We start from the raw sequence: 113,310 nt of genomic DNA, 5'->3' as shown, positions 1-113,310 counted from the left end.
CCGGTGATGCGCCGGGGCCGGGTGTCGTGGTGGGTGTCCACGGACTCGAGGACTGACATCTCTCCCCCTTCTCGTCGCCGCCGATCCGGTGAATTCGGGCAGGCCGAAGGCGTGTTGGGCATGCGACCACTCGGTGTCGACAGGATCGTCAACACCTTTGGTTAGGTTAGCCTAAGCTAAGCACATGTTGATCGGAACGAGTTCCCTACCGGCCGGTAACCGGCTCCCCGGCAAGGCACCGGACAAGGCCCCCGACCTCCCGCGAACCCACGCCAGGAGATCCCCGCGCACGGCCGGACTCCTGCTCGGCGTCGCCCTCCTGGCGGCGGCCACCGCCCTCTCCCTGGCGGTCGGCACCCAGCACATCCCGCTGGGTCAGGTGTGGTCCGCGCTGCTGTCCCCGTCCGGCACCGAACACGACGCGATCGTGCGGGAGTTGCGGCTGCCGCGCACCCTGATCGGCATCGCCGTCGGCGCCGCGATCGGCCTCGGCGGCGCCGTCATGCAGGTCCTGACCCGCAATCCGCTCGCCGACCCCGGACTGCTCGGCGTGAACGCGGGAGCGTCCGCCGCCGTCGTCACCGCGATCAGCGTCCTCGGCATCACCTCGTTCACCGGCTACCTCTGGTTCGCCCTCGTCGGCGCCGCCCTCGCCGCCACCGCCGTGCACGCCCTCGGCGGCGCCCGGCACGCCACCCCCGTCCGGCTCGCGCTGGCCGGAACCGCCGTCAACGCCGCCCTGTTCGGCTACGTCAACGGCCTCCAGCTGGGGAACCTCGACACGCTCGACGAGATGCGCCACTGGTCGGTCGGCACCCTCGCCAAACGCGACGCCGACCTGCTGCTCACCGTGGCGCCCCTGCTGACCGCCGGGGCCCTGCTCGCCCTCGCGCTGGCCCGGCCGCTCGGCGCGCTGGCCCTCGGCGAGGACCATGCCCGCGCCCTCGGCACCCACGTACGGCGCACCCGGATCCTCGCCGTCCTCGCCATCACCCTGCTGTGCGGCGGCGCGACCGCGCTGTGCGGCCCGATCGGCTTCCTCGGCCTGATGATCCCGCACGCCGCCCGCGCCTTCTGCGGCCCCGACCCACGCTGGCTGCTGCCCTGCTGCGCCCTGTACGCGCCCGTACTCCTGCTCGTCTCCGACGTCGTCGGCCGCGTCCTCGTACCGCCCTCGGAGATCGAGGTCGGCACGGTCACCGCCTTCGTCGGCGGGCTCCTCTTCATCCACCTGGTACGGCGGCGGAAGGCGGCCCAGCTGTGATCACTCCCGTGCTGACCGAACGGACCCCCGTGCTCCGCACCGGCCGCTACTCACTGCGCTACGACCCGCGCACCCTGCTGGTCTGCGCCCTGATCGCCGCGCTCACCGCCGCCACGGCCGTCCTCGCCCTCGGCACCGGCAGCTACCAGCTCTCCCCGGCCGAGGTCGTGCGCACCCTCGCCGGGAGCGGCCCGCCCGGCGCCGACTTCATCGTGCTCGACCTGCGGCTGCCGCGCGCCCTGGTGGCGGTCCTGGTCGGCTTCGGGATGGGCATGGCGGGCGCGGTCTTCCAGTCGCTGACCCGCAATCCGCTGGGCAGCCCGGACATCACCGGGTTCGGCAACGGGGCGTCGGCGGGCGCACTGGTGGCGATCATCCTCTTCGACGCCGGGGCACCGCAGACGGCGCTCGGCGCGGTGTGCGGCGGCTTCGCGACCGCCGCCGCCGTGTACCTGCTGGCCTGGCAGCGCGGGGTGCACGGCTACCGGCTGGTCCTCGTCGGCATCGGCGCCTCCGCCGTCCTGGGCTCCGCGACCAGCTTCCTGTACGTGCGCGCCGACATCGGCAAGGCGGCGCAGGCCGCGGCCTGGATGATCGGCTCGCTCAACGCCCGCGACTGGACCGACGTGCGCGTGGCCGCGCTCGGACTGGTGCTCCTCGCCCCGGTCGTGCTGGCGTGCACAAGGCGGTTGGCCCTGCTCGAGATGGGCGACGACACCGCCGCCGCGCTCGGTGTGCCGCCCGAGCGCAGCCGACTGGTGCTGCTCGGCGCGGGCACCGGGCTGACCGCGCTCGCCGTCGCCGCGGCCGGTCCCCTCCCGTTCGTCGCCATGGCCGCCCCGCAACTCGCCCGCCGCCTCACCCGCGCCCCCGGGCCGAACGTCCTGCCCGCCGCCTGGACGGGCGCCCTCCTGGTGTCCGCCGCCGACCTGGCCACCCAGCGCGTCACCGGCTCGGCGATCCTGCCGGTCGGGGTGGTCACGGGCGTGGCGGGAGGGGCGTATCTCGCGTGGCTGCTGCGGGGGGAGCGCAGGGCGGGACGGGTCTGAGCGCGCGGGGTGGCGGGGGCCCGACCGGCGACGCCACATAGTTGCGTTAGGCAATGACATGGTGAAAGCGCCCACATGCCCACTCCGCCGCCCCCGGCCGACCCCGCTTCCCCGGAAGTGGCCGAGATCGAGCGAGCCCTCAGCCGCATCGCCTACCTGGGCACCCGCGCCCGGCAGCACGACCGGCTGATGGCACTGGCGGGCGTCCCCCTGGACCGCGCCGCGGTGGCACTGCTGCGCCAGATCGCCGACACCGAGCCCCTGCGGCCCGGGGAACTGGCCCACCGGCTGGGCGTGGAGGCCTCCCACGCCACTCGTACGGTGCAGCAGTTGCACCAGGCCGGGTACGTCAGGCGCGTACCCGACCCGGACGACCGCCGCGCCCAGCGCATCGAACTGACCACCGAGGGGCGGCAGGCCATCAGCCGCATCCGGGAGGTCGCCGCCCAGGGCATGCGGCTGGCGCTGGCGGACTGGAAGCCCGGGGAACTGCGCCAACTGGCCGCCCCCTTCCACCGGATGGTCGACGACTTCGTGGCGTACGCCGCCGACGAGGAGGCCGAACAGCAGGTCCCGGCGTAGGGCTCAGCCCTTGAGCAGCCGCTCGCTCAACTCCCAGAGCCGCTGGGCCGATCGCGGGTCGAGGGCGTGCGACGCCACCTCGGCCGGGACGCTGTCCGCGGTCAGGGGCCTGGGCTCGTCGTCGACCGGCGAGATGTCGTTGTCCTTGAGGTAGACACCGCCGATGTCGGCCAGCAGCGGGCTGGTCGCCGCGAACACGATGGTGCTCGCGCCCTGCCGCGGGGTCTTCTTCCCGCGCTCGGGGTCGATGACCGGCCGTCCGGCCTCGTCGATCAGCCCCATCGCCCGCAGGCCCTCCGCGCCCGCGGCGCTGTTCAGCGCCGTACCGACCACCACTCCGGGGTGCACGGCGTAGCCACGGATCCCGTCCCCGGCCCAGCGCCGGTCCAGTTCGACGGTGAACAGCACATTGGCGAGCTTGGACTGCGCGTAGGCCGTCCCGGGGTCGTACCCGCTGTCGAAGTGCGGGTCGTCCCACCGGATGGCGCCGAACCGGTGGGCTCCGGAGGTCACGTTGACCACGCGGGAGCCGTGGGCGGCGCGCAGCGCGGGCAGTAGGCCGAGGGTGAGCTGGAAGTGGCCGAGGTGGTTGGTCGCGAACTGCACCTCGTAGCCCCGGGCGTCCCGTTCGCGCGTGCCGGGGGCCGGTACGCCGACGCAGTTGACCAGGATGTGCAGCGGCCGGTCGGAGGCGAGCCAGCGGTCGGTGAAGGCGTCGATCGACGCCGGGTCGCTCAGGTCCAGCCGACTCACCCCGACGCCCCCGATCCCGGCCAGCCCCGCCCCGGCCCGGTCCGGGTCCCGCGACCCCACGGTCACCGACGCACCGGCCTTGACCAGCGCACGGGTGACCTCGCGACCGATTCCGGCATGACCGCCCGTCACGATGACGTTCCGGCCGGTCAGATCGAGCCCGGCGACGACCTCTTCGGCCGTGGACGCGGGGGTGAAACCGGATCCGACGGGGTGCTGTGCGTGCGTCATACGAGCTGTCCTCTCGGGTCGAGAGCGGAGCCGCCCAGGGAAACGGAACGGCGCTCCGCTTACGCTTCCAAGATATGGAACAGTGTTCCGCTTGGCAAGTGGGGTGTCCGCCCGTGCGCCCTGGATCGGTGACCGTCACAGGCCCGGAAACGGGCCCGTACGCGGCTTCGACGGGCCCTCGACCGTCCTCCGGGGGCACTTCGCGCCACCGGGTCAGCCGCCTCCCGGCAGTGGCCCAGCGGCCAGCTCACGCCTCCGTCGCATGCCAATTGACCTGGTGTTCTACGGGAATCCGCATGACCTGACCGAGGCTCTGACGGGAACTTCGGAGGGGATCCATGAGCGGTGGCCCTACGGTGGCACGACCGCCCAGGTGACAGGCTCGTCAGCTTCGCCGACAGCGCGCCCACACCCGAGGGCGGCACCCACGTGGCGGGTTTCCACGACGGTCTGACCGCCGCGGTCAACGCGTACGCGCGCGGGCGGCGGTCGCTCACCCCGGCGGACCCCGGTCTCGACGCCGACCGGATCACCGAGGGCCTCACCGCGGTCGTGTCCGTGCGGCTGGACCACCCCGAGTTCCTCGGCGCCACCCGCGGCAGACTGGGCGGCGCCGAGGTGCGGGCCTGCGTCGAGGGAGCCGTCCGCGAACACCTCGGCGCCTGGCTGGAGGAGCACCCGGAACAGGCCGCGGCCGTCGTCGCCCACCTCGTCCGGGGCTGCCGCTGACGGGCCCTCACACGGCGTCGCGCAGCAGGTCCCTCAGCCGCAGCGCGGCGGGCAGGGGCGTGGCGGGAAGCGCCACATGAAGGGTGCGGCGCAGGGCCGGGTCGGTGAGGTGCCGCAGGACGAGTTCGGCGGGGACCGCGCGGGCGGCCAGTGAGGGGACCAGCGCCACCCCCAGACCCGCGGCGACATAGCCGAACTTGCCGGTCCACTCCGCGATCCGGATGACCTTCCGGGGGGTGAAGCCCGCCCGCGCGCAGGCGTCGGCGAGGAGGGTGGCCCGGTCGCCGTAGGCGCTCTGGAGCCAGGCCTCGTCGCGCAGTTCGGCCAGGTCGACGGGGTCGGTTCCGGCGAGGCGGTGCCCGCGCGGGAGGGCTACGAGGAGTTCGTCCTCGCACAGGACGGTCGTCGTGATCCCGTCCGCGGAGGGCAGGCCGGACGGGTAGTCGCTGATCACGGCGAGGTCGAGCGCCCCGTCCGCGACGCGCCGCACGAGCGTGCCGGTCGGCCCCTCGACCGCGACCACCTCCACCCGCGGCTCGGCGTGCTGGAGCGCCCGCAGGGCGGACGGCAGCAGCGAGATGTTGGCGGTGGCGAAGGCCCCCACGTGCAGCAGCCCGCCCCGCCCGGCGTGCAGCACCGCCAGTTCCCGCTGTGCCCGCGCCAGCCGGTCGAGGACCTCCAGCGCGTGCCGGTGCAGGGTCCGCCCGGCGGGACTGAGCCGTACGCCGCGCGGGAGCCGGACGAACAGCGGTCCGCCCGCCCGCTGTTCGAGGGTGGCGATGCGCCGGGACACCGCGGACTGCGTGTAGTTGAGCCGGTCCGCCGCTCTTGTGAACGAGCCGGTCTCGGCCACGGCCACGAGCAGCCGGAGCGCGTCCAAGTCGAACACCGCCACTCCCTGGGATCCCCTTGGCGGTACCCATTCCCGAGCGTCATGGATGCCATGCGAAGCAGTCGCTGGTGGCATGCCTCGCCCGCTTCTACGGTCGCACCAGTGGCTCTCACGGGGTGCGAGGGGGAAGCGTGTCGTTGCGCGAGATGCTGTCCGATCTGGAGGAACTCGTCCGCTGCGAGTCCTTCTCGGCCGACCACGCGGCGGTGGCCCGCAGCGCCGAGGTCGTGGCCGCGCTCGGGGCGCGACTGCTGGGCGCCCGGCCCGAGGTGATCGTGGTCGACGGGGTGACCCATCTGCGGTGGAGCGCGGGAACCCCGCGCGTGCTGCTCGTGGGACACCACGACACCGTGTGGCCGTCGGGCTCGCTGCGCACCCACCCCTGGTCGGTGGCCGACGGGATCGCCCGGGGGCCGGGGGTCCTGGACATGAAGGCGGGGCTGGTCCAGATGTTCCACGCGCTGGCCTCGCTGCCGTCCCTGGACGGCGTGTGCGTCCTGGTCACCGGGGACGAGGAGGTGGGCTCCCCGACCTCCCGGCAACTGATCGAGGACGCGGCCCGGGCGTGCGGGGCCGCCTTCGTGCTGGAAGCGGCGGCGGACGGGCACGGCGCGCTCAAGACCGCCCGCAAGGGCACCTCACGGTACGAGATCGTCGTACACGGCCGGGCCGCGCACGCGGGACTGGAGCCGCACCAGGGGGTCAACGCCGCCGTGGAGGCCGCCCACCAGGTGATGTCCCTCGTCGGCATCGGGGCGTTGACGGCCGCCGACGGCGCCACCGTCACGCCCACGCTCCTGTCCGCGGGCACCGCACGCAACACGGTCCCCGCGCTCGCCCGGCTCTCCGTGGACGTGCGCGCCCCGACCGGGGCGGCACAGGACCGCGTCGACGAGCTGGTCCGGGGCCTCACCGCGCGGACACCCGGCGCCCGCCTGGAGGTGCTCGGCGGCCGACAACGCCCGCCCATGGAACCGGAGGCCTCCGCCGACCTGTTCGCCCTCGCCTGCCGGACCGCCACCGACCTGGGACAGCGGCCCCCGCGCGGGATCGCCGTCGGCGGAGCCTCGGACGGCAACTACACCGCGACGGCTGGCTGCCCGACCCTCGACGGCCTGGGCGCGGTCGGCGGCGGCGCCCACGCGGACACCGAGCACGTCGACACCGCGTGGATGGTGCCGAGAGCCCGCCTGCTCGCCCGGCTCGTCACGGCGGTCGCCGACGGCCGACCCTGTGGTGGGCCCCGGTGAACTCGTCGATACTGACGCCATGCGGCCGCGCGGCAGAACCTGGGCCACCGTCGGACTGGTGCTGGCGGCGGCCGTCGGCTGCACCGACGGCGACGACGGCGAGGACCCGGCCACCCCTTCACCGACCCGCACCGAGCGGCCCGCCACCCCCAGCCCGCCCCCCAGCGCCCCGCCCACCGCCGCCGACCCGGTCTCCCTCCCCGGCCTCATCGCCCGCGAGCACCGCGGCTCCGGCCTGCGCCTCGGCGCCGTACGCGCCCGCACCGACGCCTACACCCAGTACGCCGTCACCTACCGCGCGAACGGACTGACCATCTCCGGCATCATGAACGTCCCCGAGGGCAGGGGACCGTTCCCCGCGCTGGTGCTCGCGCACGGCTACATCGACCCGGCCGTCTACACCACCGGCCGCGGTCTGGCCCGCGAGCAGGACCTGCTCGCCCGGCGCGGCTACGTCGTCCTGCACACCGACTACCGCAACCACGCGGGCTCCGACGACGACCCCGACAACGACGTCGATCTGCGCCTCGGCTACACCGAGGACGTCATCGCCGCCGTCCACGCCCTGCGCTCCGCCACCCGCCCGGCGATCGACGACGAACGGATCGGCCTGCTGGGCCGGTCGATGGGCGGCGGGGTCGTCTACAACACGCTGGTCGTGGCCCCCCGGGCTGGTCGACGCGGCGGTGGTGTTCGCGCCGGTCAGCTCGCTCCCCGCGGACAACTTCGAGCACTTCCAGCGCCGCGAGGGCGACCCCGTGGCCGCGGAGATCGAGGCCGAGCACGGCAGTCCCGGCCAGAACCCGCGGTTCTGGCGGGAGGCCGCGCCGAGAACCTACGTCGACCGCGTCACCGAGCCCCTGCTGATCCTGCACGGCACCGCCGACGACACCTGCCCGCCGCGCTGGTCGGAGGAGACGGCGGCGGCGTTCAAGGACGCGGGCAAGGACGTACGGCTGGTGAGGTACCCCGGCGAGGGCCACACCTTCTCCGCGCGCTGGCCCGACTCGATGGAGACCAGCCTCGACTTCTTCGACCGGCACCTGCGCTGAGGCGGGGCTGGACTCAGGCCGACTCCTCCTCCGCGACCTGCGCGAGCGTACGCCCACTGCGCACCGACCGGGCCCGGCGCGGATCCGGGGTGCCGCCCCCCTCCCGTGCCCGTCCCGCCTTCACCAGCAGCCAGGCGTCGTCGTCCTGGCCGCGGAAGCGGGTGAGCGCGTACTCGCCGCGCAGCTTGGACCCGGACAGCCGGAACGTGGCGTGCCCGCGCTCCAGCGACTCGGCGAAGTCGACCGGACGGCCCCGCCGGTCGTGGCTGAGCGGCTCGTACGTGCCCCGGTCCCAGACGATCACCGTGCCGCCGCCGTACTCACCGCGCGGGATGACACCCTCGAACTCCTCGTAGGCCAGCGGATGGTCCTCCGTCGGCAGGGCCAGCCGCTTGTCGTGCGGATCCGCCGACGGGCCCTTCGGCACCGACCAGGACTTCAGTACGTCGTCCACCTGGAGCCGGAAGTCGAAGTGCAGGGTGCTCGCGTCATGGATCTGCACCACGAACCGGGGCCGCTCCCCGGCGTCTCCTGGCTGTCCCTCGGGCTCACGGGTCCGCCCGAAGTCCCGTTTGCCGCGGTACTCCCGCAGCCGGTCGCCGTCACCCACCTCCGGCTCCTTCCGTACGGCATACGTCCCACCCCCGGGTACCCCGACCACCGCCGCACCCACGGCACCCGGTCACGGATAGGCTGGCCGTGATCAACCGGACGGGCGGGGTGAGGGCGGCGGGCGGCATGGACAGCGCCGAGGACAGGCGGACCACGGGCGGCGGGCGTCCCACGTCACGGGACGTCGCGCGGCTGGCCGGGGTGTCGCACACCGCCGTGTCCTTCGTGTTCAACGGCCGGGCCGAGGGCAACCTCTCACCCGCCACCCAGGAACGCATCCGGCAGGCCGCAGCCCAGCTCGGCTACCGGCCCGACCCTCTCGCCCGCGGCCTGCGCAGCCGTCGTACGGCGGTGATCGGCCTGGTCACCGACGAGATCGCGTCCTCGCCGTTCGCGGGACGGCTGCTGCGCGGCGCCATGGAGACCGCCTGGAGCAGCGACCACCTGGTGCTGACCGTGGACTCCGGCGGCGACCCGGCCAAGGAGGACGCCGCCGTCGCCGAACTCCTCGACCGGCGCGTGGACGGCATCATCTACGCGGCCATGTCCCTGCGCCGCGTCCGGGTCCCCGAGGGACTGCACCGCACCCACTCCGTACTCGCCAACTGTCTGCCCGAGGACGCCTCCCTGCCCGCCGTCGTCCCCGCCGAACGCGCCGGGGGCCGCACCGCCGCCCGCCTCTTGCTCGACCAGGGGCACCGCAGGGTCGCCCTCGTCGGCGGCCTGGACGACATCGCCTCGGTGGAACGCCTGCGCGGCTTCCGGGACGCGCTGCGGGCGGAGGGCGTCACCGTCCCCAAGGAGTGGGTCGTGCGCACCGGGGGCGAGATCTCCGGCGGGTACGAGGGCGCGCTGCGGCTGTTCGACGGCGTGCCCGCCGAACGGCGCCCCACCGGTGTCTTCGCCTACAACGACCGGGTCGCGGCGGGCGTCCTGCACGCCGCGACCCGGCTCGGCCTCGCCGTACCCGGCGACCTCTCACTGGTCGGCTACGACGACCAGGAGCACATGGCCGCCTTCCTCACCCCGCCGCTCACCACCGTCGCGCTGCCGCACCGGGCGATGGGGGAGGCCGCCGCCCGGCTGCTGCTCGACGCCATCGACACCGGGCGCACGCCGCCCGCCACCGTGCGCCGAGTGGCCTGCCAGGTCGTCAGCCGGGCGTCGGTGGGACCAGCTCCCACCCCGTGACGGCCGCTCCACCGCCCGTCACCACCAGCTCCGGCACGTCGTCCGGGCGCCGGTAGACCCGCTCCGTGACCGTCGCGCGGTCCCCGGCGAACAGTTCGTAGAGCGAACCGTCGACCAGGACGCGCAGGTCCAGCTCCGTGCCGGGCGGCACGCTTGCCACCACCGGGCCGGACTCCTCGGCCGTCCGCCTCGGCCAGTCGCCGCGGTCCAGGGTGAGCGTGCCGTCGGCCGGGTCCAGGCGGACGGTCAGCTCGGCGCCCGTGGCGGAGCGCAGCAGGCGTACGGTGGTCCGCTCGCGGGCGGTGACGGTCAGGTCGTAGGCCTGGGGGAGGGGTACGGGAGTGCCGGGCGCGGTGATGAACGGCGCCGGGGCGCGCAGCAGTTCCAGCTCCGGGGCCGGGGTGACGCGCAGGGAGCCGTCCGGGTGGACGTCGACGGCGCGGGGCGCGGTGAGGACCCCGGCCCAGCCCGCCCGCTCGGCCTCGGTCTGCCCGCGCGCCTCCCACGACCAGGCCCACATCAGGGTCCGGCCCGGTTCCCGCAGGACGGCGGGCGCGTAGAAGTCGCGGCCGTGGTCGAGCGTGCCGCCGGTGCTCGCGGAGAACCGCAGCCCCGCCGTACCGGAGGGCTCCAGACGGCCCGTCAGATACCCGGTGGCACACGGGTCGCCGTCCCACAGCGACACCACCAGCACCCACGTCCCGTCGTCCGTCGCCCACATCTGCGGGCACTCCCAGCCGACCGCGCCGTCCCCGAACGCGGCCAACGCCACCGGATCGTGGCCGTCGGCGAGCACCCCGGCGAACCGCCAGTCGGTGAGGTCGTCGCAGTCGTAGAGCAGCACCGACGGGGTGCCGTCGGCATGCCCCGCGCCGACCAGCGCCCAGCGCCGCCCCGCGTGCCGGAAGACGAACGGGTCGCGGAACATCACCACGTCCAGTCCCGGCGGCGGGCCGCTCACCACCGGCACGGGCAGCGTCCGCCACTCGGTGAGCGCGGCGTCGTCCGGGTCGGCCGCCCTGGCCAGGCAGATGGTGCCGATCCCGGTGTGGTGACGGTCGATGCCGGTGTAGACGGCGGTCGGCACCCCGGCGTCGTCGACCGTGCAGCCCGACCAGCAGCCCGCCTCGTCGGGGCCGCCCGGGGTCGGGGTGAGCGCGACGGGATGGTGCTCCCAGCGGGCCAGGTCCGGGCTGGAGACATGGCCCCAGTGCATGTCGGTGTGCACCGGTGCCGCGGGATTGTGCTGGTAGAAGAGGTGGTAGCGGCCACGCCAGCGGAACGGGCCGTTGGGGTCGTTGATCCAGTGGGCGGGCGGACGGACCCGGAAGCGCGGGGCGTGCGGGTCACGGGGCGGGGCGGCGAGGCTCAACGGTTGACTCCGGCGGAGGTGATGCCCTCACGGAGAGGACGCTGGCCGACGACGAACACGGCGACGGCGGGAAGCATCGACAGCACGACACCCGCGAGCACCACCGAGATGGAGCCGGTGCCGAGGTTGCCCTGAAGGGAGACCAGCCCCAGCGGCAGGGTGTAGTTCTGCGCTGAGGTCTCCAGGATCAGCGGGCGGAAGAACTCGTTCCAGTGGTAGTTGAAGGCGAGCACACCGACGATCGCGAGTCCGGGCGCGGCCAGCGGCGCGTACACGGACCGGAAGATCCGCCACGGCCCGGCGCCGTCCAGCATCGCCGCCTCGCCCAGGTCCTTGGGCATGCCCAGGAAGTACTGGCGCATCAGGAAGGTGCCGAACGCGGTCGGGAAGGCCGGGATGATCAGCCCGAGCAGGGTGTCGGTCAGCCCCATCGACTTCAGCACCAGGAACACCGGCACGATGGTGACCTGCAACGGCACCATCATCGTCGCCAGGACGAGGGCGAACAGCGGCTTTTTGAACCGGAACTCCAGGCGGGCGAAGGCGTACCCGGCCAGCCCCGCGGTGACCATCTGGCCGACCGCGATCAGCGCGGTCACCAGCGTGGAGTTCAGGGCCAGCAGCCAGACGTCGAGCTGGTCGAAGACCCCCCGGTAGGCCTCGGCGGTGGGGCTGGTGGGGATGATCCGCGGCGGCAGGTCGAAGGACTCGGCCGGGGTGCGCAGGGAGGTGGAGACCGTCCACGCCACCGGTCCCAGGGTCAGCAGGGCGCAGCCGGTCAGACCGGCGACGCGCGCCCAGGGCGCGAGGCGGTGCCGGGCCCGGCCGGTGGTCAGGGTCGCTTGGCTCATGGGGAACTCACCCGGCTCACTGGTAGTGGACGAAACGCCGGCTGAGCCGGAACTGGAGGGCGGTGACCGCCGTGATCAGTACGAACAGCAGCACGCCCACCGCGGACGCCGTACCGAAGCGGAGCTGCTCGAACGCGGTCTCGTAGATGACCATCACGACCGTGCGGGTGGCGTCGCCGGGACCGCCGTCGGTGAGGACGTACGGCTGCTCGAAGACCTGGAGCGCGTTGATCACCCCGACCACGGAGGCGACCAGCAGCGTCGGCGACAGCAGTGGGAGCGTGACGTGCAGGTGCTTGCGCACCCCGGTGGCGCCGTCGAGGGCGGCGGCCTCGTGGACCTCCCTGGGAATGTTGTTCAGGCCGCCCACGAACAGCAGGAACGAGAAGCCGAACTGCTGCCAGACATAGACCAGGATCACCGTGGCCATCGCCCCGTTCTCCGAGGTCAGCCAGGGCACCGGACCGAACCCCAGCAGCCCGATCAGCCAGTTCACCACCCCGAAGTCCTGGTTGAACAGGTACTTCATCACCACCGAGACGGACGCGGCGGACAGCACCAGCGGGAAGAAGAACGCCGAACGGAAGACCGAGCGCAGCCAGAGGGGCATCCGCCCGTTCACCGCGAGCGCCAGCACCAGCGCGATCAGCAGTTGCAGCGCGACCGCGAGCACCATGAACACCAGGGTGTTGCGGAACGACACCAGGACGGTCGAATCGGACGCCATCTCACGGTAGTTGGCGGCACCGGCGAACCGCGGTGAGTCGATCACGTTCCAGTGGAAGAGGCTCAGTGCCAGTGAACCGACGATCGGTACGACCGTGAAGACGACGATGCCGACGACGGTCGGCGCCAGGAACAGCGCGGCCAGCAGCCGCGTGCCACGGCCACCGGCGCGGGCGGGCCGGGCCATGGCCGGGGGTGCGGCGACCGACTCCGGCCGCGCGGCGGGAAGCTGCGTGTCCGTCATATCTCACGCTCCATGGCCCGCTCCAGGTCGTCCTGCATCCGGCGCAGCGCGGGCCGCACCGAGCGCGGCGAGGCCAGGGCGGTGCCGGTGTGCTTCAGCAGCACCTGCTCGACCTCGGCCACCTGCGGCGGCGCCGGGATCGGCCCGGTGTCGGGGAACTCGTCGAGGGTGTCGTAGAAGACCCGCCAGTGGGCCGGGCCGCTTCCCCGGTAGCGGTCGGCGGTGAGCATCGAGCGGCGCGCCGGGGTGGTCTGGTTGGTGGTGAACAGCCGGGTCAGGGTGTCCCGGCGGGCGGCGTACTTGATGAACTCCCAGGCCTCGTCCTGCCGCCTGGAGGTGCGCAGCAGCGCGTACCCGGCGGCGCCGAACTGGTGGCGCTGGGTGCGCCAGCGCGGGAAGTACTGCACGTCGTAGCCGGTGGGCGGCATGCCCGCCAGTTGGAGGCCGCCCGCCCAGAAGCCGCCCGCGGGGGTCACCCCGACCCGGCCGGTGGAGAACACACCGACGAGGTTCTGGCCGTTGCCGCCCTCGGGGCGGGTGCACAGGCCCTCCTGGATGAGGGAGGCCAGATAGTCGTAGGTCTCCTCGGCGCGGGCGTGCGTGGCCTGCGGGGTGGTCCAGCGGAAACCGCCGCCGCGCCCCCGCCGCTGGGACGCCGGGTAGAAGGCGTCCCACAGCCAGGCGCCGCCGGGGGCCTTGGACTCGGCGAGCAGGTTGGTGCCGTTCGCGAACAGCCAGGGCACCACGCCGCCCCACAGCCGGTTGGTCCAGAAGTAGGGCGTGAAGCGGGAGCCGGAGGACCGCTTCATCCGGCGCAGCAGCGCGGTGAAGTCGTCCCGGTTCCAGTCGGCGGCGGGGAAGTCGGCGCCCGCCCGCGCGAGCACCTCCCGGTTGAGGTAGATGTCGGCCGCGTTGAACTCCACCGGGAGCTGGTAGAGGCTGCCCTCGTACATCATCGACTCCACCAGCGAGGGGTGGACGTCGGCGAAGTACTCGCGCAGCTCGGCCGCGTCCCGCCGGACCCAGCGGTCCAGCGGCACGCCGAGCCGCCGGGTGAACAGCTGCACGCCCTCGGTGGCGACATAGACGAGGTCCGGCGCGGTGCCCGCGGCGATCTGGGTGAGGATCTTCGCGAAGAAGTCCGACCAGTCGACGGCCTGGACGGCGTTGATCCGCAGCTTGATGTCGGGGTGCTCCCTGGCGAAGCCCTCGGTGAGGGTGCGGACGGCTTTTGGGCCGTAGGCGGGGCCGAGGGTGGCGACGACGAGGGAGCCGTCGTCGCGGCCGGGGACGTCGGCTCCGGTGAGCCGGTCCCAGCTCGCGGCGGTGCCCGCCAGGGCGGCGGCTCCCGCCCCGTAGGCGCCGTACCGCAGCAGCGCGCGGCGGGTGTGGTGCGAGTCGGTCATCTGACGGGCCTAACTCGTGTTAGACGAGGACTGATGCCCCAGATGATGGGAAGCGCGCCAGTCGACTGTCAAGGCGCGCGAACCCTTGACCTTTAACGAGTTAGGTCCCAGAGTCCTGCACCACACGAGCCGCCGTTCTCCGACGCGACGAGAGGAACGATGTGTGATGCCCGAGGTCTCCAGAAGGGCGCTTCTCGCGGGCGCCGCGGCCGGTTCCGCCACCGGACTGCTGCCCGCGACGCCCGCGGCCGGGAGGGAGCGCACGGCCGCCGCCTGCGCGCGGTACCGCGCCACGTACCACTTCACCGTCCCCGACCAGTGGAAGAACGACCCACAGCGCCCGGTCTGGATCGACGGCGAATACCGCTACTACTACCTCTACAACCCGGACTACTTCAGCGGCGGCACCACCGCGGGCACCGCCTGGCGGCTGGCGGCCAGCACCGATCTGGTCGCCTTCACGGACCGCGGCGTCGCCGTGCCCAAGGACACCACCCCCAACGGTGACGTCTGGTCGGGTTCGGCGGTGGTGGACACCGAGGACACGGCCGGGTTCGGCGCGGGCGCGGTCGTCGTGCTGGCCACCATGGAGCCCGTCGAGGGCGCCCACAGCCAGGCCCAGTACCTGTACTACTCCACCGACGGCGGTCGCACCTTCACCCACCACGGCACCGACCCGGTGCTGCCCAACCCCGGCGTCCGCGACTTCCGCGACCCCAAGGTGATCCGCGACGAGGAGCGCGGCCGGTGGGTGATGGCGCTCGCCGAGAACGACAAGGTCGGCTTCTACCACTCCCCGGACCTCAAGTCATGGACCTACGCCGGGGGTTTCGTCCACTCCGGCCTCGGCGTCCTGGAGTGCCCCGACCTGTTCGCCCTCACCGCCGGGGACGGCACCCGCAGGTGGGTGCTGGGGGTGAGCGCCAACGGCAAGGGGTCCGGACTGCCCCACACCTACGCGTACTGGACCGGCGGCTTCGACGGCACGACGTTCACGCCGGACACGGCCGACCCGCAGTGGCTCGACCACGGCTGGGACTGGTACGGCGCGGTGACCTTCGACAAGCGCCGCGCCGACGGTACGACCGACCCGCGCGCCCGGTACGGCATCGGCTGGCTCAACAACTGGGACTACGCGAGCACCACCCCCACCATCGACACCGACGGCTTCAACGGCACCGACTCGATCGTCCGCGAGATCACCCTGCGCCGGACCTCCTCCGGCGCCTACTACCTGGCCTCCGTGCCGGTCGCGGCCCTCGACCGGTACGTCTCCCGCACCGTGCGCCTCGGGGACCTGACGGTCGACGGCCACCGCCTGCTGCCCTACACGGGTACCGCCTACGAGATCAGCACCGAGATCACCTGGGACCAGCTCACCGGCGCGGGCGTCCAGTTGCGCCGCTCCGGCGACGGCACCCGGCACATCGACGCCGGTGTCCACCGCGACTACGCCTTCGTCAACCGCGGCGGCGCCGTCAACCCCGACCGCTCCGGCCGCTGGCAGGAGAGCCGCAGCCCCTTCGACCCCGCCGCCCGCCGGGTCCGGCTGCGGATCCTCGTCGACCGCACCTCCGTGGAGATGTTCGTCGACGACGGCCGCTACACGCACTCCGCGCTGGTGTTCCCCTACCTCATCGACACCGGCCTGGCCCTGTTCACCATCGACGGCACGGCGGTCTTCCGGAACACGGTGATCCGCGAGTTCACCGTGTGAGGCCAGGGGTGACAGCGCCGCGTCGCGGGCCGGTCGGCTACCGGCGTGGTCGCTGCGCGGCCCGGGCCCGCGGCTGTCGCGAGGCCGGAGCCGTACGGTCCCAGTCGCCGCCCATGACCAGCAGCGGATCGAACATCACCACCACTCCGGCGAGCAGCAGGAACACCAGCGGCCCCAGCAGCATCGGCAGCAGCAGCGAGGTCGGTGAGTCACCGGACCAGGACCCACCGGTGACCTCGTGCAGGTGGACACTGACGGCGGCCATCCCGGTGTAGTGCATCCCGGACACCGCGAGCCCCATCACCAGGCTGGCGCCCAGACTGGCCACGAAGCCGCGGATGGTGACCGCCGCCCACAGCGCGGCGGTCGCGGCGAGGACCGCGACGGCGACGGAGAGCGCGACGACGGCCGGATCGAACCGGATGTCGCCGTCCAGACGCATCGCCGCCATGCCCAGATAGTGCATGGCGGCGACGCCGAGCCCGGTGACCGTGCCCGCGAGGGCGAGCATCCGGCGGCCCGCCCCCAGGTACCCCACCGCGAACACCCCGACGCCGACCACGAGGACCGCCACGACCAGGCTGGCGATCGTGAGGTGGACGTCGTAGCGGACCGAGGTCTCACGGACCTCGAACCCGGTCATGGCGATGAAGTGCATGGTCCAGATGCCGCACCCGATCGACGCCGCGCCGAGCGCCAGCCAGCCGCCCTTCCACGACGGCTGGTGCAGCAGCGACCGTACGATGCAGCGCAGTCCCAGGGCCCCTCCCAGACACGCCATCAGATAGGCCGCCACCGGGGTCACCGCGCCGTAGCGGAAACCGTCGACCGTGCCGTCCATATGGGAACTCCCCCCAGAGCCCGGTTTCGTCCAGCAAGGTCTACGGGCCCGGAACGCGTAAGGCAAGGGTTTTCCCCGCGCGTTCCGGGCCCGTGGCCAGGCCCCTGGGAGTTCGGGCTCAGTCGAACGGGTCCAGGGTGAGATACGCCTGGCGGGGGTTGCCGTCGTGGACGAGGGACTCGTGGTTGCCGACGTCGTCGAAGGCGAAGGCGTACGCCTTGCCGTCGGCCATCCGCTCATGGATGACGCGGGCGTAGTGGTTGGTCACGGGGTCCTGGTAGAAGCCCGCGGCCGAGGAGTCCGGCTGGTTGGGGTTGGTGAGCAGGGTCGTGCGGTTGAAGCCCGCGCACAGGGTGCGGGAAAGGGGCCCGCGCACCTGGTCGTTGGGGGCGTCCAGGAGCCGGTGGCAGCCGAAGACGCTGGCGGCGTCCGGCTTCTGGAAGCTGGTGACGACCGCGCCGGAGGAGTTGGTGAAGTTCATGACGCCGCCCGAGACCCGGCCGAAGTACTTGACGTCGGGCCGGTCCCCGAAGGGGGTGACGGTCAGGGTGGTCGTGGCGTACTTCTGCCAGACCCGGTTGATGTAGTCGTCCATGACGTTGGCCGGAAGCGCCCCGGTCTCCAGTCCGAAGGCGGGGGAGAGGGCGCGCAGCACCGTGCCGTCGGGGCGGGTCTGGACGAGCCCGGACCAGCCGCCCGGCTGGGCCCGCAGCGCGTTGAGGACGCCCCGGTAGCCGCCCGCCCTGAGCCGTCCGGTGCTCGCCGTGCTGCCGTCGGCGCGCTGCACGCCGACCGAGTACGGCGCGGAGAACATGTCGACCTGGGTGCTGTTGAGCCACAGCCCGGAGTCGTTGAGGGTGTACTCCGACCAGTGGAAGAGGATGTTGCGGTTGGGGTCGCTCGGGTTCTGCACGGCGGGCTGGACCAAACCGCCGGTGGCCAGTCGGAAGTCGAGCTTCTGGCCGTAGGAGAAGTAGATGCGGCCGGACAGTTTGGGGATGCGGATGGTCTTCGACTGTCCGGCGGTGGGGCCGGGGATGGCCGCGTCGGGCGCGGGCACGGGTGGGTTGCCACCGGCGGGCCATGCGTGGAAGGTGCCGTTGGCGTCGGCCCAGCCCTGCTGACCGGTCGTCAGGGAGGTGCCGAGGACGTAGACGTGCACCGCGTCGCCGCGGCCGGAGTTGTTCGTGAGCTGGAGCGGGATGCTGTCCGGGACCGCGGCCTGCGCGGTGGGTCCGGTGCTGAGGGTGAGGGCCGCGCCGAGCAGGGTGGCTGCCGCGGCCATGGACAACAAGCGGTGTTTGAGGCGTGCGAGCACTCTCTGCACCTCCGTGCGGGTGTACGTGGGGGGAAGCCGGACCGGGACCGATGGGGGGAGCTGGTCCGTACCTGCTCTGAGAGCGCTCTCAGAATCCCGCTAGGGCGCGTGCATGTCAATGAACCGTACGTCTTCACCCCGCGCCGTTCACCCGCATCATCGCGAGGTGACCAGTTCAGCGTCCGTGAGCCGCGGGGTGATCCCCCAGTCGGCCGCCACGGCGCCCGGTCCGGACGTTCCTCCAGTAGGTCGTCGGTGGTCGCATAGAGTGCCGTCGCGAGGGTGTCCAGGGTGTTCGTCACACAACGATCCTGGACACCCTCGTTCTCGTCTCCGCAGGCACCCCCTGAAAGGACCGTGGCATGTCCAGCGACCGTCTCATGCACATCCACAGCGCCGAGTTCCAAGCCATGGCCGAGAGGGTCCTGCGGGTCACCGAGCTAACCTCCCGTCTGAACGCCCTGCCCTTCGAGGACGCAGCGGGCAAGGCGGAACTGTTCGGACAGATCCTCGGCAAGCCACTGCCACCGAGAGTCACGATCTATCCGCCCTTCTACACGGACCACGGCCTGAACCTCGACCTCGCCGAGCGCGTCTTCATCAACCAGAACTGCACGTTCCTGGACTACGCGGGCATCCGGCTCGGCGAGCGCGTCATGATCGGCCCCAAGGTCACATTCATCACCAGCGGCCACCCGGTTGATCCCGAGGAGCGGCGGCTCTACCTCACCGGCGCTCCCATCGACGTCGCGGAGAACGTGTGGATCGGCGCCGGTGCCACGATCCTGCCCGGCGTCAGCATCGGTCGTGATGCCGTGGTCGCCGCCGGTGCGGTCGTAGCCGATGACGTTCCACCGGCGAGCCTGGTGACCGGCAGTAAGGCAGCCGTGCACCGGCGTTGGTGACGACCCCATCGGAGCCACGCCGTGCCCCCGACTACGTGCAGTCGTGCACCACATCGGAAGCCGCACGCCCGGCCCGAAGCAACCGGCCCCGGCCCAAGGGCGAGAGATCCTCCGCTCGCTCACCGCGCTCGGTAACCGACCCCTTGGGATTGATCATCTAGTGGGCTTCGTCGGTCGTGCCTTCGCGGCTGGCTCACCGCCCGCCTCGGTGTCGGGATCGTCTGCCGCGACCGGGCCACCGCCCACACCCGCGCGATCAGAGCGCGTCCCTGTCGTGCGTGATGCTCTTGAGGTGGTCCACCGACTCGATTCTCGCGATCAGGTCCGTATCAGCCACGGAGCGTCTGGTAAGCGGCGGGATGTACAGCGTGAGCCCCTGATGCAGTTGGTCGTGATGCTGTTCCATGTCGCCCAGAGTGAACCTCACCACTGATGCCTCGAAGAGTGGATGCGGGCTGCTGTAGACCGCGGCGACCTCGTGCTCCGGCGGGTAGTAGCGCAGCAGGTAGTCCTTGATCCGGAAGAACCGCTCCGGGCTGTTGGGCGCGCTGGAGTAGAGGACCGACTCAACCGCTCCAACCTGCCAGAGCATGCAGGGGACATCGGTTTGCAGCGGGCGCTGTCGGACCAGGAGGTCCGTGGCCTCGTACATCTGCAAACCGTCGATGGCCGGATCGAAGTCCAGGTCGATGATCATGGTGTCCAGCGCGGAGACGGCGGGAAGAACCTTGACGTTCAGTCCCAGGTACGGCGCGGCGTCGAGGATCTGGCGTGTCGGGTACACGTAGACCAGCGGGTGGCCATAGGTCGCGAACGTCACCGGCGGGTGATCGAGGGCGGCCTCGAGCACCATCGCGCTCATGGTGTCGTACGCGTTGAGCCGGTTCTCGTCCTCCTTGTAGCTGACCGGATGGAGGTCGGTGACGCGGTCGCAGAGGTTGCGCAGGTAGGTCATGCCCGCAGGCAGGGTCGGGACGGCCAGGATCTCCTGTGATCGCCGACAGGCGGATTCCGTTTCCCTGGTGATGTGTTCGATGCCTTTGATGCCCAGCCCGACGATGTAGACATCAGGCGCTCGGCGGTCGGTGCTCGAAGTCATGTTCGTTCCCCTGCGTGCCGTCATCGGAAAAGAAGCAGCATGTCCTTGAGCCGTTCGAAGCGGTTCTCCGGTGACTCGGTGATCTGGCGGCCCAGGCGCTCGATCTCCGCCCTACGCGCGTGATCGGAGGGAGCCAGCGCCACGATGTCGTGGTTGATCAGAGCAAACCTGATGGTGACGTGCAGGAAGCCGGGGAAGAGTGCTTCCACCCTGGACAGGTCCCGTGAGAGCAGAACCTCGCGCTCCTCGCCGGTCAGGTCGTAGTCCCTCAGGGCACGGTCAGGGTCCGACTCGATGTCGGTTCGGAACTGCTCCTCCAGGAGCGCCCGGTCAAGAACCTCTCTCATGACCGTACGGGACATACGTCTCTCCTCGCTTCGACAAGCGGCGGGCCCTCGGGCAAGGCCGAATCCTCTTCCCTCATCCTTGGCACACCCCGGGGGAACGCGCGCGAGCACGACGCCGCCTCCAGGACGCTCGGCTCCCTGGTCGGCGGTACCGGCAGAGCGCGCGCAGGTCGAGCGAGGCGGGAGGCAACAGGGCGTGTGCACCGGCGGGTTGCGACGTCACACACCTCACCCGACGGCACCGGAGCCCTGTGCGGTACGGGCACCGGGGCCGTCACCCGATCGGTGGCCACTCCGACCCGAGCGGGGTGTCTCCACCGCGGACACGGAGGTGCGTTTCCGCCGAGTCGGGGTGGACGGTGCAGGTGACGTACCGATCGGCGTCGCAGCGGAAGCGGACCTGTGAGCCGTACGGGTTCGTTGGGTCGCCCATCCTGCCTGTCGTATGTGCCGTGACCGGCGGCGCGGCTACCTTGCCGTCCGTGGTCCCCTCCTCCTGTATCGGAAACGCATGCGAGATCTGTCGGCGCCGCAGGGCGCCCGGGTACGCGGGATGACGTCAGTCCGCCCGCCCGACGTCGTCCACGGGTCGGCGCACAGCGACATCGAGCTGCTGGCGGACCCCGCGGTGAGCGCGGTCATCGTCGCGCCGCGCGAGCGTTCGCCGTGGTTGGCGGAGCTGGACGAAGCCGTGGTCGAGCAGCGGCTGGTCATTCCGCGTACGACGCTGGACTCGGTCGACCTGGACGGTTTCGCGCACTGGACGCGCACGGCCCTCCCTGACGCGTCGCCCGCCCTCGTCGAACCGCTCAGGGACGACATGGCCCAGATCGTGAAGCGGGTCATGGGTGCGGCACGCGGCGAGCGTGTGATGGTGCGCGTCTTCACCGAGGCTCCGACGTGCCGGTGCGGTTTCCATGTGGACACGGTGCCGCCCCAGGCGCCCACCGTAGGTGCTGTCAGGGTCTACAACGGTCCGACGACCGAGTACGTGCACGGTGACGACGTGCGGGGGATGGCCGAGTTCTACTCGTACCTGGCCCGCAGGGAGCGCCTGACCCGGATGGTCGCCGATGCCACACGAGTGGAGCAGGGCCGGGAGGCGGCGCTCCGAGACCGCGAGGCGGCGCTCCAACACCGCGAGGCGGCGCTCCAAGAACGCGAGGATATGGACGCGGACCCGCCGTTCCTGCGGCCGGGGGCCGTGATCCACCAGGTGCCGTCGGACGCCACCGTCTACTTCCGGCACATCGACGTCCGACGCCACTGGTCGCCGCATCCGGTCAGCGAGGCGTGGATCCACCGCTCCCCGATGCGGGGCAGGCACCGACTGGTCCTCAACGTGTCCCCGGTCGGCCCGCGTTCGGCTCGCCCGGGTCGGTGGTGAGCAGTACGTGTGTGACGTCGGGCAGAGAAGCGTCGAGCGTCCGCAGCAGGGCGTGCACCCGGGCGCCGGCCCGTACCGGCCCGTGGTGAGCGGTGAACCACGCACGAGGCCGATGGCTCCTTCCCAGCACGTCCTCGACCACGCTCACCACGTCGTCCTCGCCGTCGAAGAAGGCGCCGGTGAACGGGTTCACGTAGTGCCATCCACCGAGGGCCGCCCTGTTGACGACGACCGGGAGACCGAGGCAGAGCGCCTCCGCGAGCACCCGAGGCGACGGATCCAGGACGGCCGGTACGAAAAGGCAGCGCGCGGCGGCGAGCACCGCGAGGAGCGACGGCCAGGGAAGAGGACCGGTCAGTCGTACGCCCGGGATCGTCTCAGCCGTGGACGGCGCGTCGACGACCAGGATCCTCAGCCCCGTCTCCCGAGCCAGGCGACGAAGGCAGCGAGAGGCGAGCGGCCAGTTCTTGGCTTCCTGCTTCCAGGGATCCCGGCCGGAGATGTGCACCACGTCGGTCAGCAGGTTCCGCGGCAGGGCGTTCGCCACCCGGCACGGGTCCACCCGCACCGGGTCTGTGAAGTCGGATTCGCTGACCAGGACACGGGGCCCGTCTCCTGGCAGGAACCGATCAGGATCCCGGAAACAGTGCAGCCACGCCTCGCAGAGGAGACCGTAGTCGCGTTCGTCGCGGTATCCCTCCCCCGGAAAGCCCAGATAGCTGGTCGCGCCCACGAACCGACAGCCCTCACCCATCAGTTGGCGCAGCCGCACGTGGTGCGCCCGGGTGATCACGGGCGCCCGCACCAGCACCCAGGGCAGCACGCCTCCGCGCGGCGTGGTCACCCGTAGAAACGGAGAGCCCGCGGCCGGATCCATCCGTCCTCCGCCAGCCAAAACGACACCTTCACCCAGCACAACGGCCATAGCAGGGAAGCCATGACCCAGCCCATCAGACGCGACTTCTTCTCAGATCTCAACGGCGGCACGCGGATCGAGATCTTCGACGAACTGAGTGACACCGCCAAAGCCGCACTGCACGTGTTCTTCCGGCGCATGGGGGCGCCCCACCTCATGGACGAGGTGGTGGCTCCCCTCTTCTACGACGGTGACTCGCAGATCTTCGCCGCTGTCCGCGACAGGCCGTGGCCTCCCTGGGGACTGGGAGCACGCAACATCGTCGCCGTCCTGCAGACCCACCTCGTGGCGGACGGCTGCTGGGGACTGAGCCCGGTACAGGTGGCCGACGAGGACCTGACGAACGTGGGACTGATCGCGGCCCTGTACAAGGAGGCACTCGAGGCCCTGTCGGTCGATCCCACGGCAGAGGTGCACTACCTGCTCGGCGAGGACTCGCGGCTGGCCGACCTCGTACTGCGCCGCATCGGCTTCGAACGCACGGAGGACGTCTTTCTCACCGAGGCCGCGCGCTACCTCACCTATCGCGCCCCGGCTGGTGACCTGCTGACCAGCCTCGGGCTCGCGGAGCTGGACACCATCGACGTCCTCGCGGGCGCCCTCGACGACGCGGCGTTCGAACGGAACGCCGCATTCCACAGCACGGTCTATCTGGCATCCCGGGCCGAGTGGGTCGTGGACCGCGTCTCGGTTCCCTCCGAGATCGCCCGTCTCGTACGCGGCGGCCACTACAGCAAGCCAGCCAGCGTGCCCACCGGCACCGGACGGTTCGAGAGAGAAGCGATCGCCGAGGTGGCCCAAGGTGTCAGGGAGTTCCTCACCGAAGCCGAGCACAGCGACCTGCTGGCGTACGCGCTCCGTAAGCAGGACGACTTCACGCCCGCCGCGGTCCGTCCGCCGGGCACGAACACCGCGGTGGTCGACGAGCGCGTCCGCAGCACACTGACCCTCGATGAACTCGAGCATTTCGAGCAGATCTTCGTCGAACGCATCAAGGAGCACCTGGAACCCGTACGCGCCCGTCTGAACCACCCCGCCTTCCCCGTAGGCCGCATCGAGGTGCAGGTGGCGGCCAACGGGGACCGTGACTTCTTCGGCATGCACCGCGACAGCGACGACGGGGACACACGAGAACTCACCTTCGTCTACTTCTTCTCGCCCGAGCCGCGCCGGTTCTCGGGCGGGGAACTGCGCATCTTCGAAACGGTCACCGAGAACGGGAAGATCGTGCCCACTGAGCGCAGCCAGACGATCGTGCCCCGCGCGAACCTGGCGATCTTCTTCCCCAGTCGGCACGACCACGAAGTGCTGCCGGTCCGGGTGCCGAGCAAGGCCTTCGCCGACAGCCGCTTCAGCGTCGCCGGATGGATCCACCGGAAGTGAGCGACAGGCCCCCCTCGATGTCCGGGCAGGGCGAGCGCGACAGCGTGGCCTGGACCGTCAGCGTCCACATCACACTGCCGCCCGCCCACGCCCGGCTGGCGGCGCGCCGGGTGCATCACGCCCCCTTTCCCAGGGCGCCTCACCTGCTCGCTCGCGCGGTGACACCCGATGCCCGCGGTCTACGCGTCCGGTACCTGTTCGCGACGGCGTCGGCCGCGGCGGCCTTCGAAGCGGGCACCGACACCGTGCTCAGCCCGTACGGCACCCCGCGCACGGGACCCGCCCGCGCGGTCCCGGCGGCCACCCTCACCGCGCCTGTCGTCATCATCGCGCCACCACGCTCGGGCAGCACTGCCCTGTTCGACGCCCTGGCCCGCCATCCCGGCCTGTGGACGACAGGCGGTGAAAGCGAAGGCGTGATCGAGGGTGTGCCGGGACTCCATCCCGCCGCCTGCGGGTACGCCTCCCACGCGCTGGACGCCGACCACGCCGTAGAGCACGGGCAGGCCGTACGAGCGGGGTTCATGGCCGGGCTGCGGGACTCCGCCACACGGCACCGGCCCGCTCCGGCAGCCGCCCGCATACCGGGTGCGGGCCCGAGGCTGCTGGAGAAGACACCGGAGAACACCCTCCGCCTTCCGTTCCTTCTGCGGCTGTTCCCGGACGCCACGGTCATCCACCTCCGCCGCGACGCCCGCGACACCGTGGCAAGCATGGTGCGAGCCTGGTCCCATCCCGCGTTCGTCAACATCCCGGACCTGCCCGGCTGGCCTCGCCGCGCATGGCACCTGCTCCTGCCACCGGGCTGGCAGGCGTCACGGCACGACGACCTGTCACGCGTCGCGGCTCGGCAGTGGAGTGCTGCTGTGGAGGCGGTGCATGACGCCCGGGCGCTGCTGCCGGCGGACCGCTGGCTGGACGTCGACTACGCCGAACTGCGCGCCGCGCCCGCCAGGACGATCCGTCGACTGGAGGCGGCGCTCGGGCTGCCCCCGGCCCGACACGGTTGGGACATGCCCCTGTCCGCCACCACCATCAGCCCGCCGCACCCCGGCAAATGGCGGCGCACGCCCGGCTTTGCACCGAAGGTGCTCGACGAGGTGCCGAACGTGCTCGATGAGGTGCCGAAGGTACGTGACGAGGTGCCGAAGGTACGTGACGAGGTGCCGAAGGTGCATGACGAGGTGAAGCAGACCCGGCACACACTCGAGAACGGACGCGCCACCATGGCCCATCCCGAGCCCATGACACACCGACGGCCCGCATACGCCTGCTGGTTGGAGGAATCCCTGCCCAGTGACGCGGAGCGTGCGGCCTCTTCGCCGGACGAGGCGGGCACCGTCCGCGTCGATGCGGCAGCCGTGCTCCAGACGGGGGTCACCATCCCGCTGGGCCTCGCCCGGCACGCCCGGTTCAGGGACCGGTTCCTGCCGGGCTACCCGATCCTCTGGACACGGGACGCTCGCACGGGCGCACTCGTACCGTTCTGGGTCCGCCGCGAAGACCTCTGGGTGCTCCGTGACCTCGAACCCGGGCAGCCCCTCCCCCCGGCCTTCCCCGACCGGCTCAAGGCCGCCATGGCAGCGGCTGGCGCGCTCGGCCCGACCGGCCACCGCACCCGAACGGAAGCGGCAGCCGCATCCACCCTGTCCCGTGCGGCCGACGACTTCGCCCGCACGGACATGTGCCGAATCGGTCCCGCCCTCCACCCCGCGCACCGCGCCACGCTGCTCGACTACTACGAGCGGCTCATCTCAACCGGTTCGTGGCCGCTGGGGGATGCCCAGGTACAGGGGCGCTACGGATGGCACAACGAATCCCTGTCCCGCTTCTTCCACCACCAGTTCCGCGACCTCGTGAGCCGACTCGCGGGGCGGCCGGTACGGCCGTCCTACTCCTACGTCTCCGCCTACCGGGGCGGGGCCGTCCTCGATCGGCACACCGACCGCGAACAGTGCGAGTACACCGTGTCACTGCTGCTCGGGGAGTCGGGCCCCGGCATCGACGGGGGCTGGCCCCTGTCCCTGCAAACCCCGCAGGGCCGCGTGTCAGTCGTCCAGAGGCCCGGCGAGGCGGTGCTGTTCAGGGGAACACGGGTACCGCACTGGCGTCCGCCGCTGCCGGACGGCAGCACCCACACCTCGCTGCTCTTCCACTATGTCCCCGCCGACTTCCGCCGAACCCTGTACTGACGGGCTACTGAACGTCCAGGAACCCGACGTGGCGGGCCTCAGCTTCCCGGACCGGGGGAGCAATGCGCTCCCACCGTCTGTCCACGCGTCGGCCGACCGGTTCAGCGACAGCCAGTGCGCGGGCGAAGCCCGCGGGAGCCGGACCCTGCCCGAACATCGCCTCGCAGGCGTCCACCGTCATGAGCATGTCCCACACCAGATGGATCCGCTCACTCCCCCCGCCGTTCTCCGCCGCGTGCACACAGCCGTGGTTGACCAGGTAGACCGAGCCCGCCGTCAGGTGGTGCACCTCCCCGTCGAGCACCAGAGTCGCCGTCGGATGCGTGACGAGCGGCAGGTGAAAACGGGCACGTACGCCCACGCCGCCGTCCTGCGAGCGCACCACGCTGTGCTCCTCGTGCGGGGCCAGCGAAGCCCCTGCGCCCAGGACATTGACCCGAAAGTTCACCAGGTGCGGAAGCGAGCCGATCAGGGAGGCCAGCTTGGGCAGCCGCTCACCGTGATGGAAGCGTTTGCCGAAGCAGGACAGATCATGGTCGCGGGAGAAGTCGTCACTGCGCCCCGACGCGTTGAGAAGACTGAACTGCTCGACACGCCCCGTGGGCCGTGCCCACCGTGTCACATGCCCGATCGTCCCCGCGCGCGAGGGTCGTTGTCCGGCTCGAAGACGAGCCACGTCCGTCAAGAGACCCTCGACCGTGGCCGGGTCCGCGGTCATCAGCCGCATGCACCGGATGCCGGGGCGGTGGTAGTTGGCGTCCCGGATGCCTTCCAGGACACGGCGGAACTCATGCTCATTCACCGGAACGGACATCTCTCCAGGAGCAGGTCAAGGTCTGGCAGCTGCACGGGAAGGGTCGCGAAATCCGCGAGTCGGCCCGTGTCCAGGCCCGCGCCGAAACGGCCCACGGGGCAGGGTGGCGGGACGGGCACACCGACGGAGAGGAAGTAGTCGTGGAACTTGCTGTCGTCGCCTGCGGGAAGCCGACCGTAGGTGATCCACACGGCGGGAATGCCGTACGCGTGGCTCAGGATGATGCCGTGCAGACTGGACGAAGCGACCAGACAGGCTCCCAGCAACTGGTCGACGACGCTCTCCACCGGCTGCTGCACATCGACGAACCGCCAGCCGCCCGGAAGTCCCGGGCGAGCCCGCGCCTTGTCCGCGAAGTGCGGCACGAGCGCGGGAGGCCGACTCCTCAGTCCCCCCGAACGGGGAAGGAAACGTGGCACGAGCAAGGCGGGATCCCCGTACACCGGTGGGCAGACGGCACCCGAGCGCAGCGCGGCCTCACGTGTGAGCGGCCCTCTGACGCCGACGAGTTCCGCCCGCGGATCGACATCCTCGCCCGCGTCCATCACACCGGCTCCCCACACGACGGCACCCGGTCCGGCCAGGCCGATGACGCTCCCCGTGACGAAATGCTTCCGCCCCGGCCAACTCGGCGCGACCCAGCGCGCGGGGGCGCCACGGATCCGCCGGATCAGCCAGGGGGTGAGCCGGTCACCGACATTGCCCTGGCTGGGCGCCCGGCACCAGAAGGCGGGTACGGCCTCGACCACACGAGCGACCTTAACTGCCGTACGGCCTTGCTGATCCGCACCTACCACCGTGATGTCGCCTGGTTGCACTACGCACTCGCCGCCATCCGGAAGTGGTGCCGAGGCTTCACCGAAGTGGTCGTCATCACCCCGCGCACCGGATCATCCGCCGTACGCCGCATCGTGGGCGGTGACGTCCGCCTGGAGGTCTGCCCGGACTACCGCGACGACTACCTGGGGCAGCAGGTCACCAAACTGCACGCGGACGACTTCACCGCATCCGACCTCATCTGCCACGTCGACTCGGATGTCATCTTCACCCGCCCCGTCACCCCGGCAGCCCTGCTCGCCGACGGCCACCCCTGGATCGCACGCCGCTCCGTCAGCGACCTGGGCCGTCACCGGCCCTGGCTCGCTTCCACCGAGGCCTTCCTCGGACAGCCCGTCACGTACGACTTCATGCAGCAGCCGCCGTTCACGTACCCGCGCTGGATCTACCCCGAACTCCGGGCGCTTTCCCTGCGACGCCACGGCCTGCCCATCGACCGGTACGTCATCAGGCAGCGCCCCCGGGACTTCTCCGAGTTCAACGTCCTCGGCGCCCACGCCCACGCCACCCACCCCACCGCGTTCACCTGGTACGAGGCGGCCAGCGGGCGGACGCCCCAACTGTGCCGGTGGTACTGGAGCAGAGCGGGGATCGACGCCGGCCTGCGCAGGGAACTGGACGGGATCGTCCACGGGGACTGAAATCCCGTCGGCCTGCGGCGTCGATCTCCGCTCGCAGCGCTCCGCGTCATGGTGACATCGGCCGCCGACGGCCATCACCCTGGCCCGTCAGACCGGTCAGGCGGGAATCACGGCGAGACAGACGTCATCGTCATGCTTGGCGAAGTAGCCGAACTGGGACATGTCGGGTCGTGGCCCCGGAATCAGGTAGACCTCCCGGAAGTTGCGGGAGGCGAACAGGCGCAGTTGATTCTCGACCGCGGAGGTGAGGCTGCCCTTCGCGCCGTGCAGCCGAGGCGCGATCCGGTCGTGCACCTTCTGGGAAAAGATCCCGGACTCGACCCAGACATGCGACCACTTGGCCCGCCCGTGGAGCTTCGTGCCAGTGAGGAAGAACTCCACGTCGTACTTCACGTTCGCATCGTAGTCCGGCCATCCGGAGATCGCCACGGTCAGGTTCTGGCTGATCGTCATGAACAACCTGGACGCGTCGTACCCGGGAAAGAAATTCCCGTAGACCTGGGGGTTCCCTACGCGCGCGAGCGGTGTACCCGCCGCCTGGGCGTCAAACATGGACGCGAATGTGGAGGACACCTGCTGTCCGAGTGGAACGACGATGTCGTTGGGTGCTCGCACGACGATCAGTGAACTCGAAACGACATCGTTGAAGGCGGTGCCGAAGTACGACCACCAGGAACTCTGCCCATTCCCCACGTTCAGTGCCGCGAATCTGCCATCGAAATTGATGTGCTCGAACGCGAACGCATGCCCGCGGTCTCCTCTTCCCCATGCACGCATGGAGGAGAACACGTCATTCGTGGCCGCCCACCTGTTCCAGAGGATCCGGAAATTCGGGCCCGAGTCCGAGGTCTTCGACAGCCCGCCGAAATCCCGGTCCACCCACAGAGTAGATACGACGGACATGTCAGTAACCTCCGCCCTGCGCGCTGTCACTGTTGTGGCTGCGGCTCAGCTTCTCCTCGAAATCACCGAAGACGCGGCCGAACACGAGCGGGCGCAGTTCGTCGAGCTGTGCGCCCGAGAGCGTGGGTTCCGCGGTGATCCAGAGTTCGAGGAGTTCGGTTATCGACTCGTCGTTCTCCGCGGTGGCGACCTGGTCCTTCAGCTGTTTGGCGAGATCGTCTTCCCCATCGCCGGGAATGAGTACGCCTTTCGCGCCGACCCAGTATCCGTGGGTCGCGGACGTGCTGTCGTCCAGCTGATTCCCCTGGATTTCCCGTGCCGCAGACGTACTTTCGACCGGATCCATGGAACTGACCAGGAGGGTGGCCGACCAAGGAACGTCGAGTTCCTTGAGCCTGGCGATCTCTTCGCTCAGCTTCGGGGGATAATTCGCATCGCCCATGACTGACTCCACCTCTGGTGGGGGGGGATGAATGCCTCTAATGAAGCCTGGCTTGACCGGCTGATGCGGTTCTGGTACTGATTCTCCTCCGGTGTGTGATGCCCTGCAAATGCGCGTTGTTTGGCCTCTTCATATCCTCCAATATTGTGCCTTGAACAGTTTTCGTCATTGCTTCCCAGGAGTCCGTAACACGATCTTGTAGATGTCCAGGAAAACGAGCACTCCGCACCCTGGCCCTCGGAGAACCAGCAGACCCTGTTGCGTCATTCGCGTGCGGTCACTGTGGGCCTACGCACGAGGGAGAAACCGGCGCGGCCAATTGTCTGGCCGCCGCCGCTCAACGCTGGCGGCACGATCCAAGGGGCGGTCGGCGCCGACTGGCGAGATTCTGTCGAGGGGACGTCACCGGATCACGCGACTCAAGGCCGACCGGTCCGTCGATCGGCCGTCCCGCCCGCAGCCCCAGAAGCGGCAGGCTGGCAGCGAAGGCGGCACATCAGATGCGGGCCCTCCTCGCGTACGGCGCGCGGATGCCCTCACAGCATCGCTGCGCGAGCCGCAGGTCGTCGCCGCATACCCACCGCGCCGCGTCCGCGCTCAGCAACTAGTCTCGCCTGGGGCCTCGACAGGGAGGCCCGTGCGGAATTGCTCGGCCTCGGTGAACTCGAAGTCGGCCGCCACTTGGTCCGTGAAACCCGCGGCGACCATTCTCGGGAGGTTCGTGCGCCAGAAACCGCCCTCGGAGCGGATCGCCGTCCCGTCTCCGTCCAGGTGCCGCTTGGGGCAGCCACCCCAGCAGACGGGAAGGAAGGAGCAGCGGGAGCAAGTCGGCAGCGTGGTCGGGTCGAAGTCCGCCCACCAGGACTGGTCGGGGAAGCTCTCAGGACTGTCGCCGGGACGCACCCCGGGCATCCCCAGGAAGCGGCCTGTGGCGCGGCCGGGCTCGCCCACCTGCAAGCCGCAGCGGTACTCCAGGCCGTCCGCCCCGACCACAGCCGAGTCATGCGCCAGAGCGCCGCAGACAGACGTCTTCGGATGGGGGAACCCGGACACGATGTCCTGGTCGTCCTGTGCTTTGGACGGTAGCTCCCTCCTGGCCAGGTCCTGCAGTTCCTCGAACCGCTCCGGATCGAGTTCGTGCGGGCGCAGGAACGACGAACGCTCCGAGTAGGCAGACAGTTTCGCGACCATCAGGACACACCGGAACGGGCCGTCGAACCAGCCGCGAGCCTTGGCGAAGTCGATGAACGCCCCCAGATCCCCTGCGTTGCCCTGGTCCGCGTTGTATCTGAGGTCCACGCGAGTGTGCCGCACCAGTTCGTCCACCAGGGCCGCAGCCTGCTCAAACGACGACTGGTCGGTGAGGGACCGATGCTCGGGCCGGTAACGCCGCCGACGATCGTGGTTGTCCTTCATGCCGTCGAAGGAGATTTGGACTTCCCTGATCTTGTGGCGGGCGACAAAGGACTGCGGGTCATCGGGCCACCGCGTTCCGTTGGAGATGATGGATGCGTGGTACCTGATCCCTGCGGACCGGCAGTACTCCTGCAGCGCGAGCGATCCGCGTTCCAGGAAGTCGATGCCCAGCATCGGTTCACCGCCATACCAGTCCACATGCAGCGAACGCTTGCGCCCGCCCAGCCGCTGCGCCGCGATGTCGACGAGCGTCTCGGCATCCGTGAGGCGGAGCGCGTCGGGGGTGCGGGACTCGTAGCAGTAGTAGCAACCCAGGTTGCAGTCCATGGTGGTGGTTACCAGCAGCACGACGGGAGCGCTGCCGCGGGCCGCCCAGTACCGCTCGCGCACCACCGCGACTTCATCGAAACCCGGCTCCACGAGGAAGCCGTTGCGGCGCAGACGGGCAGTGAGCCGTTCGTCGAAGGTTCCCGGAGGAACCAGTCGACGGTCTCCGCTGAGCAGGGTCGAGATCTCTTCGGCATCCGGTCCATCGACCTTGAAGACACTTCCAGAACTCGCGTGGAAGAGGGCGTATCCCTCGGACATCGGTACTCGGAAGGTGTAGCGAGAAGTGGCGAGAGCCTGTTCCATGTCGGCTACTCGATCTCGACGATGGCGACGCAGGTCGAACGGCTTCCGCAGAGCCGGGGCGGCCGGGCGGCGCTGCCCAGGGACTCTTCGCTGATGTCCTCCAATTGAGAGTCGACGATCGTGGTAACCGCGACTTCGTAGCGAGTGCCCGGTGTGAGCCGTACGTGCTGCTGCTCCTCATCGGAGGCGACGAGGCGGATCTTCGGTGTGGACGCGGGGTTCTCCTGCACAGCGGCGCTCCTTACAGGAACCAGATGCGATGCCTTGTGCTCACTCTGGAGGTCAGGACTCAGCGACGCCATTCGACATGGCCACTCGGCCCACTGCCAGGAACGGCGCAATGGTCCGGCCGGTCATGTGACTACTACGCGTGCGTGCCGTGGGCAGTGGATGGCGTGGGGCAGCCTCAATGAGCCGAACGTGTGAACCCGTGCCGGGACCTGTTAGCGCGGGGTGCCGCATGGCATCCCGTAGCGGCTTCCCTCTCGAGTCGGAGAGGCGTTCCTGCCCGCCGCAGGTCGCGTGGACCGGCGCCGTTGGCGCGGGCCAAGGACTCCGGTTCCGGGGGCCTACCGCACCTCGGCGACGACGGTGCGTGCTGCTACCTCGTCGCACGCACGGGGGAACCGGGAGCGCGGCCCGACCGGGCCACAAGGGACGGTGCCGAGGCCCGCCGTCAGCTGTCCGCGTCGGCTGCGGTGAGGGCGGCGAGGGCCGCGTCGAGGCGTCGGTTGGCCTCCTCGGCGACCGGGCGCAGGGCCTCCAGGTTGGTGAGGGCGACCATCGTGTTCGGGTCGAGGGCCTGTACGGCGGTGCGGTCTCCGTCGCGGCGGACGACGACGTTGCAGGGCAGCAGCAGGCCTACGGAGCGGTCGGTCTCCAGGGCGCGGTGGGCGAGGGGCGGGTTGCAGGCGCCGAGGATGACGTAGTCCTCCATGTCGTGGTCGAGCTTGGCCTTGAGGGTGGCGGTGACGTCGATCTCGGTGAGGATGCCGAAGCCCTGCTCGGCGAGGGCCTCGCGGACGCGGCTGACCGTGGTGGCGAAGTCGGTGTCGAGGTGCACGGTGCGGTCGTAGCGCATGGCGGTGGTCCTTCCGGTCGGCTCGCACGGCGCGGACCGGGTGTCCGGCCGTGGGCGAGGTACTCCTGAGCTGTTTCCCGGGGCTTCTCCTTCCCTCGAAAATACCCCCGGGAGTACTAGTGATGGCCCGGGTCGCGGGCGCGGCCTATCTCGTCCCTGCCGGGGCCAGCGTCTCCGTCGAGCGCATACCAGTGCACGACGGCGACCGCGCGGAGATCGACTCGAACGCGGGCCCGACCCTGCGCGCCGTGGCGACACTTTCGTCGCCGACCTCGACGACATCGCCGCTTACTACACGCACATGGGCCCTGCCGACGCGGCTTGACCCGAGCCCGTCGATCTGACGCCGCCCGCCGTCGCCGACGCTGAGGAGATTTGCCGCCCGGCTGGCCGCGGGGGAGCGGGTGGTGGACCTGCGCAACCGCGTCGCGTTCGCCGCCGGGCTGTCTCCGGGTCGTTCGACTTCGAGGCCGAAGGGCAGCTCGCGACCTATCTGGCCTGGCTGATTCCGTGGGGCAGGCCGGTCACGCTGCTCGCCGAGTCGACCGCCCAACTCGCCGCCGCGCAGCGCGAACTGGCTCGCGTGGGCATCGACCGCTCCGCTGCCGCGGCCCTTCGGCGCCGCCCTCCCCAACGGCCCGCGCTACGGCGCCGCGACCAAGGCCCACGCCACCGGGGGACACGGGTCCGCGTCAACGGCTCCCGGATCGACTTCACCGGCTGCACCAGCCTCACCGGTGATCAGCGGCGGCACCAACTACGCCCCCGACGCCACCACCGCCTACCGCGACCCGCTCCTCGCCCCACGGCAGCTCGCCCGCACCAGGTCGGCGCCGCCGGGCAGCAGGTCCGGGGCCGGGACGGGGCGGCTACTCGAACCGCGACGTGTCTCCGGCCCCCCGCCGCACGATCTCCGCCTCGCCCCCCGAGAAGTCGATGACCGTCGTCGGCTCCGTGCCGCAGTCGCCCGAGTCGACGACGCCGTCCAGTACGTGGTCGAGGCGGTCCTTGATCTCCCAGCCCTGCGTCATCGGTTCGTCCTCGTCGGGCAGCAGGAGTGTGCTGGACAGCAGGGGTTCGCCGAGGGCGTGCAGGAGGGACTGGGTGACGACGTGGTCCGGGATGCGCACGCCGACGGTCTTCTTCTTCGGGTGCTGGAGCATCCGCGGCACCTCCTTCGTCGCCGGGAGGATGAAGGTGTAGCTGCCCGGCGTGGACGCCTTGATCGCGCGGAACACGTCGTTGTCCACCCGGACGAACTGGCCCAGCTGGGCGAAGTCCTGGCACACCAGCGTGAAGTGGTGCCGGTCGTCCAGCTGACGGATCGTGCGGATCCGCTCCACGCCGTCACGGCTGCCGATCCGGCAGCCCAGCGCGTAGCAGGAGTCCGTCGGGTAGGCGATCAGCGCGTCCGCGCGGATGCTGTCGGCGACCTGGGTGATGGTGCGCGGCTGGGGGTTGTCTGGGTGCACGTCGTAGTACTTCGCCATCCGCCGAGCTTATGCCCGGCGCCCGCCCCGGAGTACGCCGACCTGCCCGCCGGGGTCCGGGCCGATACCCGCGACCGATGCCCATGGCCGAGAGCCACGCCGATACCCGGCCCGATGCCGACGGCCGATAACCGTGGCCGATGCCCACGCCGACACCCGGCCCGATGCCGACAGCCGATACCTATGAACGTATACCTGTTTGACATAGGTATGAGGCAATACTTATTCTGCTACCCATGCCCGAATCCAGCGCGCCCCGACGGGACGTCGACCGCACAGCCTCCGAGCTGGCGGCCGTCCTGCCCGCGCTGCACCGGGCCCTGGACCGGCGTGTCGCCCGGGACTACCCGCACCCCAAGCCGCCCGAGGGGCAGCTCGCGCTGCTGAGGTTCGTCCAGGAGCGGGAGGGCGCCACCGTGCGCCAGGCCGCCGAGGCCCTGCTGATGAAGCCGAACAACGTCAGCGCGCTGGTCTCCCAGCTCACCGAGCGCCACCTGCTGGAGCGCCGTCAGGACAGCGCGGACAAGCGCGTCGCGCACCTGTATCTGACACCGACCTCCCGGCGTCGGCTGGCCGAGGTCCGGGAGCTGGAGACCGCCCACCTCACCGAGGCGCTGCTGTCCCTCACCGAGGGTGAGATGGACGCCCTCGGGTCCGTGCTCGGGGCGCTCACGTCGCTCGTGCGCGGGCTGCGTTCCGCCGCCCACTGAGCCCTTTCCTCTCGCTCCAAGCTCTCCAAGCTCTCCAAGCTCTCCATCCTCTCCATCCAGAACTTTTCAGAGAAGAAGGCACCTTCATGTCGTCCACGTCCGTGGATCACTCCAGCGCGCCCGCACGCCCCGACGTGAGGCCGCCCGCCTCCGGCCGTCTCAAGTCCAACCCCTGGCTGACCCTGTGCGCGGTCGCGTTCGGACTGTTCATGGTCCAGCTCGACGGGTCCGTGGTGGCGATCGCCAACCCCGCCATCGGTGTCGCCCTGAACGCCTCGACGGCGGAACTCCAGTGGGTCACCAACTCCTACCTGCTGGCCCTCGCCGCCACCCTCATCCTCGGCGGCAAGCTCGGTGACCGCTTCGGCCGCCGCACCTACTACCTGGTCGGCGTCGCCGGGTTCACCGTCGCCTCGGTCGCCATCGGACTGGCCGGATCCATCGAGGGCGTCATCGTCTTCCGCGCCCTCCAGGGCGTCTTCGGCGGCCTGTTGATGCCCAACACCCTCGGACTGCTGCGGGCGGTGTTCCCGCCGCGGAAGTTCGCCATGGCGGTCGGCATCTGGGCGATGGTCTCCGCCGTGTCCACCGCCCTCGGCCCCATCGTCGGCGGCCTGCTGGTCGAACACGTCGACTGGGAGTCCGTCTTCTACATCAACCTGCCCATCGGTGTCGTCGCCTGCGCCTTCAGCGCCCTGGTGCTGCCGCAGTCCAGGAACTCCACCGGGCACCACCGCTTCGACATCCCCGGCGTCGTCCTGCTCGCGGTCGGCCTGCTCGCCACGGTCTTCGGCGTCGTCAAGGGCGAGACCTGGGGCTGGACGTCCGGCGGCACCTGGGGCGCCATCCTGCTCGGCGTGCTGGTCCTGGTCGTCTTCGGCTGGTACGAGACCCGGGTCGAGCACCCGCTGCTGCCGATGCGGCTGTTCCGCAGCTCCGCCCTCACCGTCGGCGCCCTCGTCACCGCGCTGAACTTCTTCGTGATGCTCGGCGGGATCTTCTTCATCATGCTGTACCTCCAGAACGTCCGCGGTTTCACCCCCGTCGAGGCGGGGGTGCGCACCCTGCCGCTCAGCCTGGCCTCGCTGGTCGCCTCGCCGCTCGGCGCGGCCCTCACCCAGCGCTACGGCGCCCGGACGTGCATGCCGCTGGGCATGGTCCTCCAGGCCGCCGCCTGCTTCGGCATGCTGACCTGGTCCACCGACTCCTCCTACGCCACCATGTGGCCGCCGTTCGTCGCGCTCGGCCTCGGCGTCGGCATGGTGCTGTCCGCCTCCTCGGACGCCATCGTGGGCAGCGCCCCGGTCAAGGACGGCGGCGTCGCGGGCGGCCTCCAGGCCACCACCCTGCAGATCGGCGGCGCCCTCGGCACCTCCGTGCTGGTCTCCGTGATCAGCGCCAAGGTGGGCGCCACCCTGAGCGGGGAACTGACCACCGCGGGCGTCCCCGCAGCCCTGGCGGACAAGCTGGCCGAGGCGAAGGACGCGGTGGCGATGGGTATCGCCCCCGTCGACGGCTCCCTGCCCGCCCAGGTACGGGCGGCCGTCGTCGACGGCAGCGGGCAGGCCTTCATGAACGGCATGCACGCCGCCCTCGTGGTCACCGGCGTCCTCTGCCTCGTCGGCGCCGCGCTCGCCGCCGTCGGCATCCGCAGGAGCCAGCGGCCAGGGGACGCGTGACCGGGGGCGTTGTCGGTGCCGTGAGGTAACGTCCCGCGTGGATGTACCGAGGTCAGCACCGGGAGCGAGGAGAAGGCGACATGGCCGGCCAAGAGCACGGGGCCGCCCTGGAGAGCGCCCGCCGGGGGGCCCGGCCGACCTGGGCGGAGGAACTCCTCGACCATCTGCGGCCCACCTGCCGTGACGTGCGCCGGGTCGTCAACTGGCTCGCGGACGCGGCCCGGGCCGAGGTCTCCCTCACCAACGACACCGGCACCCTCCTCGCCGGTACGGCGCTGCCGCTGGACGAGGATCTGGTCGCCGACCTCGTCAGCGGCCGGATCGCCGCCGCCGCGTGGGCGGAGGAGGGGCGGCATCTCCGCCTGGTCAGGGTGGAGTTGCCGCCCCCGGCCGCCTCGGGGGTCCTGGCCGTCGCCCGCTCCACCCCCTTCGACCGCGCCACCGCCGAGATGGTCACCCGCACCGCGGGCGTCATCGACATACTGCTGCGGGCGCACGAGACCACCGCCGCCGGACTCCGCCTCGAACGCGCGGCGGCCGACCTGCGGCTGGCCATCCTGCAACTGCTGATGGTCGAGGACACCGTCTCCGCCCGCCGCGTCGCCGCCGGACTCTGGCCGGGCCTCCTGGACACCGAGACCGCCTGTGTCTACGTCGCCGAGACCAGCCCCGGTGACCGGGACCGGCTCGCCGAGGAGTGTCTCGACGCCACCGGTGAACGCGCCCTGGTGGTGCGCTGCCCCGCCATGGACCAGCACGTGATCATCCTGGCCCCCGGCGGCACGGAGTCCGGCGAACTGCGCACCCTGATCCACCGCCGCCCGCACACCTTCCTCGGCGGCAGCGCCCGGCACCGCCTCGCCCAGACGGCCACCGCCTACGGACAGGCCGTCAGCGCCCTCGCCGTCGCCCGCTTCCGCCCCGACAAGGCCGCGGTGTACGCCGAACGCAGCCACCCCGAGCGCCTGATGGACCCGGCCGCGCTGCGCGCCTGGTCGGCGTGTGTGCTGCGCCCGCTGGACAGCCTGCCGCACCACACCCGCGCCGAACTGCTCGCCACCACCCGCCTCGGCCTGGAGTTCACGGCCGTGAGCACGGCCAAGGTGCTGGGCGTCAGCCGCAACACCGTCCGGGCCCGCATGGAGCGCGTCGAGGCCCTGCTGGGCACCGACTTCTCCGACCTCGCCGTCCGCGCCGCCGTGCACCTCGTGCTGAACACCGAGGCCGGACTGGACGCCGTACCGGACGACTGCCGCCCCGACAGCGGCGCCGGGCTCGGGGACCTGCTGGCCGGGCCCGCCGTGCGCACCTGGGCGGCGGAGCTGCTGGGCCGCCTCGACCAGGACACCCGCGATCTGCGCCGCACCCTGCGCAGCTGGATCGCCGCCGGGGGCAACGCCGAGCGCGCCGCGCAACTGCTCGGTGTGCACGCCCAGACCGTCCGCGAACACGTGCGCAGCGCCGAGCCGGTCCTCGAACGCCAATTGCTGACCCCCGGCTCGGACCTCTACGAGACCGTGCTGGCCCATCTGGCGCTCGGCGATCTCCCCGGCCCCGCCCTTCCCGGGCCCGACGGGCGGGAACCGGGCACCGAACCTGGCAATACGGACTCATCTGTGCACGGCTGAGCCTTCCATGGGCTCAAGCGGGCACCGGAACGATTCACAACCGGTGCGCTCGGCACGTAGGTTCGATGAGCCCGCGGGGGCACGACCGGAACGGGGGACCGGTCGCGCCCCCGGTCCGGGGCGTCGCGGAACCGCCGCCGGGAGCCGGGGGGAACGACCGTCCGAGGGGGGCTGGTCCGATCGGGGGGTGTGCTCACCCGACCCGGTGAGCGCCGGAGCGGGCGCGTACCACCGGCGCGCACGGGCCCGTTGCCCCCGGCATGGACCGGACCTCCCGCACCCCGCGCCCCCGCCCCGACGGCGTCGAAAAGCCGTACGGCTACGCGGAGTTGACCCACGGATCCTGTACGCGCCCCCGCCCCGACGGCGACGAAAGGCCGGACGGCTACGCGGAGTTGACCCACAAATCCTGTACGCGCCCCCGCCCCGACGGCGACGAAAAGCCGTACGGCTACGCCGAGTTGACCCACGGAACCTGTACGCGCACCCCGATCTACGCCCGGCTCGTCGCCGAGTGGCGGGCCGGGGGACGGACCGTGCCCGCCCGCCCGGACGTGCGGTGGGCCTCCTTCGCCGACCTCACGGCAGACCGGGACCCGTGACCCGCTCCGCCCCGCGCACCGGCTCGAGCACGGCGAGCGTGCCGTTGGCCTGGCGCAGGGCGAGTTCCAGGGTGACGGGGGCGTGCAGCGCGCCCGAGCCGTCCGGTGGGATCACCCACTCCAGGAAGCGGGCGGACCGGTACGGCGGCGGCACCGCGACCCACGCACCGCTGCCCGCGTGGCGCAGCCCCTCGCCGATCCAGCGGCTGTCCGGCTCCGGCGGCAGGAAGAACCCCACCCGGTGGGCGGCCGTGTCCACCAGCGTCGGCCCGGGCACCGGCAGCGAGGGCCGCCACAGCAGATCCAGGGTGAGCAGGCCCAGCCGGTCGGGCACGCTCACCAGATCCCAGTAGCGGCCCGCCTCCAGCAGGGCGACACCCTCGCCCTGGTCCCAACCCCGCTTGCACGCCCGTGGGTCCGGCGCTGCCGCGGCGAGCCACTCCACGCCGCGCGTCCACATTGCGTTGCTCATGATCGACTCCGGCCTGCTGTCCGTTACGGTCCCTCGGCTCCCCGCTCGGGCATATGCATGCTTGTAGATATTTCTACGCTCGGGAAGGGGTGGCGGAGCCTGGCGTTTTGCTGAAGCGTTCCGTCAGCGTGGGCGTGTTCGATGCCGCTGTGTGCGTGCGAGGAGGGCGGGTACCCGGGCGGCGCCGAGGCCCGCCGTCCGTCCGGGCGGCGCGAACCGGACCCGGCGGGGACCTCGCTCCCGAACGCGAAACCGAACGCCAAGGAGGCCTGCATGACCAGCCAGACGGAGACCGGCGGTGTCACCGGTACCCGCGACAAGGACTACAACCTGATCTGGTACGTGGAGTCCTGCCTGGACAACGCGTTGCGGCTGGAGACGTACATCCAGGACGCCGAACGCGACAAGGACTCCGAGGTCGCGGAGCTGTTCCGCAAGGCCCAGGCCGACAGCCGCAAGGGCGCGGAGCTGGGCAAGGGACTCCTCCGGGCACGTCTCGACGGCGGCTGAACCCGCCCCCCTCGCACGTCGGCATCGGCCCTGGCCCGGGCAGGTCACCCGGCCAGGGCCGCGCGCGCGGTGGCGAGGGTCTGCAGGGCGTAGCCGCGGCCGAACAGCACCGCGTGCACCAGCAGCGGGAACAACTGGTGCAGGGCGGTACGGCGGCGCCAGCCGTCCGCGAGCGGCCGGGCCTCCTGGTAGCCCGCCAGGACCAGATCCAGGTGCGGACAGCCGAACAGGCTCAGCATCGCGAGGTCGGTCTCCCGGTGCCCGCCGTGCGCGGCCGGGTCGATCAGCCGGACCCGCCCGTCGGCGGCCCACAGCACGTTGCCGTTCCACAGGTCGCCGTGCAGCCGCGCGGGCGGCTCGGGCGGCCCGGCCAGTTCCGGCAGCCGCGCGCACACCTCCTCCACGACGCCCGCCTCACCGGGACGCATCGTGCCCGAGTCCACCGCCCGGCGCAGATACGGCAGCACCCGGTGCTCGGCGTACCAGGGCGGCCAGTCCGCCTCGGGCACATTGCGCATCGGCGCGGCCCCGATGTACGCGTCCTCGTGCCCGCCGGGCGGCCCGGCACCGAAGGCGGGCGCCCCCGCCGCGTGCAGCGCGGCCAGATCCCGCCCGAACGCGACCGCCGCGTCCCGGTCCGGCGTCCCCGTCACCACCCGCTCGGTCACCAGCCAGTCCTCGTCCCGCCCCCGCACCGCCGGAACCCGCACCGCCCCCGCCGCGGCCAGCCACGCCAGCCCCGTGGCCTCGGCGCGCACGGCCCCGGGCGACTCCCCCCGCTTGACCACCACGACCCGCCCGTCCTCGAGCCCGGCCTCCGTCACCGCCCCCGAGAACGCCCGCTCCCACACCACCCGCCACCCGGTGAGCCGCGCGACCGCGGCCCTCGGTCCCTGCCCGTCGGCGGCGACCCGACGCCCCGTCATGTGTCCGACGCTTCCGCGTCCCAGATGCGCACGTTCCCAGCGTAGGGCGACCCCGGGTTCGCCTCACGTCCCCTCACGGCAGTGACTGCTCCGCCCAGATCACCTTCCCACCCGGCAGATACCGCGTCCCCCACCGCTCGGCGAGCTGGGCCACCAGGAACAGCCCCCGGCCGCCCTCGTCCGTCATCGCGGCATAGCGCAGGTGGGGGGCGGTGCTGCTGCCGTCGAAGACCTCGCAGATGAGGGTGCGGTCGCGCAGGACGCGGACGCGGATGGGGGGACCGCCGTAGCGGATCGCGTTGGTGACCAGCTCGCTGAGGATCAGCTCCGTGGTGAACGTGGCCTCGTCCAGGCCCCACGCGGTGAGCTGCCGGGTGACCGAGGCGCGTACCTCGGCGACGGCGGCCGGGTCGGACGGGACCTCCCAGTGCGCCACCTGGCCGGGGCCCAGCGCGCGGGTGCGGGCCACGATCAGCGCGATGTCGTCGCTGGGCCGGGCGGGCAGCCGGGCGTCCACCACCGCCCGGCAGGTGTCCTCCGGCGACGGCCCGGCCTGCTCCAACGCGGTGCGTAGCAGTTCGAGGCCCTCGTCGATGTCGCGGGTACGGTCCTCCACCAGCCCGTCCGTGTACATCACCAGCCTGCTGCCCTCGGCCAGTTCCACCTCCGCCGTCTCGAACGGCAGCCCGCCGAGACCGAGCGGCGGACCCGCGGGCACCTGGAGGAACTCCACCGAACCGTCCGGCCGCACCAGGGCGGGCGGCGGATGACCGGCCCGCGCCAGCGTGCACTGCCGCGACGCCGGGTCGTACACCGCGTACAGACACGTCGCCCCCGTCACCGGCGCGCTCCCGCCCTCCGCCGCCTCGTGCTGGTCGATCCGGGCGACCATGTCGTCCAGCAGCGAGAGCAGTTCGTCGGGCGCCAGATCCAGCGCGGAGAAGTTGTGCACCGCGGTCCGCAGCCGCCCCATCGTGGCCGCCGCGTGCAGCCCGTGCCCGACGACGTCGCCCACCACCAGCGCGACCCGCGTCCCGGACAGCGGCAGTACGTCGAACCAGTCGCCGCCGACGCCCGACTGCGCGGGCAGATAGCGGTAGGCGATCTCCACGGCGTTCTGCTCGGGCAGGCTGCGCGGCAGCAGACTGCGCTGCAGCGTCACCGCCATGGTGTGCTCGCGCGTGTACCGGCGCGCGTTGTCGATGGAGACCGCCGCCCGCGCGACCAGCTCCTCCGCCAGCTCCAGGTCCTCGGCGTCGAAGGGCTCCGGCTTCTCCGCGCGCCAGAAGTTCACCAGGCCGAGGATCAGCGAGCCCGCCCGCAGCGGCGCGGTGATCAGCGAGTGCACGCCGTGCTCCATCACCTGGGCGGTCCGCTCCGGGTTCTGCGCCTGCCAGCCCGTCGCCGTCCGCAGGTCGGGCTCGACGACGGCCTGCCCCGACAGCAGACTGCGGGCCTGCGGGGAGGCCGGGATGAAGGCGATCCGCTCACCCACCGGATACAGCGGCAGGTCCCTGCGCACCCCGCTGTAGGCCGCGCGGCGCAGCTCCGTCCCCGGGTCCGGGACGTCCCCGCCCAGCACCGCGTCGAAGAGGTCGACGGTCACGTAGTCCGCGAACCGCGGCACCACCAGCTGCGCCAGCTCCTCCGCGGTACGGGTGACGTCCAGGCTGGTCCCGATGCCCACCCCGGCGGCGTACAGCATGTCGAGGCGTTCCCGGGCCACCTCGGCCCTGCCGGACAGCGCCCGCAGCTCCGTGGAGTCGCGGAGCGTGGCGACGCTGCCCGGCGGGCCGCCGCGCAGATCCGTGGGCCGCTGGTTGATGGCGAGCAGCCGGTCGCCGACCAGATGCACCTCGTCGGTGGCGACCCGTCCCGAGTCCAGGAGCGCGGCCGTGTCGGGATCCAGCCCGAGATCGCGCACATGCCGCCCCTCGGCGTCGTCGGGCAGATCGAGCAGCCGCTGCGCCTCGTCGTTGGCGAGCAGCAGGGAACCCCCGCCGCCCACGATGATCACGCCCTCCCGGACCGCGTGCAGCACCGCGTCGTGGTGCTCGTACATCCGGGTCATCTCGTGTGGGCCGAGCCCGTGCGTCTGCCGCAGCAGCCGCTTGCTGACCAGCGCCGTCCCGCCGAGCGCCAACGCCAGCGCGGCGCCCGCCGCGCCCAGCACCAGCGGCAGCTGCCGGTTGGCGGCACCCCCGACGTGCGCGGTGGTGATCCCGGACGACACCAGCCCGACCACCGTGCCGTCCGGCGTCTCGACCGGCACCACCGCCTGCACCAGGGGCCCGATCGTCCCCTCGATCTCCTCGGTGAAGGAACGTCCCTCCAGAGCGGGCTCGATGGTGCCCACGAACCGCTTCCCGATCCGGTCCGGCTTGGGATGGGTGTAGCGGATCCCGTCGGTGTTCAGTACGACGATGAAGTCCACCTTCGCCGCCTCGCGCGCCGCCTCCGCCCGGGGCTGGAGCACCGCCGTGGGATCCGGGCTGTCGAGGGCCGCCAGCATGCCCGGCGAGTTGGCGAACGTCTCCGCGACGGCCAGCGAACGGTTGCGGGCCTCCTGTGTGCTGTCGATACGCCCCTGGAGGACCAGCGCCACCACCGCGGCGGCCACCAGCAACAGCACGATCACCACATGCAGCACGAACACCTGACCGGCGACACTGCGCCCGCTCAGCACCGGCCGCAGTCCCGCGTCGGGCCCCCGTGCCGCGCCACCCCGGCGGGCGCGGCGAGCACGCTCCTCTCCGGGGCGGGGCGACCGAGTTCCGGAGCGACCCAAAAGCCGGACCATGTGCCATTCCTACCCTTCCGAGCCGTGTGAGGCGAGAGCGTGACCCGCGACGACGGGCCGCGCGCGTCCCGCGCCCGGTCACCGGGTCTGACCGGTGCGCCGGGCCGCGAGCAGCAGCGCGATGTCGTCGGGCCGGTCGGGGGCGTGCCGGGCGACCGTGGTGAGCCGGTCGGCGACCTCGGCCAGGGACCGGCCGCCCGGCCGCACGACCGGCGTCCCCGCCCTGGCCAGCGCGGCCCGCAGCGCGGTGATGCCCTCGTCGATGTCGGCGCCGGGCCGCTCCACCAGCCCGTCCGTGTACAGCGCCAGCAGGGAGCCGGGCGCCATCCGCAGCTCCGCCACCGGGTACTGGGCGTGCGGATCCACCCCGAGCACCACCCCGCCGGGAATGTCCACCACCCGCGTGCGCCCGTCCGGGCGACGCAGCAGCGGCGGCGGGTGCCCCGCCCGAGCGAGCAGCGCCAGCCCCGACACGGGATCCAGCCGCACATAGCAGCAGCTCGCGAACTGACCCGGATCGAGGTCGACGAGCAGCCGGTTGGTGCCGTCCAGGACCTCGTCGGGGGAGCGGTCGTCGAGCGCGAACGCCCGTACGGCGCTGCGCAGCTGCCCCATGGTCGCCGCCGCCTGCACCCCGTGCCCCTGGACGTCACCGATCACCAGCGCCAGCCCGTCGCCCGCCTCGACGACGTCGTACCAGTCGCCGCCGACGTCCATGCCCTGGGTGCCCGGCAGATACCGGCCCGCGGTCTCCACCAGCGGATGCGTGGGCAGCCGCCGGGGGAGCAGCGCGCGCTGCAGCCCACGGGCCAGCGCCGCCTCCGTCTCGTAGCGCTGTGCCTTCTCCATGGCGTGCGCGATCAGCCCCGCCAGCGCGGTCAGCACGGTGCGCTCCTCGGTGCTGAAGCTGCGCGGCCGGTCGAAGCCGAGGATGCAGGAGCCGACCGGACGGCCCGAGGCGATCAGCGGCAGGAAGGCGCGAGCGCCCTCCCGGGCGTCCAGCGGGATGCCGGGGTAGGCGGTGGCCAGTTGCCGCATCGAGTCGAAGAACAGCGGCTGGCCGCTGGTGAGGGTCTCCACGCCCGGCAGCCGGGCGTCGAGGCCCACGCCCTCGAAGGGGCTGAGGAACCCCTGCGGGAAGCCGGTCTCCCAGGCCAGGTACAGATGCCGGTCGTGCAGCAGATAGATCGCGAGCCGGTTGCCGCCGAACGCGGGCAGCAGCTCCTGCATCACCACCGCGGACACCTGACGTGCGGTGACCGCCTCCGTCAGCGCGATGGCCAGCACGATCGGCCGGTACGCCGGGTTCATCGAGGTGATGCCGGGCGGCGGACCGTCCGTCCCGGCCTCCGTCGCCCGGGCGGACTCCGGCACGGGCGGCGCCTCCTCGGCCTCGCTCGACGGGACGATGTCGCAGATCAGCAGGTCGGGACCGGGACGCACGGACACGGCGAGCCGGTCTCCCTGAGGGCGTCTGACGCGGAACCGCACGGGGTCCGGCGACAGCAGCGCGGCCCGCAGATGGTCCTCGCAGGCGGGCTGCGCGAGCCACGGCACGCCCTCCCACAGCGGTCTGCCGACCAGCTCGGCGCGGGACTGCCCGAGGAGCTGTGCGGCGCGCGGATTGGCGTACACGACCTGGCCCAGCCGGTCCAGGCAGAGCACCCCGTTCGGCAGCCGGTCGGCCGCCGCCTCCGCCACGGACCCGGCCTCCAGCACGACACCGGTGACGGGGCGCGGGAGCCCTTCGCCCTCCTCCGCCCACAGCGCCACCAGCAGCGGCGCCCCGTCCGGCGCCCGTACCTGGAGCGGTGGGTCCGGCGGGCCGCCGTGGGACGCCTCCCGGAGCGCCGCCACCACGCGGCGGGCGTCACGCGGGGCCACCGCCTCGGCCAGGGCCCCGGCCGTCTCCGGGGGTCCGGCGCCGGTCGTGCCGAGCAGGGCGCGCAGGCCGTCGTCGGCGGTGACGGTGTCCGTGGCCGGGTGCCAGCGGAAGCGTCCGGCGTGGCGGGCGGAGGCGGGCGGCCGTACGCACAGCGGCTCGTCGTCCCAGGTGAGCGGCGTGCCATCGGGGTACAGACGGTGCAGGTCCGCCGCGAGGGCCTCGGCGGTCCGGGTGAGCCGCTCACGCTCCGGCAGCAGCTCGGTGGCATCGGCGGCCGACGGACGCAGCACGGTGAGCACCCCGAAGGTCCGCTCCGCGTCGGCGACCGGCACGAACATCGCCCCGATCGGCAGCGGCAGCCCCGCCGCGAACTGCGGATAGCGCCGCATCGCCTGCGTGGTGTTCGGCAGCACCACCCGCACCCCGAGCCGGTAGACGTCCGCCACCGGGAACCGGCGGTCCATGTGCAGCCGCCACCACGGCCGAAAGAGCGGCCCCGGCAGCCCTGCCAGAACGGCGAGCCGCAGCTCACCGGCTGTCGACGACGGCAGATACACCCCGGACACCCGCGCCCCGGTCGCACCGAGCGCCGCCACCGCGGCCCGGGTCAGCAGCTCCGCCAACCGCCTCGGCGTCCCGTTGCCGTCCTCGGCGCTCCCAGTCATCGGCCTACCTCATACGTGCGCCGTCGCACCGGCGACACAGCAAGAATGCGCCTTCACGCCCCCTGCCCGCACCCGCTGAGGAACACCTGCCCCGCCCGGACCCTCACCCGGCGGCGGCCCGCAGCGACCGTCGGGCCAGCTCGTAGGCCGGGAGCATGTCCGCGTGCTCGGCGTCGTCGAGGCCGCCGAGGTGGAGGACGACGGGGCCGTCCGGGGTGGTGACGGCGAGGGCGCGTTCGGTCTTGGGCTCGTCGAGGAACTCGCTGGTGTAGCGGTACTCCACCTCGGTGCCGGACATACCGTCCGCCGTGAAGGCGGAGTACTCCTCCTCGCTCGTGCCGCCCTCGGCCTTCAGGAACGCCTCCAGCACCGAGCGCGCCTCGTCCGCGCCCGGGGCGCCGGTCCACACCCGCAGGAAGCCGATGCTCCCGGCCGGTTTGGCGTCCACCTCGCAGACGAGGGCGACGGGGCCCTGCTCCAGCGGCGCCCGCACGGCCTCCGCGGTCCACTTCGCGGCCAGCTCGAAGGTGACGGGCAGCTCGCAGGCCGACCCGGGACCGCCGAGGGTCCCGCCAGAGGCGACGGTGCTTGCGGACGACTCCGGCTCCGACGGGCTCGCGGAGGCCCTCCCCTCCCGGGAGCCGTCCCCGTCCTCCCCGGCGCACCCCGTCAACACACCCGCCAGCAAAGCCGCGTGGGCCGTCGCACGCCACGCCTTCCCCGCCCCGAACCGCACCGCGGTCTCCCTTCCAAGATCCGGACGCGCCACTGTAGCCGAGGGCGACCGTGTGACCTGCACAACCGCGACCGTGTGACCTGCACAACCGCGGGAACCCGGCGGCCATGGACCAGCAGGCAGCAACCCTCCACTCGTACTGGCTCGACACCCTGCCGCCCGGCGACCCGTCGCCGCCCCCGGACGGCGATCTCACCGTGGACGTCGCCGTGGTCGGCGCCGGGATCGCCGGGCTGAGCACCGCCTGGGAGCTGCTGCGGCGCGGGCGGGGCGTGGCCGTGCTGGAGGCGGACCGGATCGCGGCCGGGGTCACCGGCCACACCACCGCCAAGCTCAGCGCCCAGCACACCCTGATCTACGACCACCTGCGCCGCACCCGGGGCGCGGACGGCGCACGGCTGTACGCCCGCTCCCAGACGGAGGCGATCCGGCACGCCGCCGAGACCGCCGAGGAACTGGGCGTCGACTGCGACTGGGAGGACGCCGCCGCGTACACCTACGCCCGGCGCCCCGCCCGCATCCCCGCACTGCGCGCCGAGGCCGAGGCGGCCCGGGAGGCGGGACTGCCCGCCGAGTACGTCACGGAGACCGAACTGCCGTTCCCGGTCGCGGGCGCGGTCCGGGTCGCCGGGCAGGCGCAGTTCCACCCGCGCAAGTACCTGCTGGGCCTCGTGGACGGCATCCGGCGGCTGGGCGGGCAGGTGTACGAGGGGACACGGGTCGTCGGCCTGAAGGAGGGCGAGCCCTGCCAGCTGACCACCGAGGCGGGCGTCCGGATCACCGCGGACGCCGTGGTCGTCGCCACCCACTACCCCGTCTTCGACAGAGCGCTCCTGTTCACCCGGCTCTCCCCGCGCCGCGAACTGGTGGTGGCCGCGCCCCTCGACGCCTCCCGGGCGCCCGAGGGCATGTACATCACGCCCGAGGAGAACACCCGCTCCGTGCGCACCGCGCCGTACCGGGACGGCCAGCGGCTGCTCATCGTGACCGGCGAGCACTTCACACCGGGCGCGGGCGGCGACACCGAGGAACGGTTCGACCGCCTCGCCACATGGGCGCGGCAGCACTTCGGCGAGCTGGCGTTCAGCCACCGCTGGGCCACCCAGGACAACGACTCCACCGACTCCGTACCGCTCGTCGGCCCGCTGCACCCCGGCAGCCGCCATGTCCAGGTGGCCACCGGCTTCGGCGGCTGGGGCCTGAGCGGCGGCATCATGGCGGGCCGTTTGATCTGCGACCACCTCACCGGCCGGGAGGCCGCCTGGAGCGGGCTGTACGACCCGCGCCGGGTCGGCTCCGTCGTCCGCGAGGCACCGGCCTTCCTCAAGCACCAGGCCAAGGTGGCCCGGCACTTCGTCGGTGACCGGCTGCCCGCCACCACCCGGCCCTCGCCCGATGACATCGCGCCGGGCGAAGGGGCCGTGCTGCACGTCGGCGGACACCGCGTCGCGGTGCACCGGGACACGGACGGCACTCTGCGCGCCGTCTCTGCCCGCTGCACGCACCTGGGTTGCGTGGTGGCGTTCAACCGGGCCGAGCAGGCGTGGGAATGCCCCTGCCACGGCTCCCGGTTCGCCCCCGACGGCGGTGTCCTGCAGGGGCCCGCCGTAAGGCCCCTGGAGCAACGGGACATCTGACGCCGCGCGAGACGGGGTTTGCGCTGGCCGTTTCCGGTGACCCGGTCGACTCAGGAGAGCACGAGGCGCCAGCCCTCAGGACGCGAACGCGAGGGCCGCGGGCGCGCAGAAGGAAGATGAGAGACCGTGACCACGCACGCCAGCGACAACCACATCGTCCGTCCGCCCGAGACGGGCTGGACGGCGGCCCGCCGACTGCGCAGCAAGGGCGGCGGCCCGCGGACCTGGCTGCCCGCCGTCGAGGAGCGGGACACCGCCGCCCGGCCGCCCGAGGGACCGGACGGGAACATCGTCAGGGGCGAGGACTGACCCGCCCGGCGCGGTGTGCGTGACGGAGCCTCAGTCGAGTACGGCCTCCCAGGTGTCGACGGCGTAGTGGACCGTCATCCCGTTGCGCCCGTACAACTGCGGCGCCCCGGTGGAGTTGGCGGTGTCCACCCCGAGCCCGACGGTGTCCCGGCCGCGGGCGGCGAACGCCGCGAAGGCGTGCCGCAGCAGCAGTCCGCCCAGTCCCCGGCCACGGGCGTCGGTCAGGACGCCGAGGCTGCGGATCCAGCCCATGGCCTCGCGGTCACCGCGCGCGAGCAGGAAGCCGACGTCCCCCAGGTCCTCGGTGGCCGCGATCCACGCCAGTGACCAGTCGACGTGCTCGGCGCCGATGTCGTGCAGCCACTGGTCGTACGTACGCGGCTGGAAGTCGAAGTGCTCGGCGAAGGTGGCCTGGTACAGCCCGTGCAGGCGCACCCGGTCGGCCTCGTCGGCGCAGGCCCGTATCCGCACCCCGGCGGGCGGTGTCGGCGCGAGGTCGGCCGCCGGGGCCACGGGCCGTCGCAGCACGTGGTAGCGGCGTACGGTGGCCCAGCCGCGCTTCTCGAGCAGGGCCGTGTCGAGGGTGGGCCGCACGTTGAGGTGGAGGTGGACCACCGCCCGCCCGGCGCCGTTCTCCCGGGCCTTCTCGACGGCCCGGGCCTCCATCAGGTCCAGGATCAGCTCGCCCGCGCGCTGGTGGTCGGGGAGCACGTAGTGGTCGACGTCGACGCGTTCGTGGCCGGAGTCGTCCCACAGCAGCCCGTAGGCCACCAACAGGTCTCCCTCGAAGGCGAGCCAGGAGTCGCGCTCCAGGTCGGCCTCGGGATGCTTGAGGTCCGTCTCGACGGTGTGCAGGTCCGTCTCGGGGCGGCCGATCTCGATGCGGTCGACCTCGTTGAGCAGTGCGGTGATGGCGGGCGCGTCGTCCAGGGAGGCGGGCCGCAGGCGGTAGGACATGGAGGTCAGGGTCCGGGGCGCCCGGCGTGTCCCGCAACGGGTTTTCCGCCGGGCGCCCGCTTCACTGACCTGGCGGGCCGTCAGACGCCGCAGGTCGGCGCGGACCAGTACTGGCTGGAGCGGTGGTCGAGGTGGGTGTGGTCGTTGTGGTCGGGGTAGCCCGGGCCGAGGATGCCCCGGAAGCCGTGGGAGCGGGCCTGCTTGGCCAGCGTGCACAGGGAGTGCGGACCGGCGCCGAGGTCGGCCGCGTCGCCGTACAGATGGCGGCTGCTGCTGGAGCCGCCGACCGCCGAGTTGCAGGAGTAGGAGCGGAAGCCGCTGGTCACGGTGATGGGCTGGTCACCGAGGGCGTGCCGCAGGGCCTCCAGCTTCCACATGGTGCGCAGCGCGTTGGACTTGGCGGTCGCCGCGCTCACCGCACCGCCGTCCCAGGTGCTGTTGCAGCGGTTCAGCTCGCTGTAGGAGAAGTGGATCGGCGTGCAGTCGTCGTCCTGGAGGGCGTACAGCTTGTTGTAGGTGTTGGGGCCCGCGACGCCGTCGGCGGCCAGGCCGTACGCGGACTGGAAGCGCTTGAGCGCGGCGGCGGTCGCCGGTCCGAAGGAGCCGTCCACGGCCAGGACGGAGCCGTAGCCCGGGTAGCCGCCGAGGCGGATCTGCAACTGGGTGACGTCGGCGCCGGAGGCGCCCTGGGAGAGGGTGCGGGTCCAGGTGTAGCAGCCGTCGGCGTGTGCGGTGCCCGCGGTCGCGACGGTTCCCACCACTACACCGGACGTGATCATGACAAATGCGGCGATCAGTCGGGCGATGCGTCTGAGCATGTGGTCTCCAGGCTCAAGGGGATGGAATGTGGGGGGTGTTGTCGAACACAAGTGCCATGTGACGCGCGTCAACCGTGATGTGACGCGCGTCAACCATGGAGGAATCAGTGGCTCCACGCAAGACCGCCGATGTGGGCGAGGCCACGCCGCGGGGGCGGTCCCGGTCATATCAACGGCCGTGCGCCGCGGGTTACCTTCGATGTCCGGTTCCGTTTCCCCCGCCGGACCTCCCCTTCCGTTCCCTCGCCCGCAATCGGACGGCCCGCCCCGTGCTCGCAGACCTCTCCCCGCTCATCGCCGCGACCACCTACTGGCTCACCCGCGCCTACCCGGCCTCCGGCGGCGCCCTGGCCGCCGCCCTGTGCGAGGCACAGGCCCGGCAGGCGGTGACGGTCGCCGCCTGGCTGCGCTACCCGACGCCCACCGACGCGGCACTGGTCGCCCTCACGGGCCCCGGCGGCTCGGCCCGGCTCGACTGGGTCACCGGCGCGGACGGGGCCGGGTACGACACCGCCGACGACCACGCCTGGCGCACCTGGGTCGACGAGGCCGTGGCCAGCTGGGCGGCCTGCCTGCTCACCGACGCCGAGCTGGCCGCGCGGGCGGTGGCGGCGCTCGCCGAGGGCGCGCCGGTGGACTTCCGGCGTCTGACGGCACCCGACGACCAGGACCGCGGGGCGGCGGCGCTGCTGCGCCACCCCGATCTCCTCGCCCCGGTCGCCGACCTGCACCAGGCCCAGCTCCTGGACCGCCTCAGACCGGGACAGGCGCTCATCGCCTGAGCCACCCGGGGCACACCGGCCGCGGCAGGCGCCCGAGCATGAACGCGGCTGCGCTGGTTACCCGTGAGCGTCGTCCGGGCGTCGGCGGGAAGGCAGGTCGGGTTCATGATGCCGATGACGACGTTCACCATCCGTCCCGGTCCACGGCCTTACTGGCAGCGGGCCCTGGTCACCGGCGGCGCGGGCTTCCTGGGCTCGCACCTGTGCGCCCGGCTCCTGGATTCAGGAGTTGAAGTCGACTGTCTCGACGACCTCACCACCGGGCGCCCCGGCAAGGTGGAGCACCTCGCCGGACGCCCCGGCTTCCGCTTCCTCCACCTCGACATCGCCGACCCCGGCTGCGTGGACGCGGCCCGCGGCCCGTACGACCTCGTCCTGCACCTCGCCGGGCCCGGCGCCCCCGCGGACTGCCGACGCCGCCCGCTGAAGGCCCTCGACACGGCGGGCCTCGGCACCCGCACCGCGCTCACCGTGGCCGACCGCGACGGGGCGCGCTTCCTGCTCGCCTCCTCGGCGGAGGCCTGCGCGGGGGACGGCAGGCCGCTGCCCCCCTGGTGTGACGGCCACGACGACGCGCAGGACCCGGTCGGCCCGCTGCACGCCTACGCCGAGGCCGCGCGGTTCGCGGAAGCGCTCGTCACCGCGCACGCGGGCGCCCACGCCAGCAACGCCGGGATCGTGCGGCTGTACCCCGCCTACGGCCCCCGGATGCGGACCGACGACGGCCGTACGGTGTCCGCCTTCCTCCAGCACGCCCTGTCCGGCGCGCCGCTCACCGTCCCCGGGGACGGCAGCCGCCCGCTGTCCCTGTGCTACGCCGACGACACCGCCGAGGGCGTCCTGCTGGTCGCCGGGGGCCGCTCGGTGCGCCCGGTCGACATCGGCGGCGACCCGGGGCCCACCGTCGCCGAGGTCGCCCGCGCGGTGCTCGAGCTGACCGGCTCGCACGCGCCGCTGGAGTTCACCGACGCGGGGCGCGCCGAGGGGCGCCTGGACGGCCGGTCCGACGGGCGGGGGCCCGACACCGGCTTCGCCCGTGAGCTGTTCGGCTGGGTGCCGAGGGTGTCCTGGCAGGAGGGCCTGGCCCGCACCGTCGCCGCCGTCTCCGGGCACCCCGAGCCCGCGCCGGTGACGACCGCCGGGCGCGGCGCGGGGACGTGGCTGCCGTGAAGGCCCTCGTCGTCCGCCCCGACGGCTTCGACGGCGTCCTGCTGTCCGGCCCCGCCGTCCGCGCGGTGGCGACCCGGGCCGACCGCGTGACACTGGTGTGCGCGCCCCCGGGCGCACCCGCCGCGGGTCTGCTGCCGCACGTCGACGAGGTGCTGGTGTGGGACGGCCCCGAGGACCCGGACACCGGCCGACTGGTCCGGCGCCTGCGGGCGGAGTCGTACGACGTCGGGCTGGCCCTGGGCGGGCGCGGCCCGGTGCCCGCCGACCGGCTGCTGCGCACGGCGCAGGTGCGCCGCGTCGGCGCCGAGCCGCCGCACCGGCACGGGGCGGTGGCGGCGCTGGACACGGCCGCCGCCCTGGGCTTCAGGCTCCGTACCGGCGACGACGGCCGTCTGCGGGTGGTCCCGGCCCCCGACACCGCGTCCCTCACGGGCAACGGCCCGTATGTCGTCGTCCACCCGGCGGGGGAGGCCGACCGCTGTGCGCGGACGGTGGAGCTGCTCGCCGACGCCGGTCACCGGGTCGTCGTCACCGGGGGCCCCGACGGGGCCGAGCTGGCCCGTCGCGTCAGCGGCGACACGGCCGTGAACCTGGGCGGCCGGACGACTCCCCGCCAGCTGACCGGTGTCCTGCGCGCCGCCGACGCGCTGGTCACCGCCGACCCGGGCGCGGCCCACCTCGCCGCGGCGGTGTCGACCCCGGTCGTGGCACTGACCGGCACCTGGACGCCGTACAAGGTGTCCGCCGTCCTCCTTGGCGACGGGGACGCCGCCACCCGGTTCACGCCGGAGGACGTGGTCCGCGCCGTGCGGAAGCTGCTGGCGGCCTGAGCGCACCGCCGTGGGCTCAGGCCGCCGTGCTCAGGGCCGCGGGCGCCGGGGCGTGCCCCTCGGGGCGCAGGACGACCGCCGGGAGGGTGCGGCGGCTGTGCACCAGGCGGCCGGTGGCGATGGTGCAGGCGATGACCAGGCCACCGGCGATCAGCGCGCCGCGCGCTCCGGCCAGCTCCATCAGCAGGCCGAGGGCGGGCGGGCCGCCCAGGCTCCAGACGGTGCCGACGCTGCCCCAGACGCCGAGCACCCGGCCCCGCAGGTGGGACGGCGGGTCGGTCTGGAGGACGGCCGTACCGGCGGTGTCGGAGACGGACTCCACCACGGCCATCGGCAGGACGAGGACCAGCAGCACCGCCAGCGACGGGGACAGCCCGGCGGCCACCTGGAGCAGGCCGCCCGTCGCGGCCAGCGTGCCCACGAGCCGTACGGAGGGCCTGCGCAGCCGCGCGCCGAGGACCGCGCCGATGATGCCGCCCACCGCGAGGACGGTGGAGACCGTGCCGAACGCCCCGGCGCCGCCCGCGAGCGGACCGGTGACCAGGACGGCCAGGGTGAGCGCGTAGTTCCGGCCGAAGACCGCGCTGACGCCGGTGACGGCGGCCAGCGCGAGCAGCCGCGGGCGCCGCACGAAGAACGACAGCCCCTGCCGCACGGTCAGCTCGCGACGCGCGCGTTCCGTCTCCACCGGCACCACCCGCACCGCCCCGGGGGCGGGCCGCAGGAACGGGATCACCGCGGTGACGAAGAGGAAGGACAGACCGTTGGCGGCGTACGCGGCGGCCGTCCCGAGGAGGCCGACCGTCACGCCCGCCAGCGCGGCGCCGACGAGCCGCCCCGCGTTGTGCACCAGCGCGCCCACGCCGATCGCGGACGGGACGTCCTCCGGCGGCACCAGGTCGTTGCCGAGCAGGGCGCAGGCCGGTCCGTCGACGGTGGCGACGACGCCGGTCACGGCGGCCAGCACCATCAGCGAGGTCATGGTCAGCTGGTCCAGCGCCACCAGGGTCGCCGTCACGAACGCGATCGCGCCGAGGGCGGCCTGGCTGACTGCCGCGGTCAGCTTGCGGGGGAAGCGGTCGACCGCGGCGCCGCCCAGCAGACTGATCAGCAGGGCGGGCGCGGCCTGCACGGACATGGACAGGCCGGTCGCGGCGGCGGACCCGGTGATCTGGAGGACCAGCAGGTTCTGCACCGTGAGCTGCATCCACGTACCGGCGTTCGACACGAAGTTCGCGACGGACCACCAGCGCATGCCGCGGTACCGCAGGGACCGCCAGGGGGAGCGGGACTCTTGGGTGGGGGAGGGCAGGGCAGGGGCAGGTGAGGAAGTCACAGGGCGTACTCGGAGAGGGTTCCGGGGGCTCGGACGGCGAAGTCCGTCGGGCACGAGAACTGCCGGCTGCGCTGCGCGGCTGATCCACGGGGGTGCCGGGTCACGGCGCCGACCATCGTGGCAGAAGTGGCGGCCGAGTCGGCCTGGACGCCCCGCCCGTCATCGCCGTGGCCGTCGCCAACGGGGCGTGGGGGCCGGGCACTTGGGGCGATGAGTGTGCTTCCTCACAGGGATCGGCGGCCGGGAGCCGGGCGCCGTGGTGCCGGTGACGGTGGCCACACCGTGACGCGGTCCGGTAGGCATGCTTCAGGGCCCGTCGCGCCGGGCGACGGGCCCTGGGATCCTCCGGTGGTCGTCAGCCCTTGCGGCCTCGGCCGGTCAGGGCGTCGCGCATCCGGTCCACCAGGCCGGTGCCCGGGGCGAGCAGCTTGTTCGCCGGGGGCTTGTCCGGCGCGGCCGGGTGCGGCCGGGTCGGGGCCGTCTTCTTCGCCTGCCGGACCTTGTCGCCCAGCTCGTCGAGCGTCTGTGCCGAGCAGGAGGCCCGCAGGGCGGGGAAGAGGGTCGTCTCCTCGTCGGCGATGTGCGAGCGGATCTCGGTCATCAGCATGCCCATGAGGCGGTCGAACTCGGGGTCGTCCGCCGCGCGGCCCTCCAGGTCCTTCATGATCCGCTCGGCCTTGGAGTGGTCGTCGATCTCCTTGTCGGCGATGGCGTCACCGTTCGGCACGTGCTCGCGCACCGCCGGGTAGAGGTAGGCCTCCTCGGCGACCGAGTGCCGGACCAGTTCGATGGTCGCCTGTTCGGCGAGTTCCCTGCGGTTCCCGTCGCCGGGCGGCAGCGCCTCGATCCGGCCGAAGAACTCCTCGACCTCGCGGTGATCGGTCACCAGTTCGTCGATCACGTTCCCACCATGGCCCATGTCCTTCACCTCCACGCAGACTGCGACGGCCCCGGGCCGGGCCCGTCACGGCCCACGGGTGCCCTTGCCCCCGCGCGCATAACGCCCGCAAGCTCCGTCCATGTGATGTTCATGCCACGGCTGCCCGGGCGCGGGTCCGCCCGACGTGGCCGCGCGCGAGGCTGCCCCCGCATCCGATCATGGACCGAAGGAGCCCTACGTGCCCGAGTCCCGTATCCGCCGATCGAACGTCCTGCTGGTGACCGCCACCCTGGCGGCGCTCACCGCGACCCTGCCCGCGCAGGCGTCCGCGGCGCACGGTCTGCCCGCAATCGAGCCGAAGGCCGAGACCGCGGCGCTGTACGACGACGAGGCGGGCGGCAACGCGGACGCCGACGACCCGGCGATCTGGCGCAACGCCGCCGACCCGGGCCGCAGCCTGGTCGTCGCCACCGCGAAGGAGGGCGGTCTGCGCGTCTACGACCTGGACGCCAAGGAGGTCCAGGCCATCCCCGCCCCGGCCGGTCCGACCGCCGACGACGCCCCCGGCCGGTTCAACAACGTCGACCTGGTGCACGGGCTGAAGCTGTCCACCGGCCGTGCCGACCTCGCCGTGACCAGCGACCGCGGCAACGACCGGCTCCGCTTCTACCGCATCGACCGCGACCGGCCCGGCGGCCCGCTCAGCGACGTCACCGACCCGGCCGCGCCGCCCGTCTTCTCCGCCGACCAGGAGGAGATCAACGACCAGCGCACCGCCTACGGCCTCGCCACCTGGACCGACCGCGCGACCGGCCGCTCCTACGCGCTGGTCAGCCGCCGCGAGACCACCCGCGTCGCGCTGCTCGAACTGCTCCCCGGCCGCTCGGGCACCGTCACCTACCGCACCGTCCGCACCCTCGACCTGCCGCACACCTTCCGGCTGCCGGACGGCACCTCGTGGACCCCGTGCCTGGAGCCGGGTGAGCTGCCCCAGGTGGAGGGCATGGTGGTCGACCCCGCGAACGGCGTCCTGTACGCGGGGCAGGAGGACGTCGGCATCTGGCGGATGCCCGCCGACCTCACCGGCACCCCCGCCCTCCTCGACAAGGTGCGCGAGTACGGCGTCCCCGGCACCTACGACGAGGAGACCGAGGAGTGCGCGCCCGGCGCCGACCCCGGCTTCGGCGGCACCCGGATCGCCGCGGACGTCGAGGGCCTCACCCTGCTTCCCGAGTCCGGCGACGACGGCTACCTCATCGCCTCCAGCCAGGGCGACAACACCTTCGCCGCGTACGACAGGGAGACCGACGACGACAACGAGTACGAGGGCGGCTTCCGGGTGACGGCCGCCTCGGCGCGCCTGGACGGCTCCGAGGAGTGCGACGGCGCCGCCGCCCTCAACGCCCCGCTCGGCCGCCGCTACCCGAACGGCCTGCTGGTCGTCCAGGACGGCGACGAGACGCCCCAGCCCGGCGAGCGGGCCGCCACCGGCTTCAAGTTCGTGGACCTCGCCGACGTCCTGGAGGCGCTGGACGACTGAGCCCCGGTCGTCAGTCGAGGTGATGGACCAGCTGGCTCGTCAGCTCGTAACGGGCGCCCACGACGGCCAGCTGTCCCGTCGCCACCCTGGCGGCGAGGTCGGGCTCGGCGGCGAGCTGGGAGCGGACGAGCCGTACGTTGGCGTCTATCGTCGCGTCCACGCGGGCGGTGCCCTCGACGCCGTGGTCGATGGCCGGGGCTATCCGGTCGGCCAGGTACTGGATGTGGGCGGGCAGCGACTCGCCGGTCTCGTCCGCCTCGACGGCGGCGCCCACGGCGCCGCACGACTGGTGGCCGAGCACCATCACCAGCGGTATGGACAGCTCCAGCACGCCGTACGCGATGCTGCCGAGCACGGCCTCGTCGAGTACCTCGCCCGCCGAGCGGACGGTGAGCAGGTCGCCCAGGCCCTGGTCGAAGACCAGCTCCGGGGGGACCCGGGAGTCGACGCAGCCCAGCACCACCGCGAAGGGATGCTGTCCGAAGGCCAGCGCCGTGCGGATGGCGGGCGTCTCGTGCGGGTGCCGTTCGTGGTAGGTGCGCCAGCGCAGATTGCCCCTGGTCAGTTCGCGCAGCGCCTCCTCGGGCGTGGTCGGCCGGGGCCGGGACGCCGGTGCGGCGGACGCGGACGCGCGGGAGGCGACGGCGCCGAGGCCGACGGCCGCGGCCCCGGTCAGCCCGGCCCGCATCAGGGTGCGCCGCGCGGGGGCTGACATGGAGTGAGTGACGGGTTTCTGGTTCACGGAGTGGAACCTACGCCCGAGTTTCGAACCGATCGTTCACGGTACGGATTCATGGCCAAGTGTGGGATGATTCATGATCACTTATTGAACCGTGCTTGGTCATCCCGAGGTCATGTCTTTTCCCGTCGGGTCCCGTCGAGACCGGCTTGTTATGGTCATCCCGCGCGAATCGGGCCAGACGTCCGCTCAGGAGGCCACACCGCCATGGACTACTACGACCTCGGCACCCACACCCGCCCGGTGACCACCGCCTCCGCCGAGGCCCAGCTGTGGTTCGACCGCGGACTGGTGTGGACGTACGCCTTCCACCACGAGGAGGCCGTCTCCTGCTTCGAGGCCGCCGCCGCGGCGGACCCCGACTGCGCGATGGCCCACTGGGGCATCGCCTACGCCCTGGGCCCCAACTACAACAAGCCCTGGGAGGCCTTCGACGACCAGGAGCTGACCCGCACCGTCGACCGCACCCACGCCGCCGTCGAAATCGCCCACCGCAAGGCCGAAGCGCACGCCACCCCCGTCGAACGCGCCCTGATCGCCGCGCTGCGCGCCCGCTACCCCCAGCCGGAGGCCGTCGCCGACTGCTCGGTCTGGAACCAGCCCTACGCCGACGCCATGCGCGCCGCCTACGACCTCGCCCCCGACGACCTCGACGTGGCCACCCTGTACGCCGACGCGCTGATGAACCTCACCCCCTGGCAGCTGTGGGACATCGCCACCGGCGAGCCCGCGCCCGGCTCCCGTGCCGTCGAGGCCAGGGCGGTCCTGGACCGCGCCCTCGCCACCGAGGACGGGACACGCCACCCCGGCGTCCTCCACATGTACATCCACCTGACGGAAATGTCGTCCGCCCCCGAACAGGCGCTCACCGTCGCCGACCGGCTGCGCGACCTCGTCCCCGACGCGGGCCACCTCCAGCACATGCCCTCGCACCTCGACGTGCTCTGCGGCGACTACCGGCGCGTGGTGGCGGGCAACAGCGACGCGATCGCCGCCGACGAGAAGTACCGCGAGCGCGCCGGGGCGATGAACTTCTACACCCTCTACCGGGTGCACAACCACCACTTCAAGATCTACGGCGCGATGTTCCTCGGCCAGTCCCGCACCGCCCTGGAGGCCGCCGACGCCCTCGAGGCGGCCATCCCCGAGGAACTGTTGCGGGTGCAGAGCCCGCCCATGGCGGACTGGCTGGAGAGCTTCGTCGCCATGCGGGTCCACGTGCTGATCCGCTTCGGCCGCTGGGCGGAACTCCTCGACCTGCCGCTGCCCGCCGACCCGGACCTGTACCGCGTCACCACCGCGATGCTGCGCTACGCCCGCGGCGTCGCCCTCTCCGCGACCGGCAGGACCGACGAAGCCGAGACCGAACGCGAGCTGTTCCGCGCGGCGGTCGCCCGGGTCCCGGCCAGCCGCACCCTGTTCAACAACCTGAGCGTCGACATCCTCGCCATCGCCGCCGCCATGCTCGACGGCGAACTGGCCTACCGCAAGGGCGAGTACGACACCGCCTTCGCCGCGCTGCGCCGCTCGGTCGAACTGGACGACAGCCTCCCCTACGACGAACCCTGGGGCTGGATGCAGCCCACCCGGCACGCCCTGGGCGCCCTGCTCCTGGAACAGGGGCACGTGCCGGAGGCGGAGGCGGTCTACCGCGCCGACCTGGGCCTGGACGACACCCTGCCGCGCGCCCTCCAGCACCCCGGCAACGTCTGGTCCCTGCACGGCTTCCACGAGTGCCTGCGCCGCCAGGGCAAGAGCGCGGAGGCACGCATCATCGCCCAGCAGTTGAAGATCGCCGCCGCGCTGGCGGACGTTCCCATCGAGGCGTCCTGCTTCTGCCGCGGGGCTTCCTAACATGGTGGCGTACGACTTCCGCGACCTGTGACCTGTGAGGTACTCGCGAACCATGCCGACCGAAACCTTCGAGTTCCAAGTCGAGGCCCGTCAGCTCCTCCAGCTGATGATCCACTCGATCTACTCGAACCGCGACGTGTTCCTGCGCGAACTCGTCTCCAACGCCTCCGACGCGCTCGACAAGCTCCGTATCGCCGCCCTGCGGGACGACACCCTCGGCGCCGACGTCTCCGACCTGCACATCGAGATCGGGGCCGACCCCGAGGCCCGTACCGTGACCGTGCGGGACAACGGCATCGGGATGTCGTACGACGAGGTGGCCGAACTCATCGGCACCATCGCCAACTCGGGCACCGCGAAGCTGCTGAAGGAGCTGCGCGAGGCCCAGGACGCCGCCGGGGCGGAAGGCCTGATCGGGCAGTTCGGCGTCGGCTTCTACGCCAGCTTCATGGTGGCCGACGAGGTCACCCTGGTCACCCGGCGGGCGGGCGAGAGCGGCGGCACCCGCTGGACGTCCCGTGGCGAGGGCACGTACACCCTGGAGCGGCTCGACGCCGACGCCCCGCAGGGCACCTCGGTGACCCTCCACCTCAAGCCCGCCGACCCCGACGACCAACTGCCGGACTACACCGACGACTTCAAGCTCCGCGAGATCGTCAAGCGGTACTCGGACTTCATCACCTGGCCCATCCGGCTCGCGACCGCCGCCGAAGGCGACGCGGAGCCGCTGAACTCGATGAAGGCGCTGTGGGCGCGCTCGCGCGACGAGGTGTCCGACGACGAGTACCACGAGCTGTACAAGCACATCAGCCACGACTGGCGCGACCCGCTGGAGATCATCCGCCTCCAGGCCGAGGGCACCTTCGAGTACCAGGCGCTGCTGTTCCTGCCCTCGCACGCACCCCACGACCTGTTCACCCGGGACCACAAGCGGGGCGTGCAGCTGTATGTGAAGCGTGTGTTCATCATGGACGACTGCGAGGCGCTGCTGCCGTCGTACCTGCGCTTCGTCAAGGGCGTCGTGGACGCGGCGGACCTGTCGCTGAACGTGTCGCGGGAGATCCTCCAGCAGGACCGGCAGATCCAGCGGATGAACCGGCGGCTGGCGAAGAAGGTCCTCGCCTCGGTGAAGGACATGATGACCGCCGCCCCGGACCGGTACGCCACGTTCTGGCGGGAGTTCGGCGCCGCCCTGAAGGAGGGACTGGTCACCGACCCCGAGAACCGCGACGCCATCCTGGCCGCGTCGACGTTCCCGAGCACCCACCACGACAGCGAGCCGACCACGCTGAAGGACTACGTGGAGCGGATGAAGGACGGGCAGTCCGACATCTACTACATGTGCGGCGAGTCCCGGCAGAGCATCGAGAACTCCCCGCACATGGAGGCCTTCCGCGCCAAGGGCGTCGAGGTGCTGCTGCTCACCGACCCCGTCGACGAGGTGTGGGTGGAGGCGGTGGGCGAGTTCGACGGCAAGCCGCTGCGCTCCGTCGCCAAGGGCGACATCGACCTCGGCGGCGAGGAGGACGGCGCCGCCGACGGCGAGCGGGAGAAGCGGAACGAGGAGTACGCCCCCCTGCTCGGCTGGCTGACGGAGCAACTGGGCGACGAGGTCAAGGAGGTGCGGCTGTCGTCGCGGCTGACGGTCTCCCCGGCCTGTGTCGTCTCCGACGCGGACGACATCACCCCGGCGCTGGAGAACATGTACCGCGCCATGGGCCAGGAGGTCCCGCCGACCAAGCGCATCCTCGAACTCAACCCCGGGCACCTGCTGGTCAAGGGCCTGAAGGAGGCCTTCGACGAGCGGGAGGACCGCACGGGGCTCGCCGAGTCCGCGGAACTCCTGCACGGGCTCGCGGTGCTGGCCGAGGGCGGGCAGCCGAAGGACCCCGCCCGGTTCGTCCGGCTGATGGCGGACCGTCTGGAGCGCGCGCTGTAGCGGGGCGACCACGGGCGGCACCCGGCACCCGGCGGTGCCGGGTGCCGCCCGCCCCGGGTCAGTCCGTGGCGCCCGCCAGCGCGGGGCGCTGGCCCGGCGCGGCCGACCGTTCCCCGCGCCGGGCCAGCGGCACCAGCGAGATGGCGACCGCGCCCAGCACGGCGGCCACGGCGAAGGTGGTGAAGCCGAGCCCGGCGTCACCACCCGCGATCACCATGCCGCCCAGCCACGGTCCGACCACCGCGCCGGTCCGGCCCACGCCGGTCACCCAGCCGAGACCGGTGGCGCGCTGACCGGGCGCGTACACCCGTGAGGTGGCCGCGTAGACCATCACCTGCGCGCTGAACAGCCACACCCCGGTGAGGAAGACGACGGTGTACGCCACCCCGAGCGGCAACTGGGCGCGGAGCAGGAAGGCACCGGCCGCGGTGAGCACGAACCAGATCGCCGACACCCTGACCGGCCCGAAGCGGTCGGCCGTGCGCCCCGCGATCAGCATGCCGACGATGCCGCCCGCGTTGATCACCATCAGGAAGGTGACGGAGGAGGAGAGCGAGTAGCCGGAGGCCCGCATGAGTTCGGGCAGCCAGGTGGAGACGCCGTAGACCAGCAGCAGCCCGGCGAAGGACGCGATCCACAGCAGGGGGGTGGCGAGCCGGGTGCCCGGCTCGAACAGCGCGCCGATCGCCGTCATCCGGCCCTTGGCGCCCGCCTCCGGAGCCTCGGCGGCGCCGGGACGGTCCAGGCCGAAACGGTCGGCAACGGCGTTCGCCTCCTCGGTGCGGCCCTTGGCGAGGAGCACACCCGGCGACTCGGGCAGCCACCTGGTCACCAGCGGCACGGCGATCACCGCGGGCAGCACACCCGCCCAGAACACCCAGCGCCAGCCGTGGTCGGGCGCGACAGCCAGGCCGATGCCGGTCGCGGCCATGCCGCCCGCGTGGTACGAGGTCATCATCAGGCCGGTGGCCAGCGCCGCCCGGCGCGGCGGCGCGAACTCGGCGACGATCGCGAGTCCGATCGGCATCAGCCCGCCCAGGCCGAGCCCGGACAGGAACCGTCCGGCGCCGAACACGGTGGCGTCGGGCGCCACCGCGCAGAGCGCCGACCCCAGCGAGAACAGCACGACGCTGCCGGTCACCAGCGGCTTGCGGCCCAGCCAGTCGGTGAGGGTGCCAGCCGTCAGCGCGCCGATCAGCATGCCGAAGGTGGTCCAGCTGCCGACGGTGCCCGCGGTGCCGGGGGAGAAGCCGAGTCCGGGGTCGTCGAGCAGATGCGGCATCACGGCGCCGTAGATGTTGACGTCCATGCCGTCGAAGAAGACGGCCAGCCAGCACAGGGCGATGACGGGGGCCACCGCCCTGAACGAGCGGTTCGGCGGGGACGTGGAGGCTGTCACGGGGAGTCTCACTTTCTCTCACTGCGTCGTGAAGTGCGAGGCGCGGCGGCTCGGTGGTTCTGGATGTCCGGCAGCGGGTGCCATCCGCAATGTCCGCCAGGTTGTTCGTCAGGTGAAAAAAATGTCACGCACGGGATGGAACGAGAGTCTCCGTGGGGCGCACCCCGCTGTCAACGGGTTGGGGAGGGAGTGATTCCGGGTGGGGTCAGAGCGTGGCCGCGTGATCGGGGACGTAGGTCTGCAGATTGCGCGGGCTGCGCTGGTACCCCTTCGACGGCGGCCGTTCCGGCAGTTCGAGCACCGGCGGCTCGACGTCCTGGTACGGCACCGAGTCCAGCAGATGGGCGATCATGTTCAGCCGCGCCCGGCGCTTGTCGTCGCTCTCGACGACGTACCAGGGCGCCTCGGTGATGTCGGTGTGCACCAGCATCTCGTCCTTGGCGCGGGAGTAGTCCTCCCAGCGGGTGAGTGACTCCAGGTCCATCGGCGACAGCTTCCAGCGCCGCAGCGGGTCCTCCAGGCGGCGCCGGAAGCGCTCCTGCTGGGCGGCGTCGCTCACCGAGAACCAGTACTTGCGCAGCAGGATCCCGTCCTCCACGAGCATCCGCTCGAAGATCGGGCACTGCCGCAGGAACAGCTTGTACTCGTCCGGGGTGCAGAAGCCCATCACGTGCTCGACCCCGGCGCGGTTGTACCAACTGCGGTCGAACAGCACGATCTCCCCGGCGGCCGGGAGACGCTCGACGTACCGCTGGAAGTACCATTGCGTGCGCTCGCGCTCGGTCGGCTTGGGCAGCGCCGCGATCCGGGCCACGCGCGGGTTGAGGTGCTCCGTGACCCGCTTGATCGTGCCGCCCTTGCCCGCCGCGTCCCGCCCCTCGAAGATCACGACCAGCCGCGCGCCCTCCGTACGCACCCACTCCTGGAGCTTCACCAGCTCCGTCTGGAGCCGCAGCAGCTCCTGCTCGTACGTCCTGCGCGGCACCTTCGCCACCTTGTCCTCGGCCATGCCGCTCGCCCTCACCCCTCGCCGATGTCGAACAACTGAACGTCACGCTACTTTCCGGCGCCACCTCGCGCACGCGGTACGCCCGTGTTTGCCGTCCCCCGGTCGGGCTAGTCGCCAAAGACGAACGGAAGGAGGCCCGCGATGGCCACCGTCAGGGACATGCTCGCGACCTACCCGGCCGACCTCGGGGACGTCGACCGCGAGAAGCTCACCCGCTGTATCGAGGAGTGCCTCGCCTGCGCCCAGGCCTGTACGGCGTGCGCGGACGCCTGTCTGTCCGAGGGCATGGTCGGAGAGCTGACCAAGTGCATCCGCACCGACATGGACTGCGCCGACATCTGCGAAGCGACCGCGTCGGTGCTCTCCCGCCACACCGGCTACGACGCCAACATCACCCGCGCGATCCTCAGGGCGTGCGCCACCGCCTGCAAGGCCTGCGGCGACGAGTGCGCCGCGCACGCCGACACCCACGAGCACTGCCGCCTGTGCGCCGAGGCCTGCCGCCGCTGCGAGCGGGCGTGCGACGACCTGCTGGGTGCGCTCGGCTGAGGAAGGATCGGCCGAGAGGAGACGAGACAAGCTCGGCTGAGGAGGAGAGAGGAACGCGCCGCCGTGGCGACTGAGCCGGACCCCGTCGAACCCGCCGCCCCCACCGCCGATCCGGGGGCGGTCAAACGTCACCGCACCCTGGTCAGAGCCGCGCGGCGGCGCAGGAACCCGCCGCTGCGCCGCACCGACATCACGGTCACCGACGAGGCGGCCGTCAGACGGGCGGTGAAGGCGGCCTCGCTCGGCAACGCCATGGAGTGGTTCGACTTCGGCATCTACAGCTATCTCGCCGTCACCATCGGGCATGTCTTCTTCCCGTCCGGCAACGAGACCGCCCAGCTGATCTCGTCGTTCGCGACCTTCGCCGTGTCCTTCCTGGTGCGTCCGCTGGGCGGCATGGTCTTCGGGCCGCTGGGCGACAGGATCGGCCGTAAGTCGGTGCTGGCCACCACCATGATCATGATGGCGCTGGCCACCTTCGCGATCGGACTGATCCCGTCCTACGCCGCGATCGGCTTCTGGGCCCCGGTGCTGCTCATCCTCTTCCGGCTGGTCCAGGGCTTCTCCACCGGCGGCGAGTACGGCGGCGCCTCCACCTTCATCGCCGAGTACGCCCCCGACCGGCGCCGCGGCTTCTTCGGCAGCTTCCTGGAACTCGGCACGCTCGCCGGCTACGTCGGCGCGGCCGGGCTGGTGACGCTGCTGACCGTGCTGCTGGGCAGCGACGGCATGGAGTCCTGGGGCTGGCGGGTGCCCTTCCTGGTCGCCGGGCCGATCGGCGCCGTGGGCCTGTACCTGCGGCTGAAGCTGGACGAGACACCGGCGTTCAAGAAGCTGGAGGACGACTCCACGCACAAGGCCTCCGAGGCCGCCTCCACGGTGGAGACCACGGCCCGGGGCGACCTGGCGAAGATCTTCCGCGGCCACTGGCCGACCCTGGTCCTGTGCCTGTGTCTGGTCGGCGCCTACAACGTCACCGACTACATGTTCCTGTCGTACATGCCCACCTACCTGTCGGACGAGATGGGCTACTCCGCGACACACGGCCTGCTGTTCCTGATCGGCACCATGGTGGTGCTGATGCTGGTCGTCAACCAGGTCGGCCGGATCTCCGACCGCTTCGGCCGCAAACCGGTCCTGATGACCGGCATGCTCGGCTTCCTCGTCCTCTCCGTCCCGGCGTTCCTGCTGGTCATGCAGGGCAGCCTGGTCGCGATCGGGGCGGGCATGCTGATGCTCGGGCTGTCCCTGGTGTGCATGCTCGGCACCATGTCGGCGGCGCTCCCGGCGCTCTTTCCCACCCAGGTCCGCTACGGCGGCCTGTCCATCGGCTACAACCTCGCCACGTCCCTCTTCGGCGGTACCACCCCGCTGGTGATCACCGCGCTGATCTCCGTCACCGGGTCCGACCTGATGCCCGCGTACTACGCCATGGCCGCGGCCCTCGTCGGCGTGATCGCGGTGGCCCGCATGGAGGAGACCGCCCAGCAGCCCCTGGCCGGGTCCCCGCCCTCCGTCGCCACCCCGGAGGAGGCGGCCCGGCTGGTGGAGAGCCGGGCGCCGGTGCCGCGGTTCTGAGGCGCGCGACGAGACCGTGTCGCCTTCATCTATTGAACGCATGAACTAAGAGAATTATGTGACTGATTGCATGTAGTGTCCGTTATGGGGCACTTGCGAGGTGAGGAACAGGACTCCACAAGGGAGATACGGCTTATGCCTTACACCGAGAACACCACCGAAGAGGTCACCGGCATCGACACCGCCGCGCTCGACGCGGCGCTCGACCCGGCCGAGGCCGAAGGGGTCTTCCGGGACAGCCGCGAGTGCGCCGCGCTCGCCCTGCAGTCCGGAGGTACCACCCTGCTGCTCTCGCCGCCGACCCCGCGCCCGAAGAAGGGCTGACGGACCGACGGGAGCGATGAAATGGCAGAGTCGAGTACTTCGGCCCTCCTCGAGGGCACGGTGCTGGACCTCGCAACCGACGTGGTCTCCGCTCTCCGGAGCGGGGACCACGTACGAGCGGGGACCGTGCCGACGCGGCCGGAGCCCCTGGCCCGTGCCGCGGTACGCGTCCTGGGAGCCGACACCCTGCTGCCCAGCGTCCTGCTTCCGCTGCCGCCCGACCCCGCGCTGCTCGCCCTGTTCGAGCAGGCCGTGGCCGCCCACCCGCCGGGTGCCGACGCCGCCCCCACCGTCGTATGGAGCCACTGGGCGATGAACCGGACCCTGCGCGGGATCGCGGAGGGCGCCACCGGAGGCGACGGCCGGGAACCCGACGCGGACTGGCTCGACGACGCGAGCTGGCAGCTTCTCACCCACCAACTCGCCGTGCTCGCCCCGCTCGCGGTGCCCGGTGCGGACTGCGCGGTCGCCCGCGCCGCCCGGCGCCGACCGGTGGACGTCGCCCGGGGGTTCGTACGGGCGGTACGCCGCCGGGACTGGCAGCAGGCGGCCGGTGCCGGACGCTGGCTCACCCTGCTGGACGGGGTGCCGGACACCCTGGGCCTCGCGGCGGGCCTCGACTTCGTCGAGCTGATGGGCGGTGAGAATCCCCGCGTCGCGCTCCAGTTGGAGGCGGCACGGCTGATGAACGTACCCACGGGAGTGCTCCGGTGACCGGCGTCCCCGCGGAACTCGCCCGGACCGCACTGGCCTGGGTGTCCGCGCACCGCGACCGCTTCGTGCTCGACGACGACGCGCTCGCCGTCGACGGCGAGGTCAACCGCAGCTGGAAGCCGCTGGGCGAACTGGCCCAGGTCTGCGCGACCGTCACCGCCCGCACCCCCCGCCCGGACCCGCTCCACGCGCCCGCCGCCGACCTGCTCGACTTCGCCTGGCGCCAGACCGGTCGGGGCGCGCTGTTCCGCCGGATGCAGGCCCTGGAGCCGTTCGCCACCTACCCGTTGGAGGTCTACGCGGCCTTCGCCTCGGCGGGCTTCCGGCACCACGGCTACGAGGCCTCCGCGGCCGTGGTGGCGCGCACCCGGGGCTGGCGGCGGACCGAGCAGTACCCGACCCGGCGCCTCGGCGTCCTGAAAGCCGAGCGGCGCAGCGGCGTCCGGCCGCACGAGCGGGCCCCGCGGGCGCTGGACCGCACATGGCTGGGCGGACTGCCGGAACCATGGACCTTCGAGCGGGCCGCCGGATACGCCGTCACCCACGTCGTCTTCCACCTCACCGACTGGGGACGCAGCCCCGAGGGGGTCCCGCCGCGCCTCGCCGACTACCTGCTGCACTGGCTGCCGCCCTGGCTCGACACCTGCCTGGAGGCCCGGATGTGGGACCTCGGCTGCGAGCTGCTGGCCGTCGCCGCGAGCCTGCCCCGGCCGCCCGCACCGGATCTGCTCACGGACGCCTGGGGCCGACTCGCCACCGCCCGGCGCCCGTCGGGCGCGATCCCGGAGGAGGACGGCCCCGGCACCGGCGACGAGTTCACCGACTGCTACCACTCCACGCTGATGGCCGTGTTCGCGGCGGCGCTGACCCTGGCCCGCCCGGCCCACGACGGCGTGCCGCACCACGCGGCGCCCTCCCTGACGGCCGTGCCCGGCGGGTACGGCGGACAAGGAGCGCTGGGATGACCGACCCCCGTCTGATCCACCATGTAGGTACCGGAGCCATCGAGTGGCTGTGGGCCCACCGGGACGGCTTCCGCCTCGAGCCCGACGTGGACCCCGAAGTGGGCTTCCTGGAGCGCTTCAAGCCGATCGGTGAACTCGCCCTCATCTGCACGGTGCTGTTCCGCGAGGGCGTCGCCGGATCACAACAGGCACACCTGGCCCGCCAACTCCTCGACCACACCTGGCGCCACACCCTGGACGGCGGCCGGATGCTGGTGCGTGGCCAGCGCACCGAGCCGTTCTCGACCATCCCGTTCGAGGTGTACCTGCCGTTCCGGGAACTGGGCTACAGCCAGCCCGAGGTGGAGCGCGCCACCGCCCTGAACCACCGGCTCGACAGCTGGGCGCACTTCCCCGTGACCCCGACCCGCCGCCTGGGCATGTCCGCCTTCCAGCGCCGCTTCGGCCTGCCGCCCCGGCCGCCCGAGTCCGCGCTCGTGGGCACCACCTGGCTGGCCGCCACCCCCGAGCCCTGGACGGTCGAGGGCCACACCGCCTACGACATCACCCACACCGTCTTCCACCTCACCGACTGGGGCGAGCGCCCGGACGGCCTGCCCCCGCACCTCGCCGACTACCTCGCGGTGTGGCTGCCGGTGTGGACCGACGACTGGCTGGACCTGGAGCGCTGGGACCTGCTCGGCGAGCTGCTCGCCGTGGACGCCTGCCTGCCGCGCCCCACGCTCGACGAACCGGCCTGGACGGGGTTCGCCGCCGCCCAGCAGCCCGACGGCGCCATGCCCGCCCTGCGCACCATGCCGGACGGCGCACCCGACGAGGTGTTCGACGTCGTCTACCACCCGACGCTGGTCGCCGCCCTCGCCTCCGTCCTGGCCACCTCACGCGTCCTCAGCGCCCTGGTGCCCACGGCGTCATGACGGCCCCGCACCCGCCCTGGCCGGGCCCGCCCGCCGACGCCGGTGACCCGCCGCGGCCCGCGGTGGCCGACCCCGAGCCACTGGGGCGACTGGTGGCGGCCGTCGAGGCGTCCGACGCGCCCGACGCCGTGTTCGCGCTGTCGCGGCACGGCCACCGCACCGTCCACCGCTCGGGCACCGCCGACCCGCCCCCGGCCGAGCGCGAGCACCCGCGCTACGAGATCGGGTCGGCCACCAAGACGTTCACCGGACTGCTGCTGGCCCAGCTGATCCAGCGCGGCGCGCTGACCGGGGGCGAGTCGGCCGCCGCCTGCCTGCACGGCGACCGGCGCAGGGGCCCGCACCCGGTGACGCTCGCCCACCTGATCACCCACACCGCCGGACTGCCCGCCCTGCCCCGCGACTTCCCGCTGCGGGCCCTGCCCGCCTGGGGCACCAACCCCTACGGCGGCTACCCCGCCGAACGGGTCGTCGACGCCTTCCTGCGGCACCGCCCACGCCACCGGCGCCCCGGCACCCGCTGGCACTACTCCAACTTCGGCGTCGCCGTCCTCGGCCACGCCGTCACCGCGGCCACCGGGACCAGCTGGGAGGACCTGCTCACCGGACAGGTGCTCGGCCCCCTCGGACTGACCGGCACCACCCTGCGGCCGGGGCAGGACGGCGGCGACGCCACCGGGCACGCCAAGGACGGCCGCACCCCCGTGCCCGCCTTCGACGCGGGCGGCTTCCAGTCGGCCGGGGCCCTGCGCGCCACCCCGCACGACCTGCTGACCTTCCTGGAAGCCCACCTCGACCCCGGCGGCTCCCCGCTCGCGGACGCGCTGGCGGCGGTGCGCACCCCCGTCCTCCGACGCGGCCTGGGGCACCGGCACGTGCACACGGTGGCCTGGTTCCGGCACCCGACGGACGGCGGCCCGATGTACTTCCACAGCGGCGCCACCCTCGGCCAGCAGGCCTTCCTCGGCTTCCGGCCCGACACCGGCACGGCCCTGGCCGCGCTGTGCACCCGCCGCTTCCGCGCCCGGGACCCGTTCATCGCCGCCGCGTACGCCCTGCTGTACGAGTCGTAGCGGCGGCGACGCCGGAGTGGCCCGCCTGATTCACACCCGCTGCCACAGCGCCGGGGTGCCCTGCGGTGACCAGACGCCCTGCGCCTGGTGCGGCTGGAGGCACTGGTAGCGCACGCCCGCGTGGACGACCGTCGCCCCCGCGTCGTAGACCCGGCCCGCGGCCCAGGTGTCGGCCGCGCTGTTGTCCTGGGGAGCGGGCGCCTGGGACGCGCCGGAGGTGGTCTTCAGGACCAGCCCGAAGTCGCTGAGGATCGGGTTGACCGGCTGGAAGAACGTGGTGCCGCCGGAGGTGCAGTCACCGGTGCCGCCGGACGTCACGCCCTGCGCCTGGACACCGGAGACGTACGGGCCGCCCGAGTCGCCCCGTTCGGCGCACACCGTGGTCTGCGTCAGGCCGTTCACCGTGCCCTCCGCGTAGCTGACGCTGGTGTCGTGCTGCTCGATCGTGCCGCAGCGCCACCCCGTGGTGGAGCCCGAACGGCACACCGACGCCCCGGCCAGTGCCTGCACCGAGCCCGTCACCTGCACCTTCTTGCCGTCCTCGCCCTTGACGTCGGCGGTGGCGGTCCACTGCGCGTTCACGCCCACCCACGACATGTCCTTGTCCGGGAAGGTGGACGCCTGGAACGTGCCCTGGGCGGTCTTGTCGTGACCGGTGGTCTTCGCGCCGGGCTTGCCGCAGTGACCCGCGCTGGCGAAGCCCTCCTGCTCGTCCTTGGTGACGGAGAAGCCGATGGAGCAGCGGGCGGTGTCGTCGATGTAGTAGGCGTCACCGCCGACGACGTCCGCCATCAGCCGGGGCCGCTGCGCCGACACCCGGAGGGCGACACCGCTGTCCTGGACGCCCGCCGCCTTCACGAACGCGGCCCCCGCCGCCGTGTCGGAGGCCTGGACGACGACCCGGTTGCTCGGCACGTCGACGTACCAGACCGGCGTACGGTCCGTGGCGGCGCCGACGGCGGTCGCGTCCAGCTTGTCCATCACCGCGCGCAGTTCGCTGAGCGGCCGTCTGACGACCGTGGCCTTGGCGCCCTGGGCCTCGATGGCGGCCACGTCCGCGGCGTCCGTGGTCGCCACGTTCAGCTCGGCGGAGGTCGCGCCGCGCAGCCAGGCCCCGGCGAAGCGCTCACCGAGGGCGTTGCGCAGCAGGCCCGCCCGGGTGCCCGCCTCCGCCTCGTTCACCAGCCGCCGGGTCGCCTGATCCGGTGTCAGGCCCAGGTCGCGTTGCAGGGCGCGCAGCATCTGGGCCGAGGGCCGGTCGGCGCCCAGCGTGCGGGCCGCGGTGGGCTGCGCCCCGGGCGCGGGTGGTGTCGTGGCCGCCGCGGCCGGGGCGAACGAGGCGAGGACGAGGGTGCCGACTGCGGCCAGGGCGAGTCGATGGCCGCCCGGGGCGTGTCTGCCGACCATGCGTGGGACCTCCTTGTACGGGGGAGTGCGGCGAAGCCGTCAGGCCTGGGGCCTGCCTGACAGGCCCTAGCCGCTTCCACCCGGTGCGATGTCGGCCGCGGCCGGTATTCGCGCTATGGGGGACCGCCGGGGTGTCATGTGGAGTACGCGAACCGTCTTCCGACCCTGTTCTCGGTGCGGCGGTCCGGTTTTCCGCCCGACGCGGGTCGGGCTCGTGCCCGGCGTGCGGGGGCTCGGTGAACGCGCGGGCGTGGGGCGTGGTGCGGGGAAGCGCCAAAAGCCGCCAGCGCGCATGAATGGGCGCATGGCCTGTCTCGATTCACGCGCCCTTGACTCTGTGTTTTCGGGTGGATACTTTCAGTGATATGCGCAGGCGGCACAACCGTGCCGGGCTGCGGCAAAACGGGGGCGCAGGACGGCGCAGGGCGCCGAAATCGCGAGCGGGTTCCAGTGCGTGGCCTTGGCGCCGCGGAAAAGAGCCCGACCCCCGCTGTGCAGCGCGTGCGAAACCGCCGACGGGGTGAGGGAACTGTGGACGTTGAGCTTCTCGGACATGTGGCACTGCGGGTCGGTGACGACCGCCGGACACCGAGCGCTCCCAAGGCCCGGCAGGTCCTCGCGCTGCTGCTGGTCAACGCCAACAGGCTGGTCAGCACGGACGCGTTGATCGAGGAGCTGTGGGCCGAGCGCCCGCCGCGCAGCGCGCTGAGCGCGCTCCAGACCTACGTCTTCCAGTTACGGCAACTGCTGGGGCAGCTCCTTCCGGAAGCCTGTCCGAAAGAGATTCTGGTCACCACCCCGAACGGATACGAATTCCGGGTCGCCGCGGAGAACGTGGACCTGCGGCGCTACGAACGCCATCGCATGGCCGGGCAGCGCGCATTCCAGGCGGGCGACAATCTCCTGGCCGTGGAGCAGTTCCGGGCCGCCCTCCATGTCTTTGCGTCACCGCCTTTGGCCAATGTTCGGCGGGGAATGCATCTGGAAGCGGAAATCGTCCGGCTGGAAGAGAGCCGTATCGGCGTCCAGGAGACGAGAATCGAAGCGGAACTCGAGCTGGGCCATCATCACGAGGTGCTCAGCGAGCTGAGCGGCCTGGCGTCCCAGCGCCCGCAGCACGAGGGCTTCCACCGGCAGTTGATGCTCGCCCTCTACCGTTGCGGCCGACGCCCCCAGGCGCTGCGGGTCTTCCAGGACCTGCGGCAGTCACTGGTGACCGAGCTGGGCCTGGAGCCGTCCCGGGAACTGCAACTGCTCCAGCAGGCGATCCTCTCCGCCGACCCCCGGCTGAGCGCCGCCGACCGCACCCCCTACCCCCGCAGGCCCCGCGACCCCGACCCGCCGCCCCGCCTCCAGTGGTCCGCCGCCAGCCCGTGGAAGGCGTGACCCTCAGTCACCGGGAAGGTCGTCACGGAGGACCCGCCGGTGCCGGATGAACCACCGGCCCGCGCGCCGCACGAACACGTCCTCGCAGGTGCACACGTACTCCAGCTCGGGCCGACCGCCCACCACCGTCCTGGTGATGAGCGCATAGGTCCGCGCCACCAACGTCGACTCCGCCTCCCGCCGCACCTCCAACGTCGTGACGCAGTGGCGGCGCACCACCCCGTCCTTTCGAAGCCGCCGAGCGGCAGCCGCCGCGTTCCGGGCGATCTCGGCCCGCCCGCGCTGCGGCTGCGGGCGCGCGTTGGTGACGAAGACCGCGTCCGGCAGGAAGTCGCCGGTCCAGTCCGCCACCCGGCCCTCGTCCATGGCCCGCATATGACGGCCGTAGAAGTGCTGGACTTCCGCGAACAACGCGGCGGACACCTCGGCCGCGTCCGGCTGGTGCGTGGTCTGGGTCACGGCGCTCTCCTTCACCCGGGGGCTGCTCGACTGCCGTAGCGACCCTGGCGGCAGGTGCTCCATGTCCGGTGAAGTCCCGGGCAAGGCGGCCGACCGCCGCGTGACGGGGGCTTGCTCACCGCTCAAGACGCCGGTGGTGCCCTGTCACCAGCGCACAGCGGTGACACCTCATCGACGCGACGGAAGGCAGCGGTATGGAACCGGCTCCTCGGACCCTCACCCGCATCGCGGGCGCGCCGCCATGGGCGACCCTCACGGAACTCCTCGCCGACGCGGCGACCCGACACGGGGACAAGGAGTTCCTCCGATGCGCCGACCGCACCCTCGGCTTCCGCGAGGCCGACGTCCGCACCGACCGGCTGGCACGGGCGCTCACCGCGCGGGGCGTCCGGCCGGGCGACCGGGTCGCGATCATGCTGGACAACGGCGCCGACTGGCCGCTGAGCTGGTTCGCCGCCCTCAAGGCCGGGGCGGTCACGGTGCCCGTGAACACCCGGTACGGCGAGGCCGACCTCGCCCATGTGCTACGGGACTCCGGGGCCACGCTGGTGGTCGCCTCCGACGGCTGCGCCCCCCTCGTCCGCGGCCTCGGACACCCCCGCACGGTCCTGACACCGCCCGAACTGCAGGGGGCCCACCCCGGCGGCCCGGTCCCACGAGCGGCCCCGGACGACATCGTCAGCCTCCAGTACACCTCCGGCACCACCGGCTTCCCGAAGGCCTGTGTGCTCGACCACGACTACTGGCTGCGCACCGCCTGGCACATGGCCACCGGGGCCGGACTGCGCCCCGACGACGTCATGCTGACCGCACAGGCCTTCTCCTATGTGGACCCCCAGTGGAAGGCGGTGATGTGCCTGATGACGGGCATCCCGCTGGTCGTGCTGCCGAAGTTCTCCGCCTCCGGCTTCTGGCCCGCGGTCCGGCGCCACCGGGCCACCGTCACCTACGTCCTGGGCGGCATGCCCATGCTCTTGCACAAGCAGCCGCCGCACCCCGAGGACCGGAACCACCGCATGCGCCTGGTGCTCTGCTCCGGCATCCCGCGCCCCCTCCACCGCACCTTCGAGGAACGCTGGGGCGCGCCCTGGCGCGAGGTCTACGGCTCCACGGAGAGCGGCCTGGACCTCATCATGCCGCCGGGGGAGCGGACCTGCGTCGGCACCGGCGCGCTGGGGCATCCGCCCCCCGGCAAGGAGGTCGTCGTCGCCGACGCGCACGGCGCCCCCGTACCGCCCGGACAGGTCGGCCAGATCCTGGTCCGGGGCAGGCCCCTGATGAAGGGCTACTGGCGCAGCCCGCACGGCTCGGACCAGGTGCTGCGCGACGGCTGGTACCACACCGGCGACCTCGGGCGGCGCGATGCCGCCGGGCACGTGCACCACGTAGGACGGCTGCGGGACGTGATCCGGCGCGGCGGCGAGAACATCGCCCCGGCCGAGGTGGAGAGCGTCCTGGAAGCGCATCCGGCGGTCCTGTCGGCCGCCGTCATCGGCATCCCCGACGAACTGTTCGGCGAACTGCCCAAGGCCTTCGTACGGCTGCGCCCCGGACACCACCCCACCGAGGCCACCGCCCGCAGCCTCCTCGCGCACACCCGCCGCCAGCTCGCCCGGTTCAAGGTGCCCGCCTGCCTGGAGTTCACCGAGTCCTTCCCCCTGACCCCCTCCGCCCGCGTCCAGAAGCGCCGCCTCCTGCGGCCGGGCCCCGACCAGCGCAGCGGCACCTTCGACACGGCCGCGGACACCTGGGCATGACCGCTCCGCGCGCGTGCGCCCACCTCGACGTCACCCTCGACGACGACGTGGCCGTGCTCACCCTGGACCGGCCCGCGCGCCGCAACGCCCTGACCCGGGACATGCGCCGGGCCCTCGCCGCCCGACTGCGGCACTACGGCGACGGTCGACGGGTCCGCGGCATCGTCGTCACCGGCCGCGGCGACGCCTTCTCCGCCGGGCTCGACCTACGGGAAGCCGGTCGGGGGCCGGTTGATCTGCCGGGGGAGATGGAGCTGTTCAACGACATCACCCGGGCCGCCCTGGCCGCCGGGGTCCCGGTCGTGGCCGCGCTCAACGGCGTCGCCGTCGGGGGTGCGGGGGAGATGGCGCTGAGCTTCGACGCCCGCGTCGCCGCCCCCGGCGCGGCCCTCGCCTGGCCGGAGAACGCCCTCGGGCTGACCGTGTCCAACGCCGCCAGCCTGTTCCTGCCCCGCCTCGCGGGCCCGTCCCGCGCCCGGCACCTGGTGCTGGGCAGCGCCCGCGTCGACGCCCGCGCGGCCCTCGGCCTCGGTCTGGTCGACGAGATCGTGGCGCCGGACGACCTCGTGCCCGCCGCCGTACGGCTGGTCCACCGCTGGACACCGCCCGGGTCGGCCGCCGCGCCCCACCTGCGGCTGCTGCGGCCGTGCCCGGACGCCGTGGAGCGGGTCATGGCGCGCGAGGCGGAGGCGGTACGGCGGCTGGAGGTGAGCGGCACCGAGGCCGTAGCGCGCACCCGGGCCGGACGGGCGGCCCCGGCCGTCAGTCCGTCAGCTGCACCACCAGCGCCGCCGCCGTGTCCCCCGCCGCGCACCCGGTGAACAGGCCCCGACCGCCGCCCCGCGCCCGCAGGGCGTGCGCCAGCTCCGTCACCGCCCGCAGGCCGGTCGGGGCCTGCGGGTGCCCGTGGACGAGGCTGCTGCCGAGGGTGTTCATGGCGTCCAGCGCGACGCCCGTCTGCTGGGCGAAGTACAGGTCGTTGACGGCGAACGGGTTGTGCGTGCCGATCGCGTCCAGGGCGTCGAACCCCAGCCCGGCCGCGTCCAGGGCCGCCCGCGCGGCCGGTACCAGGGCCTTGGGCATCCGGGCCGGTGCGACGCGCGCGAACCCCGAGGCGAGCAGGCGGAGCACGGGGCCGTCGGCGAGTTCGCGCGCCTGCCGGGCGGTGGCCACCAGCGCGCCCGCCGTGCCGTCCGCCGGGTGGGTCTGCGCGGCGGCGGTGTGGGTGCCGCCGAGGCGGACCGTGTGCAGCCGGGCGGCGCCGTCGGCGGTGACGGGCCGTACCCCTTCGTCCGCCCGTAGCCGTACGGAGGCACCGTCGTCGACGCCGATCAGATAGCCGTCCCGGCGGTCCGCCGCCGCCGCGTACTGCTCCGACCGCAGCACGGCCAGCGCGTCCAGGTCGCCCCGGGTGAAGCCGCATTCGGCGGCGACGGCCTCCGCGGTGGCGAGCATGCTCAGCCCGGTGACGGGGTCCCGGGCGAAGCTGTCGCGCACCCAGTTCTCCCGCACCGGCTCCCGCCCGGAGCCGCCCGGCGCGGGCCACGTCAGGTCGGGGCCGTTGCTGACGCGGTCGGTGGTGACGACCAGTTGGCAACCGGCCCCGGCGGCCACGGACGCGGCGGCCAGGTGCAGGGCCGCCACCGAGGTGGCGCAGGCCTGGCTGACCATCGGGCCGCCGACACCGGGCAGCCCCAGACGGCTGGCGAGCGTGGTGGCGCCGTAGAAGACGGCGGGCTGCGGCACGGTCCAGCCCAGCACCAGGCCCTCGACGGCGCGGCGGTCGATGCCGCGCCGCCGCAGGGCCCGGTCGGTGGTGACGGCCGCCAGGTCCACGCTCGGGGTGTGGGCGAGGGTGCCGCCCCAGCGGGCGAAGGGGGAGGACCACAGCCCGGCCAGGGGGACGGCGGCGTCACGGTAGGCCGCGGAGGTCACCGGCCCCCCTCACTCGTCGCCGGGCCGGGCGGGCGTGGCCCGGGCCGCGAACAGGGCGACGCTGCCGCGCACTTCGATCCGGTGCGTGGCGAAGTGCGCCGCCAGCGCCCGGTGCAGACGGCCGACGCCGTCGAACTGGTTGTGGAAGGAACCCTGCCGCTGGTAGAGCACGTTGAAGCGGCGGGAGAGGACGGTGTGCCGCACCCCCCGGGACAGCACGGTGCTGCCGAACAGCACACCGCCGGGGGCCAGCACCTCCCGCAGCCGCCGGAAGACGACCTCCTTGCCGCCCGGCGGTTCGGGCAGACAGTGCAGTACGTAGTTCAGGGCGACGGACGTGAAGCCGGAGCCCACCAGGGCGGGCAGGGGTTCGAGCACGTCGGCCCGCACACAGCGCGGGGTGTAGCGCCGCAGTCTGCGGGCGCAGAACCGCAGGGGGTCGGGGTTGAGGTCGAGCAGCGTCAGCTCGGGCGACCCGGCGGGGAAGCGGCAGTGGTCGAGGTAGTAGCCCGAACCGGGGCCCACCTCCAGGTGCCGGGAGGTGATCCACTCGTCGTAGTGCTCGACGAGCCGCTGCTTAGGGCAGCGCCACAGCAGCCGGTTGGAGGCGCGCACCACCACGGCGTCGTACAGGCGTAGCCGCCGGTTCTCGTAGTAGGGCTGGCCCTCGAAGCCGAAGGCGGCGGACTCCGGTGACGCGTCGATGATCATGTGCGGGTCCCTCCCTCTCGGTACGGCGGTCAGTAACTGCCTCGGTACGGCGGTCAGTAACTGCCGAGACCGCCGCAGACGTTGAGCGCCTGGGCGGTCACCGAGGCGGCGGCGGGGCCGACCAGGTAGCGGACCATGCCCGCCACTTCGCGGGGCGTGCAGTAGCGGCCGAGCGGGATCTTCGCCTCGAACTCGGCCAGGACCGCGTCCTCGTCGACGTCCTTCAGACGGGCGTAGCTCGCGCGGATCTCCTGGGCCATGGGCGTCTCGACGTAGCCGGGGCAGACCGCGTTGACGGTCGGCCCGCCCGTGGCGGCCAGCTCCTTGGCGAGTGCCTTGGTGAAGCCGATGACGCCCGCCTTGGCCGCCGAGTAGGGGGCGCCGTAGGGCACGCCCTGTTTACCGCCGGTGGAAGCGATGTTGACGATCCGTCCGGTCGGCTTTCGCAGGGCCTCGCTGGCCCGCAGGACCTCGCGGGTCACCCAGAAGACGCCGTTGAGGTTGGTGGCGATGACGTCCAGCCACAGCTCGTCGGGGATCGCGGCCGTGACGCCGCCACCGCCGCGGCCCGCGTTGTTGACCAGCACTCTCGGCTCGCCGTGCTCCTTGAGGCACAGGTCGACCAGGGCGCGCACGGCGGCGGGGTCCCGGACGTCGCAGACGTGGCCGGTCACGTCGTAGCCGTCGTCCTCCATCGTCAGCGAGCGGACGGCGGTGTCCAGCCGCCCGGCGTCGCGGCCGGTGACGACGACCCTGAATCCGTCCTCGAGCAGCGCCTGGGCGATCGCGAGGCCGATGCCGCTGCTGCCGCCCGTGACCAGGGCGACGCCGGGTGACTCCATGGGTGCGGGCATGACGGGTCTGCTCCCTTCGCCGGGACGGCCGACGCGGCTGCCGACCCGCAAGCGAGGCTCCCGGCCCGTGATGCAGGGCCGCTCCAGGCGCGGGCAAGGGCGTGTCGGCTGCCCGGCAAGGGGCCCTGGAGCGGGTGGTGAGCAGCCGTTCAGCGCCGCTGGACCGGCACCCCGCAGGGTGGGCGGATGTGAGCCGAGACGTTGTGATGACTGGCCTGAGCGTGCTGGCACCCGGGTCCACGGACACCGAGGGCTTCTGGAAGATGATCACGGCGGGGCGCAGCGCGATCCGCCGGATCACCGCTTTCGACCCCGCCGCGTTCCGCTCCCAGGTGGCGGGCGAGATCGACCTCGATCCGCTGGCGCTGGGGTTCAGCCGCCGGGAGGCCCGGCGGCTGGACCGGGCCGCCATGCTCGCCGTCGCCTGCGCCAGACGGGCCGTCACCGACGCCGGGATCACCGGCGGCCTCGCCCCCGAGCGCGTCGGCGTGAGCGTGGGCAACGCCGTGGGGTCGGCCACCAGCATCGAGAGCGAGTACGTCGTCCTGTCCGACGAGGGCCGCGAGTGGCTGGTCGACCACCGCTACCAGTCCCCGCACCTCTTCGACCACTTCGTGCCCGCGTCCCTCGCCCGCGAGGTCGCCTGGGCGGTCGGCGCCGAGGGCCCGGTGGCGGTCGTCTCGGCGGGCTGCACCTCCGGCATCGACGCCCTCGGCCACGCCTGCGCGCTGATCCGCGAGGGCAGCGCCGACGTGATGGTCGCCGGAGCCACCGACGCGCCCGTCACCCCCATCGCCGTGGCCTGCTTCGACGCGATCAGGGCCACCAGCCGCCGCAACGACGACCCGGAGAGCGCCACCCGGCCCTTCGACCGCACCCGGGACGGCTTCGCCCTCGCCGAGGGCGCCGCGATGCTGGTCCTGGAGGACGCCGAGCGCGCCCGGCGGCGCGGCGCCGACATCTACGCCGCCGTCACCGGCTACGCCGCCCACTGCAACGCGTACCACATGACCGGCCTGACCCGGGACGGCACCGAGATGGCCCGCGCCATCACCACCGCCCTCGACGAGGCCCGTCTCGACCCCACTGCGGTGGGCTACGTCAACGCGCACGGCTCGGGCACCCCGCAGAACGACCGCCACGAGACCGAGGCGTTCAAGAAGGCCCTGGGCGCGCACGCCCACCGGGTCCCCGTCAGCTCCATCAAGTCGATGATCGGCCACTCCCTCGGCGCGATCGGCGCGATCGAGGCCGCCGCCTGCGCGCTGGCCGTCCGGCACGGCGTGATCCCGCCCACCGCCAACCTGCACGAGCCCGACCCGGAATGCGACCTGGACTACGTGCCCCTCGAGGCCCGTGAGACGGCCCTCGACACCGTCCTCACCGTGGGCAGCGGCTTCGGCGGCTTCCAGAGCGCGATGGTGATCGAGAAGTGGCGGGGAGGCCGCGCATGAGCAGCCGAGGGCGGGGAGGCCGCGCGATGAGCACAGACGCGGCGGTCGCGGGCAGGGCGGTCGCCGACGCGGCGGTCACTCACAGGGCCGTCACAGGCAGGGGGGTCGCAGATACGGCGGTCGCAGGCAGGGGGGTCGATGATACGGCCGTCACAGGCAGGGGGGTCGACGATACGGCGGTCACAGGCAGGGGGGTCGACGATACGGCGGTCAAGGACACGGTGGCCCCAGACGGGGCGGTCACAGACGTGGTCGTCACCGGTCTCGGCGTGACCGCCCCCACCGGACTGACCGTCGAGGAGTACTGGACCGCCACCCTCGCGGGCACCCCCGGCATCGGCCCGCTCACCGCCTACGACGCCACCCGGTACCCGGCCCGGCTGGCCGGGCTGATCACCGGCTTCGACGCCCGGGACCACCTCCCCGGACGGCTGCTGCCGCAGACCGACCGCGTCACCCGGCTCGCCCTCGTCGCCGCCGCCCAGGCCCTCGACGACGCCCGCGCCGACATCGCCGGACGCGGCGACCACGCCTGCGGGGTGATCACCTCCAACGCCACCGGCGGCTTCGAGTTCTCCCACCGCGAGATGCGGCGGCTGTGGACGCTCGGGCCCGACCACGTCAGCGTCTACCAGTGCTTCGCCTGGTTCTACGCCGTCAACACCGGCCAGATCTCCATCCGGCACGGCATGCGCGGCCCCGGCGGCGTCCTCGTCACCGAGCAGGCCGGAGGCCTGGACGCCATCGGAGCCGCCCGCCGCGCGATCCTGGGCGGACGCGGCCGACTGATGCTCACCGGAGGCGTCGAGTCCTCCTTCGACCCCTGGGGCTGGGTCTCCCACCTCGCCTCCGGCACCGTCAGCACGCGCACCGACCCCACCACCGCCTACCTGCCCTTCGACCGGCGGGCCCACGGCCAGGTGCCCGGCGAAGGCGGCGCCCTGCTCGTCCTGGAGGACGCGGCCTCGGCCCGCCGCCACCCCTACGGCAGGATCACCGGCTACGCGGCGACCTTCGACCCCGCACCCGGCACCGACCGGCCCCCCGGCCTGCGGCGCGCCATCGCACTCGCCCTCACCGACGCGGGACTCGACCCGGACGCCGTCGACCTGGTCGTGGCGGACGCAGCGGGCGTCCCCGAACTCGACGCCCAGGAAGCCGACGCGCTGTGCGCCGTCTTCGGCCCCTACGGCGTCCCCGTCTGCGCCCCCAAGACCATGACCGGACGGCTGATGGCCGGGGCCGGACCGCTGGACGTGGTCTGCGCCCTGCTCGCCCTGCGCGACCAGGTCGTCCCGCCCACCGTCCATGTCACCGAACCCGTCGACGACCACCGGCTCGACCTCGTCCGCGACCGGCCGCGCCGCTGCCCGCTGGCCACCGCCCTCGTCGTCTCCCGGGGAGCGGGCGGCTTCAACTCCGCCCTGGTCGTCGAGCGGACGCCCTGAACGAACACCCGACCGGAAGGGACCGACCCGGCATGCTCACCCTCGACCAGTTCCTGGAGATCCTCGCCGAGTGCTCCGGTGACGAACAGACCGCCGCCCGGGGCGAGGCCCTCCTCGACCGCGAGTTCGACGCCCTCGGCTATGACTCGCTGGTCCTGCTGGAGACCTCCGCCCAGCTCAAGCACCGCCACCGCATCGACATCCCCGAGGACGTCATCCGCGACCTGAAGACCCCGCGCGCCGTCCTGGAGTACGTCAACACGCCCGCCGCCCATGACTGAACGCACCGGGCCGACGGGCGCCCCCGCCGTCCGCCGTATCGCCCTCACCTTCCCGGGCCAGGGCGCCCAGCACCCCCGCATGGCCGCGGGCCTCTACGGCGTCTCCCGGACCTTCACCGCCACCATGGACCTCGCCTTCGACACCCTGCCCGGCGGGCGGTCCCTGCGGACCGCGTGGCTGGCGGACCGGCCGCCCGCCGACTACGACGACGTCGCCCGCGCCCAGCCGCTGCTGTACGCGGTCGACTGCGCCCTGGGCGCCATGATCACGGAGGCGGGGGTGCGGCCCGACGCGCTGCTCGGCCACAGCGTGGGCGAACTCGCCGCCGCCACCCTCGCCGGGGTGCTCGCCTTCCACGACGGGCTGCGCTACCTGTCCGAGTACGTCGAGGTCTACCGGCACGCGCCCCCCGGCGGCATGCTCGCCGTGGCCGCCGGACCTGGCGAGGTGGCCGCCCACCTGGAGCCGGGCGTGGTCATCGGCGCCCTCAACGCGCCCCGCCAACTGCTGCTGTCCGCCGAGGAGACGGCGCTCACCCGGGCGGAGACGGCCCTGCGCCGCGCCGGGATCACCTGCGCCCGGGTCCGCGCCCGGCAGCCCTTCCACCATCCGGTGATGCGGGACGTGGCCGCCGCCCACGCCGACATCCTGACCCGCCCGCCCCTCAAGCCGCCGCACACCACCGTCCACTCCGCCTGCACCGGCCAGGAACTCGACGACGACACCGCCACCGACTGGGCCTTCTGGCTCGCCCAGCCCGCCGAACCCGTCCTCTACGGCCCCGCCCTGCACCACCTGCTCAACAGCGGCCCCCACCTGCTGATCGAGGCCGGTCCGGGACAGAGCCTGACCGCACTGGCCCGGCGCACCCCCCAGGTCGCCCGGGGCGACTCGGCGGCCGTCGCCCTGCTCCCGGCCCGCGCGGGCACCCCGGACGCCGACGTGGCCGCCGTCCGGGCCGCCCTCAACCGGATCGTCGCCCTGCACGGCGTCTTCCCGGCCCCGGTACCCGATTTCTGACTTGCCGTCACGCGCCGCAGAAAGGGACAAGCATGCGGTTCCCCCAGCTCGACCCGTCCGACCTCGCCGCCTTCCGAGCCGTGTTCCGGGGCGAGCTGATCTGGCCCAGCGACCCCGACTACGACGAGGCCCGCCGGATCTGGAACGGCACCATCGACCGGCACCCCGCCCTGATCGCCCGCTGCACCGGCACCACGGACGTGGCCGCCGCGGTCAACTTCGCCCGCGCGAGCGGGCTGTCGGTGGCCGTGCGCGGCGGGGGCCACAGCATGGCCGGGCACTCCGTGTGCGACGACGGCATCGTCATCGACCTCTCCCCGATGAACGCCGTCACCGTCAGCCGCCGCCACCGGCGCGCCCGGGCCCAGGGCGGCTGTCTGCTCGGCGCGTTCGACACGGCCACCCAGGCGCACATGCTCGCCACCCCCGCGGGCGTCGTCTCCCACACCGGGCTGGGCGGCCTCGTCCTGGGCGGCGGCTTCGGCTGGCTGAGCCGCAGGTACGGGCTGTCCGTCGACAACCTCACCGCCGTACGGATCGTCACCGCGGACGGCGCCGTCCGCACCGCCAGCGACACCGAACACCCCGACCTGTTCTGGGCGGTGCGCGGCGGTGGCGGCAACTTCGGTGTCGTCACCGAGTTCGAACTCACCCTGCACCGGGTCGGCCCGGTCCGCTTCGCCGCCGCCTACTACACCCTGGACGAGGGCCCGCGGGTCCTGCGGGCCTGGCGCGACCACATGACCACCGCCCCCGACGAGTTGACCTGGGCGCTGTACCTGCGCCTGGCGCCCCCGCTGCCCGAACTGCCCGCCGAACTGCACGGCAAGCCGACGGTCTGCGCCATGAGCTGCTGGATCGGCAGCCCGCACGACGGCGACCGGCAGCTGGACGCCGTCCTGCACGTCGGCAAGCCCCACGGCCTGACCAAGATGACCCTGCCCTACCGCGCCCTCCAGGCGTACTCCTTCCCGGGCGCCGTGGTCCCCGACCGGATCTACACCAAGACCGGCTACCTGACCGAGCCGGACGACGACACCCTCGACACGGCCCTGACCCACGCCACCCGCATCACCTCGCCCTTCACCCAGCTCGAACTGCTCTGCCTGGGCGGAGCCGTCTCCCGTGTCCCCGACGACGCCACCGCCTACCCCAACCGCCACACCCCCTTCGTGGTCAACCTGGCGTCGGCCTGGACCGACCCCACCGAGGACGCCCACCACACCGCCTGGGCCCGCGACGGCCACCGCGCGCTGTCCCCCCGGCTCACCGGTGGCTACGTCAACTTCATGAACCCCGGCGAGGGCGACCGCACCGAGGACTCGTACGGGCCCAAGTACGCGCGCCTACGGGCCATCAAGGCCGAGTACGACCCGGCCAACCTCTTCCGCCTCAACCAGAACATCCCCCCGGCATGACATCGGCCGGGCGTTGGCCAGTCCCCGTCTTCCCCGTCAGTCCCCGTAAGCCCCCGTCAGCCCCCGTCACGCAGTCCCCACGGCGAGCCGTACGCGCCGAGCAGGTCGAGGAAGGGGCGCGGCGGCAGGGCCTCCGGCCCGAGGACGCCCGCGCCGGACCAGGCGCCGGTGGCCAGCAGTTCCAGGGCGACGACCGGGTTGACGGCCGTCTGCCAGACGACGGCCTGGGAGCCGTACTCGCGCATCGACCACTGGTTGTCGACCACGTGGTACAGGTACACCTCGCGCGGCGCCCCGTCCTTGGTGCCCCTGACCCAGGTACCGGCGCAGGTCTTGCCCGTCATCCGGTCACCGAGCCGGGCCGGGTCGGGCAGACAGGCGGCGACCACGTCCCGCGGGGACACCCGCACCGGTCCGTCCTCGCCGGGCACGGTCACCGGGGTGGTGGAGTCCAGGCCCAGTGCGTGGAGCGTCTTCAGCTTGCCGATGAAGTCGGCGCCGAGCCCGTACTTGAAGGTGACCCGGCGGGCGTCCACCCAGCGGGGGATCAGCAGCACCTCCTCGTGCTCGACGTTGACGCACTCCACCGGGCCGATGCCCTCGGGGAAGTCGAAGACCTCGGGCTCGCTGAACAGCGCCGTGGTGAACCAGCCGCGGTCCTTCTCGTAGACCACCGGAGGGTTCAGGCACTCCTCGATGGTGGTCCAGATGCTGAAGGACGGCGCGAAGTCATAGCCCTCCACCGTCAGGTCGGCGCCGTCACGGACGCCGATCTCCTCGATGTCGTCGAAGAGTTCGTCGGCCGCGTACCGGGCGAAGACGTCGGACAGCCCCGGCTCCACCCCCATCCCGACCAGCGCCAGCCGACCGGCCTCCTCCCAGCGCCGCGCCAGCGCGAACTGCTCGTCCCCGAGCTTCACCCCGCACTCCTCGTACGGGCGTGAGGCGTGCGGCGCGGACAGCGACATCGCCATGTCGAGGTAGTGCGCCCCGGCCTCCAGCGCCGCGCGGAACAACGGCATCACGAACCGGGGGTCGGTGGCGTTGAGCAGCACGTCACAGCGCTCCTCGACGAGCACCGCCCGCACCGCGTCCTGGTCCGAGGCGTCCAGCCGCCGCGCGCTGAACCGACCGCCCCGCTCCCCGAGTCCCGCGAGCGCGGCCTCGGCGCGGGCGAGGTCGTAGTCGGCGATGACCATGTGGGTCAGGAAGTCACGGCGAGCGGCGATCCGGGTGACGGCCGTGCCGACACCGCCCGCGCCCACGAGCAGGACTCGCATGTCACACACCTTTCTGCCGGGAGGCGGGCGCCTCCGGGTGGATCGATGCAACAAGACGCGGGGATGTAAGGTCAACTGCGTTGGCATAAGGCGAAGGACCCTCACCGGGGCCGTGGAGGAGGCGACCGGCATGGCGAAGCAAGTGGTGCCGGAGCCCGCCCGCCGCCGACGCCGCCCCACCCGCAACGGCACCGTGCTCACCGAGGAGATCATCGTGGCCGCCGCCCTCCGCGTCCTGCGCGAGCACGGCAGCACCGGGCTGACCGCCCGCCGCCTGGGCACGGCCCTGGGCGCCGACCCGAGCACCCTCTACCGCTACTTCGCCGGAATGGACGACCTGACCCGCGCCATCGGCGACGAGCTGATGGGCCGGGCCCTCGCCGACTGGACGGCCACCGGGGACTGGCGCACGGATCTGCGTGCCCTCGGCCGCGCCATCCACGCCGCCTACCTCGCCCACCCGCAGGCGGCCGTCCTCACCGCCAGCCGGGTCACCGGCCGCCCGCGGGAGATCGCGGTGGACGAGATCATCCTCGGCATCCTGCGCGGAGCCGGGCTGCCCGACCCGGTGGCGGTCCGGGTCTACCACGCGTTCATCGACCAGAGCCTGGCCTTCGCCGCGCTCGACGCCGGGTCCCTCACGCTGGCGAACGAGGCGCGGGCTCGGGACGAGGACATGTGGGAGTCCACGTACGCCCGTCTGCCCGCCGACTCGCACCCGAACATCGCCGCCACGGCCCACCTGCTGGCCCGGCGGATGCCGCACAGCGCCTACCCGGCGGCACTGGAGATGCTGCTGGAGTACACCGCCGCGCAACTGCCCCCGTCCGGCAGTTGCCCCGTGCAGGGATCTTGACCCTCTCCGGGTACCGGGTTTAGCGTTCCGTCACTTGAGATCGATTGAAACGATTCAATCCCTTCATCGCCGATCTCCACGACGACACCTCCTGGGGCACACCCATGCACGAAGACCTCTCGCAGCGCCGCGGGACGACCCGCCGTACCGTCCTCGCCGCCGGACTGTCCGCCGGGGCCGCCACAGTGCTGCTCTCCGCGTCCCCCGGCGCCCTCGCGGCCCCCGCGGTCACCGCGCACGGCCCGGCGGCCGACTGGTTCGCCAACCCGCCGCGGGCCGTGCGCCCCAAGTTCCGCTGGTGGTGGCCGGACGGCCTGGTGGACCCGGACGAGATCGCCCGTGAGATCGACCAGATCGCCGACGCGGGCTTCGGCGGCGTGGAGGTCGCCGCCGTCCACCACAGCATCCGCGACAAGTCGGTCCTGGACCCCGAGGGCCACGGCTGGGGCAGCCGCCCCTGGCGCGACGGCGTCGAGGCCGCCCTGCGCCGGGCCGCCAGACGCGGCGTCACCGTCGACCTCACGCTCGGCCCGAGCTGGCCCGTCGCGGTCCCCGGAGTCACCCCCGACGACGAGGCGGCGGCCCAGGAACTGATGTACGGCCGCACCACGGTCGCCCCCGGCGCCACCTACGACGGCCCCGTACCGCCCCCCGCGCACGCCCCCGCCCCCGGCGTCACCCGGCAGCGGCTCCTCGCCGTCCAGGCCGTCCGCGTCGACCCCGCCCACTCCACCCGCAAGGAGACCGGCCTCGACCCCGCCAGCGTCCGCGACCTCACGGACACCGTCACGGACGGCGCCCTGACCTGGACGGCTCCCGCGGAGGGCGACTGGATCCTCCTCGCCTACTGGCGGCGCGGCTCGGGACAGCAGCCCGAGTCCGGCCCGCACTCCTCGCCCGCCGCCCACGTCGTCGACCACCTCAGCCCCACCGGCACCACCGCCGTCACCCGGTACTGGGAGCGGGAGTTGCTCACCCGCGAGCTGCGACAGCTCCTCAGGGCGGCGGGCGGCGCCTTCTTCGAGGACTCGGTCGAGCTGGAGACCGACGGCCTGAACTGGACCCCGCTGCTCCCCGAGGCGTTCGAGAAGCGCACCGGACGCCCCCTGCTGCCGTACCTGCCGGTCCTCGTGCTCGACAACAGCAACCAGGTCTTCGCCTACGAGGCCCAGCTGACCCGGCAGATCCGCAAGGACTTCTGGGACACCGTCTCCGACCTCTTCAACCGCCACCACATCCGCGCCCTGCGCGACTGGTCACACTCCCTGGGCATGGACCTGCGCTCCCAGCCCTACGGCCTCCAGACCGACTCCATCGCCTCCGCCGCCCTGCTGGACATCCCCGAGGGCGAGTCCCTCGGCTTCAAGAACCTCGACGACTACCGCTGCCTCGCGGGCGGCCGGGACATGGCGGGCAACACCGTGCTGTCCTGCGAGGCGGGCGCCTACAACGGCTCGGCGTACAGCACGACCTGGGACCGCTTCCTGCGCACCATGGGCGGCGCCTACGCGGCGGGCGTCAACCAGACCGTCGTCCACGGCTTCTCCTACGCCACCGCCCCGGGCGTGGCCTGGCCCGGCTTCGCCGCCTTCAGCCCGTACAACGGCGCCTCCGGCTACGGCGAGTCCTGGGGACCCCGCCAGCCCACCTGGGACCACCTGCCGGACATCGCCGGGTACCTGGGCCGCGTGCACCACGTGCTCCAGACCGGCACCGCCCGCGCCGACGTCGCCGTCTTCCGGCAGACCGGCTACAGCGCGACCGGCATCGGCGCCTCCTGGTTCACCTCGACCGGCATCCCCCTCGGCTGGACCCACCAGTTCCTCAGCGGCCCCCTGCTCGACCTGCCCAGCGCGACCGTCTCCCAGGGCCGCCTGGCACCCGAAGGGCCCGCCTACAAGGCCCTGTTCGTCGAGGGCGACTTCTTCTACGGCTCCACCCCCACGCTCGCCCTCGCCGACGCCCGCAGGATCCTCGCGCTCGCCGAGGCCGGACTGCCCGTCGTCATGCTGGGCGCGTTCGACCAGGCCCTCACGCCGGGCGTGCCCGGGGCGGGCGACACGGACCGGCTGCGCACCCTCCTCGCCCGGCTGCTCGCCCTGCCGCACGTCGAGCACATCACCGAGAAGACCGCGGTCGGCGACGCCCTGGTCCGCCTCGGCATCACCCCGGACGTACGGCACGCCACCGCGTCCACGCTCCTCAACGCCCACCGCGCCACCGACGAGGCCGACTTCTACTACTTCTGCAACGGCAAGCACGCCGAGACCGTCAAGCCGCCGGTCGCGGCCATCGACCACGACGTCACCCTGCGCCGCACCCACCGCGGCGCGACCGTCCCGTACCTGCTCGACCCGTGGACGGGGGAGGCCGTCCGCATCGCCCAGTACACCCGCGACGGCGACGACTTCACCGTGCGCGTCGCCCTGCGGCCGGGACAGGCGACGATCGTCGCCCTCGGTCGGCCCGGACTGTTCGGCGACCGCCACGGCGCCCGGCCGCACGCCGTGGCCACCGACGCCGACCAGGTGCTGTTCACCCGGCGGGGCCTGACCCTGCGCGCCACCACCGGAGGCACCCGCACGACCCGCCTGTCCCAGGGACGTACGGTCACCACCACCGTCCCGCCGGTGCCCGCGGCGATCACCCCGGCCCGCTGGGAGCTGGAGGTCGAGGACTGGCAGCCCGGCGCGACCGCCACCCGCACCGAGCGGACCCGGCGCACCCTGACCCTGGACACCCTGCTGCCCTGGTCCCGTGTCCCCGAACTCGCGGACACGGCAGGCGTCGGCCGCTACCGCACGACCGTCCACCTGCCGTCCGACTGGGACTCCTCCCACGGCGCCCTGCTGGAACTCGGCCAGGTCAGCGACACCTGCCGGGTCACCGTCAACGGCACCCGGATGGCACCCGTCGACCGCATCCACCCCGTCGTCGACCTCGGCTCCGCGCTCCGGCGCGGCGCGAACGTCATCGAGGTGGAGGTGGCCACCCCGCTGATCAACCGGCTCCGGGTCGCCCAGCCCGCGGTCTTCGGCGCGGTCGCCCTGCAGGACCACGGTCTGGTGGGTCCGGTGCGGCTGGTGCCGTACTGGGAGACCACCCTGGACTGACCCGGACGGCACGGCGGCGGGCGCGGGACACGACCCCCGCGCCCGCCGTGGGCCTATCGGTCCCGGTCACCAAGGACACGGGCGGCGAGGGCGGTCCCACCCGCGACCACGACCACCCCGCCGAGCACCAGCGCGAACAGCGTCCCGGCGCCCGGCAGGTCGTCGCCCTTCCCGGTGGCCAGCGCGATGAGGCAGACGACGAGGACGCCGAAGACCGTCACCCGGACCACCGTGGACACGCATCCCATCGCGCCCGTGACCGACCGCTCCATCCGCTGCCCCGCCGCGGACCTCTCCCGCCCGGCCCTGACGGCGTCGGGCTGCCCGGTCCAGTCCTCGCCACGCCGCCGCTCCCACAACTCACGCAGGACGCGCGCTTCTTGGGGCACCGACAGCGTGCGGCTGCTGGTGAACTCGGCGAGCGCGATCCGGCGGCCGTGGCGGGTGTAGAGCACGACGCAGTCGACGGTCTTGATCGTCTCGCCGACCGGGAAGGAGTTCTCCTCGATCTCGATGGCGACGATGTCCCGCCAGGCCGTGCGCACCGTCCCGGCGTCATGGACGGTGATGCCGTCCTGGTCGACGACGGTGCCGCTGCTAAGGAACGACACCATTCCGGCCAGGCACAGGGCCGCGAACGCGGTGAACGGGAGCGCGACGACGAAGGGCGCCTTCGCCACCCTCAGCAGCAGCACGGCGAACGTCGCCAGCGCCCCGGCGACCACGAGGAGCACGGCGGCGACGAGGACCTTCGTCACCAGCGATCCGCGGTACCTGCGCACCCGGAACCCGCCGACCTCCGCGCCGGTCATCCCACCCCCTGTCGTGGCCAAGGCATCCGAATCCAGAGGCTCCGGGCCCGAGTCAGAAGGGTTCAGGCGGACCCCGCGGCGGCGTCGGGGCTCACATGCAGTCCCGCCAGCCGCAGGATGCCCTCGTCCTGCCGGACGACGACGAGGGTGAACCGGAAGGCGCCGCTCGCGTCGGCGCCGCCGTTGACGCTCCGCTGGGTCTGGGCCGCGACCACCACGGCCGTGGGTCCGTAGCGGCGGACGCGCAGATCGCGCAGCGCGAACGACGAGTTGCGGACCGCTCCCGAGCTGTACCGGGCGATCCACTGGGCGCGGTCACGGAGGAAACCGTGCGGACCCACGCCCAGGAAGTCGTCGGCGAGCAGCCGGTCCAGCGCCGCCGGGTCGCCGTCCTCCTCGGCCCGGCGCCACTTTTCGACGAAGTCCGTGACCGTCTCGCTCATCGCGGCTGCCCGCCGAGCAGATCGGCGGCCAGCCGCTCGATGTACGGGGTCAGCGGCTCGTCCCGGTCCAGGAACGGCACGACGGCACGGGTGTCCTCGTACAGGGGACGGGTGAAGGACGACAGCTTCTCCGGGCCCCGGATGTCGACGGCCTGGCAGGCGCACATCAGCTCGAAGGCGACCACGTAGGCGGTGTTGGTGAGCACCTCCCTGGCCCGGCGGGCGGCGACGAACCCGAAGGAGACGATGTCCTGGAAGTCCCCCGTGGTGGACAGGGACTGCACGGACATCGGCACGGTCAGGGTGCGGTTCTCCGCGGTCACCGAGGCGGTCATGAACTGACCGCCCATCAGGCCCAGGCGCAGTCCCGGGTCCTCCCGGCACAGGAAGGCGGGCAGCCCGTTGCTGTTGCTCTTGTCCAGGAAGCGGTCCACGCGCCGGTTGGCGAGGTTGGTCAGGGTGGCCAGGGCGAGCGTCAGATGGTCCATGGCCATGGCGACGTACTGGCCGTGGAAGTGACCGTTGTGGAACACCTCGGTCTCCTCCGGCAGCACGATCGGGTTGTCGTTGGAGGAGTTCAGCTCGTCCGTGAGGGTCCGCCCGATGCCCTCCAGGGCATCGACCACGGGTCCCAGGATCTGGGGTGTGCAGCGGATGGAGTAGGCGTCCTCGATGGCCAGGGAGCCCGCCCTGGCGTGCGTGTCCATCGCCGAGCCCAGCTCGGCGGCGAGGGTCCGCTCGGTGTCGAGTTCGCTGACCGCGAGCCGTGAGTCGGCCAGCCCCTCCCACAGCCGTCCGGCCACCGCGCGCTGGCCGCGGTGCGGCTTGACCGCGTGCACGCGCGGGTCGAACGGCTTGGTCATCCCGGCCAGGCCCTCCACGGACAGCGCGGAGACCTGCTCGTACCGGCGCGTCAGGCGGCTCGCGGCGCGGTGGACCAGGCCGCCCAGACCGACCATGCCGGACGTGCCGTTGATCAGCGCGAGGCCGTCCTTGTAGCTCAGCTCCATCGGCTCGATCCCGGCCCCCGCGAGCGCCTGCGCACCGGGCACGGTCCGCCCACACCACCGGGCCTGCCACCGGCCCGCGCACACCAGGGCGATCGCCGCCAGCGGCCCCAGGTCGCCGCTGGTGCCCAGCGAGCCCTTCTCCGGCACACACGGCACGATCCCGGCGTTCAGCACGTCGACCAGCTTGTCCAGGTTCGCCGGGGTGATCGCGGAGTTGCCCCGGGCGAGCGAGACGACACGGGCGAGCATGACGGCCCGTACGGTGTCGTCGTCGAGGTACGGCCCCACATTGGTGGCCACCGCGCTGATCAGGTTCTCCTGGAGCCGCCGGGCCTGGGAGACCGGGACGAGGTGGTCGACGAAGCCGCCCATGCTCGTGTTGACGCCGTAGATGACCCGCTCCTCGCGCACGAACTTCTCCAGGACGTCACGGGAGGCGCGGACCCGGGCCCGGACCGGTTCGGACAGCTCCACCGGGGTGTGCTGCCGGGCGACTTGTTCGAGCCGGTCGAGTGAGACCGGTGTGCCGAGTTCGATGACGAAGGACATGGAGTTCCCTTTGCGGCCGGACGGTCGTGGGGGGCCTCCCGGGCGGCACGGGCTCCCGCCGCGAAGCCGCTCCCACCCAAGCGCCCCGCGCTCCACGCCTGAGCAACGCCGCCTTGAGCCCGGCCCCATTGCGGCGTGTGGCCGTACGACGTCGTCGCCATGGGGGCTATGGCCGTACGACGTCGTCGCCATCGGGGCGTGTGCCCGTAAGACGTCCTCGCCACCGGGGCGTGTGCCCGTACGACGCCTTCGCCACCGGGGCCTGTGCCCGTACGGCGCCCCCTCAGTCCGGCGCGATCACCGCGCCGGTGCCCGCGTCGGTCACGGTGATGGCCTCCACCGGGCAGCACAGCGCGGCGTCCCGGGCCGTCTCGTCGGCGGTGAAGACCTCCGCGCACGGCTCGGCCCGCCCGTCGGCGGCCAGCCGGAAGTGCGGGGAGAGGCCCACGCACGCGCCCGACCCGACGCACCGGGTCCGGTCCACGGCCAGCCGCCAGCGGTTCCCGCTCACCCGTCCTCCCTCACCAGCGCACCGGCAGCGTCCGGGGCCCGCGCACCTGCATGCCCGTACGCCACTCGACATCCGACTCACCGACCGCCAGCCGCAGGCGCGGAAAGCGGTCGAGCAGCGCGCCCAGCGCCACCCCCACCTCCATCCGCGCCAGTTGCGCCCCCAGGCAGTGGTGCACACCGTGCCCGAACGCGAGGTGCGGGTTGGGGTGGCGGGCCACGTCCAGCCGGTCGGGGGCGGAGAACACCGCGGGATCCCGGTTGGCCGCCGCGGTCGGCGCGAACACCGTCTCCCCGGGCCGGATCCGTACGCCGCCCAGCTCCACCTCCTCGGTGGCGACCCGCGCGCGGAACCCGCCCGAGCCCAGCGGGACGAACCGCAGCAGCTCCTCCACCGCGGCGGGCACCAGCTCCGGCCGTGCGCGCAACCGGGCCATGTCATCGGGCCGTTGGAGCAGGAGCCAGGCGCAGTCGGCGATCTGGCTCGCCGTGGTCTCATGGCCCGCGATGAGCAGGTCACGGGCGAGCAGCACCACCTCCGCCACCGTCAGGGGGCTCTCCCGCACCAGCGTGCCGAGCAGGTCGTCGGTCGGTTCGCGGCGCCGGAGCGCGGCCAGCGCGGTGAAGTAGTCCGCCATGGCCCGCGCGGCTGACGCGGTCTCGGCCGGGGTGCACGCCGTGGTGGACAGCAGCGTGTCGGACCAGCCCCGTAACCGGTCGCGGTCCTCGGTGGGGACGCCGAGCAGATCGCAGATCACGGTGACGGGCAGGGGCAGCGCGAACGACGCGACCAGATCGGCGGGCGGCCCCGCGTCGGCCATGGCCGCCAGCAGCTCCCCGGCGACGCGCCCCGCGGCGGGCCGCAGTTCGTCCACCCGGCGCATGGTGAAGACCCCGGCGACCGTCCGGCGCAGCCGGGTGTGCGCGGGCGGGTCGAGTGACATCAGCAGGCCCTCACCGGCCGGGTCCGGCTGGATCCGCGGGGCGTCGGGGTGCTGGGTGGCCGCCCGGGAGAAGCGGGGATCGCCGAGCACCGTGCGGATGTCCGCGTACCGCGTGACGAGCCACGCCTCGCCGCCGTGCGGGAGCCGGACCCGGCTGACGGGCTCCCGGTCGCGCAACTCGGCGAAGAGGGGCTCCAGTCCCAGCTGACGCGGGGCCGGGAACGGGAAGTCCCGCACCGGCCGCGCGTCGGCGGTCATCGGGCACCCTCCGCGCTCCGGTCGTCGAACAGGCGGGCCAGGTGATATCCCATCACCTCGCGCGCCTCGGCCGCCGACCGCTGGCCGACCAGGACGCTCATGCCGACGCCGTGGCTGAGGCTCAGCAGCCGCGCCGCCTCGGCGGAGACGTCGACGCGGGCTGGGATCTCGCCCACCGTCTGCGCCTTGGCGAGGATCTCGGTGAGCTGCCGCTCCAGCCGGTTGGGACCCTCGACGAAGGGCTGCTCGGCCAGCTCGGGATCGGTCATCGCCAGCACGGCGTACGACGTCCACACCAGCCGGAAGGTGTGGCTCGCCTCGTCCAGCGGCAGGGCCTCCGCCACGAACGCCTCCAGGCAGGACCGCGCCGACTCCGGCTCGTCGAGGGCCGCGAGCCGGGCCGCCCACCGCTCCTGGCTGCGCTGCTCGAGATGGCGCAGCGCGGCGTGCATCAGCTGCGCCTTGGTGTCGAAGTAGTACTGCACCAGGTTCAGCGACATGCCCGCCTCGGCGGCCACGGCGCGCATCGTCACCGCGTGCAGCCCGTCCCGGGCGGCCACTCTCACCAGGGCGTCCGCGATGTGCGCCCGGCGCTGTGCGTGGTCTACGCGTTTCGGCACCGTGACCCCTTTCCCTGTCGGCTCGTTTTTCATGGTACCGCTGTACGATGAAAACGTCCGCGACGCGGAGAAACCGCCGCGACGATGGGGGAAGAGACATGGGACACGACGACATCCGTGCCACGGGTGGTCCACCGGACACCGGCCGCGCGGCCCCGCGCCGGACGGCCCTGCTCTGGCTGGCCTGCGCCGCGCAGTTCATGGTCGTCCTGGATGTGTCGGTGGTGAACGTGGCGCTGCCGTCCATCCAGTCGGCCCTCGCCTTCGACGACGCGGGCCTGCAGTGGGTGGTGAACGGCTACGCCCTGGTCTTCGCCGGGTTTCTGCTGCTCGGTGGCCGTCTCGCCGACCTGTACGGACGCAGGCGGGTCTTCCTGTGGGGTCTCGTGCTGTTCTCCCTCTCCAGCCTGGTCGGCGGACTGGCCACCGGCCCGGGGCTGCTGGTCGCCATGCGCGCGGTGCAGGGCCTGGGCGCCGCCGCGCTGGCCCCGGCCACCCTGACCGTCCTGACCACCGCCTTCGCCGAGGGGCCCGAGCGCACCAGGGCGCTGGCCGTGTGGACCGCGGTCAGCTCGGCCGGGGGCGCCGCGGGCAATCTGATCGGCGGCGTGCTCACCGACGCCCTGTCCTGGCGGTGGATCCTGCTGATCAACGTCCCCGTCGGCGCCGTGGCGGTCCTGGCCGCCCCGCGCCTGCTGCCCGCCGACCGCCCCGGCGCCGGGCCGCGCCGCCTCGACGTGCCCGGCGCGGTGCTGGCGACGCTCGGCGTCACCGCGCTGGTGTGGGGCGTCGGGGAGGCCGCCACCCGGGGCTGGAGCGGGCCGACCACCCTGACCGGCCTGGCCGTCGGCGTGCTGGCGCTGGCCGCGTTCGCCGTGACGGAGGTGCGGTACGCCGCCGCCCCGCTGATGCCGCCGAGCCTGGTGCGGCTGCGGCCCGTCTTCGTGGGCAACGTCGTGATGCTGCTGGCCGGGGCCTGCTTCATCCCGATGTGGTACTTCCTGTCGCTCTACATGCAGGACGTCCTCGACTACGGGGCGCTGGCCTGCGGTATCGGCTTCCTGCCGCACACCCTGGTCGGCATCGCCGCCGCCCGGTCCGCGCCCGTCGTCATGCGGCGCGTCGGCGCCCGCGCCCTGATCGTGGCCAGCGCGCTGCTCGCGGCGGCCGGTTTCCTGTGGCAGAGCCGCCTCGGCGCGGGCAGCGGCTATCTGGACGGCCTGCTCGGGCCCGCGATCGTGATGTCCGCGGGCATGGGGCTGCTGATCACACCCATCACCACCACCGTCACCTCGGGCGTCGGCGAACGGGAGGCGGGCGCGGCCTCCGGCCTGATGAACACCACCCGGCAGTTGGGCGGCGTCGTCGGACTCGCCGCCCTGGTCACCCTCGCCACCGCCGCGGGCGGCCCCGGACTGTCGTACGACGCGGTGTTCCTCGCCGTCGCGGCCGTGTGCGCGGCCGTCGCCGTGATGGCCTGCGCACTGCCCGTGCCCCGTCCGGCGGCAGCGGTGGCGGAGGCGTCGCCGTCGGAGAGCCGGGCGGCGGGCTGACCCCCGGGTTTTTGCGGAACCGGCAAGAAGGTTCGCCGATCGGTGCCCGGCGGAGCGAGGCTGTGGGCCAGACGACCCGTGAACCCGATGTCTTCGAGGAGCAGCCGTGTCCGACACCCCTCTCACCGAGCCCGCCGCCGCGTTCTGGGAGGCCCGCTACCGCGACTCCGACCGGGTCTGGAGCGGTCGCCCCAATGAACTGCTCGTCCGCGAAGCGGCCGGTCTCCAGCCGGGCACGGCCCTCGACCTGGGCTGCGGCGAGGGCGGCGACGCGATCTGGCTGGCGTCGCGGGGCTGGCGGGTCACCGCCGTGGACATCTCCGCCACGGCGCTGGAGCGGGGCGCCGGGCACGCCGCCGAAGCGGGCGTCGCCGACCGTGTCACCTGGGAGCGGCACACCCTGGGGGAGACCTTCCCCGAAGGCCGCTTCGACCTGGTGAGCGCCCACTACCTCCAGTCGCCGGTACGGCTGGACCAGCGGGGCATCCTCCAGCGGGCCGCGGCGGCGGTCACCGAGGGCGGCACCCTGCTGGTCGTGATGCACGCAGCCTGGCCCTCCTGGCAGACCGAGCCGCCCTTCGAGGCGGAGTTCCCCACCCTGGACGGCGTCCTCGCCGGACTCGACCTGCCCGAGGACCAGTGGAGCACCGACACCGCGGAGACGGTCCGCAGGTCCAGCACCTCCCCGGACGGCGTGGCAGGTCACCGCGACGACAACGTGTGGCGGCTGCGCCGCACGGGTTCCTGACACGCGGTCGCGGCGCCCCGCTGTGGGGCGCCGCGACCGAGGGCGGCTCAGGTGGGACCGGGCTTGATCCGCCCCCGCCAGGCTCCGGACTCACTGCCGCGCTCCTCGATGTACTCCTTGAAGCGCCGCATGTCGCCCTTGATGCGCCGGTCGATGGTGCCGGTCATGGCGCCCATCTTGTCGACGGCCCCACTGGGCTCGATGTCCATCACCAGCTCCACGCGGGTGTGCGTGTCGTCGACCCGCTCGAAGCGGACCGAGCCCCTCTGCTGGGTGTCACCCGACGTGGTCCGCCAGGTGATCCGCTCGTCCGGCAACTGGTCGACGATCTCGGTGTCGAACTCCCGCCGTACCCCGCCGATCTTCGTGGTCCAGTGGTTGTGCTGGCTGTCGAGCTGCGTGACCTCCTCGACGCCCTCCATGAAGTTGGGGAACTCCTCGAACTGGGTCCACTGGTCGTAGGCGGTACGGACCGGGACTCCGACCTCCACCGATTCCCTGACAGTGCTCATCTGCGGCCTCCTCGCTGATCGACCGCGGCGGACCATCGGACCCGCCGCACGGATCTCGGCACGTGACAGCGGGTACCCGAGGAGCAGCGGCGCTCACCCTGCGGGACGCGGTGTGATCGCGGGCCGACGCCGCCCGGGTCACGATGGGCTCACCCCACGAAACAGGAGCCCCCACCATGACGGACGTATCGAGCCAGGGTCCCCCGCAGGGCGACGACCGCGAGGTCCTCACCAACCGGCAGGGCCACCCCGTCTACGACAACCAGAACCAGCGGACCGTGGGCGCCCGTGGCCCGGCGACCCTGGAGAACTACCAGTTCCTGGAGAAGATCAGCCACTTCGACCGCGAGCGCATCCCGGAGCGGGTGGTGCACGCGCGCGGGGTGACGGCGTACGGCTTCTTCGAGGCGTACGGCGCCTGGGGCGACGAGCCGATCGACCGCTACACCCGCGCCAAGCTGTTCCAGGAGCGGGGCAAGCGCACCGACCTCGCGATCCGCTTCTCCACCGTGATCGGCGGCCGGGACTCCTCCGAGGCCGCCCGCGACCCGCGCGGCTTCGCGGTGAAGTTCTACACCGAGGACGGCAACTGGGACCTGGTCGGCAACAACCTGGGGGTGTTCTTCATCCGGGACGCCATCAAGTTCCCGGACGTCATCCACGCCCTCAAGCCCGACCCGGTGACCTTCGAGCAGCAGCCGCGCCGGATCTTCGACTTCATGTCGCAGACGCCCGAGTCCATGCACATGCTGGTCAACCTGTTCAGCCCGCGCGGCATCCCCGCCGACTACCGCCATATGCAGGGCTTCGGCGTCAACACCTACAAGTGGGTCAACGCGACGGGGGAGACCAAGCTCGTCAAGTACCACTGGATGCCCAAGCAGGGCGTGCGCTCCCTGACCGAGGAGGACGCCGCCAACGTCCAGGCGCAGGGGCTCGGCCACGCCACCAAGGACCTGTACGAGGCGATCGGCCGCGGTGACTACCCGGAGTGGGAGCTGCTGGTCCAGATGATGGACGACCACGAGCACCCGGAGCTGGACTTCGATCCGCTGGACGACACCAAGACCTGGCCCGAGCAGGAGTTCCCGCCCAGGCCGGTCGGCCGGATGGTCCTCGACCGGATGCCGGAGAACTTCTTCGCGGAGAACGAGCAGATCTCCTTCGGCACCGGGGTGCTCGTCGACGGCCTGGACTTCTCCGACGACAAGATGCTGGTCGGCCGCACCTTCTCGTACAGCGACACCCAGCGCTACCGGGTCGGCCCGAACTACCTCCAGCTGCCGGTCAACCAGGGCAAGCACGCCGCGGTGCACACCAACCAGCGCGACGGGCAGATGACGTACCACATCGACGGCGGCGAGAAGGCGGACCCGATCGTCAACTACGAGCCGTCGATCCTCGGCGGCCTGCGCGAGGGCCACTACCCGACCCACGACGAGCAGGGCCCGGAGCTGAGCGGCCGTCTCACCCGCAAGCGCATCCCGCGCACCAACGACTACCAGCAGGCAGGGCAGCGCTATCTGCTGATGGAGCAGTGGGAGCGCGACGACCTGGTGCACAACTTCGTCACCCTGCTCGCCCAGTGCGACCGGCCGGTGCGGGAGCGGATGGTCTGGCACTTCCTGCTGGTGGAGAACGACCTCGGGCTGCGGGTCGGGGAAGGCCTCGGCATCAGCCCCGAGGACGTCGCCGATCTGGAGCCGCTGGCGAGCCAGGACCTGACCGACGAGGACCGCGAACGGCTCGCCAACCTCGGCAAGAACCCGCCGCGCGACGTCACGGGACTGACCATGACGCACTGCGTCCCCGACGAGCGGCACGTGGTCACCCGCTGACCAGGCACGAGCCCCCTGAGAGCACCGAGAACCGGAGGGTTAGCATATGAGCGCCACCTAGCTCGAAAGAGATACCTGTGACTGTCAACGAGGACTCGTTCACCAACTGGAAGAACCGCGAGGAGATCGCGGAGTCGATGATCCCGATCATCGGGAAGCTGCACCGCGAGCGGGACGTGACCGTCCTGCTGCACAGCCGCTCCTTGGTGAACAAGTCGGTGGTCAGCATCCTCAAGACCCACCGCTTCGCCCGTCAGATCGCCGGTGAGGAACTCACGGTCACCGAGACCATGCCGTTCCTGAAGGCCCTCACCACGCTCGACCTCGGCCCCTCCCAGATCGACATCGGCATGCTCGCCGCCACCTACCGCGCCGACGACCGCGGTCTGGGCGTGGCGGAGTTCACCGCCGACGCGGTCGCCGGGGCCACGGGTGCCAACAAGATCGAGCGTGGCGAGGGCCGCGACGTCGTCCTGTACGGCTTCGGCCGCATCGGCCGCCTCGTCGCCCGGCTGCTGATCGAGAAGTCCGGCTCCGGCAACGGCCTGCGGCTGCGCGCCATCGTGGTGCGCGGCGGCGGGGAGCAGGACCTCGTCAAGCGGGCCTCGCTGCTGCGCCGCGACTCCATCCACGGCCAGTTCCAGGGCACCATCACCGTCGACGAGGACGCCAGCACGATCGTCGCCAACGGCAACGAGATCAAGGTGATCTACGCCAGCGACCCGAGCGAGATCGACTACACGGCGTACGGCGTCAAGAACGCCATCCTCATCGACAACACCGGCAAGTGGCGCGACCGCGAGGGCCTGTCGGAGCACCTGCGTCCCGGCATCGACAAGGTCGTCCTGACCGCCCCGGGCAAGGGCGACGTCCCCAACATCGTGCACGGCGTCAACCACGACACCCTCAAGCCCGACGAGCGGATCCTGTCCTGCGCGTCCTGCACGACCAACGCGATCGTCCCGCCGCTGAAGGCGATGGAGGACGAGTTCGGCGTGGTCCGCGGCCATGTGGAGACGGTCCACTCGTTCACCAACGACCAGAACCTGCTGGACAACTACCACAAGGCCGACCGCCGCGGCCGCAGTGCGCCGCTGAACATGGTCATCACCGAGACCGGCGCCGCCTCCGCCGTGGCCAAGGCGCTGCCCGACCTCAAGGCGAGGATCACCGGCAGCTCCATCCGCGTGCCGGTCCCGGACGTCTCGATCGCGATCCTCAACCTTCAGCTGGCCCGCGAGACCACCCGCGAGGAGGTCCTCGACCACCTGCGCAAGGTGTCGCTGGAGTCCCCGCTGAAGCGGCAGATCGACTTCATCACCGCCCCCGACGCGGTCTCCAGCGACTTCATCGGCTCCCGGCACGCCTCGATCGTCGACGCCGGAGCCACCAAGGTCGAGGGCGACAACGCCATCCTGTACCTCTGGTACGACAACGAGTTCGGCTACTCCTGCCAGGTCATCCGCGTCGTCCAGCACGTCTCCGGGGTGGAGTACCCGACCTACCCGGCGCCGCTCGCCTGACGCCGGGTTGCGCCCCCGGCCCAGGGGCGGACGATGGAAGCGGGGCCGCCTGACGCGCGCCCCGCTTCATCACGCTCCCACGGAGGTGCCATGGCCAGGGACGACAGAAGCGACAGGGAGCGTTCCATGGACCGTTCCGTGGACAAGTGGGCGGACCGGCTGATGAGCGGCGGCGGCACCATGGACCGCGCGAAGGCCCGCCAGTTCGTGCAGAACGTCTACGAGGCCGCCCAGCGCGACCTCACCGAACGGGACGCGCAGGCGGAGTACGAGCGCGAGGAGTGACCGGCCGGGTCACACGCCGCCGACCGCGACGGTCAGACCCCTCAGCTCGTAGCCCCCGATGTCCTCCTTGAAGGAGATCCGCGGCTCACCGGTCATCCGCACGCCGTCCAGCGCGAACAGACGGCTGAGGAAGACATCCGCCTCCAGCACCGCCACCCCGGCCCCGGGGCAGCGGTGCGCCCCGTCCCCGAAGGACAGCCCCGCCGCCGACGGGCCGAGCCCCGGCGCGCGGCCCGGACGGACCTGGTACGGCAGCTCGCCCACGGCCTCCGGATCGGCGTTGGCGTCGGCCACGAACACCTCGATCAGCTCACCGGCACCGACCGTCTCCGTCCCGGAGGCCGTCGGCAGCGTCAGCGGGGCCGTCGTACGACGGCACAGCCGGTCCACGACCGGCTCCAGCCGCAGGATCTCCTCCAGCACCTCCAGCCGCCCCGGCTCCTTTGCCGCCCGGTAGCGCTCCAGCAGCTCCGCGTCCGTGAACAGATGCCACGCCGCCACGCAGATGAACTCGCGGGTGGTGATCATCCCCGCCGCCGCGAAGGTGAGGCACTCGCCCAGGATCTCGGCGTTCGAGCAGCCCTCCGCCAGCAGATGCGCGATCAGGTCGTCATGCTCGCGGCGCCGGTGCGCGCGGATGGCGGGCCGGACGTCGGCGAGGTAGATGCGCAGCCAGTTGGTGTTCTGCCGCACCAGCCAGTACAGGCCCCGCGGGCTGGTCAGCCCCGGTGTGCCGAAGTGCTCCGGGAAGAAGGCCTCGAGGCGCCGCCGGATCCCCGGCCTGCTGTAGCGCAGCCCGATGATGTGGCTCGCCACCTCGATGGCCACGTTGAAGGTGAGGTCGGGCAGGTGCGCCGCACCGGTGGTCCGTAACACCGCGAGCTGTTCGTCCGCGATCCGTTCGATGACGGCGCGGTAGTGCTCGTCCACGCGCCGGGGTGTGAAGTAGCGCGCCGTCTGCCGCCGTTGCTCCCGGTGTCCGGGTCCGTCCTGGTACAGCACCGGACGTCGCACGCGCGGGGGCAGCTTCTCCACGGTCTCGATGCCGAGCCCCGCCTGCACGGTGTCGGTGCCGCGCAGCACGGCACGGGCGGCTGCGTAGCCACGCACCTCCCAGCCGCCGTCGGCGCCCCGGCGCACCGGGCAGCCGGGGTGGGTGTCCGTTCTGTCGATCTTGCGTGCCGATTCCCGCGCGTTCCCCATGGGCCCTCGCTCCCACAACCCGACCGTTCCACCGCACCTTCAGCTCCGTTCACCTGCACTGCCCAGGATTCGCCATGGGCATGCCGCGCACGACCGCGGTACGCCCTTTCCACCTTGCGGCACTTGAGAAGGGATGGCTGCCGATGCGGCCAGGACAGGGGCGAAGACGCCCGGGCGGCGGCCCACGGGGACGGCGTCTCGTGGGCGCGGCCCTCACCGCGCTGATCTTCGTGGGCACGGGCGTGACGCAGGCGCACGCGGAGACCGCCGAACCGGAACCCACCCGGAAGACCGGCGGGACGGCGGCCGGTACGACCCTGCCGACGCTCACCCCCGAGGACGGCGCGTACCTCGAGGGCACCGAGGAGGCCGTGGCCACCCCGACGCTGTCCGGTGACTCCGTCACCACGCTCGCCGTGGACGGCAAGCCGGTCACCGCCGAGCGGACGGTCGGCGTCTCCCGGCTCAGCTTCGACGTGGGCTCCAACTCGACCGAGGCCCGCTACGGCAACCACGTCCTGGTCAACGGCGACTACCGCGCCGAGATCGGCGACCTGGTCAACGAGCGCGGCACCCTCGACATCCCCAACGAGCGGCTGCGCGAGGGCGAGAACACGATCGAGATCGTCGCGGGCGCGGTCGACAGCTCCTGCGGCCTCAACCACGACGACTTCGTCCTGTCCGACATCACCCTGGAACTGCTCGGCGAGGTCGCCGACGGCGAGGAGAACGAGTACACCTACTCGTTCGGCGACGGCAGTTGCGGCACCAACACCTCCCTGCTGAAGAAGGCGACGCTCACCTTCTTCGTGCTGGGCGACCCCCAGGGCACCACCGGTCTGCGCGCCGACCTGGACACCACCGAGCTGACCAACGGCAAGCACGCCCTGACCGCCACCACCACCTCGGGCAAGACCGTCACCCACTCGGTGAACGTCAACAACGCCCCGCCCGGCGCCCCCCGGCTGACACCCGTCGACGGCACCCTGACCAAGGGCGCGCAGCCGGTCTTCGCGTCCCTCCCGGCGGGCAGTTCGGGCGGCGTGGACTCCCTGACCGTCGACGGCCGCCCGCCCGTCACCAAGGCCCACCTCGGCAACGGCGCGGCGACGTTCTCCTTCGACGTCGGCTCCAACTCCCTCGACGACCGCTACGACAACCACCTGCTCGTCAACGGCAAGCGGATCGACCTCGGCGGCACCTGGGTGAGCCAGCGCGTCGACATCGCGGTACCGGCGCGCTTCCTGGTGCCCGGCGACAACGTCGTCACCGTCGTCACCAGCCCCTACCAGGAGAGCTGCGGTCCCAACCGCGACGACTTCGACATCGCGAAGGTCGCCCTCGCCCTGGACGGCGCCACCGTCACCGGCCACGACATCGCCGACTCCTACGCCATGGGCGACGGCAGCTGCGGCTCCAGCACCACCCGGCTGCGCGAGGCGGAGCTGCGCTTCACCGTCGACGCCCCGGCCGTGCACGTCTCCGACACCCTTGGTTCCGGCACCGCGACCCTCGGCTTCACCGTCGGCTCCAACTCGATCGAGGCCCGCTACGGCAACCACCTCCTGGTCAACGGCCAGAAGAAGCTCATCGAGAGCGACCTCGTCAGCGAGCACGTCGACCTGACCTTCCCCGACGAGTGGCTGGTCCCCGGCTGGAACACCATCGACTTCGTCGCCGGGACGTTCCCCACCTCCTGCGGCGACAACCGCGACGACTTCGCGATCTCGGACCTCACCCTCACCCCGGCGGAGGGCACCGCCGAGGGCCGGATGGTCAAGGGCTCCTACAGCCTCGGCGACGGCAACTGCGGCAGCAACGTCAACCCGCTCACCGAGATCGACCTGGAGTTCTACGTCGACGGCCCGGCCCGCGGCCTGCGCGCCGACCTCGACACCACCAGGCTGAAGGACGGCGGCCACACCCTCGCCGCCACCTCCCGGTCCGGCAGGACCGCGACCCGTCTGCTGGTCACGGACAACTCCGCGCCCCGGATCGCCACCAGCATCCCCGCGCCCGGCCAGAAGCTCACCGCGTCCGTCGTCCTCGACCTGCGCCTGGAGGACCCCTCCGGCGTGGTCGACGGCCCGCACATCAAGCTCGACGGCAAGGACGTCCAGCTCGGCACCGCCGTGGGCCCCGCACTGTCCGCCGGTGAGCACACCCTGACGGTCTCCGGCACCGACGGCCTGGGCAACACCGGCACCCGCGAGGTGAGGTTCACCTCCGCCGGGATCCCGGACACCCCCGCCGACCTCACCCCGAAGTCCGGCACGACGGACGCCGACCGCAACGTCACCCTCTCGGCGAAGGTCGCCGAACCCGACGGCGGCCCGGTCACCGCCACCTTCTCCGAGGCCGAGATCCTCACCCCGGGCCAGGCGTACGAGGGCACGGCCCCGTCCGTCCCGACCACCCTCAGGGTGCCCGGCGAGAAGAAGGTCAGGGCCACCGGCCTGGCCCCCGCCGACGGCAGGTCGCTCACCGCGCCCGCCGCCAAGGAGGTCACCTACCAGCGCTTCGACGTCCAGGTGAAGGGCCACGTCGACCACCCCGTGCTGCGCTGGGAGGGCGTGATCGACCCCGAGCGCCTGGTCGCGCTGCGGGTGTGGAACACCGCCACCCGGAAGTGGGACGTCCTCACCAGCGCCCGCGGCGCCGCCGAGGGCGAGACCGTGCTGACCGCGGTGGTGGACCGCCGGTACGTCGACCGGCAGCAGGTCCACGTCATGGTCACCGGCGAGGACCCCTTCGCCGACGACATCGACGCCGGTGACCCGGACAGCTTCGCCGACCCCGACGCGTACGACTTCTCCCTCGTCCACTTCACCGACACCCAGTACCTCTCCGAGGGCGCGGTGGAGCAGGAGACGGCCGCGGAGCGGGCGGTCTGGGAGCGGGCCTACGGCGACACCACCCGCTGGATCGCCGCCAACAAGGAGCGGCGGAAGATCGCCTACGTCGCCCACACCGGCGACATCATCGAGAACAACATCCGCAAGCCCGCCGACGAGGCCGCGCAGCGCCAGGCCGTCGGCGAGATGGAGGTCTCCTCCCGGCAGCAGCAGATCCTTGATGACGCGGGCGTCCCCAACGGGGTGATCGCGGGCAACCACGACAACCAGTCCGGCACCGAGACCGGCCCCGACGCCCTCTACAACCAGTACTACGGCCCCGACCGCTACCAGGCCCTGTCGAAGGGCTGGGAGCACGCCGAGTACGGCGGCCCGTGGCGCGCGGGCGACAACCAGAACCACTACGACCTGTTCTCCGCGGGCGGCGTCGACTTCGTCGTCGTCGGACTCTCGTACGGCGTCACGCGTGAGGAGGCCGAATGGGCCGACTCGGTCTTCAGGCGCTTCCCCGACCGCAACGGCATCCTGCTCTCGCACGACTACCTCGCGCCGAGCGCCAACCCCGACGGACGCGGCGCCGGGTTCTCCGCGCCGGACGGCTCGATGCTGTACAAGACGGTGGTCCAGGACAACCCGAACGTCTTCCTGATCCTCGCCGGTCACGAGCACGGCGTGGGCACCAACGTGAAGCCGAGGGTCGGTGAGATCGAGCACGACGTGGTCGAACTCCTCGCGGACTACCAGTTCTACACGGTCTCCGCGGACCGGCTCGGCCTCACCGAGATCGGCGGCTACCAGCCGGAGGACCAACTGCGGTTCGGCGCGAGCTTCTTCCGGATGCTCCAGTTCGACGTCGACCGCGCGGAGATGACGGTGGACACCTACTCGCCGCTGCTGGACGAGTTCGGTGCCACCGAGTACGACACCGACCACCGCTACGACGGCACCGAGGACAACATGGTCCTCCCCGTCGACCTCACCACCCGCACGACGACCTTCCGGACCGACTCGCTGGCCCTGTACAACCCGGTCGCCGTGATCGGCAGGGACAGGGCGGCCTCCGGTGAGACCGCCTCGGTCACCTGGCGGGGCCTGAGGCCGGACACCCCGCACGCCTGGTTCGTCACGGCCCGCTCCACCGGCGGCGGCGTCACCGCCTCCGAGCCGAGCGTCTTCGTGACCAAGGACGCCCACGGCCGTCCCGGCACCTGGGCGCCGGACGACCCGGTCCGGCCCTGGTTCGACCCGGCCTCCGAGGAGCGCTGACCGGCCGTAGTGCCCGATCCGCCCGCCGTCCCGGACCCGACCGGCCCGGGACGGCGGGCGCGGCCCTTCCCTTCCAGCAGAACCGGACCCCACCCTGATGTCCCGACCCCGCGCGCGCCGTCTGCGCGCCACCCTCGCCGCCCTGCTCACCGCGCTGGCGGCGCTCCTGGCGCTGCCCGCCCCCGCCGCCGCACACGACGCCACCTCGACCGCCTACGCCGAGGTGCGCGGCACCGCACGGCACCTGGAGGCGACCCTCGACCTCGAGTACGACCTGCTGATGAAGTCGGCCTGGCTCTACGCCGAGGCCTACGAGGCCAAGGGCCGCACCGAACAGCGGCGCCAGCTCAAGGCCAACGCCGAGGCCGTCACCGGCTATGTCACCGAACGGTTCGCGATCACCCGGGACGACACCGACTGCGCACCCCGCCGGGTCGGCGACGCCGACGTCCGCGACCGCGGCGGCCGGGCCTTCGCCGTCCTGACCCTCGCCTACGACTGCCCCGGGCCCGCCGACGGCCCGTACCGCGTCTCCAGCGCGTTGTTCCCCGACGCCGAGACGTTCGTGCACAGCACCCGCACGATCGTCCACTACGACGTGGACGGCCACCGCGGCTCCCAGGTCCTCACGGCCGCCGAGCCGACCCTGACGACCGACGGCGCCGACGAGCCCCGCCAGCTCGGTGAGTTCTTCGTGCTCGGCGCGGAACATCTGCTGTTCGGCCCCGACCACCTGCTGTTCCTGCTGTCGCTGCTGATCGGCGCCCGCGGCCTGCGGGACGTCGTCGGCACCGCGACCGCCTTCACCGCCGCCCACAGCGTCACCTTCCTGCTGGCCGCCACCGGGCTGGTGACCGTGCCCGGCGCGGTCGTCGAGCCGGTGATCGCGGCCTCCATCGCCGTGGTGGCGCTCGCGGGCCTGCTGCTGCGCGACCGGCGGGGCAGCGACCGCTGGCGCCTTACGGCCGCGTTCGGCTTCGGCCTGGTGCACGGACTGGGCTTCGCCGGGGCCCTCGGCATCAACGAGAGCCGCTCCTGGGAGCTGCTGCTGTCCCTGCTGAGCTTCAACGTCGGCATCGAGGTCATGCAGCTGGTCCTGATCGCCGGGGCCTTCCCGCTGCTGCGGCTGCTGCGCCGCACCCCCGCCCAGCGCTGGGCGCTGCCCGCACTGACCGTGCCCATCGTGCTCGTCAGCCTCTACTGGTGCTGGGACCGGACCGCCGTAGCCCTGTAAAGTACGAAACACGCTTTTTGCTCATATTCACCTATACGGGATGTAATCCTTCGGAGTGATGGATGTTCCGCAGGCGCCCGACCCACGACGGCGACGAACTGCTCGCCAGGCTCGGGTCGCTCACTTCCCTGGCGCGTGAGCGCGCGGAACTCCAGCGCTCCCAGGTGGAACTGGCGATCGCCCTGCAGCGCGGCATGCTCCCGGCCGACCTGCCCGCCGCCCCCGGCCTGCGGCTGGCCGCCCGGTACGTCCCCGCCTGCTACGGCCTCAACGTCGGCGGCGACTGGTACGACGCCTTCCGGCTCCCTGACGGCCGTATCGGACTGTCCATCGGCGACGTCCAGGGCCACAACATAGAGGCGGCGGCCTTCATGGGGCAGGTGCGCGTCGGGCTGCGGGCCCTGGCCTCCGTCACCAGTGACCCGGGCGACCTGCTCACCGTCACCAACGACCTGCTGATGAGCCTCGGCGCCGACCTCTTCGCCACCTGCACGTTCATGCGGCTCGACCCGCACACCGGGCTGCTGGAGAGCGCACGCGCCGGACACATCCCCTGCGTATGGGCCACAGCGGACGGCAGATCCGGGATCACCCAGGACGAAGGGGGGCCGCCGCTGGGCCTGGAGGTGGGCATGAAGTACCCGGTCTCCCGCTACCGCGTCACCATCGGCGGCGTCTTCGTGCTGGTCACGGACGGCGTGGTGGAAGGCCCCCTGCTCGACATCGACGAGGGGCTCGACCAGACGGTCCGTCTGGCGGGCGTCGCCGCGGTCGCCGGTCTGGACGCCGGGGCCCTCGCCGCGGCGGTGATCAAAGGGGCCGAGCGGGTCGGCCACGAGGACGACGCGGCCGTACTCGTGGTCCGGCACGACGGACCGTCGAACCCGGTGTAGCGCACCGTCCGACCGTCAGCCATGCGGGTGCGGGAGCGGCGCTCGCCTCGCCGGGGCGCCGCGCCCGGTGTGTGATGGTCGATGTGGTGGCAACCCAGGACGCGCGCCGGGCGGTGGTGCCCGGCCTCTGGACGCTGGCCGTCGCCGCGTGCTACTACGCGGCGGGACGGCTCGGGCTCCTGCGGCAGCTCACCGTGGAGAACGCCGTCTTCACCCCCATCTGGCCCGCCACCGGCGTCGCGCTCGCCGCCCTGCTGATCGTGGGCCTGCGCTGCTGGCCCGGGATCGCCCTGGGCGCCTTCCTCGTCATCCTCTCCATCGCGGGCCCTTCGGTACGGCCCACGGCCCTCATCAACGTGGCGGGCAACACCGCCGCCCCCGTCTGCGCGTACCTGCTGCTGTGCAGGGTGGGCTTCCGCCCCGAGCTGGCCCGGCTGCGCGACGGCATCTCCCTGGTGGTGGTGGGCGCGCTGCTGGGCACCCTGATCAGCTCCACCACCGGGACCGGCAACCTCGTCCTCACCGGCCGGATCGACCTGGACGCCTTCCTGACCGTCTGGTTCGCGTGGTGGGTCGGGGACGCCATGGGCGTCCTGATCATCACCCCGCTGCTGCTCGCCGCGGCCCGGGCCCGCGCGCCGCTGCGACTGCGCCGCTGGCCGGAGGCCGCCGCACTGCTCGTCACCGCCGTGCTGGTCGTCCCGCTGGCCACCCGCAGCTCGGTCAGCGTGCTCTTCCTGGTCTGCCCGCTGCTGATCTGGGCCGCGCTGCGCTTCCAGGTCGCCGGGAGCATGCTGTGCGCCCTGTTCACCTCGGTGATGGCGACCATCGCCGCCACCGACGGGGTCGGCCCGTTCCAGGGGCTGACCCACGTCGAGGTGATGAGCAAGCTGCAGGCCTTCAACGGCACCATGGCGCTCACCGCGCTGCTGCTGTCCGCCCTGATCACCGAGCAGCTGCACACCCGGCAGAGCGTGGAACGGGCATGCCAGGAACTGGTCGAGGTGCTCGAACACCTGACCGCGGGCCAGCCTCCGTCCCGCTGGCCCCCCGAGAACCGGGACCCCGACACCCCCCGAAGACCCCACCCGGCACCGGGTGACCCAGCAGAGAGGAAACCACGATGACCAGTCGGCGCAAAGAGAAGAAGGAACTGCGCAAGGGCGACGAGGTCGCCTGGAGCAGCCACGGCGGGGAGGCCCACGGCACGGTCGAGAAGAAGCTCACCAAGCGCACGGAAGCGGCCGGGCGGACCGTCGCCGCCTCCCCGGACGACCCGCAGTACCAGGTCCGCAGCGACAAGTCCGGCAAGTCCGCCGTGCACAAGCCCTCGGCCCTGCGGAAGAAGTGACGCGCCATGACCGCAGACGACCGGGACAGCACCTGGGACGACTTCCGCGAGCTGGTCAACATGAAGCCGTCCGACCTGGAGAAGTGGCTCCAGACGGACGACTCCCAGGCCGCCGGGCAGCACACGGACGGCGGCGAGTCCACCGGCCACGCCTCCGGCCGCCGCATTGTCGCCATCCTGCGCGCCAAGAAGGGTGACCTGTCCGACGACGACTACGCCCACATGCGCAAGGTGGTGGGCTACATCCGCCGTCACCAGGCGCAGCGGCCCTCCGGCGACGTACGGGACTCACGCTGGCGGCACTCGCTGATGAACTGGGGCCACGACCCGCTCGCCTGACCGCTCCCGGGGTGCCATGGACGCGGGCCCGGCGCTTGCCGCGCGGGCGCATCCGGCACTGGCGCCGGGGCCGAAAGGACACCGGGGGGTGGCCCCGCACGGGCCGGGCGAACCCCGCGACGTCCCGCCCTGGCGCGGCACCCGGCGTCCTTCCAGCACCCGGCGTCCCCCTGGCGCCCGGCGTCCCCCTGGCGCCCGGCGTCCCTCCGGCACCCGGCGTCCCTCCGGCACCCGGCGTCCCTCCGGCACCGGCGCCCCCCGGCACCGGCGCCCCCTCGGCCGTCCCCTCCGGCGGAGGGGTGCCGGGTGCCGCGGCTCAGCCGAGCAGTTCGCCGAGCGCCTCCAGGAGCCGGTCGGCCTCCTCCTCGGTGGTGTACGGCGCGGGCCCGACGCGCAGTCCGCCGCCGTCGCCCAGACCCAGGTGCCGGGAGGCCTCCAGTGCGTAGAACGAGCCCGCGGGGGCGTGCACGCCCCGCTCGGCCAGCCGCCGTGACACCTCGGCGGCCTCGTGCCCCTCGAAGGTGACCAGCAGCGTCGAGGTCCGCCGCGCGGCCCGCGACCGCACGGTCACCCCCGGCAGCGCCGCCAGCCCCGCCTCCAGTCGGTCACGCAACGACCGCTCGTGCCCCGCCAGGGCCGCGAACGAGGCCTGGAGCCGCTCCCGGCGGCTGCCGGTCGCCGTGGGGTCGAGCGCGGCGAGGAAGTCGACCGCGGCCCGGGCGCCCGCGAGCAGTTCATAGGGCAGGGTGCCCAGCTCGAACCGCTCCGGCACCCGGTCACTGGACGGCAGCAGCTTGTCTGGCCGCAGGGTCTCCAGGAACTCCGGGCGCGCCGCCAGCACACCGAGGTGCGGACCGAGGAACTTGTACGGCGAACACACCAGCGTGTCCGCGCCGAGCGCCGCCAGGTCGACCGCCGTGTGCGCCGCGTAGTGCACCGCGTCCACATGCAGCAGCGCGTCCACGCCCCGCACCAGCTCGGCGATCTTGGGCAGGTCCGGGCGGGTGCCGATGAGGTTGGACGCCGCGGTCACGGCGACCAGGCGGGTGCGCGGGGAGAGCGCCGCGGCGAGGTGATCCGCGGTCAGCTCACCGGTGGCCGGGTCGAAGTCGGCCCACCGGACGGTGGCCCCTGCCGCCTCGGCCGCCCGCACCCACGGCCGTATGTTGGCGTCGTGGTCGAGCCGGGTGACGACCACCTCGTCCCCCGGCCCCCACCCCTTGGCCAGCGTGCGGGACAGGTCGTAGGTGAGCTGGGTGGCGCTGCGGCCGAAGACGATGCCGCGCGGATCACCCGCGACGAAGTCCGCCAGCGCGGCCCGCGCCGCGCCCACGACCGCCTCCGCGGCGCGCTCGCCCGGGCTCTGCGCGCCCCGGTTGGCCAGCGGCCCGAGAAGGGTCCCGGCGATGGCGTCGACGACCGGCCGTGGCGTCTGGGTGCCGCCCGGTGCGTCGAACCGGGCGGAGTCCGGGGCGAGGCCCGGTATCGCGGCGCGGACCGTGTGGACGTCGTAGACCATGTGCGTACTCCAGGGATCGACCGGACCGGGGCGGGCCGCACGGGATGGCCGTGCCGAGGACGACGGTATCCGGCGCCGGACGCGGTCCCGACGGCGGTACCGCTGTGACCTGCCCGGTCAGCTCCAGTCCAGGCGCAGGACCGCGAGATCGTCCGTGTGGCGCTCGGCGTTCAGGGAGCGCACCGCGTCGAGTACGGCGTTGAGATGACCGCCCGGATCCGGCTCGCGGGTCTTCTCCAGGATGCGCAGCAGCCCGTCGACGCCGAGCCGGGCGTCGGCGCCCTCCGACGCCCGGTAGCCCTCGATGAGACCGTCGGTGTACGCGATCAGGGCGCCGGTGCGGGGGAGCGGCACCGTGGTGGCGGGCCACTTGCCCAGCCCCGGCACTATCCCGAGCGCCACCCCGTGCGCCGCGGGCACGACCTGGGCGCCCTCGGCGGTGAGCAGCACCGGTTCGTGGTGCCCGACCAGATGCAGCGTCATCACGGCCGACTCCGGATCCAGCGCGATCACCGTGCAGGTGGCGAACAGGTCGTTGCCCGTGCGCTCGGCGATGTGTATCCGCTCCAGCAGATGGAGCAGCTCATGGCCGCGGTGCCCGCCGAGGGTCAGCGTCCGCCAGGCGATCCGCAGACAGACGCCGAGCGCCGCCGCGTCGGGGCCATGACCGCTGACGTCGCCGATGATGGCGTGCACGATGCCGTCCGGGGTCTGCACCACGTCGAGGAAGTCGCCGCCGAGCAGCGCCTGCGCCCGGCCGGGGAAGTACCGGCTGGTGGCGGTGACCGACGACGAGGTGAGGATCGGCTCGGGCAGCAGCCCGCGTTCGAGGCGGGCGTTCTCCGCGGCCCGCAACCGGCCCAGCTGGAGGGCGGAGCTGGCGCGTTCGGCCCGCTTGCGCTGCACGGCGTAGCGCACCGCCCGCTGCAGCAGCTCGGGCTCCACCTTGCCCTTGACGAGATAGTCCTGGGCACCGGCGGCCAGCGCGTCCACCCCGGCCCGCGACTCCGCGAGACCCGTCAGCACGATGACCGCGGCGTCGGTGTCGGCGTCCTGGACGGCGGCGACCGTGCTCAGCCCGGAGACGTCGGGCAGCCGCAGGTCCAGCAGCACACAGTCGAACACCTCCCCGGCCAGGGCCCGGCGCGCCTCGGCGGCGGTGCGGCG

103 protein-coding genes and 2 pseudogenes (2 of these 105 running past the window's edge) are annotated in these 113,310 nt (G+C 72.5%); 56 read left to right on the top strand and 49 right to left on the bottom strand.

The genetic code is table 11. The features are described from left to right. Window positions 1-59 carry the 5' portion of an enterochelin esterase gene (gene fes, locus ACFVQG_RS28545; RefSeq protein WP_383388769.1) on the bottom strand. It extends 1,261 nt beyond the left edge of the window, so 59 of the gene's 1,320 nt are visible here — the first part of the coding sequence; its start codon is at window positions 57-59; the stop codon falls past the left edge of the window. Between the two features lie 125 nt (window positions 60-184). Here fes and ACFVQG_RS28540 point away from each other — a divergent pair, with 125 nt between their 5' ends. From ACFVQG_RS28540 to ACFVQG_RS28530, 3 genes are all read left to right on the top strand, one after another. Then, on the top strand, window positions 185-1,264 hold the full coding sequence (locus ACFVQG_RS28540) for a FecCD family ABC transporter permease (protein WP_383388767.1): 1,080 nt from the start codon (window positions 185-187) through the stop codon (window positions 1,262-1,264). 8 nt (window positions 1,265-1,272) lie between these two features. After that, complete coding sequence (locus ACFVQG_RS28535; protein ID WP_383388766.1) at window positions 1,273-2,313, top strand: FecCD family ABC transporter permease; 1,041 nt, start codon at window positions 1,273-1,275, stop codon at window positions 2,311-2,313. Window positions 2,314-2,388: 75 nt separating this feature from the next. Continuing rightward, complete coding sequence (locus tag ACFVQG_RS28530; protein WP_383388764.1) at window positions 2,389-2,895, top strand: MarR family winged helix-turn-helix transcriptional regulator; 507 nt, start codon at window positions 2,389-2,391, stop codon at window positions 2,893-2,895. 3 nt (window positions 2,896-2,898) lie between these two features. Here the strand turns inward: ACFVQG_RS28530 and ACFVQG_RS28525 are convergent, their stop codons facing one another. After that, window positions 2,899-3,879: an SDR family NAD(P)-dependent oxidoreductase gene (locus tag ACFVQG_RS28525; RefSeq protein WP_383388762.1), complete on the bottom strand. Its 981-nt coding sequence runs from the start codon at window positions 3,877-3,879 to the stop codon at window positions 2,899-2,901. A 345-nt stretch (window positions 3,880-4,224) separates the two neighbouring features. Between ACFVQG_RS28525 and ACFVQG_RS28520 the strand changes: the two genes are divergently transcribed. Then, entirely contained in the window at window positions 4,225-4,608 is a 384-nt protein-coding gene (locus ACFVQG_RS28520) for a hypothetical protein (protein WP_383388760.1), read from the top strand. Between the two features lie 7 nt (window positions 4,609-4,615). On the opposite strand, the gene ACFVQG_RS28515 is transcribed toward ACFVQG_RS28520, so the two are convergent. Continuing rightward, window positions 4,616-5,497 (bottom strand): LysR family transcriptional regulator, encoded by an 882-nt coding sequence (locus ACFVQG_RS28515; RefSeq protein WP_383388758.1) that lies wholly within the window; start codon window positions 5,495-5,497, stop codon window positions 4,616-4,618. A gap of 149 nt (window positions 5,498-5,646) precedes the next feature. On the opposite strand from ACFVQG_RS28515, the gene ACFVQG_RS28510 reads away from it, so the two are divergent. The 3 genes and pseudogenes from ACFVQG_RS28510 to ACFVQG_RS28500 all read left to right on the top strand — a co-directional run bounded on the left by ACFVQG_RS28510 (window position 5,647) and on the right by ACFVQG_RS28500 (window position 7,802). Next, window positions 5,647-6,750: a M20 family metallopeptidase gene (locus tag ACFVQG_RS28510; RefSeq protein WP_383388857.1), complete on the top strand. Its 1,104-nt coding sequence runs from the start codon at window positions 5,647-5,649 to the stop codon at window positions 6,748-6,750. Window positions 6,751-6,769: 19 nt separating this feature from the next. Next, window positions 6,770-7,345, top strand: a pseudogene (locus tag ACFVQG_RS28505) (alpha/beta hydrolase family protein); the annotation flags it as partial. 91 nt (window positions 7,346-7,436) lie between these two features. Beyond that, window positions 7,437-7,802, top strand: coding sequence for an alpha/beta hydrolase family protein (locus tag ACFVQG_RS28500; protein ID WP_383388756.1), 366 nt, complete (start codon window positions 7,437-7,439; stop codon window positions 7,800-7,802). A 13-nt stretch (window positions 7,803-7,815) separates the two neighbouring features. On the opposite strand, the gene ACFVQG_RS28495 is transcribed toward ACFVQG_RS28500, so the two are convergent. Next, complete coding sequence (locus ACFVQG_RS28495) at window positions 7,816-8,412, bottom strand: DNA polymerase ligase N-terminal domain-containing protein (protein WP_383388754.1); 597 nt, start codon at window positions 8,410-8,412, stop codon at window positions 7,816-7,818. 128 nt (window positions 8,413-8,540) lie between these two features. Between ACFVQG_RS28495 and ACFVQG_RS28490 the strand changes: the two genes are divergently transcribed. Next, window positions 8,541-9,605: a LacI family DNA-binding transcriptional regulator gene (locus tag ACFVQG_RS28490; RefSeq protein WP_383388855.1), complete on the top strand. Its 1,065-nt coding sequence runs from the start codon at window positions 8,541-8,543 to the stop codon at window positions 9,603-9,605. Here the strand turns inward: ACFVQG_RS28490 and ACFVQG_RS28485 are convergent. From ACFVQG_RS28485 to ACFVQG_RS28470, 4 genes are read right to left on the bottom strand one after another with little or no spacing between them, the layout of a single operon-like run. Continuing rightward, entirely contained in the window at window positions 9,568-10,977 is a 1,410-nt protein-coding gene (locus tag ACFVQG_RS28485) for a glycoside hydrolase family 32 protein (protein ID WP_383388752.1), read from the bottom strand. The genes ACFVQG_RS28490 and ACFVQG_RS28485 overlap by 38 nt on opposite strands. Next, entirely contained in the window at window positions 10,974-11,828 is an 855-nt protein-coding gene (locus tag ACFVQG_RS28480; protein ID WP_383388750.1) for a carbohydrate ABC transporter permease, read from the bottom strand. Before ACFVQG_RS28480 ends, ACFVQG_RS28485 begins: the two co-directional genes overlap by 4 nt. 16 nt (window positions 11,829-11,844) lie before the next feature. After that, window positions 11,845-12,798, bottom strand: coding sequence for a carbohydrate ABC transporter permease (locus tag ACFVQG_RS28475; protein ID WP_383388748.1), 954 nt, complete (start codon window positions 12,796-12,798; stop codon window positions 11,845-11,847). Then, window positions 12,795-14,204: an ABC transporter substrate-binding protein gene (locus ACFVQG_RS28470; RefSeq protein WP_383388745.1), complete on the bottom strand. Its 1,410-nt coding sequence runs from the start codon at window positions 14,202-14,204 to the stop codon at window positions 12,795-12,797. Before ACFVQG_RS28470 ends, ACFVQG_RS28475 begins: the two co-directional genes overlap by 4 nt. Before the next feature lie 166 nt (window positions 14,205-14,370). Between ACFVQG_RS28470 and ACFVQG_RS28465 the strand changes: the two genes are divergently transcribed. Continuing rightward, a complete protein-coding gene (locus ACFVQG_RS28465; RefSeq protein WP_383388742.1) occupies window positions 14,371-15,921 on the top strand; it encodes a glycoside hydrolase family 32 protein in 1,551 nt (516 codons plus the stop codon). 37 nt (window positions 15,922-15,958) lie between these two features. Here the strand turns inward: ACFVQG_RS28465 and ACFVQG_RS28460 are convergent, their stop codons facing one another. After that, window positions 15,959-16,762 carry an MHYT domain-containing protein gene (locus tag ACFVQG_RS28460; protein WP_383388740.1) on the bottom strand — a complete coding sequence of 268 codons (804 nt, stop codon included), beginning with the start codon at window positions 16,760-16,762 and terminating at the stop codon, window positions 15,959-15,961. A gap of 118 nt (window positions 16,763-16,880) precedes the next feature. Next, window positions 16,881-18,080 (bottom strand): glycoside hydrolase family 64 protein, encoded by a 1,200-nt coding sequence (locus ACFVQG_RS28455; protein ID WP_383388737.1) that lies wholly within the window; start codon window positions 18,078-18,080, stop codon window positions 16,881-16,883. A gap of 362 nt (window positions 18,081-18,442) precedes the next feature. Here ACFVQG_RS28455 and ACFVQG_RS28450 point away from each other — a divergent pair, with 362 nt between their 5' ends. Further along, window positions 18,443-18,985, top strand: a complete 543-nt coding sequence (locus tag ACFVQG_RS28450; protein ID WP_383388735.1) for a DapH/DapD/GlmU-related protein — start codon at window positions 18,443-18,445, stop codon at window positions 18,983-18,985. A 256-nt stretch (window positions 18,986-19,241) separates the two neighbouring features. On the opposite strand, the gene ACFVQG_RS28445 is transcribed toward ACFVQG_RS28450, so the two are convergent. Together ACFVQG_RS28445 and ACFVQG_RS28440 are read right to left on the bottom strand one after the other, a co-directional pair. Next, a complete protein-coding gene (locus ACFVQG_RS28445; protein ID WP_383388733.1) occupies window positions 19,242-20,084 on the bottom strand; it encodes an SAM-dependent methyltransferase in 843 nt (280 codons plus the stop codon). Window positions 20,085-20,104: 20 nt separating this feature from the next. After that, window positions 20,105-20,446, bottom strand: coding sequence for a hypothetical protein (locus tag ACFVQG_RS28440; RefSeq protein WP_383388731.1), 342 nt, complete (start codon window positions 20,444-20,446; stop codon window positions 20,105-20,107). A 496-nt stretch (window positions 20,447-20,942) separates the two neighbouring features. Here ACFVQG_RS28440 and ACFVQG_RS28435 point away from each other — a divergent pair, with 496 nt between their 5' ends. Further along, complete coding sequence (locus ACFVQG_RS28435) at window positions 20,943-21,818, top strand: hypothetical protein (RefSeq protein ID WP_383388730.1); 876 nt, start codon at window positions 20,943-20,945, stop codon at window positions 21,816-21,818. Here the strand turns inward: ACFVQG_RS28435 and ACFVQG_RS28430 are convergent. Beyond that, window positions 21,769-22,662 carry a hypothetical protein gene (locus ACFVQG_RS28430; protein ID WP_383388728.1) on the bottom strand — a complete coding sequence of 298 codons (894 nt, stop codon included), beginning with the start codon at window positions 22,660-22,662 and terminating at the stop codon, window positions 21,769-21,771. The two genes, ACFVQG_RS28435 and ACFVQG_RS28430, sit on opposite strands and share 50 nt — an antisense overlap. A gap of 93 nt (window positions 22,663-22,755) precedes the next feature. Between ACFVQG_RS28430 and ACFVQG_RS28425 the strand changes: the two genes are divergently transcribed. Both ACFVQG_RS28425 and ACFVQG_RS28420 read left to right on the top strand, forming a co-directional pair. Then, entirely contained in the window at window positions 22,756-24,117 is a 1,362-nt protein-coding gene (locus ACFVQG_RS28425; protein ID WP_383388726.1) for a 2OG-Fe(II) oxygenase, read from the top strand. Continuing rightward, a complete protein-coding gene (locus tag ACFVQG_RS28420; RefSeq protein ID WP_383388724.1) occupies window positions 24,114-26,309 on the top strand; it encodes a sulfotransferase in 2,196 nt (731 codons plus the stop codon). The genes ACFVQG_RS28425 and ACFVQG_RS28420 overlap by 4 nt, the downstream gene beginning before the upstream one ends. Before the next feature lie 4 nt (window positions 26,310-26,313). On the opposite strand, the gene ACFVQG_RS28415 is transcribed toward ACFVQG_RS28420, so the two are convergent. Together ACFVQG_RS28415 and ACFVQG_RS28410 are read right to left on the bottom strand one after the other, a co-directional pair. Further along, window positions 26,314-27,111, bottom strand: a complete 798-nt coding sequence (locus tag ACFVQG_RS28415; RefSeq protein WP_383388722.1) for an aspartyl/asparaginyl beta-hydroxylase domain-containing protein — start codon at window positions 27,109-27,111, stop codon at window positions 26,314-26,316. Then, on the bottom strand, window positions 27,108-27,872 hold the full coding sequence (locus ACFVQG_RS28410) for a polysaccharide pyruvyl transferase family protein (RefSeq protein WP_383388720.1): 765 nt from the start codon (window positions 27,870-27,872) through the stop codon (window positions 27,108-27,110). Before ACFVQG_RS28410 ends, ACFVQG_RS28415 begins: the two co-directional genes overlap by 4 nt. A 27-nt stretch (window positions 27,873-27,899) precedes the next feature. Between ACFVQG_RS28410 and ACFVQG_RS28405 the strand changes: the two genes are divergently transcribed. Further along, the gene (locus ACFVQG_RS28405) at window positions 27,900-28,601 is read left to right on the top strand and encodes a hypothetical protein (protein ID WP_383388718.1); all 702 of its coding nucleotides are present in this window, start codon (window positions 27,900-27,902) and stop codon (window positions 28,599-28,601) included. A 96-nt stretch (window positions 28,602-28,697) separates the two neighbouring features. On the opposite strand, the gene ACFVQG_RS28400 is transcribed toward ACFVQG_RS28405, so the two are convergent. The 5 genes from ACFVQG_RS28400 to ACFVQG_RS28380 all read right to left on the bottom strand — a co-directional run bounded on the left by ACFVQG_RS28400 (window position 28,698) and on the right by ACFVQG_RS28380 (window position 33,076). After that, a complete protein-coding gene (locus tag ACFVQG_RS28400) occupies window positions 28,698-29,504 on the bottom strand; it encodes a hypothetical protein (protein ID WP_383388717.1) in 807 nt (268 codons plus the stop codon). 1 nt (window position 29,505) lies between these two features. Beyond that, a complete protein-coding gene (locus ACFVQG_RS28395) occupies window positions 29,506-29,946 on the bottom strand; it encodes a hypothetical protein (RefSeq protein WP_383388715.1) in 441 nt (146 codons plus the stop codon). A 597-nt stretch (window positions 29,947-30,543) separates the two neighbouring features. Continuing rightward, on the bottom strand, window positions 30,544-31,995 hold the full coding sequence (locus ACFVQG_RS28390; protein ID WP_383388713.1) for a radical SAM protein: 1,452 nt from the start codon (window positions 31,993-31,995) through the stop codon (window positions 30,544-30,546). 5 nt (window positions 31,996-32,000) lie between these two features. Then, entirely contained in the window at window positions 32,001-32,225 is a 225-nt protein-coding gene (locus ACFVQG_RS28385) for a hypothetical protein (RefSeq protein WP_383388711.1), read from the bottom strand. Window positions 32,226-32,671: 446 nt separating this feature from the next. Next, window positions 32,672-33,076 carry a DUF302 domain-containing protein gene (locus ACFVQG_RS28380; RefSeq protein WP_383388709.1) on the bottom strand — a complete coding sequence of 135 codons (405 nt, stop codon included), beginning with the start codon at window positions 33,074-33,076 and terminating at the stop codon, window positions 32,672-32,674. Between the two features lie 253 nt (window positions 33,077-33,329). Between ACFVQG_RS28380 and ACFVQG_RS28375 the strand changes: the two are divergent. After that, window positions 33,330-33,689 (top strand): annotated as a pseudogene (locus ACFVQG_RS28375) (MBL fold metallo-hydrolase); the annotation flags it as partial. Between the two features lie 256 nt (window positions 33,690-33,945). Here ACFVQG_RS28375 and ACFVQG_RS28370 read toward each other — a convergent pair. Then, window positions 33,946-34,566 (bottom strand): L-threonylcarbamoyladenylate synthase, encoded by a 621-nt coding sequence (locus ACFVQG_RS28370; RefSeq protein ID WP_383388708.1) that lies wholly within the window; start codon window positions 34,564-34,566, stop codon window positions 33,946-33,948. Window positions 34,567-34,802: 236 nt separating this feature from the next. On the opposite strand from ACFVQG_RS28370, the gene ACFVQG_RS28365 reads away from it, so the two are divergent. The 4 genes from ACFVQG_RS28365 to ACFVQG_RS28350 all read left to right on the top strand — a co-directional run bounded on the left by ACFVQG_RS28365 (window position 34,803) and on the right by ACFVQG_RS28350 (window position 39,185). Further along, entirely contained in the window at window positions 34,803-35,276 is a 474-nt protein-coding gene (locus ACFVQG_RS28365; protein ID WP_383388706.1) for a MarR family winged helix-turn-helix transcriptional regulator, read from the top strand. A gap of 86 nt (window positions 35,277-35,362) precedes the next feature. Continuing rightward, complete coding sequence (locus ACFVQG_RS28360) at window positions 35,363-36,955, top strand: MFS transporter (RefSeq protein WP_383388704.1); 1,593 nt, start codon at window positions 35,363-35,365, stop codon at window positions 36,953-36,955. Window positions 36,956-37,035: 80 nt separating this feature from the next. Then, complete coding sequence (locus ACFVQG_RS28355) at window positions 37,036-38,583, top strand: helix-turn-helix domain-containing protein (RefSeq protein WP_383388702.1); 1,548 nt, start codon at window positions 37,036-37,038, stop codon at window positions 38,581-38,583. A gap of 260 nt (window positions 38,584-38,843) precedes the next feature. Next, window positions 38,844-39,185 (top strand): hypothetical protein, encoded by a 342-nt coding sequence (locus ACFVQG_RS28350; protein WP_383388700.1) that lies wholly within the window; start codon window positions 38,844-38,846, stop codon window positions 39,183-39,185. On the opposite strand, the gene ACFVQG_RS28345 is transcribed toward ACFVQG_RS28350, so the two are convergent. Beyond that, a complete protein-coding gene (locus ACFVQG_RS28345) occupies window positions 39,163-39,657 on the bottom strand; it encodes a hypothetical protein (RefSeq protein ID WP_383388698.1) in 495 nt (164 codons plus the stop codon). The two genes, ACFVQG_RS28350 and ACFVQG_RS28345, sit on opposite strands and share 23 nt — an antisense overlap. 273 nt (window positions 39,658-39,930) lie before the next feature. On the opposite strand from ACFVQG_RS28345, the gene ACFVQG_RS28340 reads away from it, so the two are divergent. Continuing rightward, entirely contained in the window at window positions 39,931-40,167 is a 237-nt protein-coding gene (locus ACFVQG_RS28340) for a hypothetical protein (protein WP_383388696.1), read from the top strand. Window positions 40,168-40,211: 44 nt separating this feature from the next. Here the strand turns inward: ACFVQG_RS28340 and ACFVQG_RS28335 are convergent, their stop codons facing one another. The 4 genes from ACFVQG_RS28335 to ACFVQG_RS28320 form a co-directional block, all read right to left on the bottom strand. Then, a complete protein-coding gene (locus ACFVQG_RS28335) occupies window positions 40,212-41,093 on the bottom strand; it encodes a fructosamine kinase family protein (RefSeq protein WP_383388695.1) in 882 nt (293 codons plus the stop codon). Between the two features lie 73 nt (window positions 41,094-41,166). Next, window positions 41,167-43,893 carry a SpoIIE family protein phosphatase gene (locus tag ACFVQG_RS28330; RefSeq protein ID WP_383388693.1) on the bottom strand — a complete coding sequence of 909 codons (2,727 nt, stop codon included), beginning with the start codon at window positions 43,891-43,893 and terminating at the stop codon, window positions 41,167-41,169. Window positions 43,894-43,971: 78 nt separating this feature from the next. Beyond that, on the bottom strand, window positions 43,972-46,443 hold the full coding sequence (locus ACFVQG_RS28325; RefSeq protein WP_383388691.1) for a SpoIIE family protein phosphatase: 2,472 nt from the start codon (window positions 46,441-46,443) through the stop codon (window positions 43,972-43,974). Window positions 46,444-46,546: 103 nt separating this feature from the next. Beyond that, a complete protein-coding gene (locus ACFVQG_RS28320) occupies window positions 46,547-47,119 on the bottom strand; it encodes a lipoprotein (protein WP_383388689.1) in 573 nt (190 codons plus the stop codon). A 167-nt stretch (window positions 47,120-47,286) separates the two neighbouring features. Here ACFVQG_RS28320 and ACFVQG_RS28315 point away from each other — a divergent pair, with 167 nt between their 5' ends. Continuing rightward, window positions 47,287-48,816 carry an FAD-dependent oxidoreductase gene (locus tag ACFVQG_RS28315; protein WP_383388687.1) on the top strand — a complete coding sequence of 510 codons (1,530 nt, stop codon included), beginning with the start codon at window positions 47,287-47,289 and terminating at the stop codon, window positions 48,814-48,816. Window positions 48,817-48,942: 126 nt separating this feature from the next. Continuing rightward, window positions 48,943-49,125: a hypothetical protein gene (locus ACFVQG_RS28310; protein WP_383388685.1), complete on the top strand. Its 183-nt coding sequence runs from the start codon at window positions 48,943-48,945 to the stop codon at window positions 49,123-49,125. A gap of 30 nt (window positions 49,126-49,155) precedes the next feature. Here ACFVQG_RS28310 and ACFVQG_RS28305 read toward each other — a convergent pair whose 3' ends face one another. Then, complete coding sequence (locus tag ACFVQG_RS28305; RefSeq protein WP_383388684.1) at window positions 49,156-50,082, bottom strand: GNAT family N-acetyltransferase; 927 nt, start codon at window positions 50,080-50,082, stop codon at window positions 49,156-49,158. A gap of 80 nt (window positions 50,083-50,162) precedes the next feature. Beyond that, complete coding sequence (locus ACFVQG_RS28300) at window positions 50,163-50,900, bottom strand: D-Ala-D-Ala carboxypeptidase family metallohydrolase (protein ID WP_383388682.1); 738 nt, start codon at window positions 50,898-50,900, stop codon at window positions 50,163-50,165. Window positions 50,901-51,169: 269 nt separating this feature from the next. On the opposite strand from ACFVQG_RS28300, the gene ACFVQG_RS28295 reads away from it, so the two are divergent. The 3 genes from ACFVQG_RS28295 to ACFVQG_RS28285 all read left to right on the top strand — a co-directional run bounded on the left by ACFVQG_RS28295 (window position 51,170) and on the right by ACFVQG_RS28285 (window position 53,682). Further along, window positions 51,170-51,682, top strand: coding sequence for a hypothetical protein (locus ACFVQG_RS28295; protein ID WP_383388680.1), 513 nt, complete (start codon window positions 51,170-51,172; stop codon window positions 51,680-51,682). A 105-nt stretch (window positions 51,683-51,787) separates the two neighbouring features. Next, window positions 51,788-52,852: an NAD-dependent epimerase/dehydratase family protein gene (locus ACFVQG_RS28290; RefSeq protein WP_383388853.1), complete on the top strand. Its 1,065-nt coding sequence runs from the start codon at window positions 51,788-51,790 to the stop codon at window positions 52,850-52,852. After that, a complete protein-coding gene (locus ACFVQG_RS28285; RefSeq protein ID WP_383388678.1) occupies window positions 52,840-53,682 on the top strand; it encodes a glycosyltransferase family 9 protein in 843 nt (280 codons plus the stop codon). Before ACFVQG_RS28290 ends, ACFVQG_RS28285 begins: the two co-directional genes overlap by 13 nt. Before the next feature lie 16 nt (window positions 53,683-53,698). Here the strand turns inward: ACFVQG_RS28285 and ACFVQG_RS28280 are convergent, their stop codons facing one another. Further along, window positions 53,699-54,937 (bottom strand): MFS transporter, encoded by a 1,239-nt coding sequence (locus ACFVQG_RS28280; protein ID WP_383388677.1) that lies wholly within the window; start codon window positions 54,935-54,937, stop codon window positions 53,699-53,701. Between the two features lie 436 nt (window positions 54,938-55,373). Further along, window positions 55,374-55,937 (bottom strand): hemerythrin domain-containing protein, encoded by a 564-nt coding sequence (locus ACFVQG_RS28275; protein WP_383388675.1) that lies wholly within the window; start codon window positions 55,935-55,937, stop codon window positions 55,374-55,376. A gap of 199 nt (window positions 55,938-56,136) precedes the next feature. Between ACFVQG_RS28275 and ACFVQG_RS28270 the strand changes: the two genes are divergently transcribed. Further along, on the top strand, window positions 56,137-57,438 hold the full coding sequence (locus ACFVQG_RS28270; protein WP_383388673.1) for a phytase: 1,302 nt from the start codon (window positions 56,137-56,139) through the stop codon (window positions 57,436-57,438). Between the two features lie 10 nt (window positions 57,439-57,448). On the opposite strand, the gene ACFVQG_RS28265 is transcribed toward ACFVQG_RS28270, so the two are convergent. Then, entirely contained in the window at window positions 57,449-58,153 is a 705-nt protein-coding gene (locus ACFVQG_RS28265) for a carbonic anhydrase (RefSeq protein ID WP_383388671.1), read from the bottom strand. Window positions 58,154-58,384: 231 nt separating this feature from the next. On the opposite strand from ACFVQG_RS28265, the gene ACFVQG_RS28260 reads away from it, so the two are divergent. Together ACFVQG_RS28260 and htpG are read left to right on the top strand one after the other, a co-directional pair. Further along, on the top strand, window positions 58,385-60,031 hold the full coding sequence (locus ACFVQG_RS28260; RefSeq protein WP_383388669.1) for a hypothetical protein: 1,647 nt from the start codon (window positions 58,385-58,387) through the stop codon (window positions 60,029-60,031). Between the two features lie 52 nt (window positions 60,032-60,083). After that, entirely contained in the window at window positions 60,084-61,970 is a 1,887-nt protein-coding gene (gene htpG, locus ACFVQG_RS28255) for a molecular chaperone HtpG (RefSeq protein WP_383388667.1), read from the top strand. A gap of 58 nt (window positions 61,971-62,028) precedes the next feature. Here htpG and ACFVQG_RS28250 read toward each other — a convergent pair whose 3' ends face one another. Together ACFVQG_RS28250 and ppk2 are read right to left on the bottom strand one after the other, a co-directional pair. Continuing rightward, the gene (locus ACFVQG_RS28250; protein ID WP_383388665.1) at window positions 62,029-63,369 is read right to left on the bottom strand and encodes an MFS transporter; all 1,341 of its coding nucleotides are present in this window, start codon (window positions 63,367-63,369) and stop codon (window positions 62,029-62,031) included. A 205-nt stretch (window positions 63,370-63,574) separates the two neighbouring features. Continuing rightward, window positions 63,575-64,378 carry a polyphosphate kinase 2 gene (gene ppk2, locus ACFVQG_RS28245; protein WP_383388663.1) on the bottom strand — a complete coding sequence of 268 codons (804 nt, stop codon included), beginning with the start codon at window positions 64,376-64,378 and terminating at the stop codon, window positions 63,575-63,577. A 141-nt stretch (window positions 64,379-64,519) separates the two neighbouring features. Between ppk2 and ACFVQG_RS28240 the strand changes: the two genes are divergently transcribed. The 7 genes from ACFVQG_RS28240 to ACFVQG_RS28210 all read left to right on the top strand — a co-directional run bounded on the left by ACFVQG_RS28240 (window position 64,520) and on the right by ACFVQG_RS28210 (window position 70,498). Next, complete coding sequence (locus ACFVQG_RS28240) at window positions 64,520-64,927, top strand: four-helix bundle copper-binding protein (protein ID WP_383388661.1); 408 nt, start codon at window positions 64,520-64,522, stop codon at window positions 64,925-64,927. 63 nt (window positions 64,928-64,990) lie between these two features. Beyond that, on the top strand, window positions 64,991-66,505 hold the full coding sequence (locus ACFVQG_RS28235) for an MFS transporter (RefSeq protein ID WP_383388659.1): 1,515 nt from the start codon (window positions 64,991-64,993) through the stop codon (window positions 66,503-66,505). Window positions 66,506-66,640: 135 nt separating this feature from the next. After that, complete coding sequence (locus ACFVQG_RS28230; protein ID WP_383388658.1) at window positions 66,641-66,829, top strand: hypothetical protein; 189 nt, start codon at window positions 66,641-66,643, stop codon at window positions 66,827-66,829. Between the two features lie 21 nt (window positions 66,830-66,850). Continuing rightward, window positions 66,851-67,543: a hypothetical protein gene (locus ACFVQG_RS28225; RefSeq protein ID WP_383388657.1), complete on the top strand. Its 693-nt coding sequence runs from the start codon at window positions 66,851-66,853 to the stop codon at window positions 67,541-67,543. After that, window positions 67,540-68,508: a DUF6895 family protein gene (locus ACFVQG_RS28220; protein WP_383388655.1), complete on the top strand. Its 969-nt coding sequence runs from the start codon at window positions 67,540-67,542 to the stop codon at window positions 68,506-68,508. The genes ACFVQG_RS28225 and ACFVQG_RS28220 overlap by 4 nt, the downstream gene beginning before the upstream one ends. After that, window positions 68,505-69,425: a DUF6895 family protein gene (locus ACFVQG_RS28215; protein WP_383388653.1), complete on the top strand. Its 921-nt coding sequence runs from the start codon at window positions 68,505-68,507 to the stop codon at window positions 69,423-69,425. Before ACFVQG_RS28220 ends, ACFVQG_RS28215 begins: the two co-directional genes overlap by 4 nt. Beyond that, window positions 69,422-70,498 carry a serine hydrolase domain-containing protein gene (locus ACFVQG_RS28210; protein ID WP_383388651.1) on the top strand — a complete coding sequence of 359 codons (1,077 nt, stop codon included), beginning with the start codon at window positions 69,422-69,424 and terminating at the stop codon, window positions 70,496-70,498. Before ACFVQG_RS28215 ends, ACFVQG_RS28210 begins: the two co-directional genes overlap by 4 nt. 30 nt (window positions 70,499-70,528) lie before the next feature. On the opposite strand, the gene ACFVQG_RS28205 is transcribed toward ACFVQG_RS28210, so the two are convergent. Then, window positions 70,529-71,905: an alpha-lytic protease prodomain-containing protein gene (locus ACFVQG_RS28205; RefSeq protein ID WP_383388649.1), complete on the bottom strand. Its 1,377-nt coding sequence runs from the start codon at window positions 71,903-71,905 to the stop codon at window positions 70,529-70,531. A gap of 531 nt (window positions 71,906-72,436) precedes the next feature. Between ACFVQG_RS28205 and ACFVQG_RS28200 the strand changes: the two genes are divergently transcribed. Next, window positions 72,437-73,291, top strand: a complete 855-nt coding sequence (locus tag ACFVQG_RS28200) for a BTAD domain-containing putative transcriptional regulator (RefSeq protein WP_383388648.1) — start codon at window positions 72,437-72,439, stop codon at window positions 73,289-73,291. Between the two features lie 3 nt (window positions 73,292-73,294). On the opposite strand, the gene ACFVQG_RS28195 is transcribed toward ACFVQG_RS28200, so the two are convergent. Further along, a complete protein-coding gene (locus ACFVQG_RS28195; RefSeq protein WP_383388646.1) occupies window positions 73,295-73,750 on the bottom strand; it encodes a nuclear transport factor 2 family protein in 456 nt (151 codons plus the stop codon). 194 nt (window positions 73,751-73,944) lie between these two features. Between ACFVQG_RS28195 and ACFVQG_RS28190 the strand changes: the two genes are divergently transcribed. Both ACFVQG_RS28190 and ACFVQG_RS28185 read left to right on the top strand, forming a co-directional pair. Then, a complete protein-coding gene (locus ACFVQG_RS28190; RefSeq protein ID WP_383388645.1) occupies window positions 73,945-75,507 on the top strand; it encodes a class I adenylate-forming enzyme family protein in 1,563 nt (520 codons plus the stop codon). Continuing rightward, window positions 75,504-76,328 (top strand): enoyl-CoA hydratase/isomerase family protein, encoded by an 825-nt coding sequence (locus tag ACFVQG_RS28185; RefSeq protein ID WP_383388643.1) that lies wholly within the window; start codon window positions 75,504-75,506, stop codon window positions 76,326-76,328. The genes ACFVQG_RS28190 and ACFVQG_RS28185 overlap by 4 nt, the downstream gene beginning before the upstream one ends. Here ACFVQG_RS28185 and ACFVQG_RS28180 read toward each other — a convergent pair. The 3 genes from ACFVQG_RS28180 to ACFVQG_RS28170 are packed head-to-tail and all read right to left on the bottom strand — an operon-like array spanning window position 76,270 to window position 79,007. Further along, window positions 76,270-77,442, bottom strand: coding sequence for a thiolase family protein (locus ACFVQG_RS28180; RefSeq protein ID WP_383388641.1), 1,173 nt, complete (start codon window positions 77,440-77,442; stop codon window positions 76,270-76,272). The genes ACFVQG_RS28185 and ACFVQG_RS28180 overlap by 59 nt on opposite strands. 9 nt (window positions 77,443-77,451) lie before the next feature. After that, window positions 77,452-78,153 (bottom strand): class I SAM-dependent methyltransferase, encoded by a 702-nt coding sequence (locus ACFVQG_RS28175; protein ID WP_383388639.1) that lies wholly within the window; start codon window positions 78,151-78,153, stop codon window positions 77,452-77,454. A 53-nt stretch (window positions 78,154-78,206) separates the two neighbouring features. After that, entirely contained in the window at window positions 78,207-79,007 is an 801-nt protein-coding gene (locus ACFVQG_RS28170) for an SDR family NAD(P)-dependent oxidoreductase (protein WP_383388637.1), read from the bottom strand. Between the two features lie 188 nt (window positions 79,008-79,195). Between ACFVQG_RS28170 and ACFVQG_RS28165 the strand changes: the two genes are divergently transcribed. The 5 genes from ACFVQG_RS28165 (at window position 79,196) to ACFVQG_RS28145 (ending at window position 84,629) form a co-directional block, all read left to right on the top strand. Continuing rightward, window positions 79,196-80,461: a beta-ketoacyl-[acyl-carrier-protein] synthase family protein gene (locus ACFVQG_RS28165; protein ID WP_383388635.1), complete on the top strand. Its 1,266-nt coding sequence runs from the start codon at window positions 79,196-79,198 to the stop codon at window positions 80,459-80,461. Between the two features lie 221 nt (window positions 80,462-80,682). Next, window positions 80,683-81,909, top strand: a complete 1,227-nt coding sequence (locus tag ACFVQG_RS28160; protein ID WP_383388633.1) for a ketosynthase chain-length factor — start codon at window positions 80,683-80,685, stop codon at window positions 81,907-81,909. Window positions 81,910-81,941: 32 nt separating this feature from the next. Then, on the top strand, window positions 81,942-82,190 hold the full coding sequence (locus tag ACFVQG_RS28155; protein WP_383388632.1) for an acyl carrier protein: 249 nt from the start codon (window positions 81,942-81,944) through the stop codon (window positions 82,188-82,190). After that, the gene (locus ACFVQG_RS28150; RefSeq protein WP_383388630.1) at window positions 82,183-83,211 is read left to right on the top strand and encodes an acyltransferase domain-containing protein; all 1,029 of its coding nucleotides are present in this window, start codon (window positions 82,183-82,185) and stop codon (window positions 83,209-83,211) included. The genes ACFVQG_RS28155 and ACFVQG_RS28150 overlap by 8 nt, the downstream gene beginning before the upstream one ends. A gap of 32 nt (window positions 83,212-83,243) precedes the next feature. Continuing rightward, a complete protein-coding gene (locus ACFVQG_RS28145) occupies window positions 83,244-84,629 on the top strand; it encodes an FAD-binding oxidoreductase (protein ID WP_383388628.1) in 1,386 nt (461 codons plus the stop codon). A gap of 56 nt (window positions 84,630-84,685) precedes the next feature. On the opposite strand, the gene ACFVQG_RS28140 is transcribed toward ACFVQG_RS28145, so the two are convergent. Further along, window positions 84,686-85,909 carry a saccharopine dehydrogenase family protein gene (locus ACFVQG_RS28140; protein ID WP_383388627.1) on the bottom strand — a complete coding sequence of 408 codons (1,224 nt, stop codon included), beginning with the start codon at window positions 85,907-85,909 and terminating at the stop codon, window positions 84,686-84,688. Between the two features lie 130 nt (window positions 85,910-86,039). On the opposite strand from ACFVQG_RS28140, the gene ACFVQG_RS28135 reads away from it, so the two are divergent. After that, the gene (locus ACFVQG_RS28135; protein WP_383388626.1) at window positions 86,040-86,765 is read left to right on the top strand and encodes a TetR/AcrR family transcriptional regulator; all 726 of its coding nucleotides are present in this window, start codon (window positions 86,040-86,042) and stop codon (window positions 86,763-86,765) included. Between the two features lie 104 nt (window positions 86,766-86,869). Beyond that, window positions 86,870-89,878: a glycosyl hydrolase gene (locus tag ACFVQG_RS28130; protein WP_383388624.1), complete on the top strand. Its 3,009-nt coding sequence runs from the start codon at window positions 86,870-86,872 to the stop codon at window positions 89,876-89,878. Window positions 89,879-89,931: 53 nt separating this feature from the next. On the opposite strand, the gene ACFVQG_RS28125 is transcribed toward ACFVQG_RS28130, so the two are convergent. From ACFVQG_RS28125 to ACFVQG_RS28100, 6 genes are all read right to left on the bottom strand, one after another. Next, window positions 89,932-90,690, bottom strand: coding sequence for a hypothetical protein (locus ACFVQG_RS28125; protein WP_383388622.1), 759 nt, complete (start codon window positions 90,688-90,690; stop codon window positions 89,932-89,934). Window positions 90,691-90,752: 62 nt separating this feature from the next. Next, a complete protein-coding gene (locus ACFVQG_RS28120; RefSeq protein WP_383388620.1) occupies window positions 90,753-91,133 on the bottom strand; it encodes a nuclear transport factor 2 family protein in 381 nt (126 codons plus the stop codon). Continuing rightward, window positions 91,130-92,692, bottom strand: a complete 1,563-nt coding sequence (locus tag ACFVQG_RS28115) for a phenylalanine aminomutase (D-beta-phenylalanine forming) (protein ID WP_383388618.1) — start codon at window positions 92,690-92,692, stop codon at window positions 91,130-91,132. Before ACFVQG_RS28115 ends, ACFVQG_RS28120 begins: the two co-directional genes overlap by 4 nt. A gap of 283 nt (window positions 92,693-92,975) precedes the next feature. Then, window positions 92,976-93,203, bottom strand: coding sequence for a ferredoxin (locus ACFVQG_RS28110; protein ID WP_383388616.1), 228 nt, complete (start codon window positions 93,201-93,203; stop codon window positions 92,976-92,978). 10 nt (window positions 93,204-93,213) lie between these two features. After that, window positions 93,214-94,404, bottom strand: a complete 1,191-nt coding sequence (locus tag ACFVQG_RS28105; RefSeq protein ID WP_383388613.1) for a cytochrome P450 — start codon at window positions 94,402-94,404, stop codon at window positions 93,214-93,216. Next, complete coding sequence (locus ACFVQG_RS28100) at window positions 94,401-95,024, bottom strand: TetR/AcrR family transcriptional regulator (protein WP_383388609.1); 624 nt, start codon at window positions 95,022-95,024, stop codon at window positions 94,401-94,403. The genes ACFVQG_RS28105 and ACFVQG_RS28100 overlap by 4 nt, the downstream gene beginning before the upstream one ends. A gap of 98 nt (window positions 95,025-95,122) precedes the next feature. Between ACFVQG_RS28100 and ACFVQG_RS28095 the strand changes: the two genes are divergently transcribed. Beyond that, window positions 95,123-96,577, top strand: coding sequence for an MFS transporter (locus tag ACFVQG_RS28095; RefSeq protein ID WP_383388608.1), 1,455 nt, complete (start codon window positions 95,123-95,125; stop codon window positions 96,575-96,577). Between the two features lie 106 nt (window positions 96,578-96,683). After that, window positions 96,684-97,325 (top strand): SAM-dependent methyltransferase, encoded by a 642-nt coding sequence (locus ACFVQG_RS28090; RefSeq protein ID WP_383388606.1) that lies wholly within the window; start codon window positions 96,684-96,686, stop codon window positions 97,323-97,325. 47 nt (window positions 97,326-97,372) lie between these two features. Here ACFVQG_RS28090 and ACFVQG_RS28085 read toward each other — a convergent pair whose 3' ends face one another. Beyond that, window positions 97,373-97,837 (bottom strand): SRPBCC family protein, encoded by a 465-nt coding sequence (locus ACFVQG_RS28085; protein ID WP_383388604.1) that lies wholly within the window; start codon window positions 97,835-97,837, stop codon window positions 97,373-97,375. A 176-nt stretch (window positions 97,838-98,013) separates the two neighbouring features. Between ACFVQG_RS28085 and ACFVQG_RS28080 the strand changes: the two genes are divergently transcribed. The 3 genes from ACFVQG_RS28080 (at window position 98,014) to ACFVQG_RS28070 (ending at window position 101,483) form a co-directional block, all read left to right on the top strand. After that, entirely contained in the window at window positions 98,014-99,675 is a 1,662-nt protein-coding gene (locus ACFVQG_RS28080) for a catalase (protein WP_383388602.1), read from the top strand. Between the two features lie 77 nt (window positions 99,676-99,752). Beyond that, a complete protein-coding gene (locus tag ACFVQG_RS28075; RefSeq protein WP_383388600.1) occupies window positions 99,753-101,198 on the top strand; it encodes a glyceraldehyde-3-phosphate dehydrogenase in 1,446 nt (481 codons plus the stop codon). A 126-nt stretch (window positions 101,199-101,324) separates the two neighbouring features. Further along, entirely contained in the window at window positions 101,325-101,483 is a 159-nt protein-coding gene (locus tag ACFVQG_RS28070) for a hypothetical protein (protein ID WP_383388598.1), read from the top strand. 9 nt (window positions 101,484-101,492) lie between these two features. Here the strand turns inward: ACFVQG_RS28070 and ACFVQG_RS28065 are convergent, their stop codons facing one another. Continuing rightward, window positions 101,493-102,686: a cytochrome P450 gene (locus ACFVQG_RS28065; protein ID WP_383388596.1), complete on the bottom strand. Its 1,194-nt coding sequence runs from the start codon at window positions 102,684-102,686 to the stop codon at window positions 101,493-101,495. A 200-nt stretch (window positions 102,687-102,886) separates the two neighbouring features. On the opposite strand from ACFVQG_RS28065, the gene ACFVQG_RS28060 reads away from it, so the two are divergent. The 6 genes from ACFVQG_RS28060 to ACFVQG_RS28035 all read left to right on the top strand — a co-directional run bounded on the left by ACFVQG_RS28060 (window position 102,887) and on the right by ACFVQG_RS28035 (window position 110,624). After that, window positions 102,887-106,807, top strand: coding sequence for a metallophosphoesterase (locus ACFVQG_RS28060; protein WP_383388594.1), 3,921 nt, complete (start codon window positions 102,887-102,889; stop codon window positions 106,805-106,807). A gap of 97 nt (window positions 106,808-106,904) precedes the next feature. Then, window positions 106,905-108,041 (top strand): HupE/UreJ family protein, encoded by a 1,137-nt coding sequence (locus ACFVQG_RS28055; RefSeq protein WP_383388592.1) that lies wholly within the window; start codon window positions 106,905-106,907, stop codon window positions 108,039-108,041. 62 nt (window positions 108,042-108,103) lie between these two features. Then, window positions 108,104-108,934 carry a PP2C family protein-serine/threonine phosphatase gene (locus ACFVQG_RS28050; RefSeq protein WP_383388590.1) on the top strand — a complete coding sequence of 277 codons (831 nt, stop codon included), beginning with the start codon at window positions 108,104-108,106 and terminating at the stop codon, window positions 108,932-108,934. 83 nt (window positions 108,935-109,017) lie between these two features. Beyond that, window positions 109,018-110,061 (top strand): MASE1 domain-containing protein, encoded by a 1,044-nt coding sequence (locus tag ACFVQG_RS28045; RefSeq protein ID WP_383388588.1) that lies wholly within the window; start codon window positions 109,018-109,020, stop codon window positions 110,059-110,061. Further along, a complete protein-coding gene (locus tag ACFVQG_RS28040) occupies window positions 110,058-110,285 on the top strand; it encodes a DUF2945 domain-containing protein (RefSeq protein ID WP_383388586.1) in 228 nt (75 codons plus the stop codon). Before ACFVQG_RS28045 ends, ACFVQG_RS28040 begins: the two co-directional genes overlap by 4 nt. 6 nt (window positions 110,286-110,291) lie before the next feature. Then, the gene (locus ACFVQG_RS28035; RefSeq protein WP_383388585.1) at window positions 110,292-110,624 is read left to right on the top strand and encodes a DUF3140 domain-containing protein; all 333 of its coding nucleotides are present in this window, start codon (window positions 110,292-110,294) and stop codon (window positions 110,622-110,624) included. Window positions 110,625-110,940: 316 nt separating this feature from the next. On the opposite strand, the gene ACFVQG_RS28030 is transcribed toward ACFVQG_RS28035, so the two are convergent. Beyond that, window positions 110,941-112,143: a cysteine desulfurase-like protein gene (locus ACFVQG_RS28030; protein WP_383388584.1), complete on the bottom strand. Its 1,203-nt coding sequence runs from the start codon at window positions 112,141-112,143 to the stop codon at window positions 110,941-110,943. 117 nt (window positions 112,144-112,260) lie between these two features. Continuing rightward, window positions 112,261-113,310 carry the 3' portion of a PP2C family protein-serine/threonine phosphatase gene (locus ACFVQG_RS28025; RefSeq protein ID WP_383388851.1) on the bottom strand. The gene runs 99 nt beyond the window's last position, so the window shows 1,050 of its 1,149 coding nt (coding positions 100-1,149); its start codon lies beyond the right edge, outside the window — the gene reads right to left on this strand; its stop codon occupies window positions 112,261-112,263.

It is taken from the genome of Streptomyces sp. NPDC057877, assembly GCF_042796855.1.
GTDB lineage: Bacteria > Actinomycetota > Actinomycetes > Streptomycetales > Streptomycetaceae > Streptomyces.
The sequence above is the reverse complement of the archived record's forward strand: the minus strand, read 5'-3'. Positions and strand labels throughout refer to the sequence as shown.

Excerpts from the sequence above, each read along its gene's own strand:
- ACFVQG_RS28540 (WP_383388767.1), top strand. The coding sequence starts at position 185 with ATGTTGATCGGAACGAGTTCCCTACCGGCCGGTAACCGGCTCCCCGGC.
- ACFVQG_RS28530 (WP_383388764.1), top strand. The coding sequence starts at position 2,389 with ATGCCCACTCCGCCGCCCCCGGCCGACCCCGCTTCCCCGGAAGTGGCC.
- ACFVQG_RS28525 (WP_383388762.1), bottom strand. The coding sequence starts at position 3,879 with ATGACGCACGCACAGCACCCCGTCGGATCCGGTTTCACCCCCGCGTCC.
- ACFVQG_RS28510 (WP_383388857.1), top strand. The coding sequence starts at position 5,647 with ATGCTGTCCGATCTGGAGGAACTCGTCCGCTGCGAGTCCTTCTCGGCC.
- ACFVQG_RS28490 (WP_383388855.1), top strand. The coding sequence starts at position 8,541 with ATGGACAGCGCCGAGGACAGGCGGACCACGGGCGGCGGGCGTCCCACG.
- ACFVQG_RS28480 (WP_383388750.1), bottom strand. The coding sequence starts at position 11,828 with ATGAGCCAAGCGACCCTGACCACCGGCCGGGCCCGGCACCGCCTCGCG.
- ACFVQG_RS28475 (WP_383388748.1), bottom strand. The coding sequence starts at position 12,798 with ATGACGGACACGCAGCTTCCCGCCGCGCGGCCGGAGTCGGTCGCCGCA.
- ACFVQG_RS28470 (WP_383388745.1), bottom strand. The coding sequence starts at position 14,204 with ATGACCGACTCGCACCACACCCGCCGCGCGCTGCTGCGGTACGGCGCC.
- ACFVQG_RS28465 (WP_383388742.1), top strand. The coding sequence starts at position 14,371 with ATGCCCGAGGTCTCCAGAAGGGCGCTTCTCGCGGGCGCCGCGGCCGGT.
- ACFVQG_RS28460 (WP_383388740.1), bottom strand. The coding sequence starts at position 16,762 with ATGGACGGCACGGTCGACGGTTTCCGCTACGGCGCGGTGACCCCGGTG.
- ACFVQG_RS28450 (WP_383388735.1), top strand. The coding sequence starts at position 18,443 with ATGTCCAGCGACCGTCTCATGCACATCCACAGCGCCGAGTTCCAAGCC.
- ACFVQG_RS28445 (WP_383388733.1), bottom strand. The coding sequence starts at position 20,084 with ATGACTTCGAGCACCGACCGCCGAGCGCCTGATGTCTACATCGTCGGG.
- ACFVQG_RS28440 (WP_383388731.1), bottom strand. The coding sequence starts at position 20,446 with ATGTCCCGTACGGTCATGAGAGAGGTTCTTGACCGGGCGCTCCTGGAG.
- ACFVQG_RS28435 (WP_383388730.1), top strand. The coding sequence starts at position 20,943 with ATGCGAGATCTGTCGGCGCCGCAGGGCGCCCGGGTACGCGGGATGACG.
- ACFVQG_RS28425 (WP_383388726.1), top strand. The coding sequence starts at position 22,756 with ATGACCCAGCCCATCAGACGCGACTTCTTCTCAGATCTCAACGGCGGC.
- ACFVQG_RS28400 (WP_383388717.1), bottom strand. The coding sequence starts at position 29,504 with ATGTCCGTCGTATCTACTCTGTGGGTGGACCGGGATTTCGGCGGGCTG.
- ACFVQG_RS28395 (WP_383388715.1), bottom strand. The coding sequence starts at position 29,946 with ATGGGCGATGCGAATTATCCCCCGAAGCTGAGCGAAGAGATCGCCAGG.
- ACFVQG_RS28390 (WP_383388713.1), bottom strand. The coding sequence starts at position 31,995 with ATGGAACAGGCTCTCGCCACTTCTCGCTACACCTTCCGAGTACCGATG.
- ACFVQG_RS28380 (WP_383388709.1), bottom strand. The coding sequence starts at position 33,076 with ATGCGCTACGACCGCACCGTGCACCTCGACACCGACTTCGCCACCACG.
- ACFVQG_RS28370 (WP_383388708.1), bottom strand. The coding sequence starts at position 34,566 with ATGGCGAAGTACTACGACGTGCACCCAGACAACCCCCAGCCGCGCACC.
- ACFVQG_RS28365 (WP_383388706.1), top strand. The coding sequence starts at position 34,803 with ATGCCCGAATCCAGCGCGCCCCGACGGGACGTCGACCGCACAGCCTCC.
- ACFVQG_RS28360 (WP_383388704.1), top strand. The coding sequence starts at position 35,363 with ATGTCGTCCACGTCCGTGGATCACTCCAGCGCGCCCGCACGCCCCGAC.
- ACFVQG_RS28355 (WP_383388702.1), top strand. The coding sequence starts at position 37,036 with ATGGCCGGCCAAGAGCACGGGGCCGCCCTGGAGAGCGCCCGCCGGGGG.
- ACFVQG_RS28350 (WP_383388700.1), top strand. The coding sequence starts at position 38,844 with ATGGACCGGACCTCCCGCACCCCGCGCCCCCGCCCCGACGGCGTCGAA.
- ACFVQG_RS28345 (WP_383388698.1), bottom strand. The coding sequence starts at position 39,657 with ATGAGCAACGCAATGTGGACGCGCGGCGTGGAGTGGCTCGCCGCGGCA.
- ACFVQG_RS28340 (WP_383388696.1), top strand. The coding sequence starts at position 39,931 with ATGACCAGCCAGACGGAGACCGGCGGTGTCACCGGTACCCGCGACAAG.
- ACFVQG_RS28335 (WP_383388695.1), bottom strand. The coding sequence starts at position 41,093 with ATGACGGGGCGTCGGGTCGCCGCCGACGGGCAGGGACCGAGGGCCGCG.
- ACFVQG_RS28330 (WP_383388693.1), bottom strand. The coding sequence starts at position 43,893 with ATGGTCCGGCTTTTGGGTCGCTCCGGAACTCGGTCGCCCCGCCCCGGA.
- ACFVQG_RS28325 (WP_383388691.1), bottom strand. The coding sequence starts at position 46,443 with ATGACTGGGAGCGCCGAGGACGGCAACGGGACGCCGAGGCGGTTGGCG.
- ACFVQG_RS28315 (WP_383388687.1), top strand. The coding sequence starts at position 47,287 with ATGGACCAGCAGGCAGCAACCCTCCACTCGTACTGGCTCGACACCCTG.
- ACFVQG_RS28305 (WP_383388684.1), bottom strand. The coding sequence starts at position 50,082 with ATGTCCTACCGCCTGCGGCCCGCCTCCCTGGACGACGCGCCCGCCATC.
- ACFVQG_RS28300 (WP_383388682.1), bottom strand. The coding sequence starts at position 50,900 with ATGCTCAGACGCATCGCCCGACTGATCGCCGCATTTGTCATGATCACG.
- ACFVQG_RS28290 (WP_383388853.1), top strand. The coding sequence starts at position 51,788 with ATGATGCCGATGACGACGTTCACCATCCGTCCCGGTCCACGGCCTTAC.
- ACFVQG_RS28280 (WP_383388677.1), bottom strand. The coding sequence starts at position 54,937 with ATGCGCTGGTGGTCCGTCGCGAACTTCGTGTCGAACGCCGGTACGTGG.
- ACFVQG_RS28275 (WP_383388675.1), bottom strand. The coding sequence starts at position 55,937 with ATGGGCCATGGTGGGAACGTGATCGACGAACTGGTGACCGATCACCGC.
- ACFVQG_RS28265 (WP_383388671.1), bottom strand. The coding sequence starts at position 58,153 with ATGTCAGCCCCCGCGCGGCGCACCCTGATGCGGGCCGGGCTGACCGGG.
- ACFVQG_RS28260 (WP_383388669.1), top strand. The coding sequence starts at position 58,385 with ATGGACTACTACGACCTCGGCACCCACACCCGCCCGGTGACCACCGCC.
- htpG (WP_383388667.1), top strand. The coding sequence starts at position 60,084 with ATGCCGACCGAAACCTTCGAGTTCCAAGTCGAGGCCCGTCAGCTCCTC.
- ppk2 (WP_383388663.1), bottom strand. The coding sequence starts at position 64,378 with ATGGCCGAGGACAAGGTGGCGAAGGTGCCGCGCAGGACGTACGAGCAG.
- ACFVQG_RS28240 (WP_383388661.1), top strand. The coding sequence starts at position 64,520 with ATGGCCACCGTCAGGGACATGCTCGCGACCTACCCGGCCGACCTCGGG.
- ACFVQG_RS28230 (WP_383388658.1), top strand. The coding sequence starts at position 66,641 with ATGCCTTACACCGAGAACACCACCGAAGAGGTCACCGGCATCGACACC.
- ACFVQG_RS28225 (WP_383388657.1), top strand. The coding sequence starts at position 66,851 with ATGGCAGAGTCGAGTACTTCGGCCCTCCTCGAGGGCACGGTGCTGGAC.
- ACFVQG_RS28215 (WP_383388653.1), top strand. The coding sequence starts at position 68,505 with ATGACCGACCCCCGTCTGATCCACCATGTAGGTACCGGAGCCATCGAG.
- ACFVQG_RS28210 (WP_383388651.1), top strand. The coding sequence starts at position 69,422 with ATGACGGCCCCGCACCCGCCCTGGCCGGGCCCGCCCGCCGACGCCGGT.
- ACFVQG_RS28205 (WP_383388649.1), bottom strand. The coding sequence starts at position 71,905 with ATGGTCGGCAGACACGCCCCGGGCGGCCATCGACTCGCCCTGGCCGCA.
- ACFVQG_RS28190 (WP_383388645.1), top strand. The coding sequence starts at position 73,945 with ATGGAACCGGCTCCTCGGACCCTCACCCGCATCGCGGGCGCGCCGCCA.
- ACFVQG_RS28185 (WP_383388643.1), top strand. The coding sequence starts at position 75,504 with ATGACCGCTCCGCGCGCGTGCGCCCACCTCGACGTCACCCTCGACGAC.
- ACFVQG_RS28175 (WP_383388639.1), bottom strand. The coding sequence starts at position 78,153 with ATGATCATCGACGCGTCACCGGAGTCCGCCGCCTTCGGCTTCGAGGGC.
- ACFVQG_RS28170 (WP_383388637.1), bottom strand. The coding sequence starts at position 79,007 with ATGCCCGCACCCATGGAGTCACCCGGCGTCGCCCTGGTCACGGGCGGC.
- ACFVQG_RS28155 (WP_383388632.1), top strand. The coding sequence starts at position 81,942 with ATGCTCACCCTCGACCAGTTCCTGGAGATCCTCGCCGAGTGCTCCGGT.
- ACFVQG_RS28150 (WP_383388630.1), top strand. The coding sequence starts at position 82,183 with ATGACTGAACGCACCGGGCCGACGGGCGCCCCCGCCGTCCGCCGTATC.
- ACFVQG_RS28145 (WP_383388628.1), top strand. The coding sequence starts at position 83,244 with ATGCGGTTCCCCCAGCTCGACCCGTCCGACCTCGCCGCCTTCCGAGCC.
- ACFVQG_RS28140 (WP_383388627.1), bottom strand. The coding sequence starts at position 85,909 with ATGCGAGTCCTGCTCGTGGGCGCGGGCGGTGTCGGCACGGCCGTCACC.
- ACFVQG_RS28135 (WP_383388626.1), top strand. The coding sequence starts at position 86,040 with ATGGCGAAGCAAGTGGTGCCGGAGCCCGCCCGCCGCCGACGCCGCCCC.
- ACFVQG_RS28130 (WP_383388624.1), top strand. The coding sequence starts at position 86,870 with ATGCACGAAGACCTCTCGCAGCGCCGCGGGACGACCCGCCGTACCGTC.
- ACFVQG_RS28125 (WP_383388622.1), bottom strand. The coding sequence starts at position 90,690 with ATGACCGGCGCGGAGGTCGGCGGGTTCCGGGTGCGCAGGTACCGCGGA.
- ACFVQG_RS28120 (WP_383388620.1), bottom strand. The coding sequence starts at position 91,133 with ATGAGCGAGACGGTCACGGACTTCGTCGAAAAGTGGCGCCGGGCCGAG.
- ACFVQG_RS28115 (WP_383388618.1), bottom strand. The coding sequence starts at position 92,692 with ATGTCCTTCGTCATCGAACTCGGCACACCGGTCTCACTCGACCGGCTC.
- ACFVQG_RS28105 (WP_383388613.1), bottom strand. The coding sequence starts at position 94,404 with ATGACCGCCGACGCGCGGCCGGTGCGGGACTTCCCGTTCCCGGCCCCG.
- ACFVQG_RS28095 (WP_383388608.1), top strand. The coding sequence starts at position 95,123 with ATGGGACACGACGACATCCGTGCCACGGGTGGTCCACCGGACACCGGC.
- ACFVQG_RS28085 (WP_383388604.1), bottom strand. The coding sequence starts at position 97,837 with ATGAGCACTGTCAGGGAATCGGTGGAGGTCGGAGTCCCGGTCCGTACC.
- ACFVQG_RS28080 (WP_383388602.1), top strand. The coding sequence starts at position 98,014 with ATGACGGACGTATCGAGCCAGGGTCCCCCGCAGGGCGACGACCGCGAG.
- ACFVQG_RS28070 (WP_383388598.1), top strand. The coding sequence starts at position 101,325 with ATGGACCGTTCCGTGGACAAGTGGGCGGACCGGCTGATGAGCGGCGGC.
- ACFVQG_RS28065 (WP_383388596.1), bottom strand. The coding sequence starts at position 102,686 with ATGGGGAACGCGCGGGAATCGGCACGCAAGATCGACAGAACGGACACC.
- ACFVQG_RS28055 (WP_383388592.1), top strand. The coding sequence starts at position 106,905 with ATGTCCCGACCCCGCGCGCGCCGTCTGCGCGCCACCCTCGCCGCCCTG.
- ACFVQG_RS28050 (WP_383388590.1), top strand. The coding sequence starts at position 108,104 with ATGTTCCGCAGGCGCCCGACCCACGACGGCGACGAACTGCTCGCCAGG.
- ACFVQG_RS28040 (WP_383388586.1), top strand. The coding sequence starts at position 110,058 with ATGACCAGTCGGCGCAAAGAGAAGAAGGAACTGCGCAAGGGCGACGAG.
- ACFVQG_RS28035 (WP_383388585.1), top strand. The coding sequence starts at position 110,292 with ATGACCGCAGACGACCGGGACAGCACCTGGGACGACTTCCGCGAGCTG.
- ACFVQG_RS28030 (WP_383388584.1), bottom strand. The coding sequence starts at position 112,143 with ATGGTCTACGACGTCCACACGGTCCGCGCCGCGATACCGGGCCTCGCC.